Here is a 115,343-nt window from a genome sequence, read left to right as displayed (position 1 = left end):
CAAGGGTTCTGAGTTACGGATTCCTCCTTTAAACTTCAACGCATCGGACCAGACATCGACTGGCTGGCGTTTCCCATCAACATAAATCACTACACCGCTTGCCAACTTCGAGCCGTCGTATGTCACAAACACATGATGCCACTCATTAGGTGTAATCAAAGGTTCCTTTACAACAACCTTCACAATATAGCCCGGACGGCGGCGACTGATAATCGCCTTGACCTGGCCCTCTTGTATCGAGAGTTCGTATCCTTTATGAAGTTGGGCGGGATCAGTTTTAGCCAAGACGACGCTGTTTCGCCCGTTAGCCGTTTTAACCCACGCTCCGTAGCTAAACGAGTCATCATCGTCAAAGCTGGCCACATTTCCTAAATCTGCGACTGCACCTTCAGGGAATTGTATTCCGCTGCCCGTGCGTCCCGCGACTCGATTGGCACCGATCAACTTGCCTCGTCGGGCTGGATTGGCTTGGTTATTGATCTGATCCCCGGATTCGTCTTCAAAAGTACAATGGACGACTAGCTGGTCGTCAACGTGAAGCTCTGATTTGGCACTTAAGGATTCACGCTCTACTAGCCGCTCAATCCACCGGAGAAACGCATGATCGCTCGACGTTCCTCGTGCGTCCCTTTTCTCATTCAATTGTGAAATCTGGTCGCGTAGAGAAGCGAGAGTGGCAGCCTGGCCTTCGCTAGGTACACTAATTACAGGTGCAGGGTCTTTGATGTTTCCATCTAAAGCAGGTCCATCAAGACTATTGAAGAAAGCAGACAACTCGTAGAATTCCCGCTGCGTGATTGGATCGAATTTATGGTCATGACAAACTGCACAGCCCATAGTCAATCCAAGAAAAACTGTGGCCGTGTTACTAGTTCGATCGACAACATTTCTGACATGCACCTCTTCTTCAATCGAACCACCTTCGTTGGTAGTAACATGGGCACGACAGAATCCCGTGGCAACGAGTTGATCGAGTTTTGGATCTGGCAGCAAATCACCCGCCAATTGCTCGATAACAAACCGGTCGAACGGAAGGTTTGCATTGAATGCATTAACCACCCAATCGCGAAATGGCCACATCTCGCGATAATTATCCAAATGCAATCCGTGCGTATCGCCATAACGGGCTGCATCGAGCCAAAAGCGCGCCATGTGAACTCCGAATTGCGGCGACTGGAGCAGCCGATTGACAACTCGCTCATAAGCCTGGGGAGATTCGTCTGCTAAGAATGCTTCGACTTCAGCAAGCGTGGGGGGCAATCCCGTTAAATCGAGAGTGACACGTCGAATAATCACTTCTCTTGGAGCAGCAGGGGAAGGTTTCAAGCCTTTTTGGTCGAGACCTGCCAGCACAAAAAAGTCGATCGCATCGCGCGGCCAATTGGAGTTACTGACGTTGGGTAACTCTGGACGTTGTGGAGTTACAAAAGCCCAGTGTTGCTCCCATTTAGCACCTTGCGCAATCCAACGACGAATAAGAGAAACTTGGTCATTTGTGAGCGACTTTCCCGTTTCTGGTGGTGGCATAACTTCGTCAGGATCTTTACAGGAAACCCTACGCAGCAATTCGCTTTGCTCGGGATTTCCTGCAACGATCACTTTTTCGTCGGAGCCATCTGATGAGATTGCCTGATCCAGGAGATCAAGCCGAAACTCTGATTCTCGGCTGGCTTCGTCAGGACCGTGGCATGCGTAGCATGCGTCAGAGAGAATCGGGCGGATGTCCTGAAGATAATCGACGGGAATGTCAGTCTCGTTTACACTTGCCGTTATCTTCGGCGAAGGTGAAGGTGAAATAGACTCTTCCGCCGACTTTACTGAACTTGCGTGACAGACCCACCCAAGCACGAAGCAGCAAGCGATCCAATCTCCTCTTATGGAAACCATAGGTGGCAATCCTGATTAAAGGGCAAATTCTTTACGCATTTTACTCGCCAAAAATGCTTATTGCAACACAGCCGCAGATGCACAGGCCCTACGTCAGTAGGTGATTCGGCTTGGACTTTCCGGTATAGATTTTGGAATTGAAGTGTGTTCGAAAGCTGGTCTGTCATGCCATAATAGCCAATGAGTCAGCACATTTCTCACTTCGCTTAAGCAAATCATTCTTGTGGATATATCAGATATGAAACTAAGCCTATTCTCTGTAAGCTACGCGGGATACTGGGGGCAAGACCAACTCAATGTGACTGAATTTATCGCTAAAGCTGCCAAGCTTGGGTATGAAGCGGTAATGCTCGCTGGAAAACGGCCTCATCTTTCTCCCTTGGATGCGAACGAGGAGTATGTCGCCGCGATTCGTTCGGCATTGTCGGAGAACACTATCTCTTGCGAAGTGATCGCCGGCTACACGGATTTCTCTCCCTTGGCAGCCTCTGAAGTGCCCTACCTGGAAATGCAAATAAGCTATGTTGCAGCATTAGCAAAGCTGGCGCATCTGTTAGGTACACGACACATCCGAGTTTTCACAGCCTATGAATCTACGCTTCAAAGTCCACTCCAAGTTTGGCAATCAGTAGTGCATGCAATCCGCGAAATGTGCGATCGAGCAGCAGAATATCAAGTCACCGTGGTGGTACAGAATCATCACGATGTGGGAGTTCATAGTGACGCACTTCTGGAAGTGTTAAACGATATAGCGCGTCCGAATTGCAAGCTGGGATTTGATGCTTGGTCACCTGCATTAAGAGGCGAAGACCTCTATGAATGTGCAAAAAAAATGGCTCCCCATACCGCCATTACGACCAGCGCTGACTATGTGCGTTTGCCGAGATACAACTACCGCCCTGAATTTATCAATTATGAGCGTGCCTATCCTGATCTTGTGCGCGCAGTGAAGTTTGGCACAGGATTTATCGATTATTCCGCGTTCTTCCGTGGGTTACAGGAAGGTGGTTTTACAGGCATCGCGAACTACGAAATGTGTTCTCCAGTCCGAGGAGGTGGGGCAATAGAAAACCTTGACGCGTACGCCGCCCATTACCTCGATTGGATGCGATCGAATCTCAAATAATCCGTCAGACTACGCGAAGGACTCTCGAATAATGTCGAGGTATTTCGGGCACTCTTGACGTGGATCGCCTTCCTCTTCGTATTCTAAGGCAACATAACCACGATAATTCGCATCGCGAAGGATCTGTCCAAGCCGACGAAAGTCGGTTGGCCGCTTGTTCTCTCTTGCTTCATCAGAAGTGACGACTTTCACCTGTACATTGAGGCTGTAGGGTGCAATCCGTGCGAGATCAAGATAGGGATCCTCGGTATAAAAGTTCCCGGTGTCGAGATTAACACCGAACCAGGGACTCTTTACGTCCTGGACGAACTCAAGCATCCCATCGACGGTCGCTGTGGGACCACCATGATTCTCCAGAGCAAGATGAACTCCATGTAGGCCCGCATATTCACAGCACTCTTCTATGCCCTCAACCATGAGAGCATGCGAGTGTTTGGGATTTACACCGGGTTTCTGTTTGCCCGCAAAAATTCGAATGACTGGTGCTCCGAGAACCTCAGCACGATCAATCCACGCTTTGGTCATTGATATCTGCTCGTCGCGCTCCTTGCCTGGCAAAAAACCGAAATCATTGCCGACTGCAGTCCCAGAAACGCCCAAGCCGAACTGGAAGCATTGGTGCTTGAGTTCGCGTAGGTAGCTATTCGAGGTGGGAACCGGGAAATAGTACGAAGTGAGTTCAGTGCCTTCGAGCCCCATGTTGGCACAATCTACGATGAAATCAGACAGTGTCAATTCTGGTGAGTTACCGGTCAAAAGATTGCGATAACTATACGCAGCCAGGCTAAACTTAAACTTTGGGATGCCATTGCGCTCTATAGGAGAAATGGCTGGAGCATGCTGGGTTAGTCGCTGCAAGCCTCCAACAGTAATAGCGGCGGCTGCACAAGACTGCAAAAAGCTTCGACGAGAAGAGTTTGATAACAATGGAAGTCACTCCGTCGGAGGATGAGTTGTGAATGAAGCTTTATTCTTGCTTATGGGGCTTAGACTTGCAAGTATTTCGGAAACTTCCCCCTGGTAAACACTTTGGCCGATATTTAGCCTTCACCGTATTTTTCACAGTAGACTCCATCGTGCGTACGAAACGTCTTTGCTATAGTAATTTAATAATGTGGAGTGAATGGATTCAACTGATGGTCCTAGGCTTGTTTGAAGTCTAATCGTATTCAGAGCGAGGGCTTTGTGAAAAAGTCCTACAGTAGTTGCATGACATTTTTCATTAGTCCAATATCATTTGCCAAGACGATACAATGCATTCTGATCCTTAGTTGCACGACATGTTTTGCAGCCTTCTCGATTCCAGAATCCCAGGTATTGCGATTCGATTCAGGACCTCCTCAATCTGTGATCGCGGACCAGTCGATAGCACTAAATCTTTCGTCTCGCTATCAAACAACTTTGGGTTTCGGATGGATCACATCGCCACGCGATTCATTTGTTCGGGCTGATCTATCGCGGTCTCGATCGGCATTGACGATCGACGGCGTTGTGGGCGAAGAGTTTGACTTTCGCGCCGACATAGCAGCCGGCGATTGGATTGTGACTATCTGGTTGGAAATGGGAGAATTTGATCACAATGCGACGCAGATCTCTATCCAAGGCCAACCGTGTGTTGTCGATTGGCAGGAGTTTCCAGCGGCCGCAGAGCCGAGCCAGAATCTGCCAAAACTATACCGAGTCTTTCATACGACAGCCCAAGTGGGTAGCGATGGATTGATTTTGAAATTCCAGGGTAAAGACTCTGACGTTCGATTATTAGGTATTTCCTTAATGCGTCAGCAGTATGAATACACACCTGTCCAACTAAACTTCCTGGCGAAAATTAAAAGTAACCTCAGCCTCAACAACTACTCATCTCTGCCTTCTTTAATCCAGGAGGTGAAAACTGCTGTACTTGCCAATCCTACGGATAGCGTTCTCGCCCTCTGGCTACAACGGATGGAATTCTTAGCAGCGGCAGAGAAGTATTACGAAATGCGCGGCTGGGAATGGGCTGAAGGAGAAACCAGACTCAGCATGTTTGATCGGCATCATCAGGCAATCATGCTCTTGGACGGAATACTGGCAGGACAGAAAGCAGTAGGTGAGCCTTTGGCAGATCCAGCCCGCTATCTGCGAGGTCGACTGCTCTATTGGCTTGGCAAGGAACGAGGAGGAAGCGAAGTTATTGCCAATGCCAATCACGATCTGAAGTTACTTTACCAGAACTATCCTGAAGATGACTTGTTAGCAATGTACGCAAGCAAACAAATTGATTCTCAGGACGATTGTGATTGTCTTGAATCGTCTCCCGAAGCTCCCGCCTGGTCTGTTTTGCAACACGAAGCCTTGTGCCGATTGCGAGCAATAATTCGCTGGTGGACCACAGAACGCCAAATCGCTAATGGAGAATTTGGGGGCAAATTTGGTGATGATGTGGAACTGCTTAGGTGGTGGGCGCCACTCTGCCTGGCTGGTGATCAAACCGCGCTGCAAGGTTGGAAACTTTTGGCAGATGGCGTCTGGCACAGTAAACATGTGAATCAGGGTTACGCGCGCAAGTTAGCTGACGTGGAACACTCTTCGGAATTTATCTCCGATACCGCCCCATTGATGGTTTTCTATTCCGATGAACCAGAGTATTTGACGCGTTTGCAGCCCTCCGCGCAACTTTTTCAAGATTTCTGGACGGGTTTGACTCCTCAAGGTAATCGTTTTTTTCGCTCCGCATGGTTCAGTGCAACTGATCTTGAGACTACAGAGCCAAAAGGACGTGACGTGGAATTCAACTGTCGTGCTGCAAAAGCAGTCCGCTATTTGGTTGGGCGTCGGCCTGATCCTCAACTCGTAGCGACTCTCCACGAGTGGTCTATGGCTTGGGTAGAAGCATCATTGAGCACTGAAAAAGGAAAGCCTCGAGGTATTTTTCCGGCCTCGATTCGCTTTGAAGATGAGTCAATCAACGGTGATGGAAAGAATTGGTATCAAGCAGATATGTACTGGGATTATTATGATTGGTACCACTCAGCAGGGAGCTTACTTCTTGATCAAGTATTTTACACCTACCTGTTGACAAGAGACGAACGACTCTTGGAGCCCCTGTTGCTGACACTGGATTTGATTCGTTCGCAGGAATCTCAAGCTCTCGAAAGTAATCATCCAGAAGGCTCGCCAGCCTGGGCTGCTCAGATATTGAGAAACTGTTCGCTCTTCTGGGAAGTTATCGAGCAGTGGAGATTTACTACTAGAAATCAAACCTTTGATGATTTGATCATGCTCTATGGCAGTCCCTACGGTCGATATCGTGTAAGCGGAGACGAGCGACACCTAGTTGAGGGACTAAATACTCTTTTAGATGATGTGCGATTCAATACGCCTCTAAAAACAAACGAAGCACTCTTCACCGATCGAGTTTACGTGGCTGAGAGTGAGGCTCTCAAGGGAATGCTGACAGGAGACGGAATCCCCAGCAACACTTCGCCCTATTTTTATGTATCATGGGAGCATACCGATGGGAATTTCACCGCTTTGGTAGTTGATGCGCGTGAGGAAGGTATCAAAGTTGAACTGTTCTCTCATGCGGACGAGCAGCGAGAAATTGTTATGCGTGTTTGGCGTGTGAAGCCTGGATTATATGTTGTACGACACAAGTGTCTTGGTTCATCCATCGGAGAAGATGTTGTAAACATCTCATCCCCTGGCGAACGAATTTCAATTACGCTTCCTCCTCAACAACTATTGGAAATCGAGCTTAGTCGAATCTCCGATCCTCCGAAGAGCGATTAAGCAGACAGGCACGATTCGCGTTCGCACGACCTTGGTTGCAATTGTCTTGGTTCATCGTGAACTGGAATATCCAGCGTGATCCGTTAGCGGGATAAAAGTTAGTTTTAGACGGCTACCGCCGCATTCTCATTGCGTTCACGCAGACCGGGGGCTCATTGCCGCCCCCTGGACCCCGCTAGCCTTTCTCTGTGTTCCTTTTGCTCACGCTGCGGTCGCATCTTCTCGCTCTTGCCGACGCTTTTGAGCACGCCGCACTCTGGCCTCGGCCAGCTTACGATCTCGCTCATCGAAGATCGCTTGCTCACGCCCCGCCAACTTGTCCGCTGGTGTGACGTAACCGATCGCACTGTGCAACCTCCGATGATTGTAATCTTCGATGAACCTCCCGACCAGTTGCCGCGCCTCTTCCAGTGACAAAGGCACATGCGGACGGATGCAATCTTGCTTAATCGTCTGATGCCACCGTTCGATCTTGCCGTTACTCTGCGGATAGTAGGGCGAAGTCTTCACGTGGGTCATGCCCGAGATGCGTATGAACTCCTTGAAATCCTTGGCGATGAACTGCGGACCATTGTCGGTGATGATCCGTGGTGTTGCCGTGGGAAACGCTTCCTTGGCGCGTTGCAAAGTAATCTCGACATCGGCCTCGGTCATGCTTTCCCTCAATTCCCAATGCACCAGGTACCGGCTGCAACCGTCCAGTACACTGATTAGGTAATAAAACGTGCCGCACACGTTGACGTAGCTGATGTCACAGTGCCAGTGCTCATGCGGCTTCAGCGGCTGCTGAAAACCGGTGCCTTTCCCGGTTTTTTGCCCATTCCACCGCTCGAAACAGCCGTGCTGCTTGAGTACGCGATAGACGGTCGCCGGACTCGCAGCCACCACGTTCTGGTCCATCATCAAGTACGTCAACCGGCGGTATCCTTCGGTCGGATGTTCGCTGTGGAAGGCAACCATAGCCAGTTTCTCCCACGGTTCGAGCCAGTGATCACGGGGCACCAAGGCGTTGTGCTCGTTGACCTTACCGTACCGCTGTTTCCAGTCATGGAACTTACTCGCGCCGATGCCAATCCACCGGACCAATTGTTTGGCAGGTAGCTCCGTCCGCTCCTTCCACTTGGCGACGTAATCGACAATTTCGTCGCGGGTATCATGGGGAACCCACGCTCCTTTCAAAGTTCCCCAGTGACTTTTTTTGCTTTGACGTTCTCCTCCATCAATTCGGCGATCACTTCATTTTTGTTGATCAGCTTGGCCTCAAGTTGCGCAATCTTGCGATCTTGCGGCGACTTGGCACCTGATTTGGATTTCCGCTCAAAGGCGGCATCGCCGTTCTCAAACAGCTGCTTCTGCCACTGGTAGAACTGCGTGGGCTGGATCCCGTGCTGGTCACACAGATCCGCCACGGACTTGCCATCGACTAGGTGCGCTTTGACGATCGCTGTTTTCTGAGGGCCACTGAAGTGACGACGTTCTCGCTTGTTGGAACTGCTCTCGCTCATCGAATTCTCCAAAGCTTCGCGTTATACTAACGCTCACCTAGGATAATTCCAATTCCGACTGAGGCAAGACAGTTTGAGAGAATTCTGGACTCCCATTTATTGTAGAGCAGGATCAAGTAGCGTCAATTTGCAGCAGTTGGCCGCAATAACTTTCGGCATTCGGTAAAAAACGCCTGGAAGTCGGTCCGCCGGAAGTCTGGATAAGTCCAATCAAAGGCATGCCACGCCTTGGCTCGATAGCTGAGCGTCACCTCCGCATAGATTCCGTCGGACAGGTATATGCGATGGGCATGATCCTTGGTCGAGGCGAGTACCAACTTGGCAAGCGTGAGGTAACCGGGGTCGAGGTTCAGGGGCCTCGACTCGGGGTGGCTGGTCGCCGCAGCGTATTCGGCTTCCCATACGTTGGTAAGTCGCTTTACCCCTGGGAGTCCCCCGGGATCGATTGGTGTAGCGAGAACTAAGAGCTGCTTCTTGAGATCAGTACCCATCGTCTCGGTGTAATAGTCAGTCTCGGTGAATTCGAATGCAGGGCTTACCGCGCCGGCGAGGCCAAACTCTGAGGTGATTCTCTCACAAGCCCAATCTAGGGCTTCGGCGTAGCGACTGCTGATGGCTACGAGTAGGAGAACAGATTTAGGAGGTGAGATAGTACCCATTACGAAACTCTCCCGGACCGTGTGGGGGTTCGGTTGGGGTGAGAAATCAACCTAGCCGGAGGGCCACTGCCATCCGGGGATTAATACGCCCGAGCAAATATTCCGCGACGGTCGCTAGGCTCACCGGTGAAAATACATTTACCTGACTCAATCGGGCCATCGAAGGGAACACACCGCACTGTGCACTTGAGTTCCTTCAGCTTTGCCTCCATTGTAGGGCTATCAACAAAGTGGCAATATGCAAGTCCGCCTGGAGAATCTTCGGTGAAGAACTCTTCAAACTTATCAAGAGTATCAATCTCAATGGTCGCCTCGGTTCGCAAGGCCTTCGCACGGTCAAATAGTGCCTGTTGGATCTCCGCTAGTCGATTGGCAACGGTGCTTACGATTTCAGAACGCGGGACAGCATCTCCCTTTCCTTCGATATCTCGACGTTTGACGAAGACTTTTTCATCAGCAATGTCGCGAGGGCCGAGTTCCAGAATCAGAGGCACACCCCGTTTTATCCACTGCCAGCGCTTGTCGCCGCCGCGGAGGTCCCGGTCATCAATCCGTACACGGATTGGTTCATGGGCATATTGTTGGGCAGCCAATTCCAGCTTGAGGGTTTCACAATGCTGCATCACAATAGCGCGTTCTTCGTCGTTGCGGTGCACTGGCAAGATAACAATTTGAGCTGGTGCCAAGCGAGGGGGCAGTCGCAGGCCGTCATCGTCGGAATGGGTCATGATCAACCCTCCCACTAGTCGTGTCGAAACTCCCCATGAGGTCGTCCAAGCGTACTGCAATTCCCCTTCCACGTTCTGAAATTTAATTTCTTGTGCCTTGGCGAAATTCTGTCCAAGAAAATGCGACGTTCCGGCTTGCAATGCTTTGCGATCCTGCATCAGAGCCTCGATGCTGTAGGTAGCAACAGCGCCTGGGAACCGCTCGCCGGCGGTTTTCTCACCCTTGATCACGGGCATGGCCATCACGCTTTCGGCAAAGTCGGCATACACATCTAGCATCTGCTTTGTTTCTGCGCGGGCTTCTTCTTCGGTGGCGTGAACGGTGTGACCCTCCTGCCAAAGGAACTCCGTGGTGCGGAGAAACATCCGCGTGCGAAGTTCCCAGCGGACAACGTTGGCCCATTGGTTGATAAGAATTGGCAAGTCACGATACGACTGCACCCAGCGCGCGAAGGTGGCGCCGATGATGGTCTCGCTCGTAGGGCGAACAATGAGCGGCTCTTCGAGCTTTGCACTCGGTGCCGGTTGTAACCCCCCCTGCCCGTCAGGCTCCAGGCGATGATGCGTCACGACCGCGCATTCCTTGGCAAAGCCTTCGACGTGCTCGGCTTCTTTCTCTAGAAAGCTCATGGGGATAAAGAGCGGAAAGTAAGCGTTCTCGTGCCCCGTGGCCTTGAACATCGCATCTAAATGACGCTGGATGTTTTCCCAAATGGCATAGCCCCACGGTTTGATCACCATGCAGCCACGGACATCGGAATTCTCAGCTAGGTCGGCCGCCTTAACGACTTGTTGATACCATTCAGGATAGTTTTCGGCTCGAGTGGGCGAGATGGCTGTTTTAGGTTTTGACATGAGTAACGGGTTTCTATTGTTCCAGAAGTAGCCTCGACGCAATGCATTGCAGGGCATTTTTTTAGGGTTTTTCCAAAGTGGTCGCATTCTAGTCGATTCCGCGACAGGGGAGAATCGCATCCCCAAAAATCCGCACATTTGTGGCCCCAGCGAGCTTTACGAAAATCTGATAAGATGTTGCGTTTATGCGCGCGACGCGTTGCGTCGCGGCTTACCTGATAGGGGTCGTGAGGACCCCTGCTAGAATGATCGGAATCGGGTCGCCCCGGCTCGCCACACACCACCAGCAACTCACTACTCGCATATGTCCTCAGATTCGCGCCGCTTTGTCAGCCAGCTTACCCATAACGAACCTGTCAGCCAGGTATTTCTGGCTTCGGATAAGCAACTCCGCCCTAACCGCAATGGCAACCTTTACTTGCAAGTGGATCTCTCTGACCGCAGTGGCTCTGTGAATACCCGCATGTGGAATGCCACGGACTCCGATTACAAGTCTTTTGACAATGGCGACTATGTGCACGTCGAAGGGGCTACGCAGTTGTTCCAGGGAAACATGCAATTAATTGCCACGCACATTCGCAAGGCTCGGCCTGACGAACTCGACGAGTCCGATTTTAAGACGCTCCAATCGGCTGATATCGACAAAATGAGCAAACGGCTCACCGAAATTCTCGGTCAGATTCAGACTGCTCCCCTTGCGCGGCTCGCAAAAGGGTTTCTCAAAGACGACACTTTCATGGACAAGTTTTTCCGCGCGCCAGCCGGCATGAAGAATCATCATGCGTACCAAGGGGGGCTCTTGGAACACGTCCTGAGTTTGATGGAGCTGGTGCTGGTGGTCGCGCCCCGATATCCGCAACTTTCGCAGGACAAGTTGCTAATGGGTGCTTTTCTCCACGATGCCGCCAAGACCGACGAGCTTTCCTACGAACGCGACATCGCCTACACCGATGCAGGTCAACTCTTGGGTCACATGGTAATCGGCGTCACACTGCTTGACGAAAAAGTGCGTCAGATCGTCCAGCAGGATGGCCAGCCTTTCCCTGAACGGCTTCTCATTGAACTTAAACATCTAATTATCAGCCATCACGGCGAGTATGAATACGGAAGTCCGAAACTCCCAATGACGCTCGAGGCGATCGTACTGCACCTGCTGGATAATCTCGACGCTAAGGTGGCAAACTTCAGTCAACTGATGGCCGACTGTCCCAACAGCGAGAGCAATTGGACGCAATATTTTTCGCAGATTGGGCGAAAATTGTTTAAGCCAGAAAGCGAAGATTGAACTACTGCGAGCCAGATTGTCTGGTCCTTAAATTGAAATGGTTTGCCTAACACAAATGAGGGGTCGAGACGACCTGATTTACTTAAACCCATGCCTGACATCCAAGACGCCATACTCCGCTATGTGACCGATCCCAAGTATCGCCCGGTAAAACCGTCGACCATTGCCAAGCGACTGGGACTTGAGGGGGATGACATTGCACGGACTAAAAAGATCGTCAAGCAATTGGTCAAGCAGGGCAAACTTATCTTCGGCCCGAGCCATCTGGTATTTGCGATCGGTAACGGTGACACGCCGCTGACCGAAAAGAAGCAGAAGGCTGAGAAAAATCTAATCGGCACGTTTCGTCGTGCAGAGGGGGGGTTTGGGTTCGTGCGGCCCGAGGGTACCCCCGCCGGAGCAGGGCGCGATGCTGATATCTTCGTTCCTGCCAATGGAGCTGGTGACGCAGCCAACGGCGATACCGTCCGCTTGCGACTTAGTGGCAAGGTGGGCCGCCAGGGAAAAAGCGAAGGGCGCGTGATCGACGTTGTCGAGCGAGCGACCAATACGTTTGTCGGGACCTATCTCGTCGCTGGGGGTATGGGGCTCGTGCAAATCGACGGCAAGGTCTTTTCCAAACCGGTCTTCGTGGGCGATCCCGGTGCCAAAGGTGCCCAGCCCGACGACAAAGTTGTGGTCGAAATGGTCCGTTTCCCCTCGCATGTCCGCGATGGCGAGGGGGTCATTGTCGAAATCCTTGGCAAACGTGGCCAACCGGGGGTCGACACCCTCTCGATTATCCGCGAGTACAATCTTCCCGGGGAATTCTCCGAAGCTGTATTGAATGATGCGCGTGAGCAGGCGGAGTTGTTCGACGAAGCGAATCATAAACACCGCCAGGACATCACCAGCGAGACAGTAATCACCATCGATCCGGCAACTGCACGCGATTTTGACGATGCAATTTCGCTCACTCGGCTTGAGAACGACCATTGGCTGCTGGGGGTTCACATTGCCGACGTGTCGCACTTTGTGCGGCCTAAATCTCCCCTCGACCAAGAGGCTCGTGATCGCGCGACCAGTGTGTATCTGCCAGATCAGGTGATCCCTATGATCCCGGAGATCATCTCAAACAACCTCGCCAGTTTGCAGCCCGACAAAGTTCGCTATGCTCTCACGGCACGGATCGAATTCAGCCCCGAGGGACAACGCATCGGCACCGACGTGTTCAAGAGTGCGATGAAGAGTTGCCGGCGATTTACCTACGAAGAAGTCGACAGCTATCTGGCAGATCGAACTGGCTGGAAAAAGAAACTGACCCCTGAAGTTCATAGCCTGCTCAGCCGGATGCACGAACTGGCGATGATGCTCCGTGGCCGGCGGATGCAACGCGGTTCACTCGAATTGAACATGCCTGAGTTAGTGATCGATCTAGATAAGGATGGCAGCGTGTCGGGTGCCCATGCGGCGGAGAATACCGAGAGTCATCAGATTATTGAGGAGTTCATGCTTGCTGCCAACGAGGCTGTGGCGGAGATGCTCGCCGACAAGGGTTTACAGTTCTTGCGACGCGTGCATGGTGCCCCCGAACCGCGAAAACTAAAAGCGCTTACCGACTTCGTCAGCGAACTGGGACTCAAAACCGAAAGCTTGGAGAGTCGGTTTGCACTACAGGACTTGCTTGCCGCAGTTAAAGGAGATTCGCGCGAACATGCCGTCAACTATGCTGTTCTGCGGTCGATGCAGCGGGCCGTTTACAGCCCTGATGAAGAAGGCCACTTCGCACTGGCAAGCAAATTCTATTGCCACTTTACGTCGCCGATTCGCCGTTACCCCGATCTTACGATCCACCGACTGGTCGAGGCTGTCAGTCGCGGCAAGTCACCCGAACAACACCTGGGAGAATTGTTTGCTCTTGGAGACCACTGCAGCGACCGTGAACAGCGGGCCACCGAGGCCGAGCGGGAGCTCAAGAAAGTAAAACTCCTGCTGTACCTGCAAGACAAAGTTGGGATGCAGATGGATGGCATCGTGACGGGCGTCGAGAACTTTGGACTGTTCGTCACTGGATCGCAACTCCCCGCCGAAGGTTTTGTGCATATTACGTCCCTGGCCGACGACTACTACAAATTCGACCGCGCCGGTCATGTGATCCGAGGCTTCCGATCCGGCAACACCTATCGCCTTGGTGACTCCGTGCGAGTTGCTGTAGCAACAGTTGACGTCGAGCGAAGAGAACTCGACATGCGGCTCCTGGAAAAAATCGGCGGCAGCGCGGATGGCCGTGGCACAAAGCGAAAACCCGACAAAAAAGCTCGTCAGCAGCAGCCCCGCAAAGGAAAGGGCAAGACGAAACGCAAGCGGAAATAGATGTCCCATGTCATTTCCTGGCCCCTGGCAGCAAGACCACAAACCGGTAGAATACGATTTCCCACCGGAACTATGAATGGATTTGTCATGTCAAGCAACAATCAACTGGCTCACACCCCGCTCTTCGATTGGCACAGCGCGAATGGTGGCCGCATGGTCGAGTTTGCCGGTTGGTCGATGCCCGTACAGTACACCGGTATCGTCGAGGAACACCAGGCGACACGCACCGCCGTTGGGATGTTCGACATCTCACACATGGGGCGCGTGCTAGTCGACGGACCTGATGCCGCTGGATATCTTGACCGTTTGCTAACTCGCTCAGTGGTGGATATGAAACCCCACCAAATTCGCTACTCGTTGATTTGCAACGAAGCGGGGGGAATCCTTGACGACGTACTCTGCTATCGGGTGACGCTCGCGAACGGCGAACCCTCGGGCTACGGACTGGTGGTGAACGCTGGCAACCGCCAGAAAATCCTCTCTTGGATGGAAACCCATCAAACTGACTTCGACGTCAAGCTCGAAGACATCACCGCCACTTACGGCATGTTTGCGGCTCAAGGACCACGGGCGATTGAAATCCTGGATCCGCACATCTCCTGTGAGCTGACCTCGCTGCGCTACTACACGGGACAAGTGGCACAAGTTTGCGGCGTCGAATGTTTTGTAAGTCGTACTGGCTACACGGGAGAAGACGGCTGCGAAATCGTCTGCCCCGCGGATCAGCTTCCAGATGTCTGGCAACAATTACTTGACGCCTCTTCTGATGTCGGGGGCCGTGCGGTGGGCTTGGGAGCGCGCGACACTCTGCGCCTCGAAGCAGGCATGCCACTTTACGGCCATGAACTAGGCGAAACCATCAATCCGGTTCAGGCAGGGCTCGATTTCGCCGTCAACCTGCGCGATCGAGATTTCATCGGACGCGAGGCGATTGTCGGTTTTCAGAAGGACCACAAACAAACAGTTCGAGTCGGAATCCAGATGGAGGGCAAGCGCGTGGCCCGCGAAGGGGCCACAATCTTGTTTGGGGATCAACAGGCCGGTGCTGTCACGAGTGGGACATTTTCTCCGACGTTTAACCACCCCATCGCAATGGCTTACGTTTGTACTTCGGCAGCCGCCCCTGGTACGCCGTTGGCGGTCGATGTCCGTGGCCAAGAGCACCCCGCCCAGGTCGTGCCGTTGCCGTTTTACGAACGAGGAAAATAAAGTAAAGGAATTAGGGTTGAGAGACCCGTTTTTCCTGCGGCGGCACGCACTTCATTACATCTGCTGTGGAATCACATCGTCAACTAAATCGTTTACGCTTGGGGAGACATTATTGTGAAGCAAGAAGATTTGCTCTATGCAAAAACCCATGAATGGGTCGCCGTCGCTAAGGAAGGGGGCACACAGATTGCCACCGTTGGAATCTCCGCATTCGCCGTGGAAGCGCTTACCGATCTGGTATTCATTGAATTGCCAGCCGTGGGTAAGCAGGTCGAAGCCGAACAGCCCTTCTGTGAAGTTGAGTCAGTAAAGGCGGTTAGTGATATCTACGCGCCAGTCGATGGGGAAGTAGTAGCCGTCAACTCGGCGCTTCCCGATACGCTTGAAACCCTGAGCAGTGACCCTTATGGCGCGGGCTGGATCGCCAAGATTAAGGTAACCAACGACGCGAACCTAGCCAAACTACTTGACCACGCTGCCTACCAGAAACAATGCGAAGAGTGATGAGTTACGAGGCGCGAGCCAAGCCATTTGAATACTTCTTCCTCACTCGCAACACAAAAACCGAAACTCGAAACTCCCCCTATGCCTTACCACTACAATACCCCTGAAGACAAGCAGGCGATGCTCTCGGCGATAGGTGCCGAGTCGGTTGACGTGTTGTTTGATTCGATTCCAGCCGAGCTGAAGCTCGGCCGCCGTCTTGATTTGCCGCCTGCACTGTCGGAGCTGGAACTTGATCAGCATTTGCGCGAACTCGCTTCCCGCAATACACCTGCTGGCGAGGCGGTCTGCTTCCTTGGTGCGGGCAGCTACGACCACTTTATTCCGGCAGTGGTCGATACGATTGGCTCGCGAAGCGAGTTCTATACTTCCTACACTCCCTATCAGGCCGAGGCAAGTCAGGGCAACTTGCAGGTTATGTTCGAGTACCAATCACTCATTACCGAGTTAACTGGGCTGGATGTATCCAATGCCAGCCTTTACGACGGGGCGAGTGCAGCTGCTGAAGCCGTGCTGATGGCAATCAGCGCGACTGGTCGGCACGGCAAGGTGATCGTCCCTGAGTCGCTGCACCCCGAGTATCGAGCCACGATTGCAACCTATTTGGAAAACCTTGCCACCGAAGTAGTCACGATTCCCACCTCTGGTGGCGTCGTGGATCCTGAGATTCTCTCCGAGGCGGTCGATGAAGAAACGGCAGCTGTCGTGCTGCAACAGCCAAACTTTTTTGGCTGCGTCGAAGATGCTGCGGAAGTGAATAGAATCACGAAGAAAGCCGGAGCGCTCTTAATCGCCGTGTTCGATCCGATGAGTCTCGGCGTACTTAAGCGCCCTGGAGACTATGGTGCCAACATCGCAGTGGCCGAGGGTCATACGCTCGGATCGCCGATGGCGTATGGCGGCCCGTATCTGGGGATCATGGCCTGTGAGAAGAGTCTAGTCCGTCGCATGCCCGGTCGCATTGCGGGACAAACGGTGGATCGCCGCGGCAACACATGTTTTGTGCTCACGATGCAAACCCGCGAACAACACATCCGCCGCGAGAAGGCAACGAGCAATGTCTGTACGAACCAAGGACTCTTTGCCCTGCGAGCAACTGTATATCTGGCCCAACTTGGTCCACAGGGACTTCGCGAAACGGCAAGCCTCTGTTTGCAGAAATCTCGCTATGCCGCGGAACAGCTGTGTCAGCATGAGCGATTCTCGCTGGCCTTCGAGGAACCCACTTTTAAGGAGTTTGTCATCCGCGACAGAGAGAATCGAGTGGACGATTTATTGAAATCTGCACTCGACCGCGGCTACCTGGCTGGTTTGCCATTAGGTCGTTGGTATCCAGAGCTTGCAGACTGTTTCCTTGTGGCCGTAACGGAGAAGCGGACGAAGGCGGAGATCGATGGGTTGGTGTCAACCTTGACCAAAGCTTCCGAACGTGTCTCAGTCCCAGCCACCGTTTAGAAAAATACCATGCGAAATTCCCGAGACACCCAACTGTTGTGCGAACTCTCCCGGCCCGGTCGACGGGCGGCGCGGCTTCCTGCGTGTGATGTGCCTGAGCGGGACATCGCTGATCTGCTGCCCACGGAAGCGACCGCATCAAGCCCCCCTGCTTTGCCGGAGGTTACCGAACCGCAGATCGTCCGGCACTTTGTGAATCTCTCGACGATGAATATGTCTGTCGATACACATTTCTATCCGCTGGGAAGTTGCACGATGAAGTACAATCCCAAACGGAACGAACGGGCAGCGGCCATGCCAGGGTTTGCCGACCTGCACCCTTGTCAGCCCGAGGAGACGATTCAAGGGATGCTGGCTTTGCTCTATGAGATGCAGGAGTATTTTCAAGAGATATCGGGGCTACCGGCGTGCAGTCTGCAACCCGCTGCGGGAGCTCATGGCGAGTTGACAGCACTCTTAGTGGCGGCGGCATATTTCAAAGACCTTGGCGAAAATCGCTCCAAGGTGCTTGTCCCCGACAATGCCCACGGCACGAATCCGGCGAGCGCCGCAATGGCGGGCTATCGGTCGATCACCGTGAAAACCACCTCGGACGGCTTTGTCGACATGGCTGACTTAGCTTCCAAGCTTGACGACGAAGTGGCTGTGATGATGATCACCAACCCCAGTACGCTGGGTCTGTTCGAACCCCACATGCGCGAAATCGCTGATCAAGTGCATGCGAGAGGGGGTTTGATTTACCTTGATGGTGCTAACATGAATGCTATTCTTGGTATTACTCGCCCTGGGGATTGGGGTGCCGACATGCAGCACTACAACCCCCACAAAACCTTCAGCGGCCCCCACGGTGGCGGGGGTCCCGGAGCAGGTCCGATCTGTGTCATCGAAAAGCTTGCTCCGTACCTACCCACACCGATCGTGCGGAAAGAGGATTCCCTATACGCTCTCGACTTCAACTTGCCCAAAACCATCGGTCGCGTGCGGTCGTTCTTTGGCAATGTTGGCGTATTAGTGCGAGCCTATGCCTACATTCGGACTCACGGTCCTGACGGGCTCCGCGAGGTTTCTGAGAATGCAGTGCTCAATGCCAACTACCTACTGAGTCGGGTAAAGCATATTCTACCGGTCCCTCAAGGGAATCGCTGCATGCACGAATTTGTCGCTTCTGCGAATACTCTGAAAAAGGATAAGGGGATCACGGCAATGGATATCGCCAAGCGGCTTTTAGACTATGGATTTCATGCCCCGACGGTTTATTTTCCACTGACTGTCCCCGAAGCCATGATGTGCGAGCCAACTGAGTCGGAGAGCAAGGAAACACTCGATGCTTTTGCCGAAGTGCTATTTCGAATCACTGAAGAAGACGCCGAGCTATTACACGACGCCCCCCATTCAACCGCGGTCAGTCGACCCGACGAAGTCCGCGCAGCCCGCCAACCGGTGCTAACTTGGGCAGCACTTTCAGAGGCCAATTGAGCCTGCCGTGAGTGAAGCTTTTTCATGCCAGCTGCTTGTTGATCCCCCTGCCGAAGGCACCTGGAACATGGCACTGGATGAGGCACTGCTGCGACTCGCTGCGGAACAGCGAATAGCCACTGTGCGATTCTACCAGTGGCGAGAACCAACATTATCGTTGGGGTACTTTCAGAAGCTCAGCGATCGAGAGCGCCATCCTGCAAGCCTCTCGGCGGCCGTGGTCCGCAGGCAAAGTGGAGGCGGGGCAATTCTGCATGATCGGGAACTGACTTACAGCATCTCACTACCCGAGAACCATCCGCTGGCCAGGAATGCTCAGTCCTTATACAACACCGTACACGAAACCATCGCGACGGTCATGCGGCGGCATGTATCATTCTCGAATCAGATTGGACTAATAGCTGAGGAGTCACCAACGAGCGAGGATAATCACTTCCTTTGTTTTGAGCGCCGCGCTAAGGGAGATATTGTCTACCGAGTGTCTGCCGAGCCTAAGAATGGTAAAGTGAATCACAAAATAGTTGGAAGCGCACAACGCCGCTGCCGAGGAGCCGTCTTACAACATGGAAGCCTGTTGCTGGAGAAGTCGCCATTAAGCCCGGAACTTGCAGGATTGAACGATGTATGCGGTACGACATTCTCGCCGGCAAGTCTAGCGAGCGAATTGAGAACGGAAATCCCGCGAGCTTTGGGCCTGAAGTGCTCACCAGGCAAAATTTGCCAGGAAGTTCGCTCCAGGGTAGAGAGTTGGTATAATGAGAAGTACAGAAATCCCCAATGGACGGCAAGGCGCTAAGCGCATGCTGCCCTGTTAGCCGATGACTGTGATGAGTCCCTTACTAAATAGCGTTGGTGGGGGTTTACTCGAATAAAGCGTAAATCTAGCGCCCCCCTCTTTTGGGGGGAGTACTGTAACTAAGTCGAGGATTATTATTTCGTTTGTTAAGAGATTTGTGCTGTAGTTATATTTTGCTTCATATTGGTGTCATGGCTTGCTCGTGATATCCTGCAACTGATAAGGGGTCCTGGGGGGGAGTTACCTTATTCTCGTTTTTCGTGCTTTGCAAGTGCGCGGATCGCGACGATCAAGGTGTCTTCTTTCCAGCCCTCGGCGGCCTGCCCTCGATAGGGACAGCTTTGTCTTTTCTATTGTTGGCGGTTTACTTTTTCTAGGGGCTAAGCTACTTCGTTTAGGCACGGACAGGTTGAGCGATGGATGTAATTCTCAAAGTAATGAAGGGCTCAAAAATTGGGGCCAAAATTGCCGTCAAGAAGGACGAATTCTTGATCGGTCGGAGTCCTGAGTGCCACCTCTGCTCAGGGAGTACCTCGATTAGCCGCAAGCATTGTGCAATCCGACGCAGCGGTACCAAAGTCACTATTGCCGACCTGGGAAGCCGCAATGGGACGCTCGTCAACGGTGCCAAGATTACAGATGTAGTAGAACTCACTTCCGGCGACACACTCAATATCGGCAATCTTGAATTCTTGGTGACACTGACTAGTGGCTTGAATAATGAGAAAAAGCCTCAGGTAAAATCGGTCGCCGAAGCTGCCCAACGCACTGCCTCTCAAGGAACTGGGAGCGATATTGGGGATGACGATATTTCAAGGTGGCTTTTGGATTCCTCCCAATCCGGTGAAGGCGTGCTCAGCGAAGAGGTGGCAGAAACTCAGACGATCCGTCTCGACGATACGAAGGCTAGTGAATTGCGTGATGCAGTCAAAGAAATGCGTGCCGAGGCTGGTGACAGAATAGAGAGTTCGCCAGAGACAGAGGATCACAAGTCGGCTCATTCAGAAGAAGATGTCAAAGACTCTGGAAAAAAGAAAAAACCAGGTAAACTTCCCCCCATCGATAAGAAGCCGAGTTCCAAGAATAGCGTTGAGGCAGCAGCCGATGCACTTCGTTCCTGGAGTCGCCGCCGCTAAGCTCAGCCCGCATTGAAATTTCTGGGGGCTACCGATTATGCTTCCAGATCCCCTCGCCAAGTCATACCCCAAAACTTACCAGCTATGAATTCCCGCCTCCCAGCAGCAAAGCCGAAAGCAGCCCTCGTGGGTCTGGCTTTTGATGCCGATGATGACCAAAAGCGGATTACCCGAGGCCCAAACTTCTTCCTGGCCGGGGGTTCGCAAGACACGCATGGCATGATGCAAGAAACAGCCATTAAGATCAACGAGCATCTGGCCCGCCAAGGAAAAGACATGGCAGAGATCACCTTGCCCGAACTGCGAGAGATTGTCACGGAGATTCACAAGTAAGAAATAAGTGGCGCTCGCCACTGGCGTTTCCCAGTGACGAGCACTCCACTTTATGAGTCAGACTGTTTCTAGCTCGAAAGCTTCTTCTGTTTCGAGTTCTTCGGTTTCTTCTGAAGCGGTATTTTCTGTCGCTTCTTCGCTCTCAGGACGCACCACTGCCAATTCGGCTGGGGAGAGTTTCACGTAACCCAGTGAGCGAATCACTTCAAGCACTTCGCTGCAAGTAGGAAACATGCGGCCATTCTTCCGCTTGTACTCGTCTAAAGCGCTCATGAAGGAGACCTCTTCATCGGAGTAGTCTCGCTCGCAGGTAGTGGGGTCGATCTGGCGGCGGCGTTGCACCTTGGTTCGTCGTTCGAGCTTGGCAGGTGCTGTGCTTTCATCTTCGCGCCGCTCTTCCCTTCGGCGGTCAATCGTCACTTCTTGATCGGCAGAATCTTCAGCAACTTTGGGAGCTTTGCTCTTTGTCGCGCGGCTTTTGGAAGAAGTCTTGGCTGGTTTGGAATTCGATGTGTTTTTCGCGGCTGAACTTGTTTTGGTCGGCATGGGGAGGCTGCTCCTTGTTTAGGTAGCCCTGGGATAGGGCAGGTCGCTAATGGTAAGGGGGACGCTAGCAGTCATCGGAATGCCGACTGGGCAATATAGACCGAACACGAAAAATAACCGATTTCCGTAAATATGCCGGTTAGTGCGGATAATCCGGCTTAGCTAGACTTTCGGGCCGTGACAGCACCAGGGAGTGTCTTTAGCCATCACCACAGTCAAAACCAGCCTTTTGGGTTGCGTGGACCTGACGCGATTGCTATCTTTCGCCCCCCAGAGGCTTCTCTAGCCTGACCAGACTAACCATTCAACTGCTCGAGAGGAACGCACTCCGTGCGGCACCTATCATGCACCTTACACACTACACAAGTTCCTTGCTTCTTGTTCCGCTCGCGATGTTCGCAGGTTGCAATAGCATGAATTCGCAGGCGCTCAATTCTGAGGGGGTGCGTCTCTATCAGAATGGAAATTACCAACAAGCCGCCACACAATTTCAACGGGCAATCGCCAGCAACCCGCAGTCGGCCAGCGCGTACTATAACCTCGCGTCGACTTTGCACAAAAGCGGGAAACTTCAGAATCGTCCCCAAGACTTACAGCAAGCTGAGCAGCTTTATAACCAGTGCCTGGATTACGATCCGAACTACACCGAGTGTTATCGAGGACTGGCCGTGCTACTCACAGAAACGGATCGACAAGATGCCTCATACCGTTTGTTGGAAGGCTGGTCCGCGCGCAGTCCGCAGCTGGCTGACCCAAAAATCGAATTAGCTCGCCTGTACGAAGAGACCAACAACATGCCTCAAGCGTCTGCAATGCTGGAAGAGGCAATCACTATCGATCCGCACAATAGCCGGGCACTCACTGCGCTCGGCCGCTTAAGGGAGTCTTCGGGTGACACGGCCCAAGCCATGGCTAACTATCAGCGATCGTTGGCGATCAATCGCTTCCAACCAGCCATCGAATCCCGCGTCGCTTCGATGCAAGCCAATCAAGCCGTGGGCGCGCCGATGGTGACTCCTCCCGACGGAACTCGCACTGTGCAGCAATCAAAATCGAACGTGCGGTACTAACGGCAGATTGTATTACGGGGTTGCCCCACGAATTACACTCAAATGCCGCTGCCAGTCTTCGCCCCCGTTCTCTGGGAAATCTCCCCTTAGATGCACGCCTCGGGATTCTTTACGCTCAAGTGCGAACTGAATCATCACGCGAGACACGAGCAACATATTCTGCAATTCCCACCCTGCCGGGTCGGTGAATTGACGGCTCAGCGCATATTGGCACCAACCGTCGATAGTTTTGCCGGCGGTGCGTAGTTGGTCTCCGTCGCGAAGGACCCCGGCAGCTCGCCACATCAAACTTTTGAGCGAATTGCGAATGTCGACTAGATCGAGTGGCTCACCGCTCGGTTCACTCTCAGGGTTACTGAGTGGTATGGCCTGAAAGTTGTCGGGGACGTCTAACGCGGCTGCTGAAGCAGCCGCACCGGCGTGGGCGCCGTAGACCAAACCCTCCAGAAGACTGTTTGACGCCAAGCGATTGGCGCCATGTAGACCGGTGCTTGTGACTTCTCCTGCTGCCCATAGACCGGGCAAAGTCGTTCCTCCTTGATGATCGACCGTAAGCCCACCGATCATATAGTGGGCACCAGGCCTCACGGGAATGCGGTCCTGGGTAACATCGATACCAAATTCAGCGCAGCTCTTGGTGATTCCTGGAAAACGACTACGGACATGCGCTGGATCGAGCCCCGTAAGATCAAGATAGGCACATGGATGATGCGTCTTGTTCATGCGGTCGACAATCGCCTGACTCACAACATCACGGGGCGCAAGTTCGGCCCGTTCATCGTAACTGGGCATGAATCGTTCGCCATTGGCGTCGACCAGGATCGCTCCCTCGCCGCGTACCGCTTCAGTGATGAGCGTTCGGCTACTTCCCGCGATGTATAACACAGTAGGATGAAACTGCATGAACTCCATGTCACGCAATTCTGCCCCAGCTCGATAGGCGATTGCATGGCCGTCCCCTGTCGCCACGACTGGATTGGTCGTTTCGCGAAAAATTTGTCCGACTCCCCCCGTGCAGAGAATCGTCTGTTTGGCCCATACAAACGTGCGGCCATGATTCTGATGCCACACCAGCGCCCCACGGCACTGCCCTTCATGAGTTAAAAGGTCGATGGTAAACGTGTCTTGCCACATCTGGGCACCGAGTTCATCGCGGGCTCGCTGGATCATCGCCCGCATAATCTCTTTACCGGTGGCATCTCCTAAGGCATGCACGATGCGGTGATGGCTGTGCCCCCCTTCGCGGCCGAGCAACAGCTCACCATCAGACTCCTGATCGAAGACTGTTCCCCACTGGATCAACTGTCGAATATGATCGGGGGCTTCACGAATGACCATCTCGACGACTTCACGGTCGCAGAGGTCAGCACCGGCAATCATCGTGTCGGTGATGTGATCCTCAAAGCGGTCTTCTGGTGCCAGCACTCCCGCGATGCCCCCCTGGGCATAAGCAGAATTCGACTCACTCCAACGATCCTTCGTCACTACCAAGGTCGACAACCGGGGGTCGATAGCCATCGTGGCCCGTAACCCGGCGATCCCTCCACCGATGACCAGCACGTCGACAAAGTGATGCGGAATTCGCTTCGGATCAAAAGAAACAAGGTAGCGGGGGATGGGAGATTTCATAACCCCATTGTTCTTGATTCGATTCGGAGACGCTAGGACATTTCTTGGAGGAAATGATTTCAAGAGAATGACACTCTCTCAATCCTTCTCGTCTCCCGCTGTTGCCGTACCCTTGATGTACGCCCGCACTTGGTCGGCATATTCTAAGGGGGTTTGCCCTCGATAGGAATCTTTCAGCTCGCGGAGTTTTTCTTGGATCGCTTGCGATTGGTAGCCGCGGCGTCCGGGGCGGAGGCCCAGGCTGCGCAGGGCATTGTCAAGTTCCTGCTGGGCCTCATCCCCTGCGGGGCCTTCCTGTTCGGCGGCGTTCATGAGTCCCTTCCAACGATCTACGAACTTGCGGAGGTCTTCCTTGCTCCAACCGAGTTTCTCTAACATTTCTTGATCGACGCTGTCTTTGTCGAGTTGATCTTCCAATCGGTCGAGAACGAGATCGCTTTGCTTGCGGGCATAATCCAGATTCGCTTCGTCGCCCGGTTCGAGTTCGCCGGGAGGTGGAGGTGAACTTGAGCCTCCCGTGCCACCGCCAGGAGGTTGCTGGCCTGCCATGTTGGCGGGATCAGCGGAGTCTGATGCTTCGGGTTGGCCACTGCTTTCACCACCTTCACTGCCGGGCTGCTGAGCCTCTTCGCCAGCAGCGGTTTGACCTTCTTCGCCACTCGGCTTGTTGCCACTTCCTTCGGCAGACTCACCACTTCCCTGGCCGGGCTCTTCCTCGCCGGGTTGGCCGGTAGGTTGTTCGGCAGTGCCGTCGTCACCTGGTTTCGCAGAGTCTTCCCCAGCACCTGGCTCGGCTGCTTGCCCTGCCCCATCGTCGGCGGCCGTGTTCTCACCAGCCGCTCCGGTCCCTTCTGCATCCGCTTGTTGGCCGCCACCTTCTTGTCCACCGCCGGAACGATCTCCCCCCTGCCCTCCTTGAGAATCCGATTCCTTGTCACCGCGGCCCTGGCCGGGTGCTTCCTGGTCATTCTCCTGAGGATCCTTCGATTCTTCGTCGGACTTGTCGCCGGACTGCTTGTCCAGCGCGTCGGGGGAACCTTGCTCTTCGCCGGGGTTTTCACCCGCACCAGCTTCACCTTGTTCGCCGGACATTTCACCCTCGGGTGACTCTGGTTCTTCACCATCGCCAGATTGCTGGGTCTTGTCGGATTGCGCGCCCTGTTCTTCTCCCGCTGGATCACCCTCTGCCCCGGCACCTTGGGACTCTCGTTCTTGTTCGGTACCGTCGGTGTCTGCTTCACCCTCCTGGGCATTTTCTGCGTCAGAAGATTCGCCCGATTGGTCGGAATCGGGCTGACCTTCTCCCCCGGATTCACCGGGCTGACTTTCCGTCTCGCCATTTTGACCCTGGTTAGCTTGGCCTTCTTGGTTCTGAGAGTTCGTATCCTTCTCAGCCATGTGATCAGAAATTCTTTCGAATGCTTCGCCGTCGTCATCCCCCTCTGCAGAAACCTTGCCAGGCTGCTGTTGGTCGCCGGATTCGGATTGCTCTCCGCCTGATCCTTGTTGATTTTCTTGCTGCTCTCCTGAGTCACCGTCAGACTCGGAGCTTTCTCCGCCAGCTCCATCGCCCCCTAGTTGCTGCTCTCCTTCTCCCCCTTCACCCTGTTCTCCCTCACCGCCGCCTTCTTGTGATTCACCTTGCTCACCTTCGCCACCAGCGCCACTTGCTTCACCCTGCTGGTCACCACTCTCTCCCCCCTCTCCATCTTCCGACCCATCACCACCGCCGTTCTGATCTTGCTGCCCCTCACCGGTTGGATTCTGCTGATCGAATTGCGGGGGACCGATGACCCGAATTCGCTGTTTCGAAGTCTCAGCCACATTCGCTTGCGGGCGACGATTGTCGCTCGCGGTGCCCCAGTATTCCAAGATGTCACCCGGCTTGAGATCCAGTTCCTCTGGAGTGGCGCTGAAGCGTCCCACAAATCGTCCTTCATGTTCCTCGCTGAGCAATGCGTGATCGAGCACTTGCTTACCGCCAAGCTGTCCCAGGAGCGACACTTGACTGAGCAAGAAATCGGGATCACGGGCTTCTACTTCGATCGTGAACTCCTGGTTGACCGGCACGTCGAGTTGCTCGACGGGTTGGTCCTCTTCGTCTCGCGGGGCGATGATCTCAATCTCGGGGGCGTAGTCCGGAGTAACGTCTATCTCGTATTTTGGCGGCTTATTGTTCGTGCGGCCACTCTCAGTTTTGTACCGCAGAACATAGCTACCATGTTGCGGTGTGCGTCGATCTTCCTTGAGTGCCAAAGTAAACTCGGCATTTGCTTTTTCGCCGTTGGACTTCATAGTCAAATCATGACGCCCGTCGGCAGCAAAATCGACATGTGCGCTAGCGATCTGTTGATTGGCCTGGGCGTAAAGGATGACCTTCGTCCCTTCCAGAGCGTGAATGTCGCCAGTTCCCTCGACTTCGCGCGAGGCCAGCCCCGTATAGGCCGGGAACTCGTAGCGAATTCGATCCACCACCAACGTCGGGCGCGCATACACTGTCGCCCGATACTTGGGCGACCGCGCATCACCGGCCGTGATCCAATATTCCAAGTCTTGCTGTACTCCGCCCTCACTGGAAAACTTGTCTGGGATCTTCCCCTCGAACCGCAAGCCACCCACTGTTCCCGTCAAGGGAACGACTCGATCCTCGGCCTGGCCATCAAGTGTCGAGTAATGCACTTCGACGGGTTCGTCCTCATTGAGCCCATGGACCTCGGCCGATATGGGCAATGGTTCGCCACGAGCTAGCGACGTATCTCCTGGCGTTACATCCAATATTTCTACCCGGCTAGGCACGGCAATTTCCGACCAGGGCATAAGTACGCGTGAGATTGAGGTCGTCAAATTCTTTGGCGAAAGCACACGATACATCGCACACAATGCCACGACTGCTACCAACACGTAACCAAGTCGCAACAAGGCCGAGCGATCAACCACTGTATCCATCGACACCTCGGACAACCGCTGAGCGGCCTGTTGTTCGATTGCCTGGTATACCTTCTGGGAAAGTTGCCGCCGCTCGGTTCGGAGCAGCAGAAAATTGAGCAAGCTATTTTTCAGCGAAGGGGTGTTTCGCTCGATGAGTTGTGCCGCGTATGCCGGGTTAATTGACCGTGACATCAATGGCCAAAAGGCCCGCCAACAGTACCAGCCGACACCACCTAACAGCAGAACGAGCAACACCAATCGCATAGTGCCATTCCACCCGCCGGGGATCACCCACTGATCCAGCACTGCCGCAGTCAAGAGAAACGCAAGCACCCCGATGACCAGCGTGATGATGCCCGCCATCAAGTCGAGCAACTTGAGCGATCTGAGTGTACGGCGAATTTGCTCGTCCACCAGCCGTTCTTCCGCGCGGGAGACAGGAGGCGGCGAGGATTCAATGACGCTGGCCATGGCAGGTGGGGGATTCCTAAGTTCCGGGAAGATCGCGTGGGTACTTGTTCCATTATAAGGGTCTTGCCCCGCCGGTCAGGTCGTGGGCAAGATATTTTGCGAAACTTGGGGTAGTGGTCAGGCCATTTTTTCCGGAGAATCGGGCCTCGGTCGCATCCCAACAAGCGAATTGTCAGATAGTCCCCCTAGCCGGACCACCACGCGGTCCGGAAAGAGTTCACGAGCTCTATTAGACTAACCCTGAGAACATTGTACTCCGGCTAGGACAAGTTAGTCGCTTTCAGTCCATGAAAGCAGCGCCACTAACGCTTCAGACGCCGAATCGAAAGTGCCATCGCACTCAAGTACAGCAGCACCTCCGACGACGGTTCGGGGATGGGGCTCCACAGGGCGATGCCGCTGCGGCCATCGAGAAGGCTGAATGTGTAGGCGACCTGGCCCCGCTCATTGAGGCCGCTTTGCTCATCTCCAAAGTGACCTCCGCTGGAAAAACCAACTTGGCTGATCGTACTGCCAAGAAACGGGTCGCCCACCTGGGCAAGCGGTATTAGTCCAAGCGAGTCGTCATGAAGATAAATCCCACCATTGATTGTCGAACCGATAGATGACGCCGAAAAAACCACCTGCCCCGCATCGTTCATGGCAGGATCGCCAAAACTAAAGAAGTTGCCATTTCCTCCAGGGGTTGCCTGACCTGCTCTGGCGATTTGGGTGAGCGAAGTACCATCGCCGAGGAAGATACCGCTATTATCGAAGAGTCCCCCGCTAGTATTGGTGAGATTGGCTAGAAAAGCTGCCTGCCCCAGGTTGTTAAGGGCGGGAAACTGGAGGATAGAGAAATTTCCATTGCCGCCGGGAGCCGGCTGACCTGTGCGGGCGAGTTGCACTAATGTCGTACCGTCACCGCGAAAGATGCCTGTGTTGTCGGCTGTCCCGCCGGTGGTGTCGTTAAGGCTGCTGAGGAATGCCACTTGACCAGCGTCGTTGAGAGCTGGGGAGCCGAGCAGGGAGTTGAAAAGCGCGAAACTGCCGTTGCCGTCGGGGGCGGTCTGGCCCTTGCGGACGATCTGCGTAAGCGTCGTGCCATCGCCCCGGAAGATGCCTGTATCGTCGGTCGGCGCGCCGCTGGTACCGGTGAGTAAGGCAATGGAGGCTACCTGCCCCATATTGTTCAGGGCTGGATCACCGAGAAACGAGAAAGTGCCGTTGCCGTCAGGAACGGTCTGTCCCTTGCGAGCGATCTGCGTCAATGTCGTCTCGTCACTGCGGAGGATACTCGTATTGACGAAGACTGATCCTTGAAACGCCACCTCTCCCACGTTATTCAGGACGGGATTGCTGAAGGTTGTGAAACTGCCAGTACCTTCGGGAGTCGCTTGGCCGTTACGAACTATCTGAGACAGTGTGGCACCGTCGCCCAGGAAAATGCCACGATCGGGGTCTACCCCACTGCTGGTCGCTGTGAGCCGACTGAAGAATGCCACTTGTCCCGCGTCATTGAGGACGATGGAGGGAAAACTCGAAGAGTTGGAGAAAGATGAGAAGTCGTCATTGCCGCCGGGAGCAGCTTGCCCCGCGCGGACAATTTGCGAGAGCGTCAAACCATCTCCGCGGAAGATGCCGGTGTCATCGGTTGACCCACCGCTGGTACCGCCGAGGCTCGCGTAGAACGCTACCTGCCCCGCATCATTGAGGACTGAAGAAGAAAATACAAACCTACGGCCGGCAAAAAATCCGTTGCCATCGGGGGCCGCGTCGCCACTAAGCACGACGACCCGAGTGGCCGCCTGGATTGGGTGGGCAATCGCCAATCCGGCCAGCAGAGTAGCAACAGCAACAAAGCGAGTGAGGTTCCAGATACAGTGGGACATTAGCGTATATCCTTCTGCGAGAGAATGGAGTTAGCTAGGGCTAGAGAGCCAGCTATGTAGATTCACTTCTTCGGTTCCTAGTTGCCACTATTGCCATTTCACTGTGGCTTGTCAAGAAAAACATGAGGCAATAAAAGAACAGGGGAAAGGAATTTTGGGATGAAAGGCGAAAGATATTATGCAAACTGGGGTAGCGATTCGCTGAAACTTGCCGCAAAATTGGCCCACAAGCCTTTGCCAACTCTCAGGTTCCCCTAGCCGGACCGCCACGTGGTCCGGACAGAAATCGCGACCTCTCTTAGACTATCCCGGAGGACATGGTCCTCCGGCTAGGGCTGATGTTGAGGTGCGAATAGCTAGGTTACTGAACTTTGTTTTTGCGAAACTGCTGCCATCCAAGACACGAAAGGAACGATCAATCTGAGCACTGCTCGAAGTGGAACTTCCAAGTCGAAGTTAATAAACCTTACCTGACAACACAAAGAACAACGCCTGCCAACATGGTATATCGCTGGCAGGCGTTTTTTAAATCTTGTCGACTCTTACCGATCGATTCGAGCAAGTAAACTGAATCCGTAGCGACTCAGAAAACTGCTCGGGATTCCCACCTCACCAACCCCACACTACCGGGGCATGAAATACTGGAGCGGGTTGAACGAAAACTGGACGGTGATAAACAACAGGGCGATAGAAACGGCGAGGACCATACCACACGCGACGAGCCGGTACGACACGGCGATAAACCCAGGCATTAGCAGATGGCGTATCTACAATCGCCATTCCGACAACCACGGCAACCAACAGTAGGATTTTCTTGAACATCTATTTACTCCTTTACTTCCCCCCCTGCGGCAGTAGGGTCGGACAAATAATGACTTAGTCATGCGCCGCTTGATCCGTATTTTACGTAATAACCGGGTAGCAAGAAAGGACCCGCTTTTTTTGCGGTTAAATCAAGTGTAAATCATTGCTATGAATAGAGCTCTTTTCATAAGCCTGTGACTTTTATTTCTCGCTTTCAAAATTTTTGGGATTTTATATGTCTTGCTCAGCTCCCTCATGCTAACACCCTCGCAATTACGCAATCTGGTAAGTGGTCGGCAGACTGGTCCTCGCGCCAGTCTGTTGCGCGGAGCGCTGCGTCTGGCTGAGACTCCTTATTCCTGGGCAATGCACTACCGCAATCACCGCTATGATTCGGGTCGCTCCGAGTCCTATGCCGTAGGGGTTCCCGTCGTGAGCGTCGGCAATATTTCCCTTGGCGGTACAGGCAAGACACCGCTGGTAGAGTGGTTGGCCCGGAAGGTGGGAGAGATGCAACGGCGGGTCGTGATCGTGAGCCGCGGTTATGGCAGCGAGCAAGGTAAACAAAATGACGAAGCCTTGGAACTTGAGCTAGCGCTCCCTAGCGTGCCCCATATCCAGAACCCTGATCGCGTGGCAGCAGCTAAGGTCGCCGTCGTTGAACATGCCGCGCAAGTAATTCTTCTTGACGACGGGTTCCAACATCGTCGCCTCAGGCGGGATCTCGACATCGTACTCTTGGATGCGACCGAGCCGTTCGGTTTCGACCATGTCTTCCCGCGCGGTACGCTTCGCGAGCCGCTTTCAGGGCTGGCGCGGGCTGATGTCGTGATTCTAAGTCGAGCAGACCTCTTGAACCAAACCCAACGCAATACAATCCGCGCGCGTGTGGCAGACTTGGCTCCACGTGCAGTCTGGTGCGAAGTGCGGCACCGCATTTCTGCACTCATCAATAGCGATGGCCAGCAGGTCGACTCTAACATGCCCGCCGGTAAACGGGTCGCCGCTTTTTGCGGAATCGGTAACCCGGCAGGATTTCAACATACCCTCAACGCACTCGACTGCGAACTAATTTGCATGCGCGAGTTTCCCGACCACCACAACTACTCCAGCGCAGACATTGCTTCGCTCAGCGACTGGGGGCAAGAAGCGGAAGTAGCACTCACCACTCGAAAAGATTTGGTTAAGCTACGTGTGCCAACGCTCGGCAGCATTCCGCTGTGGGCCGTGGGGGTCGAGATTGATTTCCTGGTCGGGCAACAAGAATTTGAAGAACGACTCCTCCGGTTAACCGAGATGCAGAGCGCCACCTAGACCCCAAACTCAGAAAACGCAGCGTCAAAGTCGAGTGAATAATCGTCACTTGGCTCTTCGCTTTCGCGGAGCAAAGTCTCTCGTTGGCTGCTGCGGACAACCATAGGTAGCGAGTTGGTTGCTGCAATCTGTGGGGCCGCCTCCCATGCTTCGAACACATCTTCTAGAGGCTCATTTTTTCCGATGCTTGACCCCAAGCTGATGGTCTGAAGTTGAAGGTCAAGCCAAACGTTTTTTGAAAGGAACAACCCTTGAGAATTCTGTTGTTCACTGCCTGATGCTAGCGAGATCAATGGCTCGCTGGCTGTAAGAGGAGCAACCGTCCCATAGGTTTCGCTCCACAATTCAAAGTCCAAACCGTCGACATTGCCATCGTGATTTCCATCGGCCTCGATGCCAGGCGGTACGGCGGAGGTCCCAAAAGATCGTTGCCAGACGAGAAAATCGCGTCCATCGACGTCTCCATCTCCGTCGTAGTCTCCCGAATAAGCCGGGATATTTTTGGTATCAATGAGAACACCTGAATCATTGCGGAGTTCCAATACTTCGCCGGTCGTAGAAAGCCCCCCTTTGTAATTGCCTTGGATAACCAGCCCCTGCCCAGAGCTGGGACCCGTGGTACGCGCGCGGAAGTCAATCAAATCACGAACCACATACAAACTACCTTGCGAAGGTATCACGCTGCCAGGAACGAATGTATGCTCGACCGCATTGGTGAGCGACCAGCCCGAGATATCGACCGCGAAGTTATTGGGATTCACAATTTCGATGTATTCCTCGCCTTGATTCCCCGAAACAGGGTCTGCGTCGAAGTCGCCGATCGTGAGGTTAGAAACCTCTGGTTGCGCCGAAGGTATGATTGGCAGCGAATAGAGATAATTCCGCCGATCATTAAATTTATCCTTCAAGTGATTGACACCTTGATTGAGAGAGGTAAGGTTCCCCCAGGAAAATGCGTCGGTAATCGTCCCCCAATTCGCGATCGTGGCATTGGCTTCAGTGGTTAGCGTTGAGACTAATGTGTCTACCCGATTCTCCAAAACTCGATTGGCTAGTGGCGTTCCCGGGGCTTGGAGAATTTGATCCATCAAGGTTCGCAAGCGGCGTAAGTAGAGTTCCTGCGTGAGCGGAGAATCAACCACGGCATCGATCAACTTGTTCCAATATTGACTGCCCCAGCTTGGCTCACTGGAACTCCCAATGAACGGGTGCCCACTGAAGTATCGGCCAAACACGGGTTCATACAATCGATCCCAAATCAAGTCGATATCCCAAGGAATCAATCTCCATAAGCCGTCTCCATCGCTATCCCGATAGACATAATAATTGTGGGTGGCGCTATCGTAGTGCTTGGTGATCGTGTAAATCGCCAACGTGTTGAATAGCTCAGGCAGATCGACGTTGTCCAACAAGTATTGTTGCCGATTAGGATTCGACGTTGATACCCCTGCAATCAAGTCTTGCAAATCACCAAATGAAGGGTCTATGTCATCGCGATTGGTTTTCTCCATGCCCGCGGAGGTCCCGATATCAGCCCCCGGTAACAGAGAGGTATTGTTAGCAGCATAGACTCCATCCGCCTTATACACAGCACCCTCTCGATCCAGTCCCGTGCGTTCCAAAAAGGGCTTGTTTATGCGCTCCACGAATATTGAGAGCCGATGAAACTGGCCGTTGAGGCGTGTATGAACAGGGAACGCAAGCGGCGCGTTGGACCCTGCTTCCCGAAAGACTTCGAAGCCCAGCGTCAGACGCGAGGCGGAAGGATCTTGATAGATGGATGCCAGGTCGAACTTCTTAACCGATTCTTCCTCCGTGGAGTAAACGAATTCCTTGTCCGAGGCTGCAGTGAACTCAAACTTGGGCGTAACATGTTGTCCGCTGGTGCGCCCTTTTGTGTTAACTATCACGTTGTCGTACAAGTCGCCATTAAGAAACAGAGCCGCGGCCGACTCATTGTAGTTGTTCGTGCCGTCGCCATTCCGGAACCAGTTGGGGTTTTCCACAAACCACTGGTAAACTGCCAATTGAGACGTGACTGCTGGATCCGCGATCACTGTGCCTGCATATTCAGTGGAATCAGAGCTAAGGAAAAAGGGGAATCTCGAACTTTCCCCGAGGGTATCCATGGCAGTCACGTAATAACGCACCATTTCACCGGGATCCGAAAGCGTATGCGGAATGCTCGCCCCGTAAACTCCATCGTCAGCGCTACCATCCCCATGCAGCCCGTCGTCGAACATGGCAGTGGATTCTTCAGAGCCGAACATGATGCGATAGTGCAGCATCACCTCAGCAATCGCGGCTCCTTGAGGGAGTGCCTTGGTCGTGACCACGATGTCCTGGTTGTCGGTCGGAATCCCGCCGCCGTGGGTCAGCTCGGAAAGAAACGGAGCGGTATTGAGCGAAGCTGCATAATTCGATACTCCTGGACTCGGTTCAACGAAATAGCGGTCAGGGCCAAATGTGATTTGTGTTAGTTCGAGAGTGGCATCAATGAGAAAATCACTGCTCGTGTTGACGATGTTCATGCCGTGAATCGCCAATACATTGGAACCTTCCACTAAGAGACTCGTGAATGCCGAGAGGTCAATCACTTCATCATCAACGGCAACCGAATCCAAGCGGTCCGAAAGAGCTGGAGAGTTCCAGGCAGGATTTTCAGGCGCATTGCGGCTTATGATTGGTTGGCCATTCAGATAAGCCACAAAGCCATCGTCGTACTTGATCCGCAACATCAGTTTTCCAGAATTCCCCATTGAGTGAGTAAATTGGGCCCTTATATAGGCAGAACTATTCTCGGAGAACATCTGGGCACCAATATTTGTATCGATCAGAGGGAGATAGTCAGGATTGGTGTCATAGCCCACTCCCATGGTCGAGCCACTTGTCCAGCCGGCGTCCGGCAAAAAGTCGACCGCTGTCCAAGAGGTGCCTAAAAGACCATTGCTGGGCACAAACGTTTGGACCTCCGTCGAACTATCTACGAGCGTGGTCGTCGTCGAAGCAATTTCGGCTACGCCGTAGGAGACGTCGGTGAACTGAGCTGGAAACTCCGGCGAAAACTCATCGATTACGGTGGTTCCATCCACGTCAATCAGCCCCAGATACTCGCCTCCGGCGCTCATCGCAAAATTAGTATGCAATTCGCCATTTGGTTTTATCGTATCCTTGTTCGAGGCGAATACGACCCTGTAACCCCCTCCTGCGATTGTCTCCCCTGAAGGAAAAGCCCACTTCGTGAGGTTAGTTGCCTTGTCAGTAAGATACATTCCCGACAAGTCAACTTCGTCAATTCCTGCATTGTAGATTTCCAGCCAGTCAGAGGAATCACCATCGTAGTCGTCGAGAGTGCCATCATTCGAGGCCATGAATTCGGTAATCCGCAACATCGAGGCATCGAGCGCAATCCGTGCTTCCAGTGGCTCAAAAGCAAGTGATCGTCCACGGCGAACAGTCTTTTGTGAGTTATTGCTGAGTAACATCTTACTTCTCTAGTTGTTTCGTCAAGGGAACATGTGCTAAGTCAAAGGTATCGAGTTGATGCACTACAGGCCAATTAGTAGTAGATGGCAGAACTTATGTCTCGCCCTATTTTTTCATCAGAAAAGGTGTAGCGGATGGCTCAAGTTGGTATGTGCCGAATTGCTGCAAGCAAGCCCAGCAAGCCGCAAGACCTCCTTGGAGCATTTCGGCCCCAGAATGCCTTGGTCTAAAGGGAATGCGATCGCCCTTTCCTGACGACCAAGGCATTAGTGGCCTGCGCCATTCATCCCATTGTAGCAAAGGAGTCGCCAGATTGGTATTTTAAGAGAGTACGATCCCACAAAAACGCGATAGTGAGACCCAGGTTTCAAGCAATCAGTTGACTTCTCCCGCAATGCCGGTGATATCCACAATGGACCGCTCAAATCAGTCTTTTGGTTGGTAGAAATCATGGTGTTCGAAAACAGGCTCGGGGCACTTACGTTCTCGGCTCGCCGTCTGAGCTTTGCGTTGCCAGTAGCCGTGCAAGCGTACCTGCGAGATTGTCGAAAGCTTGTCGATTAGGAAGCGTGATCGAGAGTCAATGTTGGCCAGATTCGTCTTCTGTCACGCAATCGCCGAGCCGTTGCCGGAAGTTGTCGACCAATTCCGCAGGAGGCGCAGGCGAATTTTCGTCTTGTGCGATTAATTCACCCAAAAAAGTTTAATACTGCACCAAGCAACTCACCACCCGCTGGCATTTTAAGGCGGCTCAATGCTCCATCCAGCCCCGTGAGTGTTGGAGAACTGGAATCGGACTTCAATGCTTGATCACGATTCACATCACAGTTTCATCAATCGCCATCGCGATTCGTTGAGAAGCCATTATCACTGCCTCACAAGGGGCGGAACAACTCCTTGGTCCGCCAGCTTGGCAAGATATTCAGTCGGATTGGCATGGAGCAACTTAGCGCAGCCAGGACAGCATAGATAAATGACCCGGCCCTCAACTACGGTCTTATAAGGCGTTCCCATTCCGCCGAGTGGTTCGTCCATGACTGGACAGACCTTTTGCAGTGCGATGGCCGCAGCGTCTGCTTCGGTTGTCGGCGTGACGGTAAGCGTTGGTTTTACGGCCAGGTATTTTTCTGGATGTTCTTTCACTGCGTCGACGCAGCCTGCACAGCAGACATACACGGTTTGATCGCCGACAGTGACGGGAATTGATTCTCCCATCGATCCAAGTTTTCCACCACTCACAGGACACACCCCTTGGGCTTCGATGGCCGCTGCAACTTGTTGTGATTTACTCAATGGAACCATGATACTTGCGGTGAATTCGGCTGGTCGACGCTCACCTTCAATGACACCAATCAGTTGAACCGCTAGTTCTACCTGCTGGCCGGTAAACTGCGAGAGGTCGGTCGCTACGACGAGACTATCCGCTGACTTGTCTTTGCGGGTCTCAGGGAAGAGGTCGTAGCGATACCGTTTTGCACTTCCTGGCGATTTGAGCGTTGCCAGTCCTCGCGCGGAGCGAAGATCAAGCGGTTTTCCTTGCTGGTCGTAGGCAAACAAGTGCAAACCGCCGGCATTGACCACGGACTCCACTTGAAGCGTCCCCACTTTATGCAACATGCCGCCGTGCAAAGTTGTTTTTGGCGCTATGTTTGCCGGGTACTTATGAACCTCTTGGGCGTTGGCATGGAAAGTAACCACCGCCATGGTGGCAAATACTAGGGTTAGGTTTCGAATCAACATCTCAAACATCCTTTTGTGAAACACTAAGAAACTCCTCGAATCAAACGGTAGGTAATAGGTCTGTGGTGGAGCCCGCGGTTTCCACACCCGCCCAATGGCGGTCGGCGAGTCCCATCCTCATCTTGAACTCTTTATAGCCGCAGAAAACGACAGGCACGACAAATAGTGTAATCAGCTCTGTAATCATTCCGCCAAATACGGGTAGTGCCATCGCGCGGGCCACGTCCGCTCCGCGACCTGTCGACATCAGCACCGGCAGCAGTGCCAGTACAGTAGTTGCGGTGGTCATCAAGCAAGGTCGAATCCGACGCTTGCCGGCTTCGATGGTAGCGAAGCGAATGTCTTCTACACTGTTAAGTTTGAGTCGAGTGAAGATTTGATCGAGATAGGTCGCGATTACCACGCCGTCGTCGACCGCGATGCCGAATAGTGCGATGAAGCCGACCCAGACGGCAGTGTTCATCTCCGTTCCGTAGATGGCGAGCAGAATCATCCCGCCGGCGAATGCTACAGGGATTCCCGCGAAGACCGCAAGCGTAATCGGCCAGTGTCGAAACTGCATGTATATGATCAAGAGATTGATCAGCACCACCAAGGGTACGAGCCACATAAGTCTCTGATTCGCTTCGATTTGATTGGTAAAACTGCCAACAGCTTCGAGGGAGTATCCAGCAGGTAAATCGAGCCGATTAGGATCTTCTGCTGGCAATGCTTGCGCCGCGCGGAGCGATTTTTCGATGGCAGAGACTGATTCCAAATCGCCGTTGATGCCACTTGAGGCAAAAGCTACATGAGCCACGAGCCGAGCGTTTTCGCTATTGATCGCTCCGGGTCCCCAAGTTGTTTCCAACGTGGCCAATTCTTCGAGCGGCACGACAGCGCCGCTATGGGTGACAATGGGTAGTCGGGCAAGTTGATCAATGCGTTCTCGCAGGTCACGCCGATAACGGAGCCTAACCGGATAGCGCTCGCGTCCTTCGACCGTTTTAATAAGATTCATCCCGCCCAGTGCTGTCTCAACCACTTCGTTGACCATTTGCACGGTCATCCCGTAGCGAGCAGCTGCCTCGCGGTTGACAGTGAATTCGACATATGGCTTACCCAAGACAATGTCGGGGTTCACCGTGCCGGCGTTGACATAGGGTGACTCTTTTAGGTGAGCTGCGACCGAGATCGCTGCTTCGGCTAGTTCGCTCAGTTTGTCGCCGTAAATGCGGATCGCCATAGGGGCTTTGATGCCGCTTTGCAGCATCACAACTCGACCTTCGATCGGCTGGAGCGGGCTGGCAGGAGTCACGCCGGGCAACGTAGCAACGGCGTTGATCTCATCCCACACATCGCTAGGTGTGATCCCCTCACGCCATTCTGCTTTTGGTTTGAGCATGACATAGGTTTCGACCATCGCCGCGGGGGCCGGATCGAGGGCAGATTCGACACGGCCAATTTTTCCCAGTACGACTTGTACTTCCGGGATCTGATGGATTAATACGTCCTGAGCTTGCAGTACCTGCATCGCCTGACTGAAGCTTGCGGCCGGGTAGAGAGTCGGCATGTAGAACCAACTCCCTTCGTCGAGTGCAATCCAGTCGTCGGTTTCCAGTCCGGTGAATGTATGTTTCAGATTGACGTAGCCAGGAAGCTCATTTGGTCTCACGCCAAGCCACTCGACGAACCGCTCGGCAGGCTTCAGCACGGTCGGGAGTCCAAACCAGCCACCGAGGCCAACAATACAAATGCTAATCGGCAATAGGAGGAAAGCGATCTTGTGACGCAAGAAAAGACTCAGCATGGGAACGTAGGCGCGGACAATCGAGCGACTCACCAGACTTTCTTCAATGGGCCTTACCCGTTCGCGAGTGAGCAGCCAACCAGCACCTGCACCCAGTAATGCTGCTACGAAGGTCGAAATCGAGCGGGGCAAATTGTAGGCTTCCTGGATCGCATCCGCCCACAGGAAGTAGACGAGCAATCCAGCCAGTGACCCGCCCAAGAGTGCAGCTACTGCACTAGCCTTGCGTGGCCAATTAGCACTGCGGAGCATAATTCGACAGAGGGCCGGCACGAGCGTGATCGCCACCACGAGTGCAGATGCGATAGCAAATGTCTTCGTCCAAGCCAGGGGGCTAAAGAGCTTGTAATCACGGCCCGTAAGAAAAAACACCGGTAAGAAGCTGACAATAGTGGTGGTCACCGCCGTGACAACGGCCGGCGCGACTTCCGTGGCAGCATCGGCAATTAGTGAGCTTCTTCGTTCAGTGCCTCCTGGCGATCCTTCTTTTTCCCAATCCGCAAGGTGTTGATAAATGTTCTCGGAAACAATAATCCCCATATCAACCATCGTGCCGATGGCGATAGCGATGCCGGCAAGCGACATAATATTTGCATCGACACCAAATGTCTTCATGGCGACAAACGAAAGGAGCACAGCCACTGGGAGGGTAACGGCCACAATAAAACTGCTCCGGATATGCAAGAGAAACAGCAAGATCACTACAGCAGTAATGACGATTTCTTCTTGCAGGGCTGCCGTGAGCGTACCGACGGTCTCGTCGATTAGACCGGTACGGTCGTAAACTGCTTTGATCGTCACGCCACCCAGCGAGGGTGTGATCTCGTGAATACGTTCTTTAACTCGATCGATCACTGCGCGGGGATTCTCACCATAGCGCATCACCACGACACCTCCGACCGCCTCCCCACCGTTGTAGTCGATCGCTCCTCGCCGAAAATCAGGGCCAAGCTGCACACGAGCCACATCTTTGATTCGCAGCGGCACCCCCCCAATCTCGCTGATGACAGTTTCTTCTATGTCACGGATTGCCTGGGCATGGTCGCCCCCCGTCCCCAGGAAGCCCTTGCCGCGCACGATGAATTCCATCCCCGTCGACTCGATCGTCTTGGCCCCCACATCGACATTCGAACTTTTGACCGCCATCATCAAGCGGTCGAGCGGCACTTTGTGGAAACGCAACTTGTCTGGATCCACCTCGATCTGGTATTGCCGGACATAGCCTCCGATGGAGGCGACTTCGCTGACCCCTTCGACCGCCTGAAGTTCGTACTTGACGACGAAGTCTTGGAGCGAGCGAAGTTCTGCCAGATTCATTCCCTCTTTCGGCGGGATGAGCACGTAATAAAACACCTGGCCCAGTCCCGTGGCGTCAGGTCCTAGTTGCGGTGTTACTCCATCGGGCAACTGCGCGGCCACTGAGCCGAGTTGTTCGGAGACTCGGCTGCGGGCCCAGTAGAAATCGACACTATCTTTGAACGTGACCTGCACGAATGAGTAACCAAACATGCTCTTGCCACGAACACTCTCCGCCCCAGGTACGGCGAGCAATGACACACTCAGTGGATACGTAACCTGATCCTCAATGTCTTTTGGTGACCGCCCCGGCCAAGGGGTGAGCACGATTACCTGGTTTTCACCAATGTTCGGAATCGCATCAATCGGCACGGTCCGGTAGCAATACCAGCCGTAGAGAACCAGCCCAACTGTCAGCAATACAACAAGTGCGGCTTCCTTGACGCAGAATTGAACGAGTTTAGTGAGCATGATGAAGAAATGGGGGAATGCAGGAATTAGGGAATGGGGGAAAATCTATTTTTTTGGTAGTTAACGAATATCCTGAAGAACCCACTGATCGGCGTTGTGGATCAAGAAAATGATTTGGGATAGTACCTCGTCATATTTCGCATAGAGGTATGCTGCGGAATCGCGATCTGTGTAGTCGCATTCGACAGCAAATTGCAACCAGACTTGAGTTTCAGCGGCTTCTGCTTCCGCGTCACTCAGCTTGCTTATAAAAGCGGCTCGATAGCGGCGTTTCCGCCATGCTTCTGCAACATTGGCGCATACGCTGCGAGAAGATCGTCGCACTTGATCTGTGAGGGAGTAGGTTTCTTCTTTGGGAAAACTGCGTGACATCTCGAATACTGTGCTAGCCAAAGAGAAACCCAATTGGTAAACCGGCAATTCGGTATGTTTTCGATAACCAGTGCCCATTTTTCATTCCTCCTCCATCAAAAATTAAAGCTGAAACATTCCCCCATTCCTGCATTCTCCCATCCCTTAATTCCTTCCATTCCCTTCGCCTCGACTAGGGTCTAGCAGAGACGGCTTTCCGCCGAGTTGCATTTGCGAATCGATGAGAAAATTGCCGTCGGTCGCTACGGTTTCGCCGGCTGAGATTCCGTCCAGGATGACGGCTTGTTCGTCAGTCATCTGTCCAAGTGTCACTTTGCGAATCTCGAACACGCCCGGTTCGGTTTCCACGTATACAACCGAGTTATCACCAGCCATGAGGACAGCACTTCTGGGCACGCTGACTACTTCCTGCTCAGGAAGTGGCTCGTCGACGAAGCCCAACTCGCTCGTTGGAACGAGATTCATGCCACAGATTGGGCACTGACCAGGTTCGCTGCGGATGATCTGCGGATGCATCGGGCTGATCCACTTCCCGGCCAGTGCAGGGTCGTACACTTTCTCGCGAGGAACGGCGGGCACACGAATCGTTGCTGTGGCGTAGTCGCCCGGCTTGAGACGTCCGTCAAAGTTGGTCATTTCCACGCGCACATCGACCGTGCGTGTCATCGGATCAACCATCGGGTCGATGAACGCGATGCGGCCCGTGTAAATTTCGCCAGGGAGCGATTGAATCTCGGCTTCCACTTGCTGCCCGAAGCGAACCGCTGAGGCGTCACTGGGATAAAGCTCTAGCATCAACCACACGGTCGAAAGGTCGGCCACACGATAGATGGCCTCACCAGTCTTGACATAGTCTCCTTCGACCTTGTGCTTCTCGATGACCGTCCCGCCGATGGGCGAGGCAATCGGCAAACGTTTCTGCGCTTTACTAGTAGAGCGGAGTGCGTCGATCTGCGATTTACTCATGCCGAATTCCGACAGATTGTCCTCTGCCACATCGTTCAGGCGATCACTGTCGCCGGTGAGCGCATTGAGTGCAGGGGTCTGACGAGTGGAGAGGTATTCCACTTGGGCCGAGTAAAGCTGTGGGCTGTAGAGCACAGCAAGGTCGTCCCCTTTAGCAACCTTAACTCCGATATACTCGGCAAACATCTCTTCGATTCGACCGTCGACGTAAGCCGCGATAGTAGCGACTCTTTCTTCATCGTAGGCGATCTCACCTACGGTGCGAATGGTACGAAATACTTCTCCTGATCCGGCTTTCGCGGTGCGAATTCCAAGTATGCGGCGTGCGTATGAATCGATCGCAACCGACCGCTCACCTCCACCGCCCCCAATGTCAGCCTTCACCAGTGGCATCGCACAGACAGGGCACTTGCCCGGTTCACTGTGGGGCGGCGTACACATCATTGGACAGATGTACTGTGCCTCGTCCGCAGCAGTTTCTGATGTGCGCTCTGGATGATCGTGCTCAGCGGGCGATGTAGCCACCGGTACGAGCGGCATTCCACAGATCGGGCACTTACCCGGCGCATCCTGGCGAATCTCCGGATGCATCGGACAGGTGTACTCAGTTGTGGTACTATCAGGCGAAGCAACCGATTCGCTATCTGCACCTCTTAGCCAGCCAACTCGCTGGGCAAAGCCTATCAGCACGATGCCGACGATTAGTGTCGCCAACACAGCCAGACATTGGAATCCAATTCGCCTTAACCACTGTCGATTCAATACGGGCTTAGATTTATGAGCAGGTTCCATACTATTACTTCGCAGAAACGGTGAATGCAGACGGCGAGACAATAGACGCGAAAGCGGATACGACGCGCAAACCCACATAACTAGCAGTTGTTAAAAGTGCGCGTACCGGGAGCGTTAGGCATCAAATGCGCCAAACACAAAATAGCCGCTGAGAGTCGCGCGGCAGCAGAGAAGATGGAGCAATCTCATGCTCCGCAGTCTGGGCAATTAGCGAGTCAATCACTGAGGCAAACTGGTTCGCTGGTGCAATCAGCCGAACCTGAACGAGTTGTTCGATGGTTGTGCGGTTCGGAGTTGCAGGAACGATCGGCTGCTGATCAGCCGTGCAGAGGCAAACTCCTTGGCCCTCGACGCGGACCGATCTCTTAGAGTTCACGGCAGTGTGAGAAGTGTGACAGCTGCCCTCATGAACCGAGGAAGTTGGCTTCTTGCAGCAACATCTGCATTGCTCACCCGGCGCACTCACAGTGCAATGTCCGCAACCTTCGCACTTCACCGACATGCTAGCATTAGAATCGCACGTGAATGCTAGCGTCCCACCGTAGCTATTGCCTGGCAACAAGAGCGCTCCGGTCACACAGAGATTAACGGCTAATCGGATTGATCGGGATTTAAGCACAGGGATAAGTCGATTGATAAAAGGGAATACCACCTAGAGGTATTATCGTCGGCAAGCCCGACTATTTCAAGATTAGTCCATTTACGGCCTTCGTGTGCGACAGTGAGGGGATTGTGCGTCCTGAGAACCCACGAATTACGGCAATAAGTGCGGCTATTTTGCTGCTAAGTGCGCTGTCCTTGGTCAGCACCCTCAGCTGTCGGCAGTTGCCAAACAGGCCGGCCACGGTTGCCGATAGTCCCTCGCCAGTCGGCGAATCAATAGCACTTGTTCAGCATGAATCAACGCCTGAAGACAATGGCGTGGTGAATCCGCTTCCGCTCGCTGAAGATATCGCCACTCCTACTCCCGAAGAACCTGACTTTGTCGGCGGACAGTCCGTTGAATACTTCGTAGGAATCGCGGTCTCTGGTCATCCGCGTATCCGAGCTGCCCGGGCAAGAGTCGCCGCTGCCGCTAACCGAGTACCTCAAGCCGAATCGCTCGAAGACCCGCTGCTCTCGAATAACTTCTATCCCATCTCCGATCAGGCTTTGCAAACCGCTGGTGGCCGCGCCGGGAACACACTTTCGCTCGCGCAAAAATATCCTTGGCCGGAGAAGCGTTGGACGAAAGGTGCAATCGCGGATCGTGAGACGCAAATCGCTGCCGCCAAGTTGGCCGAGGCCGAACTGGAAGTCGAAGAAATGGTGCGACTCGCTTACTACGAACTATGGTTTGCCGACCGAGCCCTCAAGATTACCGATGACAATCGCCAGATCGCTGCCGAACTGGTGAATCTGGCCGAGGCCCGTAATGCCGCCGGTGGCAGCCAGCAGGATATCCTCCGCGCCCAGCTGCAACTCGACGCATTAGATAATCGTCGGATCGAACTCCGCCGCCAGAAAGCCGTCGCCCAAGCCGATCTCGCGGCGCTTGTCCAACAACCGGGAATGATGGGCATCGAACCAACTGCCGAAATTGATACGGGCCAAGTCCCCGAGCGTCTCGACGCCCTCTTCGCCGCCGCCCAGGAGTGCAGTCCTCGCTTGCGTGAACGCCGCTGGGCGGTTTCGCGCGATAGGCAAAAACAAGAGTTGGCCTGCTTGGGAAAATATCCTGACATAATATTGGGTGCCGGTTGGCAGACGATCACGGAGTCTGCCGCCATCTCACCGGTTGCCAATGGCCACGACAACGTCAACTTCATGGTGGGAATCACGCTGCCGATTTGGCGAGACCGGATCAACGCCGCCATCCGCGAGGCGTCGGCTGAGGTTGCTGCATCGAATCGAGATTTTACGGACGCCCGCGACGATGCGTTTCGCCAAATCCGCCGCCTGAGTGAACAAGCCTACGCAGCCGATGAGCAATTGCGGCTTTATCACCATCGCATCCTCCCTCGCGCCAAACGGGCCTTGCAACTTGCCTCGGCCGAATATCGCGGTCGCCAAGTGGACTTTGGGGAAGTCGCCAGTGGTTTTACTGAAGTCTTGATGTTCGAGTTGCAAGTAGTGCGCGCCCAGGCAACGCTCGCCGGGACAATGGCTCAATTACATCGAGCTGTCGGATGTGAGGTGATCGTCGATGAGCAGTAGAAGCAATGGGGGGAATTGAGGAATGGGGGAATGGGAGGAATTATGCTTCTAGCTTCGATCCCCTATTCCTAAATTCCCCCATTCCCTAATTCCTACCTGGGTCCTAGCCACAGCCATAACCCGATCGTGATGGATGCCAACAGTGTGCCCAGGCTGAATGCGGGCCAGAAGCCAAGGTTGAGCCTTTCGGCAAATGCGAGCGGAACAAAAAACGGTAAACCCAACGGCACGAGGACCAACGTCTCTTTAGCAAGGCGTGACACGGCGGGCAGGTCTTGATGCTTGGTCCACGCCATAATAAAGGCGAGGATGCTCACCAAGGGAAGCGTCAACAACAGCGCTCCCGCACGGGGATACCGCCGCGATAACTCCGTGACGCCGATCACCACGACACCAGCGATTATTCCTCGCACAAGGGTCATCCACACGGCATTCTATCTCCAAGACGGTATGTTGGGATCCGCGTCGGTAGGCACTTCCTCGCCGTGAGCGATTGCTTATCAATGTTTTGCAAGTATGCAGTCAATTTTCGCATATTAATATTTCCTACATCATGTGCCAGGGAATTGGAGATGGCTTTCCCCAATTTTTCTATAAAGTGCACATATTTGATCTCGCCCACGTTAGTCTTAGGCTATCATAGTCTAGTGCATAGCAGTCATCTCGACATGCAGTCCATTGTTCACAATTTGATGACTAAATCGTTGGCATCATTATGATTTCCATTCAACTCTAGACAAACAATGTTTCGAGTAGAAATCGAAAATGCCTCATGAAATCAAAATATCTCTCTGTTGCATCTTGCATTGTTTGTTTTGCAATATCTCATTCGATTGCCTTCGCCGTTATCTACAATGTCCCACCTGATCCGCTGCCCGTCACATTTGTCAGTGGAGATATTCTCAACTACGACCCAGGTGTCGATCTCTTTCCCACTCTTAGCGCTCCGGCGGGCACTATAGTCAATCTGTTCAGTGGAACTATCTCCGGATTTGAATCGAATGTCGAAGGAACCTTAAACGTGCTCGGTGGAAGCGTCTCAACACCAGTTTTCGCGCGAGACACTGTCATTACCTTAGGTAGTGGTGGCCTGCTGAGTGATCTCGTGATTCAAAGAACTACTCTTCAGATAATAGGTGGCAGGGTTGGTACCGAACTAGCTTCTCTTGACAGCAACATCAATCTGTTGGATGGAGAAATCACTCTTCTGGGCAACATGTCAGGCTCAACTCTGAAAATGTCCGGAGGAATTATTAATGTAAGTTTCATCCCTATTGAAGGCGGCACTATCAATATGTCCGGTGGAGTGATGGGTGACATTGCGATTTCCAATGGGGTCGAATTCAACCTCTCTGGCGGCACGGTTGGCTTCGGTCCTTCGATGAGTTTTTTCACTGCTTTGCCCGGAAGTAGCATGCACTTATTTGTTCAAGAAGCTCAGTTCAACGGTGTCGACATTCCCGGACTCTCGCTCGGCACGACGATTCCTTTCGATGTCACAAACCTTTTGGGCAAGTTGACCGGAGTCTTGAGCGACGGTTTGCCCTTTCTATTTGACTTGACGACGATGAACCAAACAAGCGATTTGCCAAGGGATCCAACGATTGTTACCGACCCCAACCTGGGCTCGCTACCTCTTACAAAAATCAAGATCCTCATTACGCTGGTCCCAGAGCCACACTCAATTTACCTCGCGGCAATTGTCGTTGTCTTTATGTTTCACTCACGATCTCGTGTCCTCTGATCGCAAGGAAATGACTTCGGCGATTGTCGGAGAAAGCTGCTCGGTGCGGAGAGGGTAGCGGCTAAACGGGGGAGGTGACGCGGAATCCCGGAGCCTGCACTCAATTTGTTATACTTGTGAAAGGATTGCTTTCCGCGCATGGACTTTCTCACTTTACCCCATAGGCTTACTGTCGAAGTATGATCTCCAAACTTCGAGCTGCGATACATCGAATGGTTCACTGGGTAAGCGGTCGTGAGCCGGTGGTGCTATTGCTGCTACTTATTCTAGCTTGTGGAACCTGGGGTTTCATTAAGATTGCTGACGAAGTCTTGGAAGGGGATACTCAAGCATTCGATGTTTGGATTGTGCGCGCCTTGCGCAAGTCGGACGATCCTGCCACGCCGATCGGGCCCGCTTGGTTGCAGGAGATGGGACGCGATGCCACTGCTTTAGGTGGTGCTGGGGCATTGACACTGTTCATCCTGGTGGTCGTAGGCTATCTCTGGCTAGATCGCAAATTCCGCATGCTGGTGTTCCTGTTGGCGGCTACCGGGAGTGGTGTCGTGATGGCCCTGGCACTCAAGCATGCCGTTGGTCGTCCGCGTCCCGAGGTCGTGCCGCATCTCTCTCACGTCGTAACGAGCAGTTTCCGAGCGGACACTCCATGCTCTCGGCTGTAGTCTACTTGACGCTGGGCTCGCTGTTGGCAGCGAGCATCCAACGCAGAAGTCTCAAGTTCTATGTACTTGCGATCGCTGTGTTGCTTTCCTTAATCGTAGGGATCAGTCGGGTCTACCTGGGCGTGCATTACCCCACCGATGTGTTGGCCGGTTGGATTGCGGGACTGGTCTGGGCACTGTTGTGCTGGTTGGTCGCCCGCTGGCTGCAGCAGCGGCACAAGGTGGAAACAGAGTAGCAGTCGACGGAGGATATTGCGGGAAATTAATCGGGGGACTCGCGCACGCCTTCGGCGTTGCGGCTAAACGTGTTAGCGTTCGATGAGTTCGCTGCTGGCGATGGTTGAGAGGGATCGATACAAGTCGCGGTCGATGGCGTCGGAGAGAAACTCAACGTGGGCGTCGCCGAAGGTGAATACAGCTCCCTCGGGATGTTGGCTGCCGAAGGCACCGTTTTGGCGATCGTAGGCGTAGCCGGCTCCGGGGATTGTGTTGAGTCGATTGGAAGTCGTGCGGAGGCAATCGGCGTGGGAGAGTGCATAGGTCCAAGTGTTGGAGGATTCCCAGGTGTCGGCCAGGGTTACTTCTCCCACGAACATCGTTTGGGAAAGTCCGTCCGTCACCTGGCTCGGCTTACGGCAGGTGACATAGAGGAACGGGCCATCGTTTTCGTATTTAACTTGCTCGGGAGGTTTTCCTGGTCCCAATGTTCCCTGGACGAAGGCGTAGCTGCCCGTGGCGGCAAGCACAGGGGCATAGACATCACTCAGTTCGGCAGAAGTATCGCTAGGGCAATGATGAAACGGGGGCTGCTCTTTGATGGCGAGGCATTTCGATTTGTCGGCATACCAACTGAGATCGTCGACGTTGCGGTTCCAGAGTCCTCCCACTTCGATCGAAAGTCGATCATAGAGAGCTTGCATTTCTAGTTGCGGCAGCAAAACGACGAAACCGCTGGCTGCGGTCCTGCGCTCCGTTGGCAAACCAGGGGGACATGCAGCAATAGGCATCTGGTCGCCCGTATCATCACAGCCGACCCGGCCAGGTGGAAATTTGCGGTGGCTAGACTCGTAGGAGTGGATCGCCAGGCCAATCTGTTTGAGATTGTTTAAACAGCCCTCACGACGAGCGGCTTCCCTGGCCGCCTGAATTGCGGGAAGCAGGAGACCAACCAGAACAGCGATGATCGAGATCACGACCAGCAATTCTACTAGGCTGAAACCACGTGGGGTGCTTGCATGGTTGGATGACATTGCCAATCCTTCAGGATTCGAGGCATTGCCGCTCCGAAGGTCAAAACCGGGGAGCGGATCTGCAAGGGATGCGCGGTGTCGTGACAATACTATTATAATGGGCGGCAATGAGGAGTCCGCAAGATTCAAAAGTGAAATTTCCCGCGAATCTTTCTGCAGGTCAGAAAGGGCCGATGCTTGCTGCGCTTTATCAGAGTACGTTTCCCCAACTAACAGCGGTCGCGGCTGGAGTTTTAGGACGCCAAGAAGGGGCGGAAGACGTCGTCCAGCTTGCCGCAAGTATCGCTCTTTCCAAGAAAACTCAGTTCGAATCCGAGGCTAGCTTTCTGGCCTGGATGTACAGTGCCGTGCGCAATTGTGCGCTCAACGAACGGCGGAAGCGTACCCGCCGGCGAACCTTTGCTACGGATCCATCCAATCTCCAATTGATTGATAACGAACCGAATACAGCTGACACGAAATCGGTCGATCCTAGTTCAGGAGAACTGGCGACAGATCAGACGGCTTTTGAGGATTACCTGCTGGCAGCACTTCAGGATCTCTCTGAGGAAGCCCGCTGTTGTCTGCTCTTGCGCACCGTGCATGAGTTAAGTTATGCGGAGATCGCAGAGATTCTGCTGATCCCTCAGGGAACTGCCATGAGTCACGTCCATCGCAGTCGACAATTATTACGAAAGCAATTATCCAGTAAGAAAGAAACTACGTAGGTATTAGTTTTTTGAATGAATAGCGAACACGGGCCAATTCGAGATGACCAGTTTGAGGCGTACCTTGATGGCACGCTGTCAGAAGCGGAGCGCGCTGTGATCCTCGATCAACTGCAATCCGACGAAGATCGCCGTCTGGAAGTTGAATTGCAAGGGAAAATCGATGAGGCGTTGCGGAAGTCCTTCCCAGTGGTGGCTGCACCGGAGGGTCTTTTCCTGCTAACTGAGAGCGATGAGGCCTTAATCGAAGATCAACGTCGATTTAATCACCGTCGTTGGTGGGTGGGTGGAGCAGTCGCTGCCGCTTTGATAGGTCTGCTGTTGAGTTGGTGGGGACTCGATTCGGGAAAGCCCGTGCCGTTCTTTGAGCCTGTGCCTCTAGCACAGATCTATCGCGATACTTTGCAGAATGGATTCCACCCCTATTATGAGTGCCACGACGATAAGCGGTTCGCCGACATCTTTGCCACACGGCAGGGAATGCCAATGCACTTGTCGCCGATGCCAGAGGGAACACGAATGCTAGGGCTCTCGTATCCTGGCGGGCTGAGCCGCGATACGACGGCGATGCTGTGCATGGTTGACGATGCACCGGTGATGGTGTTCGTAGATCACGCGGAAGTGGACAACAAGATCGCCAAGAAGGATGCTGTTCCTAAGGTAAATGTGTTTCGTGCCGAACGCGACGGGCTGGTGATATACGAAGTATCTGAGCTAGACGAACCACGCGCGATGAAGTTTCTAGAAGTCGGCCCAGCGCCTGCTGACGCGGAATAGCTTTGCTCTTTCTGCCTCTGACGTATGCTTTTTTTCTTGAAGGCTGCAATAGACTCTTGGTGCTCGGGACACTTTGTAAATAGTTCCACCACATTCTCGAAATGTGGCGATTCAACAGGAACAGCACTCTCGGAAAAAAGGGGACCATCGTGTCTACGCGCATGCTGCCAGATTGCCTCAAGAAGTTCGCTCTCATCCTCGTCGCGCTCACTCTAAGTTCAACTGCGGTTGCAGACCACATCTTGCCTCCAATCACGATGGGGGATCTCGCAGTTCGCTTGCAGCCAGTTGCTACGGGAATGGCTGCGCCGCTCTATGGCACCAGTCCCCCCGGCGACACCAGCCGTTTGTTCGTTTTGGAACAGAATGGGCTGGTCCGAATCCTTGAAAATGACAGTTTGTTGCCTGGGGTTGCCCTCGACCTGCAAAGCACCGTGTCGCCTCCCTTCAACCCAGGCAATGCGAATGACGAACGGGGTCTGCTCGGTCTGGCGTTCCATCCTGAATACAATGACTCGGCGAGCCCAGGTTTTGGCAAACTCTATACATACCACAGTGAGCCTATTCCGGCCGGAACTTCTCCGACCTATGTGACACCTAATGCCGATCCGCTTAATCCTGCGGTACAGAATTACAAGCTGGTCGTCTCGGAGTGGATGGTATCAGCCGGAAATGCGAATGTGATTGATCCTGCTTCGAAGCGAGAGATTATTTCATTTGGCAAGAACGCTGGCAATCACAACGGGGGGACACTCGCGTTTGGGCCAGACGGCTATTTGTATCTCGCGCCTGGCGATGGAGGAAATCGTGATGATGTTGGAGCGAGCCACCTCGAGCCAGGTGGCAACGCTCAAAGCCTGACCACGCCTCTGGGGAAAGTGCTGAGGATCGATCCGCTGGCACCAGCTTTGACGACAGGCAGCGCCGATTCCGTCAGCGGCAATGGTCAATACCGCATCCCGACAACTAATCCATTCCAGGGCCCAGGGGAGGTACCCGAAATCTATGCCTATGGGCTTCGCAATCCGTATCGTTTTGCCTTCGACCGCACTGACTTGGGAGGGACTGGTGATCTGATTCTCGCGGATGTGGGACAGAACAACATCGAGGAGATCAACCGTATTGTGCTCGGTGGCAACTACGGTTGGGCAATAAAGGAAGGGACCTTTCTCTTCGACCGGAGCAACGGAACCGTCGTCGGAGCAAATAGTCCGGGAAGTCCCACTGGACTGATCGACCCGATCTCCGGCCCTATAGGAACCTTGCAATATGATCACGGAGACGGCATCTCGATCACGGGCGGATTTGTTTATCGCGGCTCAGCGATCCCTGAGTTGGTTGGCAAGTACGTCTTTGGGGACTTGGCGCTGCGAAACGCGCCACCGCGAGTGGACGGCCGTTTGTTCTACGCCGATTTGCAGATGGGAGTGATCAAGGAATTCATGCTTCCACAGTTTACTAATGGCATTCTTCCAGACGGACTGACCGTCCACGGGTTTGGTGAGGATGCCAATGGGGAATTGTATGCGATGGTGACCAACACGCCGGCGAATGGGACAGGGGGCATCGTGTACAAATTAGTTGCAATTCCTGAGCCTGCAACTTTCGTTATGTTGGCCGCGATCGGAATCATTACATTTCGCAGACCTTCTCGTTAGGCATAGCTTTTATCATTCTTTGGTCAACAAGTACTCAGGATATTTTGCCGTGCAACGATCGTATTCCATCTGGGGCTTCAACTTATTAGTCAGCGTTTCGTCACTTGCCAGTGGTGCCACTCTCCACTCCGATGACTTTCAAACGGATCTATCGGGGTGGACTACTGGAGGTGCTTCAGTTTCGCTGGTGACCACGGGCGGACCTAAGGGTGTGGATGATGGATTTCTGCGTCTTGAGTCCGTATTTGGGAACTTTGCCGCTTACAATTCTTCATCAGCTTGGGTCGGCGATTTCACCTCCATCCAAGCGGCCGAGGTGACTGCTGACCTGATGGCTGCAGTCAGTTCGGCGCCGCTATCGATGCGACTGGTGGTGTTTGGTCCCGGCATTAGTCCTGCCACATCCTCCCGCTGGACATCTACCCTGGCCGTCGAAGTGCCCGCAGATGGCGTTTGGAGGAACTATGCCTTCTCATTGAGAGAGAGTGATCTTACGCGAGTGGTGGGAGTGGACAATTACCAGAGTCTGATGGGAAACGTGTTGCGCGTAATGTTTAGGCACGATTCAGGCACACCTAGTTCAGGTGGAGAACCCGTTGCGGGAGATCTGGGACTCGACAACATCACACTGAAATCCACTTCACTAGCTGGCGACTTCAACAACGACGGTGCGATCGATGGGGCAGACTTTCTGGTTTGGCAGCGGGGGGGGTCGCCTGCTTCGCTTAGTGCCGAGGACTTAATGGCGTGGCAAACCAACTATGGGTTGCCATTGGGGGACGCCCCGAGCATTGCGGTGCCAGAACCGGCTGCCAAATCTCTGATTGCAATGTCAGTGCCTTTCCTGCGGCGCCCTGGGCGACGAAGATTTTGAGGCCTTTTTCAATGAAAGTGCAAGGAATGCTATTCGTGGTGACACTGTAAGGAGGCTAGATTGAGCCTATGAGTTTACATTTCTACCTTTTCGACGAGGAGACGATCTAATGAAGCTAGTATCTCTGTCATTGGTTTTGGTTATGACAAGCCTAGTCAGCGTAGTATCTGCTCACGAGCAGAAGTACGCCTTTGACCTCAGTGGGGCGGCCGAGGCCCCCCCTAATGCCTCCCCTGGTACCGGATCAGCATTAGTAACCTTTGATCTTGATCTGGTGACGATGCGGGTCCAAGCCGATTTCACGGGTTTGATTGGTACTACTACTGCAGCGCATATCCATTGTTGTACCGTGGATCCGGGCGTATCAACGGCTGGCGTTGCCACGGTTACTCCGACTTTTACCGGCTTTCCCGCTGGCGTGTCTGCAGGAACTTATGACCACACTTTCGACATGACCCAGACGGCTAGTTACAATACGTCGTTCGTCACAGCCAATGGGGGTACAGCGTCAGGCGCACTCAATGCGATCTTAGCTGGTCTGGACGCAGGCAAGGCCTACTTCAATGTTCACTCATCCTCATTTGGTGGTGGTGAAATCCGCGGATTCGGGGTGTTAGTGCCCGAGCCTACTTCGGCGTTGCTCACGGTTTTTGGCTTGAGTGTTTCGCTGCTAGGCCGTCGTCGGTGGGCTTAGGTTCTCGAGGCTGGTCAATTCGAATTAGACAAATCAGTCAAATAACAACTGGGCGATCCAACTAAGAACTTGAGTTCGAGGTTGGGTCGTTTTTTTGTCGCCTCGCGCTCCCCCTACGGGTTGCGGGAAAACGAGTTTACTCGGCGGGTTGGTCGAGGCTTCCTTCGAGGAGCAGGCCGTCGATCTTCATGTAGCTTTGCCACAGCGACCCGAGGGCGTCGAGATAAGATAGATTCGTTTGGATGTAGGTCTTTTGGGCGGCGAGCGAATCGAGGTAGCCGACTTCGCCTAGTGAGTACCCACGTTGGACAAGGTCAAATGTTTTTCTGGCTCTAGGGAGGATTTCTTTGGCGTAGGTTTCCGCTTGCATGCGTGCGTTCGAGTATTCACGGAAGGTGGTTGCCAGGCGATTCTTGATGTCGAGTGCGACGCGGTCGATGTTTTGCGAGGCAACTGTGATTTCCGCTTGGGCCTGGCGAATTCCGCCCTGATTCTTGTTCCACAGCGGCAATGGGATGGTGGCCTGGATGCCGCCGATGGTGTAGTTCGTGCTGTTGTCGTATTGAAGCATGAATTGAGTATCGACATCGGGGACTGGTTCGACGTTGGCTCGAGTGAGTGCCCGGCGAGAGCGCGAGAGTTCGGCCATGGCGGCCGCCATCTCGGGGCTAAGCATGGTGATGCGCGCAAGGGTTTCGTCCCAATCGAGCGCGCCCGGCAAGACTTTCGGATCGCCAACTAGTTTTTGGGGAGGCAGATCCAAGTCACCAACCACGGCAGAGAGTTGTTGCCAGGCGGCAGTCAATTCATTCTCGGCGATTCGGAGCACGATCTCCGCATTCTGTTGCTCGACCTCTGTTTGCAATAGTCCGGCGAGCGGAATCTCCTCGGCATCCAGAAGATCCTGTGATGCCTTGACTGCTTCACCCGTTGCATGGAGTAGCGTATGCGCGGTGTCGATGCGCTGCTGGGCTACGAGCGCCCGATAGTAACTGCGGCGGACATCGGTGAGGACGCGGCGCTGCGTGGCGCGATAGATTTGCTCGGCCTTGTCGATTTCGGCGGCCACAATCGCGCGATTCTTGTCGAGCTTGCCGGCGGTAATGAACTCTTGTCCCGCATAGGCACCTTCCTGCCCTGCCAAGCCGTCCTGGCCAATCTCACTAGCGGCGTATCCAACCGTGGGATTCGGCGGGAGCCCCACTTGCACATATTTGCCACGCAAGGCGCGAACTTTGGCAGAGGCCTGACCCACCGCGGGATTGTTCGCCAGTGCTAGCTGCTCGATTGCTTCAACGGTCAAGCCATCACTGCTGGACTCTTCAACAAGCGGAGTCGCTAGCAATTCGGGTGTAGCCTCAGCAAGCAACGCCGAAGGCTGTTGGACCTCGAGAGGTGTCTCCTCGTTGTGATCCACGAGCTTGATGGTCGATTCTTCGGCAGGCAGAGTGGCAACCGGAGGAAGCGTAGAAACGGAGGGAAATACCGCAGGCTCGCTAGGCGCAGACGCGCAGCCTGCCAGCAGTGCCAGCAACCAAATTGTATAACTATTGAATTGAGTCATCCTTGACTCCCCCCTGTTCCTATTACTTCGGACTTATCAGGTAGTTTTCTACGCTCTAATCGTGATCTCGCAATAAACGTAATCCATTAGCAATCACCACCAGCGACGCCCCCATGTCGGCGGCGATAGCTGCCCAGAGCGAAGCGAAACCGACAAAAGTCAAAACCATGAAGATTGCCTTGATAGTGAGCGAACAGCCGATGTTCTGGTGGATAATTCTCAGAGTGTTCTTGGAATGTCTGATCAACCATGGGAGCTTTGTCAGATTGTCGGCCAACAGGGCGATGTCGGCCGTCTCAATGGCGGCGTCACTACCGGCGGCTCCCATGGCGATTCCGAGGGATGCGCGTGCCAAGGCCGGGGCATCGTTAACACCATCGCCGACCATGGCGACATGGTCGTACTTCTCGACCAATTCGCTAACGAGCCGGACCTTGTCCTCGGGCAACAATTCGGCATGTACTTCATCGATCCCGGCCTCGGTGGCGATTGCCTCGGCCGTGCCCTGGTTGTCGCCGGTGAGCATTACGATGTGTTGGATGCCTGTGGCGTGTAAGTCTTGCAAAGTTTGTTTGGCCGTTGGTCGCAGCGTGTCGGATAACGTGATGAACCCGCACACATGATTTTCGTTGCCGACAACGACAACCGACCGCCCCGCCTGCTGCATCGCTTCGAGGTGCTGATGGACCTCGGGGGTTTCTTGCCCGCGTTCTTCCAAATAACGATGGGAACCGATCCAGAACAAGTTGTCATTCAAAACACCTTGGGCACCCTTGCCTTGAATTATTTGAAAGTCGGTGACGAGTAGGAGCTGGACTTTACGCTCGCTGGCGGCTTCTACTATTGCCTTCGCCAGGGGATGATCGCTTTGCGATTCTAAGGATGCCGCCCGCACGAGGAGTTCCTCCTCATCATGTTCGCCGAACGGCACGATATCGACGACTTTGGGTTTCCCTTCGGTCAGCGTACCGGTTTTGTCCAGGGCAATTGCCTTCAGGTGGGCGGGAGCCTCCATAAAAACGCCCCCCTTGATCAGCACACCGTTGCGTGCAGCAGCGGTCAATGCGGAAACGATACTCACTGGCGTGGAGATCACCAAGGCACAGGGACAGGCAATTACCAGCAGCACCAGCGAGCGATAAAACCAGTCGCTCCACTCCCCGCCGAACAACAGCGGAGGCACGGTCATGACGAGCGCCGCCAGTAACATGACGGTCGGTGTGTAGTAGCGGGCGAATTTTTCCACCCATTGTTCCGAAGGGGCACGATTCGATTGAGCCTCCTCCACGAGCTGGATGATGTGGGCCAACGTGGTGTCGTTGGCTGGCTTGGAGCAGGCAACTTCCAATGCTCCATCGCCGTTGATGGTGCCGGCAAAGACTTCGTCGCCTGGCACCTTGGTAACCGGCGCACTCTCGCCGGTAATCGGAGCCTGATTCACAGCGGAGGAACCGGCCTGCACGTTACCGTCCAGCGGTATCTTTTCACCGGGTCGTACATAAAACAGTTGTCCGATGGCAACCTCTGCTGGTGCGACTTCGTAGTCGTTTCCCTGTTCATCGCGGACACGAGCCGTCACCGGGGCAAGATCCATCAGGGCGGCAATCGCGCGACGTGCACGGCCAACGCTCCATGATTCCAGAAGCAAGGAGAGCGAAAACAGAAACGATACCGTGACTGCCTCGAACCATTCGCCGATAAGGGCCGCTCCGCAGACGGCGATGAACATCAACAAGTTCATGTCCGGCATCATTCGCTTGGCTGAATGCCACGCCCGCGGAGCTACGTACCACACGCCGGCGATGATTCCAGCAACATAGAGTGCAATCGCGGGAAGCGGCACTCTCGTGTTAAGGCCCATCCCTTCGGAACCGAGGGCATTCGAGAACCCACCTTCGAGCCAGGCGTGTGCCAGGAGGCCACTCAAGCCGAACGCTCCTGAAATTATGGTGAGAATCGTCCTCGATCTACTGGCGTGATCGTGTTCGTCGCTATCCTCCGCAGGATCGTCCTTCCATGTTTCGGCGTTCATGCCCGTCTCGGACACTGCTGCGATCATCTCCGTCGGCGAGACATGGGGCATCCCCTCTCGTATCGTCAGCTTGCGATTAAAGATGTCGAACTGAAGCCGATCTGTATTCCCCACCAGCGGCCCAAGCTCTCGCTTCAGAATTGTCACCTCCTCAGCGCAATCCATCCCCGTAATACGCAGTCGGATATCCGCGGAAGGAGCTTTGGTGATCGAGTTGTTGGATGGATCTTCCATATTGATTTGGCTTGCCAATGGTTCCGAATTAGGTTTCTTCTCGCAGAGACACCGTGGCACAGAGAGCACACTTATGCATGTCTTAGCGCGGGCACGATTTCTGTTCGGGCGGCTTGCCAGCCGGGGGCGATTCCTGCCAGGATACCGACGACGATTGCTATCAATACGCCTTGGATTGCTAAGACAAACGATGGTTCGAAGGCTATCGTTACTCCTTCGGCTGCAACGGACATGCCTGATGAAGACAGCAACAAGGTGCTTCCTACGACGCCGAGGATACCGCCCAAAGTGCTCAAGAGCAAACTCTCTGTGATTACCAAGGCAAAAACGCGCGAAGGTCGCAATCCTAATGTCTGCAACACTGCGTGTTCTTTAATGCGATCTTGGACTGCCATCACGGTAGTGGTTGCCACGAGCGACAGAACGAGGCCAACGCAAGCGTAACCGAGCCAATGTACGAAGCCGATGAGTTCTGCAAGGTCGGCCAGCGTGTCGGCCTGGAACATTCCCTTGGTGCGAGTGGTAGTTGCCACGGGGCCCGTCTTGAATACCTGGTCAATTTGTTTGGCAATTTTCTGTGGGTCGGCCGAATCATTGAGATGCACTTCCAACTGCGTGACTGTGCCGACTTCGTTCGCTCCCCGTGCACGCTGGAGGAATTCGAGTTGCGTGAACACGAGATTGTTCTCTGCTGCGGTTGCCGATTGAAACACGCCCCGCACTACGACCGACACGTCGCCGATGGTAAACTTGTCACCCACCTTCAGGCCTCGCCGTGTCGCTATGTCCACGCCGACCAGTGCCGCATCATCCTGTGCAGCGAACGAAGTAAAATCGCCCGACTGCAGATCAAAGTCCCGCCAAGCCTTGAGTTTCTCCGGCTGAATACCCTGGAAAACAATCGAATCGAGGCTCGCACGGCAATTGTTCGTAAAAACCTTGATCGGCACCACATCTTTGACACCTGTTATCTTGCTGATTGTTCGCTCATAATCTTGCGGCAATCGACTGCTCTGTGGGCAGAAGCGGTTCTCCTGGAACACGATAAGCGTCCGACCGGCATCTTCAGTCGCCGTTAACGCGAGCAAACCTTGCTGCACTGCGCCGATAAAGCAAAAAACCAACAAAGCGACCGCCGTGCCGCTCACGGTCAGGAGAGTCCGGGCACGATGTCGCCACAGACTTTTCAGGATGTAGGGAATGAATTTAAACACGATCAGGCGGTCCTCAACTGGGCGGTCTTGGTATCCTTGCCATTTTCCATCAGCTTACCCCGTTCGAGGCGGATCTTCCGTTTGGCGCGCGATCCCGCGTCGGCGTCATGCGTGACCATGAGTAGCGTCATACTGAGTTCGTTGTTGACACGCTCCAGGAGTTGCAATATCTGTTCAGTAGTTTCGTCGTCAAGGCTCCCTGTGGGTTCGTCGGCTACGACAACCGTAGGGTTGGCAACGATGGCCCGCGCGATGCCGACACGTTGTTCCTGGCCGCCGGACATTTGGCGGGGATAATGTGTTACGCGAGAGGTGAGATCGACCGCCTCAAGGGCAATCTCGACTCGCTTGCGCCGCTCGGCCCCCGACATGGGAAGTAGTAACAACGGCAGCTCGACGTTTTCGTAAGCCGTGAGCACGGGGATCAAGTTGTGTGTCTGAAAAATGTAGCCGATGTGCGCGGCCCGCCAGTCGGCCAACTTGCCACGGGAAAGCTTGGTGATGTCGGTACCCGCCACGACGATCTCACCCGAGGTGACCTGATCGATCCCCGCGATCAAGTTCAAGAGGGTGCTTTTGCCTGAACCGCTGGCACCCATCAATGAGACGAAATCCCCCTCGTCGATCGAGAGACTTACTCCATCGAGCGGACGGATCATCTCCTCGCCGTTGGCGTATTCTTTGGTAACGTTGGTTACATAGACTAGGGACATCTTGGGGTCCTTCAAGTTGTGTATTCCGCGCTCCCCTTCGTCGAGCAGAACTCGACTTCGGGTCGCGGCTAAACGGTGACTATTTTTCGTATCTTGGTTCGCTGGCGATTCGAATGCGAGTGCCTTCGGTGACCGATTCTCGGCCGGTGACGATCAGTTTGTCGGTCGGTACGAGGCCATTGATGACCTCGACCAGTCCTCCCTCTGTAGCTCCACGGCCAACTTCTACCGATTTTCGCTTGGCGATTTTCCCTGTGAGATCCGCCACCCAGATGCTCTTTCCCCCTTCGCTCTCCATCACAAGAGTTTGAGGGACGAAAAGTCTTAGTGGTGATTCTCCAAGAGACTCCTCAACCACCGGCGACGGCGGCGCAAGGAAAGTCACCTTGCCAAGCATCTCCGGTTTAATGACTGCGGGGGGATCGTTCACCGCGACTTTGACTTGCAAAGTATTTTTCTGAATGTCTGCCAGGGTCGTGACCGAGATGACTTTGCCAGCGATCGGCGCAGGCAGCGCGGCAGTTTCGATCTGCACAGGTTGACCGATTTGCACCTGGGGTACGTCTTCCAGCCGCACATCGACGCGGACTTGCAAGTTCTTGGGATCGTAGAGCCCAACCACAGCGCTCGAACCCTTGTTCGTCGAAGAGCCCACTCCAGAGAGCCACTGGCCAGGCCGTGCCTCGAGACTCAGCACACAACCTGTGATTGGTGAGCGGACAACCATTCGATCCAATTGCAACTTGGCCGTCTCGACTCGCAGTCGTGCCTGTTCTGCCCTGGCGGTGGCGACCGAAAAATTGGCCTCGGCTTCTGCCAGGGCACGCGTTTCATCCGTGAGGAGTTTGAGGTTCTCGGCCAGGGCATCCCGCTTTTGGGCGAGAGACTTGAATTGTGAACGCAGCAGTGGTTCCCGCGCAACGAGTTCGTTGACCGTGTTGCTTGCGGTTGCCAACTCGGCTCGCGCTTCGCGGAGGATGCGACCGGTGATCGCATCGCCTGCGTTTTCCTTGCGACGGACATTTTCGGCTGCGAGTACCTGCTGTGTTTGAGCCGCTTCGAGGGCATACGGAAGATTACTCAGCTCAAGCTCCGTCTTGGAAAGTAGCGTCTCTGCATCGGCGAGTGCGACCTGCAGGCTGAATGGTTTGGCGATATTGGTTTTTGCGGCGGCCAGGGCTGCTTCTGCCCGGCGGACTTCGGCCTGTTGCAACGTGTGCTGCGCCTCAGCCTGGGCGAGGGCCAGTTTAGAGTCCGTGTCAATCAGCGTGGCAACCGGTTCGCCTTTTGTAATATGTTGGCCTTCGATGACCAGCATCTCTTGAATTACTCCCGCCGCCAGTGAAGAAGCGACGACAGGCGATGGCCGAGGCTCGATCCAACCAGCGGCTTGAAAGAGGGGCGTACCTTCTTGCTTGATCACCGCACGGGTCACTACGACGGGCGTAACCGTAATCGATTGTGCGGGCAAAAAACTATCCCGTGTCGCCCAGGCAAAGAGAGCCACAAAGCCAACCAGAATCCCTCCGGGCAGAACATATCGCGTCAACCAGGATCGTTTGATCCGTAGCGAACTCCGCACAGGCTGGTCACGGTTGACTGCCAATTGGCTGAGATCAAGTTGGGAAGTTTTGTTCGACATGTTTGTTTAAATTGATTTAATGGCTTCGACCACCGGGAGACGCATGGCCTTCACCGCTGGAGGAAGTGCTCCCACAACACCCAGTAGGGCCGCCACACCACAGGCGATGGCAATGCCTACGCTATCGACCTTGAGCATGAATGCCCCCATCGTGAAGCGAACCGCGGCACCGTCAACCAAAATGAGACCTATCAGGCAAGCAACAAGCGCGCCCGCACAGGCCAACAGCGTCGCTTCTTGGACGAGTGTCAGTAGGATCGCGCGACGACGAAATCCCAACGCCTGGAGCGTGGCCAGTTCGCGAATGCGGCCAACTACTGCGCCATACATCGTGTTGAGTCCGGCGAAAATCCCCGAGCCGGCAACCAGGGCCACAACCACCCAACCCAACATCCGCACAGGCTTATAATGTTTTTGCAGGCTGGCATAGTAAGCACTTTCCGAAACCGCCTTGAGTTCCAGGTCGATTCGCTCGCGGCAGAACAAATCCACATCCGCTACACTGTCGGGCGAATCCATCCGGACCGCAACCAGACTGAGATCCTGGCGCTTGAGTGTCGTTTGCAGTTCGGTAAGCGGTGCCCAGATTTCTGATTCGAAGGCCGAACCGGCTGCCGTGAAAGTCCCGCTGATGGCCCACGTCCGTCCGTCGAACAAAACTTGCTGACCGATCGCGAGGTCTGCCTTGTTGGCACCTAGTTTCGAGTGTGCCAGACGACCGACGATGACTTCGCCCGCTTGGGGCCATGTTCCCTCGACAATTTGGACTTGCTCACGCACTAGCGGTGCCGAAGTCGTCACCCCACGTACCAGACCCATTCCTGGTTCGGTCATGTTGGCAGTAGAAATGCGAGTCCCCAAATACAACTCCGGCGACATATACTCGACACCATTCTGACGACTTATCCCATCGACACTCGCTCCGAGCAACGCAGACGTTCGACCAGGGATCGACGAGTTTTCGATATCAGCCGCCGACGACAAGGAATAGACCAATACCACTCTGGAATTGCCCGTGGCCGAGAGCGATTTCTCGAGCCCGCGAATGAAGCCTACGACTACCAGCACCAGGAGGACGACGATCGTGAGTCCGCCGAATGTGAGCGCGCTACGAGTTGGCCGACGGAACAGGTTCCGCACTCCGTAGTCCCAGGGTAAGAGTCGTTGTCCGAGCATTTCGAGTCCTTTTAGCGACGGATGTAAATACTTTTGGCGAGCATGACGAAATTGCCGCTTTCATCTTTTTTTGCCTGGCCTTTGACCACGATCAAGTCGGACTCTTTCAGCCCCAAGAGTTCGCGAGAGTCAACCGACACAAGCTTTCCCTCGGCATCCACCAATTTGACCAGTGCAGTGCATTCAAGTCGTTCGGTCGCGCAGCAATCTCCGGTGCAGATTTCGCCATCTTCACAGTCTTCGCCTTCAGCGACCACAGACATCGAGGCGTCAAGCAACATGAAAGCCGCGCGGCCTTCGATCCAAGGATTAGTCGATCCACCGATGCGACCAACCAACGCCAGTGATTTTCCGTCCTCGGAAGACTCTCGGGCTTCGATAACGCCCACAGCATCCTCCGGTTCCTCGGCAAGTAGGAACTTGCTGCCGTCGATACTGACCGGAGTCGCAATCGGTGCCGTGGCCGTGGACTCGCCAGCGGATCCACAGCCAATGGCGAGGGGCAGACTCAGCAGAATAAGTAATGGCACAAAAGGGAATTGTTTCATAATTTGGATTCCTCCGTGGAATAACCTTAATGGTCAAATGAATTTGTAGGACGGAACAAGCCGTGCGCAGCTCCGGCAAACAATCAAGCTCAGAATCAATGCCAGAACTTGCTCCACTTGTTCCGGACTACATCTTTCGCAGGGGGCTAACTGACGCACAAGAATCAGTGCGATCAAATTGGCTATAAGAGCTATCGCGCAGTAGGCACGAAATAAGCAAGCCACGGAATCAGATCAGAAAGCGGCAAAAATGAGCGCAGAACTCAACAGAAGTCTCGGCCATGGACTCGGTAGCCCATGCAGAGATAGGTGAATCAATGGAATCGTAGTTTGCAACTGAGAAAGTTGACGCAATGCCACATACAAATCCCTGGAGCAACAACTCCGAAGGCTCGAGTGCGCTGCGTGGTAGTTCCAAAGGTTGCGGCGCCTGATGGCACCAGCACTCAGGTGGGCAGGGGCAAGAACTATCCTGGCTCTGATCGCAGCCAGCAAGCTTCGTTGCCTTGTCGGCATCACATCGATGGGAGTGGCAGCATGAATGTGTATCTGCCGAGTTAAGGTCTTCAGCCTTAGCGACCGAACAGCCTCCAAGAATACAAATCCAGTGTGCGTGCTGAAAGCCAGACGACAATGCCAGAATCACCCCTAACAGGGCGAAGCCGCGCTTCAAATTGTCGTACTGTCGTAACACAGGCGTATCATCTCCGGATTAGTCCATTACTTCTTCCATGATCGTCAAACTAAGCGGAAAAAGTATAACCCAATTAAGCGAAAATAACAATGTTACAGCTGGTGTCCCCATAATGGTAGGATTTAAACAACGAAACCTATTTTGTCTTATTCAGCTAGCAATTCTGTGGATAGCTTTCTGTAGATAGCAACCCATGAGGTGAACGGGAGGAGGGACTTGGCATTAAGCAATATTAACTTGCATTTTTGAGCTGCACATAGATTTCCGCTGGGGGACTATCGAAATACTTTAGCAAGGCCGGACACAACCAACCTTCCATACCTTCATCAGCCCACTTGTAGACGTTGCCGCTCGCTTCTTCGCGGACCCACTCCAGGTGCAGGTCAGCACTTGGAAATGAAGTCGCCGAGAACAATAACAGAAACCCCTTTTGGGCGTTCGCAATCCCTTTTCGCTCGATAGCCACGTCGATGAGCGTATCCGCACCGGCGACAAATGGTTCTTTGTCCAAGCCGACCCGCTCGTCATCAAAGACCCAGAGCCCCTCCCACTTGTACGGCTTGATCACCGAAATTGAGTTTTCAGACATGCGTTACCTCTCGTTGAACCTTCACCCTAAGCGTACCGAACCGAATGTGGTCAAATCCCCGACTAATACCGATGAGACAAAAGTTTCTAGTATAGTCAGCGACACTACTACTTGCCAAACTTAGGCAGTATTTTCGCGCCTAAGAGCGGGAGCGAGTAGAGAAGGTCATGGGTTACCGATAGGCATTCAGTGATTGTAGAGGCCTGCTCGTCGAGCCGCGGTGACGACGCCAAGCTTGGCAACTTTTTCGCATCTTGATCGCAGCTCATCAACTTCTAAGGGGAGAAAATCGCTATGGCAAGCTATTCGTTCCCAAAGCTAGCACGAGATGCCATCAATCGACAGCAGTACATAGAGATTGCTGAGTATTTCATCTCGCAACAAACTGAGATCGATGGAATTGCTTTGGATGAAGAACTTTTGGCAGCCGAATCACTCAGAGTTGGTTTTCTTGAGAGGAAGCTGTATTTCAAGGAACTGGGATTTGGCAGGCACCATGGGGCTGTTGTAACCCATGACAATTAGTTTGCCGTTGGCTTGATACTCGGGGTGTGCCTCAATCCAGGCGAGTAGACGTCGCTCACCATCAGCAATTACCTTTTGACTCCGAAAGCCGCGATGTCCTAACGCAACCACCAATTCTCCCTCTTGCTCGACGACCTGAACTTTGCCTTGCTCGCCCACGGATCCGATCGTCGGATCGCCATAGTAAAAGGCCATCGATTCTTGTTTCAGCTTACCATTCTTGTCATTCTCAAACTCCATCCGCACCGGTGTCGTCATAGCAATCTTGTTGCTCGTGATGTGCCCAAAGAGCGTAAAGAATTGCTTCGCGATGGCACGTCGATTCTTTGGGTAGACTTTCAACTCGATGACTCCGGGCGGAGTAAAGGTAGGGAAACCCTCGGGGAGTTCCGCCTCATGCCGTGGCGTGAAAGTGAGCATCTGGAGCACTTCGTCTCTTACTTGGATTAAATCAGAAGCATCGTCCGGGTTGGCGAGGAACTCTGCTAGCTTTTCACCTGCTGGACTTTGAGGAGACAAGAGTTCCACAGTTCGTTGAAGCGTATTTTGCACCTCAACAGCATCTGAGTTCAGATTGATGCTTTCGAGGAGTTGAGCGGCTTGGAGTGCTGGCCCCTGAGGGGGATCGAATCCCGCGTCCTTTTCGCCAAACAATGCCGTCGTGAGAAACAATGCAAATATCTCCAAGAGCATGGAAGCTTTCCTTAGATTTGGGAGGTCACTTTTGGACTACCACTAAATGAACCGCAGGATAATCAAGTCCTCGAATCAGCCGGCGGAACTTGTGTCCTGTGCTTTGGCCAATTCTCGTTTGATTATCTCTACAACCTCGGGATCATCGGGTTTCGTTCGCGAACCGAACCGCGCTACCACGTTCCCGTCTCGATCGATCAGAAATTTTTCAAAATTCCAGCTGATGTCTCCAGCGCCCTTGGGCTTCGTATCCAGCGAGGTGAGTTCTTTATAGAGTTCGCAAGCGTTGTCCCCCTTGACATCAACCTTTTCAAAAAGATCGAACTTCACGCCATAATTTACGCGGCAGAACTCTTGAATCTCTTCAGCGGTGCCCGGCTCCTGACCCGAAAACTGGTTGCAAGGAAATCCGAGAATTGCCAGTCCACTGTCGGCGTATTTTTCCTGCAGTTGCTGGAGCTGCTCATACTGACTTGTAAAACCACACTTGCTGGCTACGTTGACGACCATCACTACCTTCCCGGCATATTTGGAGAGGTCGACCTCTTTTCCATCCAAGGATTTCATTTTGAATTTCAGCACTGGGCCCTCCTGTTGAACGCCTTGGACGGTAGGCTCAAAGCCGGCACCCGTTGCCAAAAAGAACCAAGCCACAAAAATTATCGCACTACTTCGGTTCATAGTTTTTGCCTGTGTCATAAAGTCTTGGAAAACAATTTGCTCAATATACGAGGATGCTTGAAGGAATCTATCCCCCACCCTTGAAGGAATCTATCCCCCCCATATGGTACCCGAAAAACGAGGCTATAGATTAACTTTTGTTAGGGAATCGTGAGAAAGTCCGCTCGAAAGCCGGTATAGAGTATTCATGTGATTTGAGTTTTAGCAACGGTGCGAACCGGTTGATCAAAACGTGCCTCTTAGCACGCCATCAGGATGCCGAACAAGTGGGGGTGTAAAGTTTACTCACCAGCTCTCAGTTCCCGGGAGACCCTTGAATGGCCCTACCACTTCCGGCGTGACCCATCCTCCATAAAACCTTCCCGGTTGCGGCTGAACCCGGATTCCTTGAACGTAACACTCGACAAGAGCTGGGTAAAACGAAACAAAACCAGCAATTCGCTCGAAGCCTTCGAATGGTTCTTCGTAAGACCAGGCAGCGTTGAGAAGCTTCGTTCGATCGGGCAACACAATCGACCACCATTGTGCTGAGCCTTTCCATTCGCAGAAAGAACTTCCTGGGGATCTGACAAGGACCCCATCACTAATAGCCTGTCTAGGCACGTAGAAGCAGGGAGGACTCGCAGTCTCTAAGACTCGAAAGGCCTGAATTGTCTCTGCAACCAAAGTATCACAATATCTGACTATCACTTGGCGGGAGTCGATCTCAATCCGTGGTGGCCTTGGATAGTCCCACACTGATTCCTGAGTGTCATCAACTGGTTCCGCGAATGGAGGTCGCTCTTGGCCTCGGTAGCGCCATTGTTCTCGCGCTCGTTGAATATTGGCAGGAATTTCAGCCATGACTCTTTATTGTCCGCTCTTGGCCGTGGGCATCGACCAATCAAGACCCGTTTGACGAACGACACGTTGTTCGAAATCTCCCAATAATCCACCGAGTAGATCCCATCCATCGCGGCGGCGCAATTCCAGATCGCCTTGGCGATTCACGCGGAGAATACTCTGTGCAACTATTCCGCTGGTCTTGAGTTGATTATCACTCAGTTCGTCAGGCAACAGCAGCGATGTTAGCTGCTCACCCGTCATTTCGATGAATTCCATGTGAAATCCTCCAATCACAACAAGAAGTATTATTTCTTGAAGCGTTTAAGTTCATATGCGACAGAATATTTTTGCCAGGGTACGGCAAGTTCATCATTGTTCAAGATTAAATATCTCTACATCAACGCCAGTAGAAAAGTGGGCGAATTCTGGAAGTCCTTTGCAATATCCACATCCCGCGGCTTCGAGCAGATCGTCTCGAAGGTGCGAGACTTCTGTGTGGCTAACAGGATAAGGGGTGTGGTGGACTTGCCCGATGAAAACACTGCCACTCTGCTCAAGAAATAAGAGATACCTTTCCATAAAGAAAAACTCGATCGAGTCTGGTTCCAACTGTCCGAGTCGCTCACCCACTTTGCATTGTGATTCATGGCAAACCCCAGAATTAGGTCGGGTGGAACTATAGTCGATTGTTTGGTCCACCTTCTTGAGATCCATCTTTGCATAGTAGTACGGCAAACCCCAGAACGCTCTGGCGATCCCCACTCCAATCCGCGAAGCAGCATCGAGGGAGAAAAAGTAGACACCGGGCCGATCTTGATAAGTTACATAGGTGCGTACGTTTGTTTCCAAAAAGTTAAGTCCCAATGCCTCTGGACACCAGCGCGGGCGAACACGCGTCATGGCGAATGGCACGACACCAACATACGCGATTCCTTCGTATAAATCTATTTCCAGGGACTTTGGAACAAGAGGTCGCAAATCTTCGACTGGCATTGACCAATGCATAAAAAGGAGCGAACGCCATTGCTGGTAACCGGCCGGCATTCGATCTGGCCGGAGGGTTGGGCTGATCCGATCGATCATTTTGAAATCTCCAACACTATGTAGCTACTGTCCAGCAGTTATTGTGAAGTTTTGGACCACGCACTCTCAAATGAGGGTGAGTTTAGCACTCTCGCACCCTGTCTTTGCATTTTTGGAGCGGTTCGGGGGAAATTTCTCATCACACTCCATACCCCGGAAATCCGCAGAGTTGATTAACCTGCCCGCCTCCTCAGCAACAATCGTCGACTTAAGCTGGAAACCGTCCCCGAGACGAGGAATACTCGGATTTCAAAGGGGATATTTTCCGATTTGCCAGAATCGGTTATCCTCTTGGTTGTAGACACATGTTCAGCATCGAATCGAATGGAGTCAAGCATGCCTGCAGACAATCTAATGGAGTATGTGCATCGACAGTTCTCCCAGAACATTGCTGCTCACATCTCTCTTGATCAGTCGACCGGTCAATATGGTAAGTTTCCTTCCCAGTTGGATTCAAGACTTGCCTCAGCCCTTCGGCAAGCGGGGGTGGAACAACTTTACTCTCATCAAGTCGAAGCTTTTGAGTCAATCCGCTCTGGCAAAGACACTGTGCTCGTTTCACGAACAGCCAGTGGGAAGACTTTATCCTTTCTCTTGCCGATCCTCGACGACTATCTCCAATGTGAGGCTCCTTTTGGGGTAATGTTGCTTTATCCCACCAAGGCACTCTCTCGCGACCAGGAAGGAACCCTGGGAAAACTACTTGCCGCAAGCGGAGCAAAGTCTCGTCTTGGAACTTATGATGGCGACACACCTCGCGAAGAACGAAATCGCATCCAGTCTCAAGCAGATTTCATGATCACCAATCCTGACATGCTTCACTCAGGAATACTGCCGAATCACAATCGACGCTGGCGCACTTTTTTGTCGCGGCTTCGTTATGTCGTCATCGACGAAGTCCATAACTATCGTGGTGCGTTCGGTTCTCACATTGCGAACGTTATGAGACGATTGCTCCGTGTTTGCGCCATGCACGGCAGTCAGCCCACTTTTGTTTGCTCGTCAGCGACAATCGGCAATCCTGGCGAACACGTCGAGGCATTGCTCCAGCGTCCGTTCCACATTGTAAGCAATGATGGGGCGCCTCGGCCTCGTCGTGAGCTCTACATGATCAATCCTTCAGTCGTCCAAAGTCACGGCCATAGTCTCTATCGCAAGGGAACGAGTTCGATCAGTATCCCGCTGATCCGAGAAGCGGCACGACAGGGAGTCCGTACAATTTGCTTCTGTCGAGCGCGACAACAAGTAGAGCGACTCTGCCGCGCAGTGACCGATGGGCACCCTGAACTTATGAAGAAGGTTAAACCCTATCGCGGAGGACTTTTGCCAAACGAGCGTCGTCAACTGGAGAGAGACTTAGCCAGCGGCAAGGTCAATACGATTATCAGCACCAATGCATTGGAGCTGGGCATCGATATAGGAGATCTCGAGCTATGCATCCTCAGCGGTCATCCAGGTTCGATGGCCAGTTTCTGGCAACAGGCTGGTCGTGTTGGCCGACGCGGAAACCGTGCGATGATTGCCTATCTCGCCCGAGATACTCCCATCGATCAGTATCTGGTTAACCACCCGGAATTCGTCACTCAGGCTCCCATCGAACGTGCCTGGCTCAGTGCTGACAACCCCTACATTCTATTGCAACATCTACCGTGCGCTGCTCATGAGCATCCACTCAGAGAAGAAGAAACGCACTTTTCCGAGCCCGCTTATCCGACTGCTCTGGAGATCCTCAGGGAAGATGAAACTCTCGTGGAATATCACGGCAACTACCGGTATGCCCTACGTGATTATCCAACCAGAGGAGTCAATCTGCGCGGCATGACTGATTACAACGTGGAAATCTATTGTGGCACAGAAGTCATCGGGGAGCTTGATCCAATCGGCGCCCGAGGCACGTTGTATAAGGATGCAATTTACCAGCATCTCGGCAAGCGTTATATGTCATTGGAGTTGGATCTCGATCAAAAGCTGTGCCGGGTCGAGCCAGTTGATGTGGACTACTACACCGAAGCTGTTTGGGATAGTCGTGTCGAACTGACCGAGTCCTACGACCGGAGGCAACAACACGGGGCAGCTCTGGAGTTTGGAGCCATCAATGTTAACCGTCAGCCCAAGCTCTACAAGAAAATACGTGAACGCAGCTTAGAAAACATTGGTTACGGCCCTATCACGTTGGATTCATTCACCTACGATACGACCGGTTTTAGCCTCCATCCTTCTGAAGCCTGGTCACGAGAGGTAGCCGCCATCGACAAGAGGCACATAGGTGCCGCCCTTTATGGACTGAGTTATATTTTGAAACGTACGGCTCCAAGTCTCTGCTTGGGGGACATCCAAAACATCGAGACTGATGTTTCTCTGACAGAAATAAAACCTGGCGAGTGGGAAAGCGCTCTCTATCTGTTCGACACGATTGAAGGAGGGGTGGGCTATGCTGAAAAAATCCTGGAAGTCTTCGATCAAGCCTTGGAACTCTGCTGTACGATTATCGACGATTGCAGTTGTGAAGCGGGCTGTCCATCTTGCGTTACCTCACTTCCTCCGGGGGTCGAATCGATAGAGATGGAACAACTTCTCACCGAGTCGAATGCATCTGTCGCCTGTACTCGTAGCCTCTTGGCAATGCTACTCACAGGAGAGATTATTTTACCCGAAGTAAAGTTTCACAGTGTTCCCGTGCTGAGTGCTGTTTCCGTACCAGAGCTCGATGCCGACATGGAGCGACTACGGAATCGACTGGGAAAAGCCAATGCCATCCTGAAGGCAAAGAGGACACGGATCCATTGATCAACGAAGCACTTAAACACTGTCCTGGCATAGGCCCAGTCCGCCTGGCAAAACTGCACTCGGAAGGCATTTCAACTTGGCAAGATGTTATGCAGTATCCGCAGCGAATTCCCGCGGGTTGTCGCTTCGGCATGATAGAAGAAATCCGACGTTGCTTCACTGCACTGGAGCATGAGGACATCCAGTATTTCATCGATCATTTAGCATCTGCTGACAAATGGCGCATCCTGGCAAATTATCTTGACGATGCTACTTTCTTCGATATCGAGACTCTTGGCCTTAGCAGTGCCGATCCAATCACAGTCATCGTCACCTGGTATCAAGGCAAGTTCAGCACCTTTGTCGAGCATGAGAACCTTGATGATTTTTTGAATTTACTTGATCAAGTCAAGCTCTTGGTTTCGTTTAATGGGAGCACTTTCGATGTGCCGCGAGTATTGGATGCGTTTCATATTCCCTCTCTCCCCTGCCCTCACTTAGATCTCCGCTGGATGGCTTATCATCGAGGACTGGCAGGTGGAATGAAACAGATTGCCAATAGCTTGGGAATAGTTCGCCCTGCTGATATTGCTGACGTAACCGGTGAACAAGCTATTTTGCTATGGCAGGCATGGATAGCTAAACAGGACCATGCCGCTCGTGAGCATTTGATCCGCTATTGTGCGGCCGACGTATTGTTGTCGCGATTCCTGGCTGAGCGATTGGTGGGTAAGGATGAAATTGAGGAGGGCAAACTCTGGGACACCTTACCTCCCATCGCGAGTCGGCCTACCGTGCTCACAGGATTTACGGCACAACCGCCCAAACCAAATTATTCCCCGCACAAACGCAGTTTAAAGAGAAAACGATTGCTTCTGTCGATGCGTTGGGCATGAAGCAAGTTCATGATTGTTTGGAGTCCCTATCTCAGATAACTCTGCAATGACTGCCAGTTTGGCTTACCTTGCGCTAAAACGATTATCCCTCAAAAGTCCCTCTTAGTAAGAATGCGCGCGAGCGCGGCTTAGGCTTCCGCAGTGCGATCTGGCTTCCGACGCTTAATTCCTAAGCGAGCCAACAGAAACTCTTGTTTCGGCAAAGTTTACGTAAATTCGGGGCGACAAAACGGCTATAGCACTTTTTCGCACCAAATCGCTGATCGATTCAAAAGCGTTAGACGTTATGAGTCAGTCACTTACGTAATCGGCAGAGTATTCTCTTTGCGGAAAACCAATTCGTGTGACAGAACCCTGATTCGGATGGCTCCAACTGTCGGAAGCTGGTCGAATTTAGCGGTTGTAGTGGTTGAAGCGGCGGTAGCGAATGTGTTCAAATTGCGTCATATTCCGGTCGATTGAACTGTAGGGCTGCTTTAGTAAGCTTGGTGCTAGCATTGCCAGAGTGTGAGCTGCTCTGTTGCGTCAGGATATCAACCAGAGCCACATGGCGCTTAGCGATGGGAGCAACAACCAATGAACAGGGCGACGCTAACAGTGATGATAGCGTCGGCTGCCTTGCTAGTAGGGTGTCGGATACCCAGTTGTCTCCACTCTTCACCGGTGATTCGCGGGGAGCAAGTTCGCCATACCGCGAACGATCTCAACCACGATCTGCCAGCAAGCGCACTCTACGCGCGGTTGGGCATGGAACACTCAAAGGCACCTGAGGCGGAAGCGAGCACCTCCCTTTTGGAGAGTCCGCGAGCTGATGAAAGCGTGCAACTTGCAAGTGTTGATCTTCCACTGTCGCTCAGCATCCCGACTGGTGATCCATTTGTACCCTCTGAGGCTCAAGAGCTGTCACTAGAGGGCGCGATCCAATTGGCTTTGGAGCGAAACCCGAATCTTACTACCGTACGAGCCAGTGAACCCGTAGCCCACGCAGCGTTTCATGTTGCAGAAACGTATCCTTGGAACCCGCAGTTTCAGACACAAGTGCTGCCTTATAGCCGAGACCGCAATGGCAACGATGGGGCGGTCAGCCAGCAGCATGTCATCGTACAAACGTTTGAACTGGGGGGCCAACAGCATTACCGCGAGCGAGCGGCCGCCGCCAATTGGAGACAAGTTAGTGGGACCGTCAGGCAAGCAGAGCTGACAACCGCTGCGCAAACCATTACTCTCTTTTTTGGAGCTCTGTTTCAACACGAGCTGCGTGATATGAATCAGGCCTTGGCTGAGATGAATGAGCAGTTGGTCGGAGTCATGCAACGCCGTCAGAAAGCAGGTCAAGCCAACAATGCCGATGTCGAATTGGCCCGTCTTCAATCCCAAACGACTCGCCGACAACAGCGTTTGACCGAAGCAAGCTACCAAACCGCATATGTTAATCTATTGAGCCAGTTGAACTTATCCGTAAGCATCGAATTCGCTCTTAGCAACGAGTGGTTACAATGTAGGTGGCGGCCCATCGACGAAATCATTCTGGCGAGTCCCGCGATCACAACGGCGACACCTCTTAACCAAGCAAGTGAAATGAAATCCGACGTTGGTTGCATGCTCACCCAGCCTGAGAACGAAACGATTTTGCGACAGATTATTGGCGACCGTCCCGATGTATCGGCAGCCCGTGCAGGCGTGGCCATGGCTAGAGAGAACTTAAGACTAGCGAAGGCGATGAAGCGTCCAAATCTACAAATCGGACCGATGTGGCAACGAGACGAAACGGCGACCCAGTATTGGGGCGTTCAGGCACAGATGGATATTCCCGTCGTAAATACCGGCAGTACGCTTGTTTCGCAACGGTATGCTGAATGGCGTCAACAACAGGTTACGGCGCAACAACTTGAGAATCGAGCCGTCCTCGAAGCCAGAGCGGCCATCACTCGATATGAGCGGTCGCGAGTGCTCGTCGAACAGTCGCGTGAGGAGTCGGTCCGCACCCTCTCGGAATCTCTTCAACCCTTTGAGGATCAATTCAAGGCTGGACAAATCAACCTGCTGCAGGTGTTCGCAGCCCGCACAGCAATCGTTCAGTCAAGGCAAAGCTATCTGGACTTGTTGAATGAACTAGCACTGGCTGTCGCCGACGTCACGCAATCAACAGGCCTGCCGCCCCAGCTACTGATGGAAGAAGACAAGCCGAACTTAGGACAGGCAGAAGAGTTGCCCCTACCATGACGAGCGAGCCGATTCAACAAAGTGACGAGACCTCGAAAGCCCACATTCTTCTGCGGTTTGGCAAACCAATTCTTTTCCTCATCGCGGCATTCTGCCTAGCGGGTGGCTATGCAGGACTGACTATGCCTTCCTCGGTTTTTCCCGAGACGGATTTTCCCCGTGTGGTGATTCTCATCGACAATGGAGTGATGCCCGGCGACGAGATGATGGCGACCGTAACTCGGCCTGTCGAAGAGGCCATGAAAGACATTCCGGGGTCGATCAGCATTCGGTCGACGACCGGGCGTGGTTCCGCCGCAATCAACGTTTTCTTTGACTGGTCGACCGACATGACCGAAGCAGAGTTGTACGTGCTTGCGCGACTGTCTCAAATTCGAGCAACGTTGCCTCCGACGGCCATGGCTGAAGTCCATCGCCTCACCTTTTCAGCGTTTCCAATTCTCGGCATCAGCCTGACTAGCAAAACACGGCAGCCGACAGAATTGTGGGAGATAGCAAGGTATGACATTTATCCTCGTTTCCTACGGATCAAAGGCGTGGCGAGGATTAAGCTCGTTGGCGGTCGTGTGCCTGAATACCATGTCGTGGTTGATCCTGCCAAGTTGGAAGCGAACCAACTCAACTTTGCCCAGGTCACTCAGGCGTTGGCTGACACGAATTTGTTCACCTCGGCGGGTATGCACGAAGAGAATTACCAACTCTACCTGACGACTGTCGACAATCGTTTGCACAGTAGCGCAGAGATCGAAAATGTTATCCTAGCCTGGGTTAACCAAGCGCCGGTGAGAATTGGCGACGTGGCCGTAGTGCAGAGAGGTTCGGAGCCTCAATTCAATCGCGTTTCGGCCGACGGGAAGGAAGCGGTCTTACTGAACATCTACGGTCAGCCCGACTGCAACACGGTTCAAATCAGCGAAGATCTAAAGCAGGACTTGGAGCAACTCAAACAGGAACTACCCCCCGACATGCGGATGGCTTTCTTTTACGACCAATCGCAATTCGTCCGTGAGGGCGTACGCAGCGTTTGGGACGCAATCTTCCTAGGCCTGGCGCTCTCGGTGGTCGTATTGTTTGTCTTCTTGAAGAGTTGGCGAGCGACGGCGGTGGCCGCTTTGGTCATCCCCGTGACGGTACTACTCACACTAGTCGGTTTGAAACTGATGGGAATGAGTTTCAATCTCATGACGTTGGGCGGTATCGCGGCGGTCGTGGGGATCGTGATCGACGATGCAATTGTGGTCGTCGAAGCCATCTATGCCAAAGTCGAGGCGGGGCTAGTTCCTGCAACAGCCGTCCAGGAGGCAATCCGCGAAGTAGGTCCCGCCCTAGTTGGCAGCACCATGACCCCGGTTGTCGTGTTCATCCCCCTAGCGTTTTTGGATGGGGTGACAGGCGTGTTCTTTCGAGCCTTGGCAACAACGATGGTCGTCGCGCTACTAATATCATTGCTGCTGGCCATTACTTGGACGCCGGTCATGGGAGGACTGTTAATTCGGCCGAAAAAGAAAAACTTGCAAGGCGGGAGGGAACTTGGTTTCTGGCATCAAATCTGGCTCAAGCTGAGCCGCAAACAGCAGCCTAATCTCGGACGGATGCCCACAGACCTTCCGAAAATTATTGATGGCATTACACAGGCCGGAATCGAAGCTGAACCCGGCGGTCCCATCCTCCAGGGCTTGATCTCGATCTATGCGTTTCTGATGAGAAAACTCTTAAGGAAACCCGTGGTGGCACTCTTGGGTGTAGCGGCCATTTGCGCAGGTGGGATTTGGATCTACGGACAATTGGAGTCCGATTTTCTCCCAGAGCAGGACGAAGGAGCATTTGTTATCGATTATTACTCGCGCCCGGGAACCAGTTTGACCGAGACGAATCGCATGCTCATGCACGTTGAAGAAATCTTGCGGGCGACGCCCGAGGTCGAAAGCTTTTCGCGACGAACTGGTGCTCGACTAGCGCTCGCCATCGCAGAGCCGAACACGGGTGATTTCCTCGTCAAGCTGAAACAACAGCGCACGCGTTCGACTGCTCAAGTTATTGAGGAAGTCCGAGAAAAAGCGAACGCGGCGGAACCTGCTTTGAATTTCGAGTTCCCCGGAGTGCTGAGTGATTTAATCGGCGACTTGACTTGGTCTCCCAACCCCGTCGAAATAAAAATCTTCTCCACCGATACGGAACTCCTGAAGACCAAAGCAGCGGAAATTGCCAGCACGATTGAAAGCATCCCCGGCGTAGTCGATGTCAACGATGGGCTCGTAGTAGCCGGACCCTCCATGCGGCTTAAAACGAACATTGCCGAGGCGGCTCGCGTCGGATTGACGCCCCGCTCGCTAGGCGGAGAGATTCAGGCCACGATGATCGGCACCGTTTCCTCGTACGTGCTGCTTGGAGATCGCATCTATAATGTTCGTGTCATGTCAGCTCCTGACTCTCATGGAAGCCAGCAAGAACTTGCACAGATGCCGCTTCGCACGGTTTCAGGAGCGAACCTGACGGTCCGCGATGTGGCTGAGATTCAGCATGAGCCAGGCATGCTTGAAATGCACCGCGAAGACTTGCGGCAACTGGTTGCCGTGTCGGCTCGCTTCGAGAATATTGATATGGGACACGGCATCGACGAAATCAAACGAGAACTGACGGCGAAGGTCGTGATACCGCCCGAGGCAAGTCTCGAATTCGGCGGGCTCTATCAGCAACAGCAAGAATCTTTCCGTAATCTGGCGTTAGTGTTATTGATGGCTTTGGCACTGGTTTTTGCGGTGCTAGTGCTCGAGTTTAAAGACTTCTCGAAGCCACTGGCAATTCTGGCGGGGTCGGTTTTGGCATTATCGGGAGTAGCTGCGGCCTTGTGGCTTACGGGCACGACGCTCAATATTATTTCTTTTCTGGGTGCCATTATTGGCATTGGGATCACGGCCAAGAATGGCATACTCATGCTGGACTACGTGGACCAATTATTAGAACGCGGCCTCGCCCTGGATGAGGCCTTGATTCAATCGGGCCGACGCCGTCTACGGCCCGTTTTGATGACTTCGCTCACTACCTTCCTGGGGCTATTGCCGTTAGCCTATGGAGTAGGAGCAGGAGCCGACATGCTCCGGCCCATGGCGATTGCCGTCATTGGTTCGTTGTGCATGTCGCTGGTTTTGTCGCTGATCGCCACGCCCGTGTTCTACTATCTATTTGTTTTACTGCTGGAGCGATTGGGGCTCTCCCGACAAAACTTCAAAATGTGTGAAATATAGATCTTGTTCGTTTTCGAAATCGATGGAGTGTGAATGTCCCTAAGTTGTCGCACAGAGTCCTTGGCCAATAAAGGATCTACGATCTGCATCAGTCTTATCCTTTTGACAGTCTCAGGCTGTACTTCCAAAGTTTCCGAGACCGCAGTGCCAGCGGAATCAGTCAAGCCAACGCCGGTTGCAGTCCAAGCGGAGGAGGTTGTTCTCACAACGTTGCATCCCACTCTCGACTTAGTTGGTGCCATCGTGGCCATCCCCGAAAAGACGGCCCTCATTTCACCGCAACTAGGGGGTTGGGTGAATAAGTTGAATGTCGTTGAGGGGCAATCCGTGGATAAAGGCGACGCTCTGGTAGAACTGGACACCCGCTCTGCCGAAATCGCTGTCGAGCGGGCTAAAGCGGTGGTGGCGGAAAAGAAGGCGGCCGTAGACCGTTTGAAACGTGGCTATCTGCCGGAGGAGATCGCCGCCGCCCGCCAAGACGCGGCTAACGCTCAGGCTACAGTCGATGGGTTACGCAATGAGTTGACCGCACTCAAGGATCTCTTAGACCGCAATGAAATCTCAAGCGTCATCTACGATACCAAGAGCAAAGCACTTGAGTCCGCCGAAGCCGCTATGGCTGCTGCCCAAGAGCGTGCGAAATTGCTTGAGGCAGGAACTCGGCCGGAAATGATCGCTGAGGCCCAAGCCTTGTTGGATGCGGCTCAAGCCGACGTCGAGCAAGCGGAACTCGCGCTCCAGTGGTGCTCGATAACAAGTCCGATTGATGGCGTCGTCGTCCAGCTGCTCGCCCGCCAAGGGCAATTCTTTGACAAAGCGGTCCCTTTGGCAAGGATTATCGATCTGTCTGAAGTTTTTGTGCAACTTCGAATTCCCAGCCGCGACTTCGCCAAAGTAACTCTCGGCTCCCAAGTCGAGGTTAGTCTGGACTCACTTCTCGCTCAGAAGTTTCACGGAACGATTGAACGCATCAGCGGTGAAGCCGACCCACTCACTGGAAATGTTGTGGTCTTCGCACTTGTGAAGAACACCGACCGCCTACTACGACCGGGGCTCAGTTGTCACGCCCAGGTTTCACTGCCTGCGATTACCAATTCGTTGGTCGTACCGATAGCAGCGGTTGCCGACCACTCCGGAACCACCGTCGTGACGGTCATTCGAGATGGCAAGGCATATGAGACGGTAATAGAAATAGGCACCAAGACACCAGAATCCGTTGAGGTCGTCAAAGGTTTGTCGAACGGAGAGTTGGTGGCGACTGCGGGAGGAACTGGATTGCCGCAAGGTTGTCCAGTGAAGGTTGTCGCCGATCTTTCTGCAGCGAGGACTGACGGCAATTGAAATAACAACGCACAGGCTATGGGGTCTGAATAATTGAAATTGTAATCCGTCGAAACTATCGGACGCATCAACTCTGAATCTGGCATCGATTCTTAATCGAACACTGCTGATGATTAAAGACTGTGGCTAACCAAATACACTCCGCCGCCGGGGGATGGTAGAAATCCTGGAAGTCATAGGGCCCCCAAGCAAACAAATTTCTCTGAAGATCGCGACCTCGTCCCAGAGTAACAAGGTGACTCCAACGTGGCAGACCCACGCAGAGTAATCCGCTTCAGACCAGCTTTGAAATAGATCGCTTAGTCAATGACCATTTCTTTGTACAATAAGAAAGGCGTGCAGAGCCTTTGGAAATAGGCGACTTACACACTCGAGGTCGTCAGATTTTAACTCAAAATGCAAACTCTAAAGGAGGTTTGTCCTTGATTGAATCGGCATTTAAGCCAGAAAGTGTTTGCATCTGATCTGGCTGTTCGCCAACTCGAACTGTGTAGCTTCCGTCCGCAAAGACTTTCGGCTGGAATGAACGACCTCGAATTCTTAAAGTATACAACACTTCGGAATTACTTTCGTCGACTACCTGAACCACTGGATTCTCCAAGCCGCTGACACGGACCTCGGGAAGCCAGGCAGTCGCTTTGCGACCATCGTTGTCCATTTGGTCGATCGTGATTGGCCAGCCATCGTATTGCTTGGCGTCTGGTCTCGAAATATCCACAAGTCGAGGCCAACACTCCATCGTGATAGTACGAGCAACCGTATTGAAACGGATAAGTCCAAAACCATCGGCACCACGCAGGGGAGCGTTCTCCTCGACTACATATTTGTAATCCTTGAGGCCAAATTCTGGATTCGCGTATGCGTGCATTGTAATGCGGTTACCGAAGCCATCGAAATAGGAGCCGGCGTAAGGGAGCGGATTCGCGATTTGTTTCTCCGCTGGGATGCTGGGCAGCCAATAGCGAGGAAAGTAGTTGACGATCGATTGGACACAGAAGGAATATCCCGCGTCGTCCCAATCGTTGATCCCGTGCTGGATGACAGTCGCCAAATGCTGATCTCCACAGATGTGAAAAGCAGCCGATCTGCGCATAGCTTCCAAAGCCCGGTTGCGACCAGTTTGGGGCCAGCCGTTCGAGTCGGTGTCGCGTGACGGTGGCGTCGGTTGATTGCCTTGTTTCTTTGTGTGAGCGCAGGCAAACACGGTTTGCGAGAGTACACATTTCATATCCGTGCCACGCCAATCTTTGCCCCATTCGTTGAGAAAATGCAGTTGGCGTTCACCCAGTAATTTTGCACCGGCGACATCCCACTGCTCAGGATTACCCGAGTCAGGATTCTTCATGAGATCCTTTGGTAGGACGCGGCCTGGACCCGACTTAAACTTGCGATCCTCGATGATGGCAAAATCAACCCGACCGACGTTTAGTCTCGTGTAATAGACACCGATTCCCTGTTTCACCGGTGTTGGGTCATACGGGTCAGGTAAGTGGCTGGTTTGGGCCCATTCCACCTCTTTCACATGAGAGGCAGGCATGAGATAACCACCCATAGTATCTCGTTTCGTTGCTCGACCATTGTCACCCCACAGATTTCCCTGACCAACATCATGATCGTCAGGCAAAGTGACCGTGGGACGATCTCTTGTGATTTCACCAAACTGCTCGCCAAACCGCAGCCAATCACCGAGATGTTCACGATGCGTATAAACCTGGTCCCCCGAGAAAAACAGAAGATCGGTATCGGCAGTTTTAACGTTGTGAATGATATCTGATTTCAAACGTTTGTCGGCATTTGAATTACCCGTGAAGGCGGCGACAACGATCTCGGTCTTGTCGATGGGATCGCGACGAATCAGCCCTTCGTAAACACTCTTGCCGTCCAACGCGACAACTCGAAATGAATGATCTTTGGAATGGTCCCAGTCTTCGGCCCGAAAATGCGCAGTCCAGCTTTTGGCACCTTTGGGAAAGCTATAAGCATTCTCGCGAACAGAAACCGTTTCCAATCGAGTCCATTCTGTGCCACTTTTCACCTCCAATGAAACGTCACGACTATCGGCCGTTTCAATGGGATATAGCTGGGCTGTCAGTTTCAGGACATTGTCTTGGACCGTGTAGAGAACAAAACACACTCCGTGCTTAGTCTCTACAGCTGGCAAATAAGAAACTCGCAGGGAGCTTAGCAATAAGATTGTCAGAATTCTAAGAAAAGTGCCCATGCATCATCTTACTTATCAAAAGTAGATTGGTAGACCCGGACATAATCGACCTCGAATGTCGCGGGAAATTCTGTTTTGGAAGGATCTCCTCCGTTAGTTCCACCAATCGCCAGGTTGAGCAGCAAATAGTGTGGCTGATGGAACGGGCTGCTTAAATTATCGTGTTTTCCGACTGTTTGGCTCAGCTCGATCGTATTGAGCAGAGAGTCGTTTACAAATAGCTCAATGCGTTCTTCATCCCAGTCCATTCTCCAAGTGTGGAATTCGGTTGCCCAAGTTGCACCTCCGAAATCACTCAAAGGTATCCTTGCAGAATCCCACGTTGCTTTCCATCTTTTCCCGCTAGACCAGCATGCATTTGCCAAGAGCTTGCCCTGGTAATACTCCATGATGTCAATCTCACCAGCGTCTGGCCAATTTCCCGATTCGCCGACCGTCCAGATTGCTGGCCAAAGCCCCTTTCGGGCATCAATTCGAGCACGAACTTCGATCCGGCCAAAAGTCCAGCTATGGAGTCCTCGGGTAGTAATGCATGCCGACGTATATTCCGCATGCTGACGGTTCTTTTTCCAATTCTTCGTCCCCGCCACAAAAAATGGATTCATAACCCGCTCGCGCTTAGCAGTAATCACCAGCTTGCCGTTTTCGCAAGAAGCGTTCTCTGGCTGATACCACTGCAGTTCCTCGTTGCGCTCAAAACCATACTCAAAAGTCCAATTCTTAGGATCTGGCGGTCCTTCTTGGTCAAATTCATCGGACCATACCAACTCGTATTTTTTGCTCGTGTTAGCCGACTTATTCTCGTGCGAGCCAAGCGATTCTTGGCAAAATGCCGTGGGGGCGTGCCAGGCACTTTCCATGGCAATGAATGCTGTCAGTGAAAGGATAGAAACGGTTTGAAAATTCACAACGCGCATTCCTGGCTCGGCAATGACCTAATGTACGATCTAAGGTTTCTTGTCACAAAGAAAGAACTTCCGACTTGAAGCTTATTTATCACTTTGCTTTTTCGGCATCCAGCTACCTAGGCCTGGGGCGTTTGGCGGTACCAATTCTTTTTTCCACACGTCAAGTTTGCCAGAGGCATCTGCCACAGTTTGAGGACGATTCTGAAAAATGTTGTTTTTCTCGCTGAGGTCTGCTTTCAAATCGAATAGCATTTGTGGCTCGTACTTGTCATTGATTATCTCTCCTTCGACGAGAATTAGCTTACTAAAGCCATTGCGAACGGAGTAGATATTCTTGTCGAACCAACGCCAATACAGCGTCTGGTGCGGCGATTCAATTCGCTTTTCAGTGAGATACGGAATCAGGTCGACCCCATCCAATGGCTTGTCCACAGGGACACTGGCGTCGGCGTGGGCAACGATCGTGGCAGCAATATCAAGCGAACTCACGGGCTGATCGTAGTCGATTCCTGCGGGGATGGTGCCGGTCCAGCGGACAGCGAACGGAACGCGGACCCCGCCTTCGAAAGGACTTCCTTTGTGGCCGCGCAGGGGCTTGTTGCGTGAGCCATTCTCGGGTGGTCCTCCATTGTCGGAAAGAAAGAACACGATCGTGTTCTCGTCCAAGTCAAGCTTGGATAATTTGTCGAGAATTCGGCCCACGCCATCATCGACGGCAGAAACCATTGCGGCGTAGGTCTTGCGTTTTTTGTTTTGGATGTGAGGGAAACGATCAAGGTATTTCTTGGTTGCTTGCAACGGCGTGTGTGGTGCATTGTAAGCCATGTAGAGAAAGAAAGGCGAGTCGGAATTCCGCTCAATGAAGTCTACTCCAGCGTCACTTAATTCGTCGGTAAGGTAATCGTGAATGTCGACGCGTGCTTCGTTCCGCAGAAGTTTTGTGTTGTACCATTCGAATTCGTACGTGACTTCAGATAGATCATTGAGAGTCAGCATTTCGGGGAAATATTGGTGCCCCCCCGACAAGAAGCCGAAGAACTCGTCAAAGCCTCGCTCTAGAGGCCGCAAACTCGGAAAAGTGCCAAGGTGCCACTTGCCCACGGCCATGCTGGTGTAGCCAATTGGCTTGAGTAACTCAGCGATGTTTTTCTCGCTAGTTGGTACCCCATTATTCGGCACTGCCGGATCGATTGTCGGATTGCGACATGCACCGAAACGATCCTGATAGCGGCCGGTGATCAACCCAGCGCGACTTGGCCCGCAGACTGCGAAAGTTACATAGCCATTCGTACATCGAACCCCCTCAGCTGCAATGCGATCGATATTGGGCGTAGGTATATCAGTGCATCCGTTGAATCCAACATCCGCATAGCCCTGGTCGTCGGTTAGAATGATTATCAAATTCGGAGGCGAAGCTCCCCAAGAAATGCCGCAAAAGAGAGCGTTTACAACCAAACTGCAAATTAAGTGTTGTGAGCCAAGTTGTAGAGAATAATTCAAAACGGTTGATCTCCGAATGCATTTACTTAAGAGTGCTGTGAAGGTCTGCAGAAATATTATTCTTGCCTGCACCCTGTGACATGAGTTCTTTTAGCTCATGTAAGTAATGAGTATAAACGTCTCTCGGTTGGCAGTTATGTTCCTCACAGATTGATGCCGCCATACCAACAATCTCCCCCATCATGCCGCAGGTTCGCATGACGCGCACGGGGCCAAGTCCATCATGGGAGACACTTATGTCTCGACCTGCCATGAAAAGGTTCGAGATATTGCGACTGTAGAGACACCTATAGGGTGCCCAATAGGGTCCTTCATATTTATACTGAGTCCCTTCTGTCGCACGAGAGATGAATGCATTGGCATCTTCTCTCTCAAAGAAACTGGGGTCGGGAAGATGCAGGTCGATACCCCAAGTGCAGGGGAACGCAGCGTCCTCAAACTTGGTACCCTGCCGAAAGTCGTTGGCTGTTAAGATAATGTCACCCAACAGTCGACGAGATTCGCGCTTCCCAGCGATAAATGCGGCCCATTTCAATCTATGATTGGGATACATGCCGTCCACGTTTTTAAGCGTGTCCCACGCCCCATACATGGCGCGCAGATTGAGATCCCGTGTCCACTCAGCGTCATCGATCGGATGTTTGTCATACCCAGCCTCCCAGAACCAGCCCCCCAGATTCTCCAGCGGATTCTTGCCACCCCAGTGGCCTAAGTGGTTCTTGCGGCCAGGGAATGCTTTATCACTCAGATCGATTGCCCAGGGGCAGCGAGGAAAAGGCTGTGGTGTGGTGGCCGCCGAAAAAAACGAGGAAAGGGCGTCTTCATCATCGCATTCACACTTTAATTGGAATTCGTTTTGCTCGGTTTCTCCGAGATTCCATAAATTGCTCATCCCCATGTGGCCCTCTTCGGTGATTTCGAAATCAGCGCCCACCAGCGCACCGAGCACGCCGTCGCCGGTTGAATCAAGAAACCACTTACCTCTTACTCTTGTGCGTTTGCCGGTCTGGGTATGTTGTGCAACGACCGAACCAATCAAATCATTCGAGACAGAAGCATTGTTGACTCGGTGTTCCAGAAGCATGGTCAGATTAGGTTCAGCACGAGCCAGCTTCAGCTTACGCGCGTCTTCATAGATTTGATCTCCCTTCGCGTTGCCGTCTCCAGGTCCTTTTTCACGCACGAGTTCCGAGACCACGTCACCGATGCGAGGATAGGGCTCTTGATTGGTATGACCCTCGGGCCAGACGCGAACTTCACTGCTACCATTACCCCCGAGAACTAGTCGATCCTGGATGAGCACCACCTGCAGGCCGAGTCGCGCGGCTGTAACGGCAGCGCTCGTGCCGGCGATGCCGCCGCCGACCACAACCAGGTCGTAATGACCTCCGTCTTGGGGCGATGTATGCCAGCCAAGATATTTGCTTCGCAGTTTGACTAGCGCGGGTCCACTATCCGGTGGTATGAATTCTTTGTCCGAGGTGAAAATAATCGCGTCGCAGCGCCCCTCAAAGCCGGTGAGATCATGAAGGGCCACCTCAATCTCTCCACCTAAGGCAACCAGTCCGCCGTCTTGCCAATGCCACTCGGCACCTTCAGTTCCAAAAGTTGTTTTGAGTGGATTCCCGTCAATCATTACCTGGAATCTCCCCGGTGCGCCAGGAGCTTGCCAAGGAGCCACCCAATCACGCGTTCGAACCCAGACGCGATACTCGCCCTTCTCCGGTATTGTCACTCCGGTTGAGGAGTCTTTGACGGGAACCCCCAGTCCATGGGCCAACACATACGGAGAACCCATCTGATCCATGAACTGTTGATCGACGACCCAGCCGCCAGTGTCGTCAAATGACTCTGCCTCGATGAAGAGTGTCTCATATGCCCAAGCAATATCCGGGGCAAGGATCGATGGCATCAGTGCAACGACAATAGTAAGCGACTTCATAATCAGCTATCGATCAACGTCCAGTTAGAAGGAACTATAAATCTCGCCCAATTCGGTTAGCGAGCCATCTTCGTTGAAAAGTGCGGAAGTGCCGAGTGGAGCGCTATCTGGCGATGCGGAAAACCAGGCATAGCGATGCACGAAGTCAAGTTCTTCGAGCATCGGTAGAACCTCAAGCATGAATTGCTTTATCTTCTCAGGGGAATGCTTATTTTCGGCAACCGACTGGGCATTCCAATCGCCGACGGCGAACTCTGTAATCCAGATCGGACGATTGTACATCGCATGAATTTTCTTTAGCCGCTCAACCAGCGCTTTTGCACTTGGTCCTCCGTAAGAGTGTACAGAGACATAGTCAACGCGTAGCCCAAGTTCATCGACTTCTTTCATAAACTGCTGCATCCATTCTTTGTCAGGATGCACACAGCCTGGGCTGCATAATGGAAGTCCTATGGCTTCCAATACGGGCCACAACTGGATTGCTTCAGAAACCGTGATATCGCTTTGTTTAGGCTGATCCGGTTCATTGAATCCCATAAGATACTTAAACTCGCCTTGCTGAGCGGCGAGCGTCAATTGCTCAAGATGTGAATGCCTCTCCGGATTGAAGCGTCCCCAGATCATGGGGACGAATTCGGCATTCTGCGGCATAACGGCTGGTTTTTTGGCACCCCAGGTGTAAAACCATTTTGCGTTGAGTGCTTCGATCCTCTCTGCCCCCTCGCCATCTTTCCGCACGACGGTACAAAACCCTCTCTTCGCGCTCGGTTGCGCAGTGGTGTCTTTCGCCTCCCCAGGGGAAGTCGCCAATCCGAAATGAAGGCTACACAATGCTAACAGTAGGCGAACAGTAGAGAACATGAATTTATTCCTGAGGCAGTGGTCAGTATGTACAGACAAATTGAGTTGATTAAAGCCACAGCGAAAGAATGATCCTATGAATTGGCTAGTCATGCACAAACTGAAATTGATCGCTTCTTAATCAGGGCTGGAATTGGAGGCAACCGAATACCTTAGTCCCCAATTCATGGAAATTGTTGAGCTGATAGTAGGGCTGCATTCCTTTTCGAGGTCTCAGCTTAAATGCCCTGTTCCATGTGCAGAGGTGAACTTTTAGATTCGGCAGGCATGCTACTAATTGCTTGACTTCTAAAGCTGTTGTCCGAATTTAGCACCATAAGAGAGAATACGCAGCTGGGCGAATGTCTCAGCCTTGGCTGAGAAGTCGCCTTCGCAATAATTCGACTCCAACACAAGTACTGATGATTGCCAAGAAAGCGAAACTTGTGGGCTCGGGGACGGCAACCGCTGTCCCGGCAAGACTCATGCGAAAACCAGGATTCGTAATATCAGAGACGACTGATCCGTTGGAAAGTAGCTTGCGAACCACACCTGCTGAAGAGCCCGTATTGTTAATCTTCAGGCGAATCGGTGCAGAGTTGCCAAAACCAACCGCGACTCCATTACCTGCGGCCGTAAAAGACAGTGGAGTGTCAAAAATTGCGTAGTATTCGTCGGTGTTCGTTGTTCCATTCCCCTTGAAATCGGCAGTTCGCGTACCGACAAGCGTATCGGCCAGACCGAAGGCGTTATCGGGACCGATGTCGTAGAACGAAAACGTGAACGTTCCGTTTTGAGTCGTTTGGTTGCCAGTGCCGGACGATTGGATAGGAATCGCGATGCCAGTCAATTGAACTGAATCACCCAAGCTCCAAATATTATCAACTTCTGCAACCCAGTTAACGAAGCCGCTCCCAGGCGTAAAGTCGCCTCCGCCTAAGGCGGCATTGTCCACAAAAAGGGTTTCTCCATTTGGCGATAGCAATCCACTCCCAATGGAGTAGTTTGCAACTAAATCAGCCGAAGCAGAAGTATCACTGATCGTCACCGCCACCATCGTCGCTAAAAAAAAGAACCCTTTACCAACCATCACTTACTCCCTCACAAGAATCTCAAGACTGACGAGCAGCGGACCCTGAAGCCATCAGCTTTCACGACCGTCGGGCAAAGCCACCTCCGGTATGGTCCGCTTACCCATAAAGTTGTCAAACCGCGAAATCCTAACGCTAAAACTTTTGAAAAAACCAGCGGATTTGCGTAAACTGTTGTTCTAATTCAACTTATGGAGTCTAGGGTTTTCACGGTTTAATGCAGGCCTTGCAAAACAACTGCTCTAGATGCGACTCGGTTGGCTCACGAATGGGCAAGTTTGTCGATGATTTCTTGAGAAAATTGCATTTCAGCGGTTTTCAAATCTTTTTACCGTTAGGTTTCCGACTTCCAGCAACTAAATTACCAGACGCATGCAGACAAGTGATTCTTCGCAGTTCGCAGGCGTTGAGTTCAGCCTAGGTGGGCATGAAAGTGTTGGCTTGAATTTGCTATGGAAGATAAATCCAGAACAGATGAGTTCGTGGCGTTGCTGGCTCAGCATGAATCGCAGATTTTCAGCTTCCTCTATGCGCTAGTCTGTCATCGAGACGATGCCCAGGATCTGATGCAGGAAGCCACCGTGACCATGTGGCGCAATTTCGATCAGTTTAAGGCAGGCACCAATTTTTCGGCCTGGGGTTGTGAAATCTCGAAAAACTGCGCGTTGAATTACTTTCAATCGCGTAAACGCAGGAAAATGTTTAGCACCACCATGATTGAACTGTTAGCCGAAACCGAAAGCACGACGGACGTCGAGATGCGGCTTGCTCGTCGACAAGCGCTGCGTCATTGCCTTGACAAACTGGGGGCTAAGGACAGGGAATTGGTTTCCCAGTGTTACGGGAGCAACACTTCGATTAAGTCGATAGCTGAACAAATCAAGCGGCCCGTTGCCGGAATCTATAACTCTTTAAGTCGTATACGTCGGGCCCTTTATCAATGCATCGAAGCCACTTTGGCGCGCGAGGAGCAACCAGGGTGAGCAGCGAAAGAGAAACACTACTGAAATTGTGCGATCTTGTTTCTTCGGGACAAGCGGACGAAGCACAGGTCGCCGATCTGGAAGCCTGGATGCTCGAGGACGAATCTGCCAGGCAAGTGTTCCTTGATTGGTCGGCTTTGCATGTCGACTTGCAAAACTTGGTTGGCGCTCAAAGTTCTCGTGTAGTTCTGGAAGAGGAAATGAATCGTAGTTCTCACACGGTACGTTCCATTCTCAGTTCAAAATGGTTCGGGGCTTTAGCGGCAGTTTTTGCGATTGCCCTGCTCTCGATCAACTGGTATCGCAATGAAGCCACTCCCCCGCTAGCCGAAAGCGAATCCAGCTCTGAACTGGAACTCGACGGCATGGCAATCGTCAATCGAATTGAGAACGTATCCTGGGCTGAGAAGGTAAAAAAGTATGCCGTAGGTGATTTATTAAAAAGTAGCAATTGGATTGAGATCGAATCGGGGGTTGCTGAGATTGAATTTGGCCAAGGGGCGGTCGTCATACTGGAAGGACCTGCCCGTTTTGTCGCGAAATCCACCTCCGTTGGTTTTCTCGACTACGGGAAACTAGCTTCTGTGGTTCCTCCCTGGGCAGATGGATTTCGCATTGATACCTCTTCGGTGGAGGTGGTTGATCGAGGAACTCAATTTGTGCTTGAGGTCACGCGCGATCAGAAAGTGAGCGTCGGTGTCACTAAGGGAGAAGTGGAGGTCCGGCAGCAAGGCAGCTCTCGCGAGACGACTGCGGAAAAAGCAATGCATCGCATTTTGGCTGGCAGCTCCATTCAGTCGTTGGGTAGCAAGATCGAGGACACCCTCTTTAATGAACAATGGAATTCACTTTCTCAACAACTCCCCTATCGCCCCGATCACACGGAAGTCGAAGTCATCGCCAAATACCGAAGAGACTTTAAGCCTGGAATAGCGAATGAACCTCGGAGTGATGGCAATTGGCGATACTTTGCTAATTTGTGGTCGCCTGTCAAAGAGGTAGACGACTACAAGGAACTGCTTTGGGATTCCCGCCGCACCGTGTACGATCCGAACGGCGACCGAGGTTGGGAGGCAGGCCCCCATCTCAGGGCTTCCAATTTCTCTTACCGCGGGGGGCATCCCGGGCAAGGGATTCAACAAACGGACGCAGACTTTGATCACTACGTTATTGCCGCTTATCAAGTTCCCAAGGCTGGTCGCTATCTTATCAAGTCTGGGTGGCTGCTGCGTGCCGAATCGCGTGAAGACTTGGTTAATCAATCCGTCGATTTGCGTGTTTGGGTGAATAAGAACCCCAGTGTTGTTGAAGAAACTTGTAGTAACAAAGGTTTGTTGAGATTTCAAGGCGACTTAGGTGAGCTTCTGGAGGGGGACTGGATTTACGTTGCGGTCGGCCCACAATCAGTCTCTTATAACGACCGTTTTGAATGGGACTTTGCCATCGTTCGTGAAATTGAAGGGGTCACACTTTAATCCGTTACGCGATTGACTTATCGCATTTCTCTTCTGAAAAAAGGAATTCTCGTTATGTCTTTTCCAAACAACCGGAGCCGATGCACTTCTCGAGGTTTCACCTTGGTCGAGTTGCTTGTGGTGATTGCCATTATTGGCGTTCTTGTGGCATTGCTTCTGCCGGCTGTGCAGGCGGCACGGGAAGCGGCACGCAGGATGCAGTGTCAAAACAACCTCAAGCAAATCGGTTTGGCGATGCTGAACTACGAGAACACCAACGGCGAATTGCCTCCGGGCTGCCGAGCAGTTGCTGACGATGAAAACCGTTGGAACGTCAGGGAAGGCTGGGGGGCAGTGATCCTTCCCTACATGGAGTTACAGACGCTCGCCGATCAATTTGATTGGACCAAAAGCTACAAAGCTGCTGTTAACACTCGAGCCGCGGATACCTTCGTAAGTTCTTATCTCTGTCCGACGGACACCTTTACCGACGAACTGATTGAACCCCAAGGTGAAGCAGATCGTTTTGCCCCCAGCTCATACAAGGCGGTGTCAGGAGTTATCGACCTGACTCGCTCTTCAGGAACACCGGCCTACTGGGATCGCCGGTATGCTCAGGATAGTCCTGCGGCTCTCAATGATCATTCTTTGCTTCGTGGTCCTCTCACAGCTACGGGCCCCAATTATATTTTGCAGCCTACGAAACTAAAGCAAATCACTGACGGCACGTCCCAGACAGCGCTCGCGGGGGAATACCACACAACCACCCTGGCAGATGCCCGCAAGAGTGTTTGGGGATCAGGATGGCGCTATTTCAGCAAAGGCCATTTCATCCGGGGCTCCTTGTTCCGCATTCCCGACTTAGAACAGTGCATAAGTTTGGCTTCACAGGTTTATGGTTCGGAGGGTCAGTTCTTTTGTTTCCGGACCTTCGCCAGCATGCACTCGGGGGGAGTGATGAATTTTGCACTTTGCGATGGGTCAGTTACGACAATCAGCGAAGACGTAGATGATGAAGTTTATCTCGCCTACGGAACTATCGGTGGTGGATTAGACAATGGACCCTCGACCGCCCCTGCCCCACCACGGTAAACCCTTTAAAGAGCGGCACGATTTAGGTGGCCAAATAATATGTTTGAAAATCTAAGACCAATCACCAGATTACTCACCCTCCTGGCACTAGGTGTTCAGCTGGGTTGTAGCAATACGCCCTATGAGTTGGTATCGGTGTCGGGCGTGGTCACACTCAACGGCGAGCCGCTAAGCGACGCGACGGTTAGCTTCGAGCCTAATGGGGCAGGCAAAGAGCTGGTCGGTCCTGGTTCGATGGGGACTACGGATGAGCAGGGAGCTTACGAACTTGAGACCTATAAAAACGAATCGGGAGCAGTCGTGGGATTCCACACGGTCAGAATTTCCACTTTTAAATCAGAGTTTAAGGATTTCAAAAACTCCGATGACCTCGAAATAGTTTCCAAAGAACGCGTCCCCTGGCAATACAACTTAAACACACAGCTCACCTTCGAAGTACCCACTGAAGGCACGGAAGGGGCAAACTTTGAGCTGACTGGCGAAGCACCTCAGTTGAACAATCGTTTGGGAAGACGACGAAAGTAAAGTCTGTCCAAAAAAGTAGCGTGACTTAATTCGTCGACTAAGAAAGTCGGCACTAATTACTTTGGAAGGAATCTCCACAATCTTTTCCATCCACTTTGAAGGAGAAACATCTAATGAAATCACAATTGTTTTATTCGGTTGCGTGTCTAGCCGTGGCCACGGTGGTTGCGGCCCCGGCGAAGGGCGCCACGCTCTCGGCCGGCTATGTCATGGGCTCCGGCAGCCAGTTGCTGACCGCCAATGGAGGCTCCGGAACCACCCTCTTTGCCGATGCTGCCACTTTGGGCGGCTCCGACGTTAACGGCACGGGAGCCTCATTTTTCTCCGTTCTGCTGGACGGAAGTTCATTCTGGAATGTCGGCGAGGCGGTAAGCATCACCGGTTTCGCCCTGCCTCTGGTTGACGCCGCCACCGACGACGGAACCTTCACCTTCGATATCCGCCAGGGCGCTGGTGGGAGTGGCGCCTCTGGCACGGCTGGACTGGCTTCGCTGGGAACCGCAGAGGCGACATATACGTCGGGTGGTGGCACTTCCGCGTACTATGTGAACTTCGATACCCCGGTCACCTTTGTGGCTGACAGTAACTCGACGAGCATCGTCATCAATTGGACATCGACTGCAACGATGCGCTTCAAGAAGCGAACCGAACCGACGGGCGGGGCCCTTCCTCAGGTAAATTATGCGAACGGCAATTTTGTCGGTGGCGACGACACAGTGAGTGTCTCCGTTGCTGGATCAGTCGTTCCCGAGCCAGCTTCAATGGCTTTGGCACTATGTTGCCTGTTAGGCATGGCAGCAGGCAGACGACGCTAACAGATTCCTAATTTCCAACTTATTCCTAAGAGTATCGTCCAACGACCGATCCAGCTGATGGGCAGCTTGGCTGGTCGGTCGGAGGCGATGCAACCTGGGCAGGTAAATACGGAACGCTTGCCAACAAAAAAAACGCTCAGAGTGTGCGATTCAACTTCGAGTAAAAAGGCAACTAGAGAAAACGTGAACCTTTTAAGTAAATCACTTTCGATGAGCCTAGCTGCTGCTGCCTATGTAGCTGTAGCGGTACAACCTGTCGTGGCGCAGTCGAATGTGGTCGTGATTATCTCTGATGACGATGGCTGGGCAGATTATGGGTTCATGCGCAATGCGGATCCTGCGGCCGATCCAGGCAATCGGGGCGCAGTGCCCACGCCCAACCTGGATATTTTGGCCACCATGGGTGTCGCTTTTACCAATGCCTATACGGGTTCGGTATGTAGCCCCTCTCGGGCGATGATCACGACGGGACAGTACGGAATGCGGTTTGGCTACGGCTCGAACATTCTCGACGGCAATGGCGCGATAAATACTACAAATACTCCTCAAGGCTTGCCGACCGAAGCGGTTACCATCTGGGAACGAATGCAAGGCGTCGGCTATGAAACCGCTGCTGTGGGCAAGTGGCATATCGGAGCGCACAGCAGCGGCGGAGGATCTCTGGGCAATCGACCCGAGGACCAGGGGGTCGAATTTTTCCAGGGACTGTGGGGTGGTTCACGCGATTACTTCCTAGGAAGTCAAACCGGTAATGGGCAACTGCGAGAGACGATCTCCGACGGAGTTGGCGGCGTAAGTTCCAACACCGTAATCGAGGGGAATTATTCTGGGCAGTACGTGACTGACGTTTTTGGCGACCAGTCGGCAGACTATATCAAGAACAAAGCGGGGGGGGCTGCTCCGTTCTTCCTGTACTCTTCGTTCACCGCACCACATACGCCTATGCAGGCGACCGCCTCGGACCTGGCATATATCGATTCACTGGGCGAACCAGGCTTCACGGGTAATCGTCGTACTTTCGCTGCCATGCAATATGCCATGGATCGCAATGTGGGCAAGATTCTCGACGCTCTGAAAGACCCCGCTGGCGACGGAACGGGTCCCGGCAACGATAGTGACAGTATCCTCGACGACACGCTCATCATTTTCATCAACGACAACGGCGGCGACTGCTGTGACGTGGGCCCCAACTCGAGCGACAACGGCGACTTACGCAATGGAAAAGGGAGCCAATTTGAGGGGGGCATGCGTGTGCCGATGATCATTGCCGGTGCGGGGGTTAATCTTGCCCAGCATGGCACTGTTTCTACCAATTTAGTTCACTCGATCGATATAGTGCCTACAGCACTGGTGGGTGCGGGTGGTGGCAGTTTTTCCCCTGGAGAGATTATCGATGGAAAGAATCTGCTCCCTTACATCAACGGCACTGAGAGCGGTCTGGCGCATGAGAATCTGTTTATCCCACGCTTCAACAATCAGCAGTCGGCCGTTCGTATGGGCCAGTGGAAGTATATGTACCAGAACGGTACCGGTTATCAGTTGTACAACTTGGCGACGGATATCAAGGAATCGAATAACGTAGTCAACTCACCTGCAAATGCAGCCGTGGTCGACGAGATGCACCAGTTGCTGGCCAGTTACCATGTTCAGATGGACAAGCCTCGTCACGACAACCAGGCTGACGAGACAAATCAATTCGACCATTTTCGCTTCCGGGAAGGCAATTTTGCCACAGCGACGTTTTCAACTGCCAACGCTTGGACCAACGGCGATACCGGCTCCGGAACTTTTACCGCCAGTTGGCGGGATGGCTATGCCAACAATGAGTTAACTTTCCGCACGAAGGCAACAGGCGACTACAGTGTGACGAATGATCTCAACTCGGTGGGTGGCCTGGGTTACATGGCCAACAAGATCAACCTGACCACCGGGTCGGCCGCGCTGACCACGAATCGCACGGCCACGATCAACGGCCAACCGTTGATGCTCACGAACAATCTCAACGGCGCTGGGCCTGAAATCAATCTGGATGCCACCGACGCGCAGGCCAAGACATTTACATTCAACATCGACCACGATGTTGAAATTTACGACGACCTGAAACTCCAAGGAGATGGCAATCAAAACTTCGCCATCAACGGCAAGATTCGTGAGTTTCGCCCTGGTCGCAACGTATCAAAAATCGGCACAAGTGATCTCACTTTGGGGGGAGGCGTTGATATTTCGGGGAGTCTCGACGTGCAAGGCGGAAAAGTCGCCTTCACCAACGGTCAGTTTCGCGGAAATCTCATGTCGCAGCCCGGTTCGTCGTTGATTATTGGCGGCGTCGGGTTCAATGAAATCAGTACTGGTCCGCCATCGAGTGCGCCAATCGTCACGACCGGATTGAACTTGAACTTCGATGCTATGCAAAGTATTTCGGGGACCTCGACTTGGGTAGACGCCGAGAGTGGACAATCACTCAGCTTCGGCGGCACGGCCTCGACCTCGCCTGTCAGCGATGTGAATTTCCCTGGGATTACGGCGGCCTACCACATCCCAGCCACCGGTGGGGCTGGTGGACTCAATAACTATTTTGAGGGTAGCAGTCCTCTCAGTCGGAAGGACGCCACCTTCGAAGTGTGGTTCAATGTAACGACGCCTTCGGGGGGTGGTGACCAAGTGTTGTTTGAAGCAGGTGGTTCTGACCTGGGTGTCTCATTCTTGCTCGACGACAACGATCTCAGCTTCAATGTCAACGGTGTCGGGACTGGCAGTACGACCTTTTCGCTCAATCAATCGGTCGGAACTGGCTGGCACCAAGCGGTTGGCGTTATCGACCTCAAAGGCGCGGTTGATTCTATTACTCTCTATGTAGACAACTCTTTAGTAGGGTCGTTGAATGGTCTCTCTATCGACGACTGGGCTGGCGGCAACAACACTGGGATTGGCGCAGCAGCAAGTTCGTTGGGTGCCGGCGGAACTCCCATCCCCTATCACGACAAGATCGCCGTGGTCCGCTACTACGAGAATGTCACTTTTGGAGCCAATGAAGTCAATCAAAATTATCAGTGGGCCAAGTTTGATCCCGGTATGGGCACGACTGGGCCGACCTTGTTGGCCATCGACGGCGACTATACGCAACACGATGGCGCAAGCCTCGACCTCGAATTGCTCGCCACTTCGATGCACGATGCGGTCAGCGTGACGGGGTCGGCCACGATCGACGGCATCTTGAATGTTGGCGAGATCAGCGGCTTCGCTCCTGCGGCGGGTGATTCGTTTACGATACTCTCGGCGACCAACGGCGTCAGTGGCCAGTTTGACACGATCAATCTGCCAGCATTGAGCGGCATGCAGTGGTTTGTCGATTACCTGGCGAACGAAGTGACGCTAAGCATCATCTTAGGTGCCGACTTTGACGGCAGTGGAGTTGTAGATGGCCAGGACTTTCTTCGGTGGCAGCGTGGTTTTGGGCTCAATGGTCAATCTGACAATTCTAATGGCGATGCCGACGGAAACGGCGTTGTAGATGGCAACGATCTCAAGATCTGGCAAGCTCAGTATGGAACGAGCCCAGGGATACTTACAAGCTCGCTTTCATCGGTACCTGAACCTTCATCGGGGTTTGCTGCAATTTGGGGCAGCCTCTTGATGACTTGGTTCCAGGCCCGCGGGGCGAGTTCGACACGATAGGAATTTGAATACGTTTTTATGGAATGGCTTCTAGAACAAGGTTTACTTTACTTTTCATGAGGGGAACAATTATGTTAACACGCTTTAGAGTTTTCAGCGCACTTGTTATTTTTGGCGCGGGTGCATTGCTTCACTCCGTTTCTCCCGCACAGGCGGAGACCATTGTGACTGGCGATGTCACAACGAGTTTGCTGGGCAGTTTCTTTGTCGATGATGCGGCAACTGGCGGTACAGACGTAACTACCACTAATCCGAATTCGCGTACGATTGGACCTCGGTTTTGGGATCTGAATAGCAACGGCGTAATCGATGATGTCGGTACCGCTGGAATGCTCACGATCAATGGATTTGGCTTCGCGAGTAACGCGTCGGCAGCCAATAACACTGCAACCTCAATTGATTTGGAGTTTGTGTACCTCGGCCAGGACCAGGTCGTCGGCTTCGACGATGTGACACTAGGCACTCGCACTGTCGGATACACCTACTCTGGTGCCGGCCAGTATTTTGTGAATTTCGATACCCCGATTTCGTCTATGATCGACGGGCTGGGGCAAACGTTTAATGTGATCGTCAGCGTCAACGACTCCTTGGGAAATATTCTTTTTAAGTCAGCAGCTCTGCAATTCGAGACCTTTAATGGACCGAAGTTGAGCGTCTCGGGCTCGTTCGTTCCTTCGGGGCCAATTCCTGCGGAGTGGGCCATCGACGCTTCTGGCAACTGGAATCTGGGAACCAACTGGACCAGCAATCCGGAGGTACCAGGTGTGGCGGGCTTGGTCGGCGGTAGCGCCGTCTTGGGCAGTTCGATTACCGCTCCAAGAACGATCACACTCAATGTGAACGCAGATGTCGGTTCGCTAACTTTTAACAATGCAAACTCCTACACCGTGGCCGCTGGTGCGGGCACACTTACCCTGTCAGGCGCGGCGAATGTTATCGCCTCGAGTGGGTCACACGAAATCTCTGCCACGATTGCGGGCTCCGCAGGTCTTAATAGGACCGGTAACGGTATTTTGACTCTATCGGGGACGAACACCTATACGGGTACCACCAGCCTCACGGCGGGGACGACTGTAGTCAATGCCAACGCTAATCTGGGCAACGCGGCCAATGGTCTTGAGTTCAATGGCGGTACTATGCAAGTGGATGGGACAACATTCAACACGCTTTCGCGTTCCGTTACCATGACGGGAAGCGGCACACTCAATGTGGATAATGCCGCAAATTTAGTGAATGTGACCGGTGCAGTCACGGGCACCGGCAACCTCGTCAAAGCTGGTGAGGGTAGTGCACAGCTTTCCAACGCAGCTAGCTTTGACGGTGGCATCACAGTCAATGACGGTACGCTTGTGGTCAAGAGCAATAGTGGACTTGGCACGACTACTGGCAGCACTCAGCTTGGCACGGCCGGAGGAACCATCGTACTGGATGGTTCGGGCGGCAATCTGACCATCGCAGAGAACTTTGATGACGGCCTCAATACGCGCACCGGAAGTACAGCCCATATTCGCAGCATTGCTGGTAGTAATACCCTCACTGGTCTGTTGGACTTGAATGGCAACGGCAACGGCACGCTTGAGAATACTGCCAACGGAACGACCCTGAACATCAACAATACGGCTGGCACTCCTGCCGTTCTAACGGACAACGGCAACGAAACTGGCACGTATGTCTTTCAAGGGACAGGCAACTTCAAAATTGGCAACGCGGCCACACCAGGAAGCGGCAAGATCACAGGTGACAACGTCAATGTGGTGGTCAATCTGACCGACCCGACGGACACGGTAACCATTGCAACTGCTGCGAACTCGAGTGACATTTCAATTACCGGAAGTTATTGGGGCGGCACGACGACGGTTCAATCAGGCACTTTGAGAGTCGAAGCTGGACCTGGCAATACGGGTGAACTTCAAAGCCCGGTCATCAGTGTAAGAAGCGGTTCCACTTTTGATGTCACTAATTTCGGTGATTACAGTCTCCAAGTCGGCCAGACTATTGGTGGTGCAGGCACGATCAATGGCAGTACAATTAGCTACTTCGACGACTCGTTTTTGAGACCAGGAGACAGCGTGGGCACGATGACCATTAATGGCACGCTTGACATGGACACATTTAATGACGCCTCTACTGGCGCTCTTGAGTTTGAACTTAGCAACTCGCTCACTCCTGGCGGCTCCATCAACGACCTCATTGTGGTCAACGGGAGCGTAACTATTGATAAAATCACCGCGAGTAATAAGTTTGGCTTAAACATTATACCCGTGGGTGGCTTGGCTACAGGTACTTACACTCTGATCGATGCGACGACTCTTTCTGGAGCTGCGACAGGATCCGACTTTGTTGTTAATCTTGTCGACTCCCTGGGAAATCCCATCACTAACACTCGATTTACAAGTCTTGATGCAGATGTCGACCAAGTTGCTGATGAGTTACAGTTAGTCGTAAACGGTTCGGCTGCCAACCAAACTTGGACCGGGTCCACCAGCTCTGCTTGGAATTTGAATAGCAGTCCGAACTGGTCGGGTACGGGGAATCTTTTCTTTAACCTCGACCATGTCACTTTCCCAAATACAGCCACGAACTATACGGTTGACGTTACGAGCACAGTTTACCCTGCTTCGATGACATTCACCAATACGAGCAACACTTACACTTTGACCGGCAGTGGCATCTCAGGAAGCGGGGCGATGAATCTTGCATCCGGGGCCAATGTTGTGCTGACCAATGCCACGAATACATTTACCTACACCGGCGGAACAAACATTGCCGCGGGTGCCACACTCACCCTAGGGGATGGGGCGACCAACAGTGGTAGTCTTCCCGGAGGCTCTAGTGTTGCGAATGAAGGTACACTGGCGTTTAACCGCACTGGATATGCATTTGTTACTCAAGCAGTTTCTGGGTCGGGTATGGTGAGGGTCGACAGCGGCTACATTGATTTTTCAGCTACTAACAGCTACAGCGGCGGATCGACCATTAATGGCGGCACTATGCGGCTGCGGAATCCCTCGGCCGCAGGCACTGGGAATATTACTGTTAACAATGGTGCCGCGGTAGAGACGGGGTACTTCAACAAACAGCAATTCAGCAAGTTGGTGACGCTTAATGACGGTTCGGTTCTAAGTGTGACAAATCCCACCGACAGCAATGTATCGGCAGCGAACAGCGGCCAGTTAGACTGGATGAGTCCGATCACGTTGGGTGGCACCGGTGGAAGGGTGGACACCAACGCAGGCGACGGAATTGTTCCTGGTATGACAGTACTCGGTGGCATCAGCGGTACGGGTGATCTCACTCTAAGTGCTGAATCCAGCCGGTTGCTGGTGGTGAATAGTCCCATCTCGCACTCTGGCAACACCGCAATCGCCGGTGGCGGGAAGGTGGCTCTGCAGTCCAGCACTTCGATTAGCTCACCAGTGATCGATCTGACGCAGTACTCAACACTTGATGTGACTGGCACGAATAGCGGTACACTGGGGCTCTCTGGTCAATTTCTGAGCGCTGCGGGAACTGTGTCTGGCAATGTTAGCACTGCCAGTAATTCCACAATTCGTGTGGGTGGTGTTGCTGTGGGGACCCCCTATGTCATCGCCGGTCTTGAACTCGATTACGATGCGGCCCAAGACATCGATAGAAACCGCACGTGGTCTGATATTGAGCCGAACGCAGGGACTGTGGACCTCAATTTCTCCACTGGTAATAACGCTACCGTGGCCGTTAGCGACCCCACCTTTACGGCCTTGACCGCCGCCTTCGACATCAGCACCAGTGGTGGCGCCTTGTCTCCTGGGGCGAGTAATGGTTATTTCGACACTCGTGGTCAGAGCAATGGCACCTTTGAGTTGGTGTTCAATGTAACCAACACTTCGGCAGGAAACGAGCAAGTCTTGTTGGACATCGGTGCAGCCACAGGTCTTTCGGTGGTGCTCAACGGCAACATTCTCTCCGCCGGAGTTAAAGGCACTGCGTCGCCAACTACCATCGGGTACTCCACCGCTCCGCTTTCGACCGGTTGGCACCACGCAGTGGTTGTTGTCGGCGATACGGATCCAAACGGAGGCAGCGACGATGAGTTTACTTTCTACCTCGACAACGCCGTTGTAGGCACTTCCAGCACGGTTGCCATCGACGACTACGCAGGGGGCAACCAGTGGGGGATCGGTGGCGCTGGTACTGGAGTGAAAGACCCCACCGATGGCACGAATCAAAACCTTTCAAGTCCAATCGATTTCCAAGGCCAGATCGCCATCGCTCGCTATTATCAGGCGGCGTTTGACTCCAGCGATGTCAACACCAACTACCTGTCGTTGCAGGGAGTGCCGATTGTTGGTGTCGACACCTTTACTGTGGACGGCAATCTGACGCTCGACGGTTCGTCGACTTTGGAGCTCGACATTTTCGATGCAGCCTTCGGCAACGATTTGCTGTCAGTCACTGGCAGCCTGGCTGCTGCCGGCACACTCGATATCAGTCTGGCTGGTACAGTAGGTCTGGGCGACTCGTTCGATATTCTCGACTTCGCCTCTGCCAGCGGAAGCTTCAGCACAATCAATCTCCCGAGCCTCGGTGGCGGGTTGTCCTGGAACACTTCTGATTTATTGACCACGGGAATGCTGAGTGTTGTCTCAGGTGGCCTTCCTGGCGATTTCGACAACGACGGTGATGTTGATGGGCGAGACTTCTTGGTCTGGCAGCGAAATCCTGGCATCGGCAACCTGACTGACTGGCAGGCCAACTACGGTACACCGCTAGTGGCCGCTTCGAACGCTGTGCCTGAGCCCACTTCGTTGGTGTTGTTGCTGGTGAGTGGTTTGGGGCTCGCGCAACGTCGTCGCAAAACTTGAGTGATCAGTCACAGGCCTTTGAAGATTGGCTGTGGGTGTGCTGATTCGCGCGCCCGCAGCTGTTTATAAGTATTTACAAATTCGTAAAGTTGCTTGGTATTCAATAGAGACGAGAGGTAAGTTCAGTTGATCAATTCTCTAACCTATATTTGTAGTCACCGACTTTTTCGCGGTACGTTTCTATTGGCTGCTTCATGGTTTTTGTTTGCCTCGCTGGTGCATTCCCAAGACACCAAGCGCGGTATTGCAGGAGGAACCATTGCCAATGCCAATGCGCTCAATTCTCGGTGGTACTACCATTGGAGCAACAACCCACCCGCAGAAGTGACCAACGGCAGCTTTAACGGCCAATATACCCCGATGATTTGGAGTGCCAACACGACTAACATCCAGTCCAGGGTTAACAATATCCTGAGCTACGCGGATTCGCTCAATGTCGAATACGTTCTGGGGTTCAACGAACCAGAACGCCCCGATCAAGCCAATATGTCCGTTAGCAACGCTATCAACGTCTGGGATATCATGGATGACCAACTTGCGGGGGCAGGACTCAAGCTCGTGAGTCCTGCGGTCTCGGACAATTTAGAAGGTAGGGAGTGGCTCGCCGATTTCATGTCACAAGCGGCTTCGATGAACTTGACGATTGATGCCTTGGCATTTCACTGGTATGGCACTGTAAACATCGCCAACCCCACTGCGTCGGCGAATAACTTTCTCAACCGAGTCGATTCCTATCACAACACTTATGGACTACCCGTGTGGATTACCGAATTTGCTGGCATGGACTTTGGTACCGATTCCTACACGAGCGAAGAATTGATCAACTTTAATGCGGCATTCCTAGATATTGTGGTTCCTGCGCTCGAGAGTCGCAGCTACGTCGAGCGTTATTCCTGGTGGCAATACGGTCAGCAAGATAACGGTGAGCAAGATGATACAAAACTGATTAATCAAACCGGCGGTGTTTGGACTCCAACGGTCATTGGTGATCAGTACATTCCCAGCTATGCAAGCGGAGAAACGTTTGATATTGGCGGGATTGCCTACGGAAAAGATACGGTCTATCTGAAGGGTGGCACCGTTACCAATAGTGGCGCTGCCATTAGTCCTGCCGTGGGATCTATCAATGCCTTGCAGGGGACCAGCACGATGAGCGGTTCCGCTGATTGGGGCGCAAAAGGTGGACGTGTCGTCGTGGCTGCTGGGGCAAGTTTACAAAAAATTGGAAATAACACCGTTCACTTCTCGGGCACGAATGTTACCAACGAAGGAACATTCAACGTCACTGAGGGTACCCTTCAAGTCGAGGCAGCCGCCATCTCGGGAGCTGGCAATTTGCAACTAAGTGCGGGAGGAAAGCTCTCTATGGGGACCACTCCAGATCGTTCCGGCGTTTCCATCAATCAAAGTCTCAAGTTACAGGGTGGCACGATTGAAGTGAATACGATCACGGACGGGGCGCATTTCATAACTGGAAACACTACTCTCGAAAATACCACGACATTCACTGGTGACGGCACATTATATATCACTGGCCCGATCACTTCACCTGGAGGAGGGGGAGGGGGTGGCCTCATCAAAAGTGGTAGCGGCACGCTAATTCTTCAAAACAATAGTACCTTTCAGGGGGACACTGTTATTCAAGAAGGCACACTACAAATAGGTAGTGGTGGTACTTTCCTCTTGCAGGGGAATTTTACCAACTCGGGATCCTTGGTTATTCTCGGAGGGAACAGCCTAAACGAGATAGAGTCTTTGCCATCGATTGTTTCCACGGGACTGAATCTCAACTTCGAAGCCGCTCAAGATCTCTCCGGGGACGCAGTGTGGATCGACTCGGTGAACGCTCAGAGCCTCAGCTTTGCGGGGGGCAATGCCTCCACTACACCGGTCAACAATCCGCTGGTCCCCGGTATCACGGCGGCCTATCACATCCCCACTACCGGAGGGGCATCGGGACTCGGTCTCAATAGCGGCTATTTTGAGAATAATGGACCTCGGAGCGTCCAGGATGCCACCTTTGAAGTCTGGTTCAATGTCGAGAATATTGCCGGCGGAAGTGACCAGGTATTGTTCGAAGCAGGTGGAACTGACCTCGGGGTTTCATTCCAACTGAACAACGCCGATCTCAGCTTCAATGTCAATGGAGTTGGGGCTGGTAGTACGACTTTCTCCTTGAGCAAAAATGTGGGAACAGGCTGGCACCAGGCGGTTGGCATTATCGACCTAGAAAGCGCAAGTGACTCTATTACTCTGTATGTGGACAATGCGTTCGCTGGCACTATGAATGGTCTTACCATCGACGACTGGTCAGGGGGCAACATCTCCGGGATTGGCTCAGTAGCAGGTTCATTGGGTGCCGGCGGAACGCCTATCGCCTATCACGATAACCTGGCTATCGTTCGTTACTACCAGAACAAAGTGTTTGACGAGAATGATGTCTCCCAGAATTATAACGCAATTGTGAGTTCGGGGGTTGTACTGCCGACCACCATGCACATTGATGGCAATTTCACGCAGGAATCAGACGGCACTCTCGAACTTGATTTACTCAGCACATCTATGCACAGTTATCTTTCGTTGACTGGATCTGCGACGCTCTCTGGCATCCTCAATGTTAACGAGATAGCTGGTTTTGCTCCTTCGGCGGGGGAAACATTTACGATTCTCACTGCGGACAATGGGATTAACGGCGAGTTCGACACAGTCAATCTCCCCTCGCTGAGCGGATTGCAATGGGGCGTGGATTACTCCGCGACCGAGGTGAAATTGAGCATTATCTTTGGCGCGGACTTTGATGACAGCGGAACCGTCGATGGCCGAGATTTTCTGGTTTGGCAGCGTGGCTTCGGACTTAGCGGCCAACTCGACAATACGAGTGGCGATGCAGATGGAAACGGCGTCGTCGACGGAAACGATCTGAAAATCTGGCAAGCTCAGTATGGCACCAGCCCTGGAACGCTTCTTAGCGCTACATCGACTGTACCCGAGCCCACTTCGCTATTGATAACAATGGCGATCCTCTTGGGCCATTTCTGCAAACGTTACCGAGACGCATGAGATCAGCTCAAAGACTACTGCATTGCTTTGTGCTGACGTATGCTGCCGTTTGGGTAATTTCAGCATCGGCAGTCCAGCGACCCAACACATTGCTGATTTTGGCAGACGACATGGGCTACGGCGACATGAGTTGCTTGGGGAGCGAGACGGTCAGTACGCCCCATCTGGATGCACTAGTGGAGGAGGGTGTCTTATGCACGCAGGCTTACGTTGCTAGCTCCGTCTGCTCGCCTTCACGTGCAGGACTAATAACCGGCCGTGATCCTCGACGATTTGGCTACGAAGGAAACTTGAACTCTGAGGCAGAAACTTATGCCTCTCGTCCAGAACTCCTGGGACTACCTGTCCAAGAGCACACTCTGGCTGACCATCTGAAACCGCTCGGTTACGCAACCGCTCTTGTGGGCAAATGGCATCTTGGTGACGGAGAGCGATTTCATCCCAACCGTCGTGGATTCGACTACTTCTGCGGAATGCTGAATGGAGGGCACGACTATTTTCCTCAGGCTGATAAAAACCATTTGGAGCGCAATGGTCAGCCGATTCATTCCTTTTCCAGTCCTTATCTCACTGATTTTTTCACTGACGAAGCCGTGCGTTGGATTTCTGAAACTACGAAAAGAACATCCGACAAAGCTTGGTTTCTCTATCTCTCATACAACGCGCCCCATACCCCCATGCAAGCCACTGAGGAAGATTTAGCAGCTTGTAGGCACGTAAAGAATCCTGAACGTCGAACTTACGCGGCAATGATGCGTGCTCTGGATCGCGGCATAGGACGAGTGATCCAATCTCTGCAGGACACCGGCCAGCGAGAAAACACTCTCATCGTTTTCCTTTCCGATAATGGCGGGGCCACCAACAACGCTAGCTGGAACGGCCCACTCTCGGGTGCCAAAGGTTCACTCCGCGAAGGCGGAGTAAGGGTACCCATGATTTTGAGTTGGCCTGGGCAATTTGCTCCCAAACAACTCGGCGCAGAAGTCGTATCAAGTTTGGACCTGCTCCCTACATTTTTGGCTGCTGCCGGGGGAGCCCCGCTTGCTCTTGCCGACGCCCCTACTTATCACGACAGACATAATGAAGCTCGAGAGATCAAAAAATATGGAGAGTATGATGGTATCAATCTTCTGCCGATGCTACGTGGCCAGCAAGAAATTCAATCTCGCAAGCTATTCTGGCGTTTACAAGGTCAGGCAGCCATCCGCAGTGGCGACCTGAAATTGATTCGCTTGTCGCATCGACCGGCACAGCTTTTTCAGATGGCAGATGATATTGGGGAGCAAAATGATTTAGCGCCTGACGCTTCAGACGACCTGAATGGCCTCTTTACTGAGCTCGCCGAATGGGAGGCGATGCTACCCACCGTTCCAATTTGGGATTCATCGCCTCGCTGGTGTGGAGACAGTGCCAAGATCTATGACACTTGGATGCCTCGTGAAGAGCCAAGATGAATTGCCTGTGGTTTTGTTTTTTTTGAAATGGGCTTCTTATCCATGATTTTATGAAATAATACTGTGTCCCATACAAGTGGTCTGGTTGTTTTATACGAACTTTTTTTGAGCTTTATAATGACTATGCGATTCGTCTATTTGCCATTGGTGCTTGTTCTGCACTTAGCCTCTATGACCTTAGAAGGAATTGCGGAGACAAATTCTTCTCCCAATATTGTCCTTATCTATGGGGATGACATCGGATACGGAGACCTTGGATGCTACGGTGCGGAAAACATTCCGACACCAAATATTGATCAACTCGCAAAGGAGGGACTTCGCTTCACGTCCGGGTATTGCACTTCGGCGACTTGCACTCCTAGTCGCTACAGTCTCCTTACGGGTGAATACGCATGGCGGAAACCGGGAACAGGAATCGCTCCCCCGAATGGCTCTGCCCTTATCGAGCCAGGTAGAGTCACGCTCCCCTCTCTTTTGAAGCAGGCAGGCTACAGGACCGGCATCGTCGGAAAATGGCATCTGGGTCTTGGCAATCCACCTAAGCCCAACTGGTCGGGGACGATCAAACCAGGTCCCTTAGAAATCGGCTTTGACTACTGCTTCCTGATGCCCACGACTAACGACCGCGTGCCATGTGTTTACGTGGAAGATCACCACATTGTCGGCCTCGACCCGGGCGACCCTGTGGACGTGTTCGACGAGAACCCTGATGGCCAATCTACGGGGATTACGGATCGCGATAAGCTCAAGATGAATTGGTCGCACGACCACAACAATTCAATCGTCAACGGTATTAGCCGCATCGGGTTCATGGTTGGAGGACATGATGCCCGCTGGATCGATGAAGAGATGGCCGATGTATTCACAACTAAGGCTACCGAATACATACAACGCAACTCCGATCACCCATTTTTTCTCTTCTTCTCCTCCCAGGATATTCACGTCCCTCGAGCGCCCAACGCACGTTTTGTTGGTTCGACTCCTTACGGCGCTCGTGGAGATGCCGTTGTCGAATTCGACGCTTGTGTAGGAGCGATCATGCAGGCCCTTCAAGTCGCAGGAGTAGCCGAAAACACGCTAGTGATTATAACCAGCGACAACGGTCCAGTACTTGACGACGGCTATCAAGACGATGCGGTTACGAAGCTAGGCGAGCACAAACCGGCCGGGCCATACCGTGGCGGAAAATATAGCAACTTTGAAGGTGGCACCCGTGTTCCGCTTATTGTCTATTGGCCTGAAAAAGTAGATGCGGGGGTTTCAGATGCAATAATCTCGCAGGTTGACTTCCCAGCCACATTCGCTGCTGTTGGAGGGGCGACCATTGACCTTCCAGAAGGTTCAATCCCCGATAGCCTCGATCTTTCAGCGGCACTCTTGGGTAAATCTTCCACCGGTCGCGAAACCCTGGTTGAACACGCAGGTTCACTTTCCCTACGAAAGGGAGCTTGGAAGTATATCAAACCATCCCAGGGCCCCGCTCTCAATCGTAAAACGAATACAGAACTGGGAAACAGCCGAATGCCGCAACTCTACAAGCTCGACGAGGATCCTGGTGAAACGAAAAACCTAGCGAGCGAATTTCCTGCCAAAGTCAAAGAACTTCAAAAGTCACTGGCGGAAATTCGCCACTCACAACCCGTACACTCAACGACTCCTGCGCCCAACTAAAACAATTCTGGACCAGAGTTGGGGGGAATCATTCCTCTGCAGGAGCTTCTTTATTTGCAGTGTAAAGAGGATTGTCTCCTGGCATGGTTGCCTTAACGGTTTCTCGCCAGCGAACGAGTTCCGCATGGAGTGCTTTCGCAACTTCAGGTTTGCTACCTATCAGGTTGTGTCTTTCACCAATATCACTATCAAGATCGTAGAGCTCAAGGCGTTGGTTTTGATACCACTCGATCAGCTTCCACTTGCCTTTACGGATAGCCCCACCAGGTTTGCCCCCCTGATTGCTGTAATGGGGATAATGCCAGTAGAGAGCACGATCCTCTTGAAAGCGATCTCCTTCTAGCAATGGGACTAAGCTAATACCGTCCAGTGGATGATTTTCTTCGCCAGCGACTCCAGCGATTTCTCTGAATGTGGGAAACAAGTCGTCACTTAGGATTGGTATGTCGCACACTGTGCCCGGTTCAGTCACCCCGGGCCACTTTACGAGCCATGGCACACGGATGCCTCCTTCATAAAGCCAACCCTTTCCCGCGCGCAAGGGACGATTGCTGGTCGGCGAACCCTCGGCGGTACTTAGGCCTCCGTTGTCGGACGTAAAAAGTACGACCGTGTTATCTTCAAGGCCTAGATCGTTGAGGGCGGTCAGCACCTTTCCCACGGCTTGATCCATACCCTCTACCATAGCGGCGTAGACGGGTTGATTCTGGACAATGCGATTCTGATTCTCACCCTCTGGCGAAAATTCTGTGTCGGCCAGGTCAAGCTTCGCCGCTCTTGCTCGATACTTTTCTTTAAGGTCCTTCCGGCCTTGTTGGGGATTGTGCACCGAGTAAAAAGACAACATCAAGAGAAATGGAGTGTCTCCACAATTCTCTAGAAAGCTCACCGATTCGGTAGCCAGACGATCAGGCAAGTGTTCCCCCTTGGGCCCATCCGTGAGTTTAGGGTTGTTGTAAGGTGAAAAATATCCTCCCGGCGGAGAACCCTTTTCATGCCCCCCTAAGTTGAAATCGTAACCTTGATTCTCTGGGTAAAACCCAACATCTCCCAAGTGCCATTTGCCCGCAAAGAAAGTTGAGTATCCCTGCTGTTTCAACGCTTCGGCTACAGTCAGTTCTTCAAGCGGCAAATACTCCAAATAACTCGCAGGCAACAAGGGACGATTCTTGAATTTGATCAATAAAGAACTACCCAGGGCCTGCTCGGGCTGCGGTCCCCCAAACCACTCTGTCGTATGGAGGCGGGCCGGGTTTCTGCCGGTTTGGATACTTGCTCTAGTCGGAGAGCAGACCGGACAAGCTGCATAGCCATTCGTAAATTTGACCGCTTCTGTGGCCAATGCATCAATATGGTGAGTTTCGTAGAAGGAACTACCGTAGCAGCCCAAATCACTCCAGCCTAAATCATCGACCAAGAAGACCACAAAGTTGGGATGAGATGCTGCATGACCGAAGTTTTGTTGAACAACCAAGCTGAGCAAAGTTACCCAAAATTGGGAAGAGAATAGAATCCTGTATGTTATTCTGAAGCGTTTCATCTCTTACGGTTCTTCAAGTGTTTTGGTTGATGCTAAGGCTTCAGATTGTCAATCCGAAAGAAGTAATATTGTCCCGCTGGGAGAACGCGGCGACTTGAGAAATCTGGATCGTTCCATCAATTTTTCCTATAGGTGCCGATCCTTCGACGCGGATCCATTTGGTCCATCGGGAGGAACATTTTGTCGAATTGAGCTTCAAGTGAATCACTGACTAGATCTAGATTAATCCCCTGCCTCTTGAGTTGAAACTCCATAAAGCTGTTCCCGTTCCGGGCAAGATTATGAAAACAATTCTTTCTTGGTAAGCCCACCGGTTGTTTATTTCTAAATCTATAGAAATCTTAGTGAGAGCTAGACCTACCTTGGAAATATCGGAATCAATACAAACTCATACTCATGCTCTTCTCTACCAGAGAGAGTGTATTCAGAGTGGGTTCGAGCACCCCAACTATTATCGCCTCCGACGCCGTGAAGTTTCCAGTCGATGTGAACGACATTGAAATCACGGCGAGGGAGATCATGGGGATGCTTTGCAGCTTCCAGATCTGCCAGTGAGAAAGGCCAGACGCTCATACTGAGCGGCTTTGTACCGACAATCTTTAAACCAAGTCCGGAAGAATCGAGGAGCGAAAGCCAACGCGCGTCAGTGCGGTTCCCAACGTCTTGCGGCCGAATGTAGGGGTGGTTCCAGTCTTCCACGGTGTCGTGATAGATAGCGATCTCGCCACCCGTTTTGCGGTCCCAGTAGGTTTCTTGCGGGCCACGGCCATACCAAGTGACTTTATTAAACTCCTGGGGCATGGCTAGTTCCATCCCAAAACGTGGCATGAGGGGGACCTCCTTGGCTCCTGGGATGTAGTGGGCCCTGATCTGGAGTATTCCCTGATGCATTGGGGCATAATATACATGATAAGTTGCCTCGACGGACGGTAGCTCAAAGTTTGCTCTTATGATGCTATTGCCGTCGACCGTTGTCGCGGATATGTCAGTCAGGCGGCGTTCGGCGGCCGTGTTTTTCCACACGCCGAGGCGTTCAACATAGCCATTGCCCCACTGGTTGTTGTTCGGCTGCTTCCAGAAGTTTGGCACCAAGGGTTCAGTGAAAAGTTCTGTCCCATTGATCTGATAAGAGATCAGTACACCAGTTGTCTTGTCGATCCGTGCGCAGACGTTCTGCCATGTGATGTCAAAGTGATTATTTGTTTCTGTGAGTGTGGGGCTGTCTTCAGCGGCAGCGATACTGGCATCTGGTGGGACACTGGAGAGTTCAAACTGGTCCCAGGCAACGACGTGACCTGCCTCGGCCCAGAGCGTTGAATCGGCCAACTCGAATTTAATCGTAAGCAGGTATTCTGCGGGATCTTCGAGGGGAGGTAGTGGTATCCCGATCTGTTTCGCTCCTTGCGGCGGAACATCGAGCTTGTCCAGCCTTCCCTGATCGACTTGAATACCGTTACGACGCAGGATCCACACGGCCTCAAATTCGTTGAGGTTAGTAAAATAATACTTGTTGCTCACAAGGAAGCGACCGGCAGTCAGGTCTGTCGGTTTCACGATGATATTCTGATAGACCTTCCTCACTTCCCAGGCGTGGGGGTTGGGTTTTCGATCGGGACCAACTACGCCGTTGAGACAAAAGTCCCGATCATTAGGCTGATCGCCGAAGTCGCCGCCGTAAGCGAAGAATTCACTGCCATCCTCAGCTTTCTTGTAAAGTCCTTGGTCCACCCAGTCCCAAATAAATCCCCCCTGGAGATGCGGATATTTCTCGATGGCGGTCCAGTAGTCTTGCAGGTTACCGATACTGTTGCCCATCGCGTGGGCATACTCGCAGAGGATGAGGGGGCGATCCGGATTGCCCGTGGCATAATTCACAATCTCACTGATAGTGGCATACATGGGACAGCGGATGTCGGTATTACGGCCTTTCCATCCGGCCTGCTCATATTGCACCGGTCGGGATGGGTCGCGGCTTTTCATCCAGTCGTAGTTCTGCTTGAAATTCACGCCGTTGCCTGCCTCATTGCCCAGCGACCAAATAATCACGGATGGGTGATTCTTGTCGCGTTCGAGGACGGCTTGCGCGCGGGCCAGGTGAGGAGGCCCCCAACTGGGGTCTTTGGCTAACGACTCCGGCCCGTATCCCATGCCGTGAGATTCAATGTTGGTTTCGTCTACTAAGTACATGCCATATTCATCACAAAGTTCGTACCATTCCGGGTCGTCGGGATAGTGGCAGGTCCGCACAGCGTTGACGTTGAACTGTTTCATCAACTTGAGGTCGCGGATCATGGACTCTTCTGAGATTGTGTGACCCGTGCGAGGATCATGCTCGTGCCGGTTCACACCCTTCAAGTAAATGGGCTGACCGTTCACATGTAGCAAACCGTCACGGAGTTCGACCTCGCGGAATCCGACTCGGCAGGTTTGCACCTCCTGGGACTGGCCGTCGTCAAGCAAGGTCAACACTAGCCGATAAAGATTGGGCTGCTCGGCTGACCACTTTGAGGGGTCGAAGATTTCCTTTTCAATTTTGGCCGTAACAGAACCATCGGCCGGTACTTCCACCGGAGCGGAGAGTTTCTCGAAAACAACTCTTCCCTCATTGTCCAATAATTCGGCACGGACCTGGCAAGTTCTTACCTCTTGAGAATGGTTGTCGAGTTCCAAGTCGATGCTAAGCGTGGCGTTCTTGTAACGATCGTCCAGGTCGGTGTGGACGAAATAGTCGCGAATGGTCGTATCGGAGGTGGACCAGAGAAATACGTCACGAAAGATACCGCTCAGCCGCCAGAAATCCTGATCCTCGAGATAGCTGGCATCACTATAGCGATAAACCTCAACAGCTAGTGTGTTATCGCCGTCCTGAAGATACTGGGTAATGTCGAAGGTTGCGGTTGTGCGACTATCCTCACTGTAGCCAACTTTTTGGCCGTTGACCCATACATAGAATGCGGAATCGACGCCGTTGAATTGCAAATAGACATGACGGTTCTTCCAATCAGCGGGGACTTGGAATTCGCGACGATAAGAACCGACCGGATTGCGCTGGGAGTAATTCGTATATTCCTTGGGGGGATCGCCCATCACACGAGGAGGATCTTTTTTGAAGGGATAGGTGATGTTCGAGTAGAGTGGCACTCCGTAGCCATGCAGTTGCCAGTTGCTCGGGACGGGAATCTTCTTCCAATCGCTAACGTCAAACTTTGGCTGAAAGAAATCGACGGGTCGGCTCGCTGGGTCGGGGGACCAGTGGAACTGCCAGTCTCCATTAAGCGATTCATAGAAATCGCTCTTGGTGGTATCTCCTTCCAGGGCCTCTGTACGATTAGAATAGGGTTGCGACGCGGAGCGAGGCGGGAGCTTGTTGATACCAAAGACGGCCTGGTCTTCCCAGTCAAGACGAACTGCTTGAGACGGCTGAGGTATATGGCAGCAGAACCATGAAGCAAAGAATAAGAGACTAATTACTTTACGAAACCTGTTTGACTGGAATTTGTCGAAAGAATGGTATTTGAATGAGCCAATTAGAGAGTGATTCATTGCTGAGATTCCTTAAGACTGCTGCAACTGCGAATGCAAGGTAAAGTATATGAATGAGATTATTCTAGCCTTTTCACTCATATCAGGTAGTGATCAGTCGCTAGGATCACCATTGCCTTCCGAAACAAACACCGTGACATTATTTTCTATCAGAAATCAAGCCGTGAGGGCGAAGCTGGGGGTGCTCGTTCTTATGCTTCTCAAGAAGTATGATTGCCCACCCGACCTTCAGGAAGCTGCACCAGAACCGTATCAGAGCAAGCCGAGGTGTTGTGTGGGGACAAGTGGGGTACGGTACTTGGGAAGAGGATTGTTCGGCCACGGCATGGTACGGGTCTCCTTTGCTTTTTCCACAAACGGTAATTACCGTTTGTGAAGCACGGGAAAAGCCGCACTCGCGAACGTCGCGAGGTAACAGAAACTCTTGTTTCGGCGAGGTTTACGTATAGTCGGGCTGACAAGATTTGAACTTGCGACCTCTGCGTCCCGAACGCAGCGCTCTACCAAGCTGAGCTACAGCCCGATGGGCGGCCTTTGCGGGCCGTCGGAAAGCTTGCAAGTTTAACAGAGCCACCTAATGATCACAAGAACTGCTCGACAACTGAGAGGTTTTTGTGCCTCGGAAAGCCCTTGATGCTCTTCCAGATTGTGGATCGTTCGTTAGGATTGAGTTTAATTATTCCGACTATACTCACATCTCCTCGGTTCGATTAGTTGTACGCATACCTCACTATTCAAACTGGCAAGCAGGCGGGTACCAATTATACCTTGGACCCCAGTACCAAAATGCTTTTGGGTCGAGGAAGCGATTGCCATATTTCGGTGCCCGATCCGATGTGCTCGCGCGTCCATGCAATAATTAGCTTTGAAGACGACTCCTGGATCGTGCGAGATGATGGCAGTCGCAATGGTACGCTCGTCAATGGACAAAAGGTGGAGGAAGCCACCCTGGGTGACGGGCATCAATTGCAGATCGGGTCTTATGCATTTGAATTTCATCTCTCCGATCAACCTGCCACGGCCGACACTAATGATCTGAGTCAGACCCAAACCATCGTCCAAGACAAACCGATCGCAGTCCAGCAGACGAATCAGGAAGTTCTGGCTGCTCTGCCAACCCCGGAGCAAGTGCAAGAGTTGGTGCTCCTCTACCAACTGAGCATCCATCTGCTTGGCTGCGAAGAGCCGGATGAGGTAATCCGCGTTGCATTGGAGTTATTGCGAGAGCGAACCAAAGCGGCGGTAGTCGGCTTCTTGTGGGTGGACGATGAAGATCAACTCAAACCCAAGATTGTCATTCCCAAAGAAGGGGCCGAGTGCGTTCGGCTGAGCCAGTCGCTCACCGAGTTGGTAATGCGTCAAGGTCATGCAGTATGGGTGGCGAATCAATCTGCCGGTGACTCACCTAAAAGTAGTGTCACGTTCGCCGATGCCGTGTGTGCCCCACTTGTGCGGAAACAAGCGAACGGAGACCGACTCACCCTCGGTGCGATTCACGTCTACCTTCGTAACGGAAGATTCCGACAATCGGATTTCGATTTTGTCATCGCGGTGGCGAATCTTGTCGCAATCTCATTGGTGAGAGCAAGGTCTCAGGCCAGCATGCGAAGTGATTTTCGACATCTGGTGAGTGCTTCTCCTGGTTACGATGAACTTGTCGGTGAAAGCCGGGTTATGCAGGAATTGCAGACGAAGATCCAACGCGTGGGAGCTGCTCCTGGATGTGTGCTGATCCGGGGTGAGAGTGGTTCAGGCAAAGAACTGGTCGCCCGGGCGATTCACCAGGCAAGCCACCGAGCCGATCGGCCGATGATGTCGGTTAACTGCGCTGCAATTCCCGAAGAACTCATGGAAAGTCAGCTCTTCGGCCATCAAGCCGGCGCTTTTACAGGTGCCGACCGGGATCATATTGGTTTCTTCCAACAGTGTGATTTGGGGACCCTGTTTCTCGACGAAATTGGTGAGATGCCGCTGGAGGGGCAAGCCAAATTACTCCGCATCCTAGAGGGGCACCCTTTCCTGCCGGTGGGCTCCACTCAGGAAGTGCAGGTTGATGTACGCGTGATCGCCGCCACGAATCAGGACCTGAAGTCATACGTTCGCGAGAAAAAGTTTCGTGAAGACCTCTATTACAGGTTAAGTGTCTTTGAGCTTCATCTACCCCCGCTTCGCGACCGTAATGGCGATATCGGGCTCTTGATTGATTTCTTCCTGGAACATTATCGCAAACAACGGGGCCGCCCGCATTTGGAATTGAGTGAAGATGCTCGGTCCCGGTTGCTGGATTATCGTTGGCCTGGCAATGTGAGACAGCTTCGTAACGTGATCGATAGCGCAGTAGTCCTGGCTGAGGACGATGGGATCCGACCTCGTGACCTTGGCCTACACGACGTGGGTGACCAGGAACTTGATACCTTGGAGATTGATCGTTGGGAGCGTAAGTTGATTATCGAAGCCCTGAAACGCTCCGACGGAAACGTTCCGGAAGCGGCTAAGTTGCTCAATATCGGCCGGGCGACGTTGTATCGAAAGATCGAACTCTACAACATTTCCCGCTAGCAAGGGGGAAATGTAGGAATGCAGGAATGGGGGAATGGAAGGAAATAGACACACGTCTGCTGAGCAACGTCGCCGATTCGAGAGCATGGATCGTGCGGGACTCTCTGCTTATCAACTGGAGCGGGTGAACCGCTTACTATCAACAATCCTCCCACAGAACGAGTTTTATGCCGCCAAGCTAGCCGACTCTCGAACGCAGCTTGATTCGTTAGAGCAACTTGCTCTGCTGCCCATGACGACAAAGGATGAACTCGCGGGGGAGTCCGATCATCCTGCGAATTTGACTTGGCCGGTGGAGCACTATGTGCGCTATCATCAAACGTCGGGCACGCGGGGCCGGCCTCTGACGGTGCTCGATACTCTGGACGACTGGCGCTGGTGGATCGATAGTTGGCAGTATGTCTTGGATGCGGCTCAGGTGACTGAGAGTGATCGCGCCGTGTTGGCCTTTTCGTTTGGACCCTTCATTGGTTTTTGGAGTGCGCATGATGCGCTGATCGATCGCGGGGTACTGGCGATTCCCGGCGGAGGGATGAGCACGCTGGGTCGGCTCGACTTGATCGAGAGAACCGGCGCGACGACGCTCTTCTGTACGCCGACGTATGCCCTGCATCTGGCCGAAGTGGCAGCCCAAAACAAGGTTGATCTGACCAAGACTTCCCAGCTTCGCAAGATCGTCGTCGCCGGCGAGCCGGGTGGCTCGATCCCTGCGACTCGTTCTCGAATCGAAACCGCCTGGGGTGGCGCACGAGTCACTGATCACAGCGGTGCCAGCGAAGTCGGTCCCTGGGGATATGGGGACGAGTCCGGCACGGGGCTGCATGTGCTTGAAAGCGAATTCGTTGCCGAGTTCATCTCGGTCGCAACCGGCAAGCCGGCTGAGTCGGGTGAGTTGGCTCATCTGGTGCTAACTCCATTAGGACGGTTTGGCATGCCGGTGATCCGCTATCAAACTGGGGACTTGGTGCGTCCCACCTGGCCAACCGAGGGCGCGAATCGATTCGTGTTGCTGTCGGGAGGTGTATTGGGTCGGGCGGATGATATGATCGTCGTTCGCGGCGTGAATATCTTTCCGAGTTCGATTGAAGAAATCTTGCACAGCTTTCCCGAGGTAGCCGAGTATCGGTTTACGATTCGTAAGCAGGGTGCCTTGGACAAATTGCTCCTGGAAGTGGAAGACCAACTCCAGCAACCTGCGCGAATTGCGGAGGAATTGAAGCTGCGGCTGGGCATGAAGGTCGAAGTCCATCAGGCAGACCCCCGGTCTTTGCCTCGCTACGAGGGCAAAGGAAAACGGTTTGTTGACGAGAGAGAAAGTAAATAATGATTCCCCAACCGACCGAATTAAAACTCCTGAACCCCGATACGTTGCAGATTGCCTGGAACGATGGGCTGGTTGGTCGCATTACGATTCGGGAATTGCGGGAGAACTGTCCCTGCGCGAATTGCATCGAGAAGCGGAGCAAGCCGGAGCCTATTGCATTGCTGCCGATTCTCAAGGCTGAAGAGACTCAGCCGCTGAGGATAACCAAGATGGATCCGCAGGGACGCTACGCCTATGCCATCGACTTTAGCGATGGACATAACACGGGGCTGTTTACGCTGGATTTGTTGCGCGAGTTAGGTGAAGTGGTGGGGGATGAAGGAATAGGGGAATAAAGGAATGGGGGAATGGGAAGTTCCTTCATTTATTCTTTGCCGAGGCCCAGGGGGAGGTTGGGAAGGCCTGAAACTCCATCTTCTTCGGCTCCTGCTTCTCCG

81 protein-coding genes, 1 tRNA gene and 1 pseudogene (2 of these 83 running past the window's edge) are annotated in these 115,343 nt (G+C 52.9%); 41 read left to right on the top strand and 42 right to left on the bottom strand.

Translation table 11 applies throughout. The features are described from left to right. Positions 1 to 1,887, bottom strand: the 5' portion of a protein-coding gene (locus tag Pla144_RS20235; RefSeq protein WP_146452523.1) for a DUF1553 domain-containing protein. 1,371 nt of this gene lie to the left of the window's left edge; only the first 1,887 of its 3,258 coding nucleotides appear in the window; it begins with the start codon at positions 1,885 to 1,887; its stop codon lies off the left edge, out of view. A gap of 238 nt (positions 1,888 to 2,125) precedes the next feature. Here Pla144_RS20235 and Pla144_RS20230 point away from each other — a divergent pair, with 238 nt between their 5' ends. Then, positions 2,126 to 3,013 (top strand): sugar phosphate isomerase/epimerase family protein, encoded by an 888-nt coding sequence (locus Pla144_RS20230; protein ID WP_146452522.1) that lies wholly within the window; start codon positions 2,126 to 2,128, stop codon positions 3,011 to 3,013. A 9-nt stretch (positions 3,014 to 3,022) separates the two neighbouring features. On the opposite strand, the gene Pla144_RS20225 is transcribed toward Pla144_RS20230, so the two are convergent. After that, entirely contained in the window at positions 3,023 to 3,871 is an 849-nt protein-coding gene (locus tag Pla144_RS20225) for a sugar phosphate isomerase/epimerase family protein (RefSeq protein ID WP_231936462.1), read from the bottom strand. A gap of 459 nt (positions 3,872 to 4,330) precedes the next feature. Between Pla144_RS20225 and Pla144_RS20220 the strand changes: the two genes are divergently transcribed. Then, entirely contained in the window at positions 4,331 to 6,781 is a 2,451-nt protein-coding gene (locus Pla144_RS20220) for a hypothetical protein (protein ID WP_146452520.1), read from the top strand. Positions 6,782 to 6,982: 201 nt separating this feature from the next. On the opposite strand, the gene Pla144_RS20215 is transcribed toward Pla144_RS20220, so the two are convergent. The 4 genes from Pla144_RS20215 to proS form a co-directional block, all read right to left on the bottom strand. Then, positions 6,983 to 7,960: an IS3 family transposase gene (locus Pla144_RS20215; protein ID WP_197530857.1), complete on the bottom strand. Its 978-nt coding sequence runs from the start codon at positions 7,958 to 7,960 to the stop codon at positions 6,983 to 6,985. Beyond that, positions 7,957 to 8,286, bottom strand: coding sequence for a transposase (locus Pla144_RS20210; RefSeq protein WP_146452519.1), 330 nt, complete (start codon positions 8,284 to 8,286; stop codon positions 7,957 to 7,959). The genes Pla144_RS20215 and Pla144_RS20210 overlap by 4 nt, the downstream gene beginning before the upstream one ends. A gap of 122 nt (positions 8,287 to 8,408) precedes the next feature. Then, positions 8,409 to 8,945, bottom strand: a complete 537-nt coding sequence (locus Pla144_RS20205) for a DUF4416 family protein (RefSeq protein ID WP_146452518.1) — start codon at positions 8,943 to 8,945, stop codon at positions 8,409 to 8,411. Between the two features lie 80 nt (positions 8,946 to 9,025). After that, positions 9,026 to 10,528: a proline--tRNA ligase gene (gene proS / locus Pla144_RS20200; protein ID WP_146452517.1), complete on the bottom strand. Its 1,503-nt coding sequence runs from the start codon at positions 10,526 to 10,528 to the stop codon at positions 9,026 to 9,028. Between the two features lie 304 nt (positions 10,529 to 10,832). On the opposite strand from proS, the gene Pla144_RS20195 reads away from it, so the two are divergent. From Pla144_RS20195 to Pla144_RS20155, 9 genes are all read left to right on the top strand, one after another. After that, positions 10,833 to 11,813, top strand: a complete 981-nt coding sequence (locus tag Pla144_RS20195) for a 3'-5' exoribonuclease YhaM family protein (protein WP_146452516.1) — start codon at positions 10,833 to 10,835, stop codon at positions 11,811 to 11,813. Between the two features lie 90 nt (positions 11,814 to 11,903). Continuing rightward, positions 11,904 to 14,165 carry a ribonuclease R gene (gene rnr, locus Pla144_RS20190; protein ID WP_146452515.1) on the top strand — a complete coding sequence of 754 codons (2,262 nt, stop codon included), beginning with the start codon at positions 11,904 to 11,906 and terminating at the stop codon, positions 14,163 to 14,165. An 87-nt stretch (positions 14,166 to 14,252) separates the two neighbouring features. After that, positions 14,253 to 15,374 carry a glycine cleavage system aminomethyltransferase GcvT gene (gcvT, locus tag Pla144_RS20185; protein ID WP_146452514.1) on the top strand — a complete coding sequence of 374 codons (1,122 nt, stop codon included), beginning with the start codon at positions 14,253 to 14,255 and terminating at the stop codon, positions 15,372 to 15,374. Between the two features lie 114 nt (positions 15,375 to 15,488). Further along, complete coding sequence (gene gcvH, locus Pla144_RS20180; protein ID WP_146452513.1) at positions 15,489 to 15,878, top strand: glycine cleavage system protein GcvH; 390 nt, start codon at positions 15,489 to 15,491, stop codon at positions 15,876 to 15,878. A gap of 81 nt (positions 15,879 to 15,959) precedes the next feature. Next, the gene (gene gcvPA, locus Pla144_RS20175) at positions 15,960 to 17,333 is read left to right on the top strand and encodes an aminomethyl-transferring glycine dehydrogenase subunit GcvPA (protein WP_146452512.1); all 1,374 of its coding nucleotides are present in this window, start codon (positions 15,960 to 15,962) and stop codon (positions 17,331 to 17,333) included. 9 nt (positions 17,334 to 17,342) lie between these two features. Beyond that, positions 17,343 to 18,809 carry an aminomethyl-transferring glycine dehydrogenase subunit GcvPB gene (gcvPB, locus tag Pla144_RS20170; RefSeq protein WP_146452511.1) on the top strand — a complete coding sequence of 489 codons (1,467 nt, stop codon included), beginning with the start codon at positions 17,343 to 17,345 and terminating at the stop codon, positions 18,807 to 18,809. A gap of 7 nt (positions 18,810 to 18,816) precedes the next feature. Then, positions 18,817 to 19,605, top strand: a complete 789-nt coding sequence (locus Pla144_RS20165; RefSeq protein ID WP_146452510.1) for a lipoate--protein ligase family protein — start codon at positions 18,817 to 18,819, stop codon at positions 19,603 to 19,605. A gap of 416 nt (positions 19,606 to 20,021) precedes the next feature. Further along, on the top strand, positions 20,022 to 20,741 hold the full coding sequence (locus tag Pla144_RS20160; RefSeq protein WP_146452509.1) for an FHA domain-containing protein: 720 nt from the start codon (positions 20,022 to 20,024) through the stop codon (positions 20,739 to 20,741). A gap of 84 nt (positions 20,742 to 20,825) precedes the next feature. Then, positions 20,826 to 21,074 (top strand): hypothetical protein, encoded by a 249-nt coding sequence (locus Pla144_RS20155; protein ID WP_146452508.1) that lies wholly within the window; start codon positions 20,826 to 20,828, stop codon positions 21,072 to 21,074. Positions 21,075 to 21,131: 57 nt separating this feature from the next. Here Pla144_RS20155 and Pla144_RS25195 read toward each other — a convergent pair whose 3' ends face one another. After that, complete coding sequence (locus Pla144_RS25195; protein WP_231936460.1) at positions 21,132 to 21,620, bottom strand: hypothetical protein; 489 nt, start codon at positions 21,618 to 21,620, stop codon at positions 21,132 to 21,134. Between the two features lie 344 nt (positions 21,621 to 21,964). Between Pla144_RS25195 and Pla144_RS20145 the strand changes: the two genes are divergently transcribed. Beyond that, positions 21,965 to 22,690: a tetratricopeptide repeat protein gene (locus tag Pla144_RS20145; RefSeq protein WP_146452507.1), complete on the top strand. Its 726-nt coding sequence runs from the start codon at positions 21,965 to 21,967 to the stop codon at positions 22,688 to 22,690. A 12-nt stretch (positions 22,691 to 22,702) separates the two neighbouring features. Here the strand turns inward: Pla144_RS20145 and nadB are convergent, their stop codons facing one another. The 4 genes from nadB to Pla144_RS20125 all read right to left on the bottom strand — a co-directional run bounded on the left by nadB (position 22,703) and on the right by Pla144_RS20125 (position 30,411). Continuing rightward, positions 22,703 to 24,319: an L-aspartate oxidase gene (gene nadB / locus Pla144_RS20140; RefSeq protein WP_146452506.1), complete on the bottom strand. Its 1,617-nt coding sequence runs from the start codon at positions 24,317 to 24,319 to the stop codon at positions 22,703 to 22,705. Positions 24,320 to 24,397: 78 nt separating this feature from the next. Next, positions 24,398 to 27,718, bottom strand: a complete 3,321-nt coding sequence (locus tag Pla144_RS20135; protein WP_146452505.1) for a hypothetical protein — start codon at positions 27,716 to 27,718, stop codon at positions 24,398 to 24,400. 302 nt (positions 27,719 to 28,020) lie between these two features. Further along, entirely contained in the window at positions 28,021 to 29,589 is a 1,569-nt protein-coding gene (locus Pla144_RS20130; protein ID WP_146452504.1) for a DUF7453 family protein, read from the bottom strand. Between the two features lie 609 nt (positions 29,590 to 30,198). Further along, entirely contained in the window at positions 30,199 to 30,411 is a 213-nt protein-coding gene (locus tag Pla144_RS20125) for a hypothetical protein (RefSeq protein WP_146452503.1), read from the bottom strand. A 222-nt stretch (positions 30,412 to 30,633) separates the two neighbouring features. Here Pla144_RS20125 and lpxK point away from each other — a divergent pair, with 222 nt between their 5' ends. Next, positions 30,634 to 31,707, top strand: coding sequence for a tetraacyldisaccharide 4'-kinase (lpxK, locus tag Pla144_RS20120; protein WP_146452502.1), 1,074 nt, complete (start codon positions 30,634 to 30,636; stop codon positions 31,705 to 31,707). On the opposite strand, the gene Pla144_RS20115 is transcribed toward lpxK, so the two are convergent. The 6 genes and pseudogenes from Pla144_RS20115 to Pla144_RS20090 all read right to left on the bottom strand — a co-directional run bounded on the left by Pla144_RS20115 (position 31,704) and on the right by Pla144_RS20090 (position 42,995). Continuing rightward, positions 31,704 to 35,192 (bottom strand): CotH kinase family protein, encoded by a 3,489-nt coding sequence (locus Pla144_RS20115; RefSeq protein ID WP_146452501.1) that lies wholly within the window; start codon positions 35,190 to 35,192, stop codon positions 31,704 to 31,706. The genes lpxK and Pla144_RS20115 overlap by 4 nt on opposite strands. A gap of 868 nt (positions 35,193 to 36,060) precedes the next feature. Then, a complete protein-coding gene (locus Pla144_RS25190) occupies positions 36,061 to 36,933 on the bottom strand; it encodes a hypothetical protein (protein ID WP_231936459.1) in 873 nt (290 codons plus the stop codon). Between the two features lie 40 nt (positions 36,934 to 36,973). Then, a complete protein-coding gene (locus Pla144_RS20105) occupies positions 36,974 to 40,489 on the bottom strand; it encodes an efflux RND transporter permease subunit (protein ID WP_146452500.1) in 3,516 nt (1,171 codons plus the stop codon). Between the two features lie 60 nt (positions 40,490 to 40,549). Next, on the bottom strand, positions 40,550 to 40,939 hold the full coding sequence (locus Pla144_RS20100) for a four helix bundle protein (protein ID WP_146452499.1): 390 nt from the start codon (positions 40,937 to 40,939) through the stop codon (positions 40,550 to 40,552). A gap of 90 nt (positions 40,940 to 41,029) precedes the next feature. Beyond that, a pseudogene (locus Pla144_RS20095) lies at positions 41,030 to 42,418 on the bottom strand (efflux RND transporter periplasmic adaptor subunit); the annotation flags it as partial. Positions 42,419 to 42,740: 322 nt separating this feature from the next. Continuing rightward, positions 42,741 to 42,995, bottom strand: a complete 255-nt coding sequence (locus Pla144_RS20090) for a hypothetical protein (protein ID WP_146452497.1) — start codon at positions 42,993 to 42,995, stop codon at positions 42,741 to 42,743. A gap of 356 nt (positions 42,996 to 43,351) precedes the next feature. Here Pla144_RS20090 and Pla144_RS20085 point away from each other — a divergent pair, with 356 nt between their 5' ends. Next, entirely contained in the window at positions 43,352 to 44,815 is a 1,464-nt protein-coding gene (locus Pla144_RS20085; RefSeq protein WP_146452496.1) for a TolC family protein, read from the top strand. Between the two features lie 92 nt (positions 44,816 to 44,907). Here Pla144_RS20085 and Pla144_RS20080 read toward each other — a convergent pair whose 3' ends face one another. Next, entirely contained in the window at positions 44,908 to 45,243 is a 336-nt protein-coding gene (locus Pla144_RS20080; protein WP_197530856.1) for a hypothetical protein, read from the bottom strand. A 344-nt stretch (positions 45,244 to 45,587) separates the two neighbouring features. Here Pla144_RS20080 and Pla144_RS20075 point away from each other — a divergent pair, with 344 nt between their 5' ends. The 3 genes from Pla144_RS20075 to Pla144_RS25385 all read left to right on the top strand — a co-directional run bounded on the left by Pla144_RS20075 (position 45,588) and on the right by Pla144_RS25385 (position 47,457). Further along, the gene (locus Pla144_RS20075) at positions 45,588 to 46,559 is read left to right on the top strand and encodes a hypothetical protein (RefSeq protein ID WP_146452494.1); all 972 of its coding nucleotides are present in this window, start codon (positions 45,588 to 45,590) and stop codon (positions 46,557 to 46,559) included. Between the two features lie 212 nt (positions 46,560 to 46,771). After that, positions 46,772 to 47,221 (top strand): hypothetical protein, encoded by a 450-nt coding sequence (locus Pla144_RS25390; RefSeq protein WP_197530855.1) that lies wholly within the window; start codon positions 46,772 to 46,774, stop codon positions 47,219 to 47,221. Beyond that, on the top strand, positions 47,206 to 47,457 hold the full coding sequence (locus Pla144_RS25385) for a phosphatase PAP2 family protein (protein ID WP_197530854.1): 252 nt from the start codon (positions 47,206 to 47,208) through the stop codon (positions 47,455 to 47,457). The genes Pla144_RS25390 and Pla144_RS25385 overlap by 16 nt, the downstream gene beginning before the upstream one ends. A gap of 72 nt (positions 47,458 to 47,529) precedes the next feature. Here the strand turns inward: Pla144_RS25385 and Pla144_RS20065 are convergent, their stop codons facing one another. Beyond that, positions 47,530 to 48,471 (bottom strand): DUF1559 domain-containing protein, encoded by a 942-nt coding sequence (locus Pla144_RS20065; protein ID WP_146452599.1) that lies wholly within the window; start codon positions 48,469 to 48,471, stop codon positions 47,530 to 47,532. Between the two features lie 131 nt (positions 48,472 to 48,602). Here Pla144_RS20065 and Pla144_RS20060 point away from each other — a divergent pair, with 131 nt between their 5' ends. The 5 genes from Pla144_RS20060 to Pla144_RS20040 all read left to right on the top strand — a co-directional run bounded on the left by Pla144_RS20060 (position 48,603) and on the right by Pla144_RS20040 (position 53,181). After that, positions 48,603 to 49,178, top strand: a complete 576-nt coding sequence (locus Pla144_RS20060) for an RNA polymerase sigma factor (protein ID WP_197530853.1) — start codon at positions 48,603 to 48,605, stop codon at positions 49,176 to 49,178. A gap of 15 nt (positions 49,179 to 49,193) precedes the next feature. Next, positions 49,194 to 49,955, top strand: a complete 762-nt coding sequence (locus Pla144_RS20055; RefSeq protein WP_146452492.1) for an anti-sigma factor family protein — start codon at positions 49,194 to 49,196, stop codon at positions 49,953 to 49,955. 149 nt (positions 49,956 to 50,104) lie between these two features. Then, the gene (locus Pla144_RS20050; RefSeq protein WP_197530852.1) at positions 50,105 to 51,613 is read left to right on the top strand and encodes a PQQ-dependent sugar dehydrogenase; all 1,509 of its coding nucleotides are present in this window, start codon (positions 50,105 to 50,107) and stop codon (positions 51,611 to 51,613) included. A 49-nt stretch (positions 51,614 to 51,662) separates the two neighbouring features. Further along, complete coding sequence (locus Pla144_RS20045; protein ID WP_146452490.1) at positions 51,663 to 52,487, top strand: hypothetical protein; 825 nt, start codon at positions 51,663 to 51,665, stop codon at positions 52,485 to 52,487. Between the two features lie 109 nt (positions 52,488 to 52,596). Further along, on the top strand, positions 52,597 to 53,181 hold the full coding sequence (locus Pla144_RS20040; protein WP_146452598.1) for a CHRD domain-containing protein: 585 nt from the start codon (positions 52,597 to 52,599) through the stop codon (positions 53,179 to 53,181). Between the two features lie 136 nt (positions 53,182 to 53,317). On the opposite strand, the gene Pla144_RS20035 is transcribed toward Pla144_RS20040, so the two are convergent. The 7 genes from Pla144_RS20035 to Pla144_RS20005 form a co-directional block, all read right to left on the bottom strand. Further along, positions 53,318 to 54,745 (bottom strand): TolC family protein, encoded by a 1,428-nt coding sequence (locus tag Pla144_RS20035; RefSeq protein WP_146452489.1) that lies wholly within the window; start codon positions 54,743 to 54,745, stop codon positions 53,318 to 53,320. Between the two features lie 55 nt (positions 54,746 to 54,800). Further along, positions 54,801 to 57,011, bottom strand: coding sequence for a heavy metal translocating P-type ATPase (locus Pla144_RS20030; protein WP_197530851.1), 2,211 nt, complete (start codon positions 57,009 to 57,011; stop codon positions 54,801 to 54,803). A 71-nt stretch (positions 57,012 to 57,082) separates the two neighbouring features. Continuing rightward, positions 57,083 to 58,225: an ABC transporter permease gene (locus tag Pla144_RS20025; RefSeq protein WP_146452488.1), complete on the bottom strand. Its 1,143-nt coding sequence runs from the start codon at positions 58,223 to 58,225 to the stop codon at positions 57,083 to 57,085. Between the two features lie 2 nt (positions 58,226 to 58,227). After that, the gene (locus Pla144_RS20020) at positions 58,228 to 58,938 is read right to left on the bottom strand and encodes an ABC transporter ATP-binding protein (protein WP_146452487.1); all 711 of its coding nucleotides are present in this window, start codon (positions 58,936 to 58,938) and stop codon (positions 58,228 to 58,230) included. 79 nt (positions 58,939 to 59,017) lie between these two features. Next, a complete protein-coding gene (locus Pla144_RS20015; protein ID WP_146452486.1) occupies positions 59,018 to 60,580 on the bottom strand; it encodes an efflux RND transporter periplasmic adaptor subunit in 1,563 nt (520 codons plus the stop codon). Between the two features lie 6 nt (positions 60,581 to 60,586). Next, complete coding sequence (locus tag Pla144_RS20010; protein ID WP_146452485.1) at positions 60,587 to 61,756, bottom strand: ABC transporter permease; 1,170 nt, start codon at positions 61,754 to 61,756, stop codon at positions 60,587 to 60,589. A gap of 11 nt (positions 61,757 to 61,767) precedes the next feature. Continuing rightward, a complete protein-coding gene (locus tag Pla144_RS20005; protein WP_146452484.1) occupies positions 61,768 to 62,304 on the bottom strand; it encodes a hypothetical protein in 537 nt (178 codons plus the stop codon). 405 nt (positions 62,305 to 62,709) lie between these two features. Between Pla144_RS20005 and Pla144_RS24755 the strand changes: the two genes are divergently transcribed. Beyond that, positions 62,710 to 62,865, top strand: a complete 156-nt coding sequence (locus Pla144_RS24755) for a hypothetical protein (RefSeq protein ID WP_197530850.1) — start codon at positions 62,710 to 62,712, stop codon at positions 62,863 to 62,865. Positions 62,866 to 63,230: 365 nt separating this feature from the next. Here the strand turns inward: Pla144_RS24755 and Pla144_RS20000 are convergent, their stop codons facing one another. The 6 genes from Pla144_RS20000 to Pla144_RS19975 all read right to left on the bottom strand — a co-directional run bounded on the left by Pla144_RS20000 (position 63,231) and on the right by Pla144_RS19975 (position 67,394). Then, on the bottom strand, positions 63,231 to 63,587 hold the full coding sequence (locus Pla144_RS20000) for a DUF6717 family protein (protein ID WP_146452483.1): 357 nt from the start codon (positions 63,585 to 63,587) through the stop codon (positions 63,231 to 63,233). 432 nt (positions 63,588 to 64,019) lie between these two features. Further along, entirely contained in the window at positions 64,020 to 64,805 is a 786-nt protein-coding gene (locus Pla144_RS19995; RefSeq protein WP_146452482.1) for a heme-binding protein, read from the bottom strand. 75 nt (positions 64,806 to 64,880) lie between these two features. Beyond that, the gene (locus Pla144_RS19990; protein ID WP_146452481.1) at positions 64,881 to 65,486 is read right to left on the bottom strand and encodes a glutathione peroxidase; all 606 of its coding nucleotides are present in this window, start codon (positions 65,484 to 65,486) and stop codon (positions 64,881 to 64,883) included. A 285-nt stretch (positions 65,487 to 65,771) separates the two neighbouring features. After that, complete coding sequence (locus Pla144_RS25620; RefSeq protein WP_146452480.1) at positions 65,772 to 66,329, bottom strand: DUF427 domain-containing protein; 558 nt, start codon at positions 66,327 to 66,329, stop codon at positions 65,772 to 65,774. Positions 66,330 to 66,335: 6 nt separating this feature from the next. Next, positions 66,336 to 66,587, bottom strand: a complete 252-nt coding sequence (locus tag Pla144_RS19980; RefSeq protein ID WP_146452479.1) for a hypothetical protein — start codon at positions 66,585 to 66,587, stop codon at positions 66,336 to 66,338. 93 nt (positions 66,588 to 66,680) lie between these two features. Further along, positions 66,681 to 67,394, bottom strand: coding sequence for a YqjF family protein (locus Pla144_RS19975; RefSeq protein ID WP_146452478.1), 714 nt, complete (start codon positions 67,392 to 67,394; stop codon positions 66,681 to 66,683). 336 nt (positions 67,395 to 67,730) lie between these two features. Here Pla144_RS19975 and Pla144_RS19970 point away from each other — a divergent pair, with 336 nt between their 5' ends. From Pla144_RS19970 to Pla144_RS19950, 5 genes are all read left to right on the top strand, one after another. Continuing rightward, positions 67,731 to 70,181, top strand: coding sequence for a DEAD/DEAH box helicase (locus tag Pla144_RS19970; protein ID WP_197530849.1), 2,451 nt, complete (start codon positions 67,731 to 67,733; stop codon positions 70,179 to 70,181). After that, a complete protein-coding gene (locus Pla144_RS19965; protein WP_146452476.1) occupies positions 70,178 to 71,056 on the top strand; it encodes a ribonuclease H-like domain-containing protein in 879 nt (292 codons plus the stop codon). The genes Pla144_RS19970 and Pla144_RS19965 overlap by 4 nt, the downstream gene beginning before the upstream one ends. Before the next feature lie 576 nt (positions 71,057 to 71,632). Beyond that, entirely contained in the window at positions 71,633 to 73,279 is a 1,647-nt protein-coding gene (locus tag Pla144_RS19960; RefSeq protein WP_146452475.1) for a TolC family protein, read from the top strand. Next, positions 73,276 to 76,524, top strand: coding sequence for an efflux RND transporter permease subunit (locus Pla144_RS19955; RefSeq protein WP_146452474.1), 3,249 nt, complete (start codon positions 73,276 to 73,278; stop codon positions 76,522 to 76,524). The genes Pla144_RS19960 and Pla144_RS19955 overlap by 4 nt, the downstream gene beginning before the upstream one ends. 33 nt (positions 76,525 to 76,557) lie before the next feature. Continuing rightward, complete coding sequence (locus Pla144_RS19950; RefSeq protein ID WP_146452473.1) at positions 76,558 to 77,865, top strand: efflux RND transporter periplasmic adaptor subunit; 1,308 nt, start codon at positions 76,558 to 76,560, stop codon at positions 77,863 to 77,865. Between the two features lie 391 nt (positions 77,866 to 78,256). On the opposite strand, the gene Pla144_RS19945 is transcribed toward Pla144_RS19950, so the two are convergent. The 6 genes from Pla144_RS19945 to Pla144_RS19920 form a co-directional block, all read right to left on the bottom strand. Continuing rightward, positions 78,257 to 80,086, bottom strand: a complete 1,830-nt coding sequence (locus Pla144_RS19945; RefSeq protein WP_146452472.1) for a hypothetical protein — start codon at positions 80,084 to 80,086, stop codon at positions 78,257 to 78,259. An 8-nt stretch (positions 80,087 to 80,094) separates the two neighbouring features. Continuing rightward, the gene (locus tag Pla144_RS19940) at positions 80,095 to 80,994 is read right to left on the bottom strand and encodes a glycoside hydrolase family 16 protein (protein WP_231936458.1); all 900 of its coding nucleotides are present in this window, start codon (positions 80,992 to 80,994) and stop codon (positions 80,095 to 80,097) included. 81 nt (positions 80,995 to 81,075) lie between these two features. Continuing rightward, complete coding sequence (locus tag Pla144_RS19935; protein WP_197530848.1) at positions 81,076 to 82,395, bottom strand: sulfatase-like hydrolase/transferase; 1,320 nt, start codon at positions 82,393 to 82,395, stop codon at positions 81,076 to 81,078. A gap of 121 nt (positions 82,396 to 82,516) precedes the next feature. After that, positions 82,517 to 84,436 (bottom strand): FAD-dependent oxidoreductase, encoded by a 1,920-nt coding sequence (locus Pla144_RS19930; protein WP_146452470.1) that lies wholly within the window; start codon positions 84,434 to 84,436, stop codon positions 82,517 to 82,519. 24 nt (positions 84,437 to 84,460) lie between these two features. Further along, positions 84,461 to 85,297, bottom strand: coding sequence for a glycoside hydrolase family protein (locus Pla144_RS19925; RefSeq protein ID WP_197530847.1), 837 nt, complete (start codon positions 85,295 to 85,297; stop codon positions 84,461 to 84,463). Between the two features lie 346 nt (positions 85,298 to 85,643). Further along, positions 85,644 to 86,366, bottom strand: coding sequence for a hypothetical protein (locus Pla144_RS19920; protein WP_146452468.1), 723 nt, complete (start codon positions 86,364 to 86,366; stop codon positions 85,644 to 85,646). Positions 86,367 to 86,819: 453 nt separating this feature from the next. On the opposite strand from Pla144_RS19920, the gene Pla144_RS19915 reads away from it, so the two are divergent. The 10 genes from Pla144_RS19915 to Pla144_RS19870 all read left to right on the top strand — a co-directional run bounded on the left by Pla144_RS19915 (position 86,820) and on the right by Pla144_RS19870 (position 105,940). Beyond that, on the top strand, positions 86,820 to 87,350 hold the full coding sequence (locus Pla144_RS19915) for a sigma-70 family RNA polymerase sigma factor (protein WP_146452467.1): 531 nt from the start codon (positions 86,820 to 86,822) through the stop codon (positions 87,348 to 87,350). Further along, positions 87,347 to 88,825: a FecR domain-containing protein gene (locus Pla144_RS19910; protein ID WP_197530846.1), complete on the top strand. Its 1,479-nt coding sequence runs from the start codon at positions 87,347 to 87,349 to the stop codon at positions 88,823 to 88,825. The genes Pla144_RS19915 and Pla144_RS19910 overlap by 4 nt, the downstream gene beginning before the upstream one ends. A 54-nt stretch (positions 88,826 to 88,879) precedes the next feature. Then, a complete protein-coding gene (locus Pla144_RS19905) occupies positions 88,880 to 89,896 on the top strand; it encodes a DUF1559 domain-containing protein (protein ID WP_146452465.1) in 1,017 nt (338 codons plus the stop codon). A gap of 39 nt (positions 89,897 to 89,935) precedes the next feature. Continuing rightward, the gene (locus Pla144_RS19900) at positions 89,936 to 90,421 is read left to right on the top strand and encodes a DUF4198 domain-containing protein (protein WP_146452464.1); all 486 of its coding nucleotides are present in this window, start codon (positions 89,936 to 89,938) and stop codon (positions 90,419 to 90,421) included. 113 nt (positions 90,422 to 90,534) lie between these two features. After that, on the top strand, positions 90,535 to 91,236 hold the full coding sequence (locus Pla144_RS19895; protein WP_146452463.1) for a hypothetical protein: 702 nt from the start codon (positions 90,535 to 90,537) through the stop codon (positions 91,234 to 91,236). A 183-nt stretch (positions 91,237 to 91,419) separates the two neighbouring features. Further along, positions 91,420 to 94,911, top strand: a complete 3,492-nt coding sequence (locus tag Pla144_RS19890; RefSeq protein ID WP_197530845.1) for a sulfatase-like hydrolase/transferase — start codon at positions 91,420 to 91,422, stop codon at positions 94,909 to 94,911. Positions 94,912 to 94,982: 71 nt separating this feature from the next. Beyond that, positions 94,983 to 99,755, top strand: a complete 4,773-nt coding sequence (locus Pla144_RS19885) for a beta strand repeat-containing protein (RefSeq protein ID WP_197530844.1) — start codon at positions 94,983 to 94,985, stop codon at positions 99,753 to 99,755. A gap of 126 nt (positions 99,756 to 99,881) precedes the next feature. Then, a complete protein-coding gene (locus tag Pla144_RS19880) occupies positions 99,882 to 102,815 on the top strand; it encodes a glycosyl hydrolase (protein ID WP_146452460.1) in 2,934 nt (977 codons plus the stop codon). Further along, positions 102,812 to 104,269, top strand: coding sequence for a sulfatase-like hydrolase/transferase (locus Pla144_RS19875; RefSeq protein WP_146452459.1), 1,458 nt, complete (start codon positions 102,812 to 102,814; stop codon positions 104,267 to 104,269). The genes Pla144_RS19880 and Pla144_RS19875 overlap by 4 nt, the downstream gene beginning before the upstream one ends. A gap of 117 nt (positions 104,270 to 104,386) precedes the next feature. Next, positions 104,387 to 105,940: a sulfatase family protein gene (locus Pla144_RS19870; RefSeq protein ID WP_146452458.1), complete on the top strand. Its 1,554-nt coding sequence runs from the start codon at positions 104,387 to 104,389 to the stop codon at positions 105,938 to 105,940. 28 nt (positions 105,941 to 105,968) lie between these two features. On the opposite strand, the gene Pla144_RS19865 is transcribed toward Pla144_RS19870, so the two are convergent. The 3 genes from Pla144_RS19865 to Pla144_RS19855 all read right to left on the bottom strand — a co-directional run bounded on the left by Pla144_RS19865 (position 105,969) and on the right by Pla144_RS19855 (position 111,546). Then, complete coding sequence (locus Pla144_RS19865) at positions 105,969 to 107,480, bottom strand: sulfatase (protein WP_146452457.1); 1,512 nt, start codon at positions 107,478 to 107,480, stop codon at positions 105,969 to 105,971. A gap of 357 nt (positions 107,481 to 107,837) precedes the next feature. Beyond that, a complete protein-coding gene (locus Pla144_RS19860) occupies positions 107,838 to 111,023 on the bottom strand; it encodes a glycoside hydrolase family 2 TIM barrel-domain containing protein (protein ID WP_146452456.1) in 3,186 nt (1,061 codons plus the stop codon). A gap of 449 nt (positions 111,024 to 111,472) precedes the next feature. Then, positions 111,473 to 111,546, bottom strand: a tRNA-Pro gene (locus Pla144_RS19855). A 191-nt stretch (positions 111,547 to 111,737) separates the two neighbouring features. Between Pla144_RS19855 and Pla144_RS19850 the strand changes: the two genes are divergently transcribed. The 3 genes from Pla144_RS19850 to Pla144_RS19840 are packed head-to-tail and all read left to right on the top strand — an operon-like array spanning position 111,738 to position 115,241. Continuing rightward, positions 111,738 to 113,582 carry a sigma 54-interacting transcriptional regulator gene (locus Pla144_RS19850; protein ID WP_146452455.1) on the top strand — a complete coding sequence of 615 codons (1,845 nt, stop codon included), beginning with the start codon at positions 111,738 to 111,740 and terminating at the stop codon, positions 113,580 to 113,582. Positions 113,583 to 113,616: 34 nt separating this feature from the next. Further along, the gene (locus Pla144_RS19845; RefSeq protein WP_231936456.1) at positions 113,617 to 114,906 is read left to right on the top strand and encodes a phenylacetate--CoA ligase family protein; all 1,290 of its coding nucleotides are present in this window, start codon (positions 113,617 to 113,619) and stop codon (positions 114,904 to 114,906) included. After that, on the top strand, positions 114,906 to 115,241 hold the full coding sequence (locus tag Pla144_RS19840) for a DUF971 domain-containing protein (protein ID WP_146452454.1): 336 nt from the start codon (positions 114,906 to 114,908) through the stop codon (positions 115,239 to 115,241). Before Pla144_RS19845 ends, Pla144_RS19840 begins: the two co-directional genes overlap by 1 nt. 29 nt (positions 115,242 to 115,270) lie before the next feature. Here the strand turns inward: Pla144_RS19840 and Pla144_RS19835 are convergent, their stop codons facing one another. Beyond that, positions 115,271 to 115,343: the end of a DUF4340 domain-containing protein gene (locus Pla144_RS19835; protein ID WP_146452453.1), read on the bottom strand. The gene runs 1,709 nt beyond the window's last position; 73 of the gene's 1,782 nt are visible here — the last part of the coding sequence; its start codon lies off the right edge, out of view — the gene reads right to left on this strand; it ends in the stop codon at positions 115,271 to 115,273.

This window comes from Bythopirellula polymerisocia, from assembly GCF_007860015.1.
GTDB classification, from domain to species: Bacteria; Planctomycetota; Planctomycetia; order Pirellulales; family Lacipirellulaceae; genus Bythopirellula; species Bythopirellula polymerisocia.
The sequence above is the reverse complement of the archived record's forward strand: the minus strand, read 5'-3'. Positions and strand labels throughout refer to the sequence as shown.

What these genes read in the sequence shown, in the direction of transcription:
- Pla144_RS20105 (WP_146452500.1), bottom strand. Translation starts at nt 40,489, where the DNA reads ATGCTCACTAAACTCGTTCAATTCTGCGTCAAGGAAGCCGCACTTGTT.
- Pla144_RS20135 (WP_146452505.1), bottom strand. Translation starts at nt 27,718, where the DNA reads ATGGCCAGCGTCATTGAATCCTCGCCGCCTCCTGTCTCCCGCGCGGAA.
- Pla144_RS20130 (WP_146452504.1), bottom strand. Translation starts at nt 29,589, where the DNA reads ATGTCCCACTGTATCTGGAACCTCACTCGCTTTGTTGCTGTTGCTACT.
- Pla144_RS19915 (WP_146452467.1), top strand. Translation starts at nt 86,820, where the DNA reads ATGGAAGATAAATCCAGAACAGATGAGTTCGTGGCGTTGCTGGCTCAG.
- Pla144_RS20055 (WP_146452492.1), top strand. Translation starts at nt 49,194, where the DNA reads ATGAATAGCGAACACGGGCCAATTCGAGATGACCAGTTTGAGGCGTAC.
- Pla144_RS19995 (WP_146452482.1), bottom strand. Translation starts at nt 64,805, where the DNA reads ATGCTCTTGGAGATATTTGCATTGTTTCTCACGACGGCATTGTTTGGC.
- Pla144_RS20100 (WP_146452499.1), bottom strand. Translation starts at nt 40,939, where the DNA reads ATGGGCACTGGTTATCGAAAACATACCGAATTGCCGGTTTACCAATTG.
- Pla144_RS20015 (WP_146452486.1), bottom strand. Translation starts at nt 60,580, where the DNA reads ATGTCGAACAAAACTTCCCAACTTGATCTCAGCCAATTGGCAGTCAAC.
- Pla144_RS19960 (WP_146452475.1), top strand. Translation starts at nt 71,633, where the DNA reads ATGAACAGGGCGACGCTAACAGTGATGATAGCGTCGGCTGCCTTGCTA.
- Pla144_RS19845 (WP_231936456.1), top strand. Translation starts at nt 113,617, where the DNA reads ATGGAAGGAAATAGACACACGTCTGCTGAGCAACGTCGCCGATTCGAG.
- gcvPA (WP_146452512.1), top strand. Translation starts at nt 15,960, where the DNA reads ATGCCTTACCACTACAATACCCCTGAAGACAAGCAGGCGATGCTCTCG.
- Pla144_RS19970 (WP_197530849.1), top strand. Translation starts at nt 67,731, where the DNA reads ATGCCTGCAGACAATCTAATGGAGTATGTGCATCGACAGTTCTCCCAG.
- Pla144_RS20030 (WP_197530851.1), bottom strand. Translation starts at nt 57,011, where the DNA reads ATGGAAGATCCATCCAACAACTCGATCACCAAAGCTCCTTCCGCGGAT.
- Pla144_RS19905 (WP_146452465.1), top strand. Translation starts at nt 88,880, where the DNA reads ATGTCTTTTCCAAACAACCGGAGCCGATGCACTTCTCGAGGTTTCACC.
- Pla144_RS19900 (WP_146452464.1), top strand. Translation starts at nt 89,936, where the DNA reads ATGTTTGAAAATCTAAGACCAATCACCAGATTACTCACCCTCCTGGCA.
- proS (WP_146452517.1), bottom strand. Translation starts at nt 10,528, where the DNA reads ATGTCAAAACCTAAAACAGCCATCTCGCCCACTCGAGCCGAAAACTAT.
- Pla144_RS20065 (WP_146452599.1), bottom strand. Translation starts at nt 48,471, where the DNA reads ATGTCATCCAACCATGCAAGCACCCCACGTGGTTTCAGCCTAGTAGAA.
- Pla144_RS20010 (WP_146452485.1), bottom strand. Translation starts at nt 61,756, where the DNA reads ATGCTCGGACAACGACTCTTACCCTGGGACTACGGAGTGCGGAACCTG.
- Pla144_RS19975 (WP_146452478.1), bottom strand. Translation starts at nt 67,394, where the DNA reads ATGATCGATCGGATCAGCCCAACCCTCCGGCCAGATCGAATGCCGGCC.
- Pla144_RS20195 (WP_146452516.1), top strand. Translation starts at nt 10,833, where the DNA reads ATGTCCTCAGATTCGCGCCGCTTTGTCAGCCAGCTTACCCATAACGAA.
- Pla144_RS20035 (WP_146452489.1), bottom strand. Translation starts at nt 54,745, where the DNA reads ATGACTCAATTCAATAGTTATACAATTTGGTTGCTGGCACTGCTGGCA.
- Pla144_RS19920 (WP_146452468.1), bottom strand. Translation starts at nt 86,366, where the DNA reads ATGGTTGGTAAAGGGTTCTTTTTTTTAGCGACGATGGTGGCGGTGACG.
- Pla144_RS19990 (WP_146452481.1), bottom strand. Translation starts at nt 65,486, where the DNA reads ATGAACCGAAGTAGTGCGATAATTTTTGTGGCTTGGTTCTTTTTGGCA.
- Pla144_RS20230 (WP_146452522.1), top strand. Translation starts at nt 2,126, where the DNA reads ATGAAACTAAGCCTATTCTCTGTAAGCTACGCGGGATACTGGGGGCAA.
- Pla144_RS19955 (WP_146452474.1), top strand. Translation starts at nt 73,276, where the DNA reads ATGACGAGCGAGCCGATTCAACAAAGTGACGAGACCTCGAAAGCCCAC.
- rnr (WP_146452515.1), top strand. Translation starts at nt 11,904, where the DNA reads ATGCCTGACATCCAAGACGCCATACTCCGCTATGTGACCGATCCCAAG.
- Pla144_RS25385 (WP_197530854.1), top strand. Translation starts at nt 47,206, where the DNA reads ATGCTCTCGGCTGTAGTCTACTTGACGCTGGGCTCGCTGTTGGCAGCG.
- Pla144_RS20040 (WP_146452598.1), top strand. Translation starts at nt 52,597, where the DNA reads ATGAAGCTAGTATCTCTGTCATTGGTTTTGGTTATGACAAGCCTAGTC.
- Pla144_RS19885 (WP_197530844.1), top strand. Translation starts at nt 94,983, where the DNA reads ATGTTAACACGCTTTAGAGTTTTCAGCGCACTTGTTATTTTTGGCGCG.
- Pla144_RS20155 (WP_146452508.1), top strand. Translation starts at nt 20,826, where the DNA reads ATGAATTCCCGCCTCCCAGCAGCAAAGCCGAAAGCAGCCCTCGTGGGT.
- Pla144_RS19925 (WP_197530847.1), bottom strand. Translation starts at nt 85,297, where the DNA reads ATGTTCTCTACTGTTCGCCTACTGTTAGCATTGTGTAGCCTTCATTTC.
- Pla144_RS25620 (WP_146452480.1), bottom strand. Translation starts at nt 66,329, where the DNA reads ATGGCTGAAATTCCTGCCAATATTCAACGAGCGCGAGAACAATGGCGC.
- Pla144_RS25195 (WP_231936460.1), bottom strand. Translation starts at nt 21,620, where the DNA reads ATGCCGACCAAAACAAGTTCAGCCGCGAAAAACACATCGAATTCCAAA.
- Pla144_RS19840 (WP_146452454.1), top strand. Translation starts at nt 114,906, where the DNA reads ATGATTCCCCAACCGACCGAATTAAAACTCCTGAACCCCGATACGTTG.
- Pla144_RS20210 (WP_146452519.1), bottom strand. Translation starts at nt 8,286, where the DNA reads ATGAGCGAGAGCAGTTCCAACAAGCGAGAACGTCGTCACTTCAGTGGC.
- Pla144_RS20145 (WP_146452507.1), top strand. Translation starts at nt 21,965, where the DNA reads ATGCACCTTACACACTACACAAGTTCCTTGCTTCTTGTTCCGCTCGCG.
- Pla144_RS20205 (WP_146452518.1), bottom strand. Translation starts at nt 8,945, where the DNA reads ATGGGTACTATCTCACCTCCTAAATCTGTTCTCCTACTCGTAGCCATC.
- Pla144_RS25190 (WP_231936459.1), bottom strand. Translation starts at nt 36,933, where the DNA reads ATGTTGATTCGAAACCTAACCCTAGTATTTGCCACCATGGCGGTGGTT.
- gcvPB (WP_146452511.1), top strand. Translation starts at nt 17,343, where the DNA reads ATGCGAAATTCCCGAGACACCCAACTGTTGTGCGAACTCTCCCGGCCC.
- Pla144_RS19980 (WP_146452479.1), bottom strand. Translation starts at nt 66,587, where the DNA reads ATGGAATTCATCGAAATGACGGGTGAGCAGCTAACATCGCTGCTGTTG.
- gcvT (WP_146452514.1), top strand. Translation starts at nt 14,253, where the DNA reads ATGTCAAGCAACAATCAACTGGCTCACACCCCGCTCTTCGATTGGCAC.
- Pla144_RS20125 (WP_146452503.1), bottom strand. Translation starts at nt 30,411, where the DNA reads ATGTTCAAGAAAATCCTACTGTTGGTTGCCGTGGTTGTCGGAATGGCG.
- Pla144_RS19930 (WP_146452470.1), bottom strand. Translation starts at nt 84,436, where the DNA reads ATGAAGTCGCTTACTATTGTCGTTGCACTGATGCCATCGATCCTTGCC.
- Pla144_RS20000 (WP_146452483.1), bottom strand. Translation starts at nt 63,587, where the DNA reads ATGTCTGAAAACTCAATTTCGGTGATCAAGCCGTACAAGTGGGAGGGG.
- Pla144_RS19950 (WP_146452473.1), top strand. Translation starts at nt 76,558, where the DNA reads ATGTCCCTAAGTTGTCGCACAGAGTCCTTGGCCAATAAAGGATCTACG.
- Pla144_RS20020 (WP_146452487.1), bottom strand. Translation starts at nt 58,938, where the DNA reads ATGTCCCTAGTCTATGTAACCAACGTTACCAAAGAATACGCCAACGGC.
- Pla144_RS25390 (WP_197530855.1), top strand. Translation starts at nt 46,772, where the DNA reads ATGGTTCACTGGGTAAGCGGTCGTGAGCCGGTGGTGCTATTGCTGCTA.
- Pla144_RS19870 (WP_146452458.1), top strand. Translation starts at nt 104,387, where the DNA reads ATGACTATGCGATTCGTCTATTTGCCATTGGTGCTTGTTCTGCACTTA.
- Pla144_RS20115 (WP_146452501.1), bottom strand. Translation starts at nt 35,192, where the DNA reads ATGTTACTCAGCAATAACTCACAAAAGACTGTTCGCCGTGGACGATCA.
- nadB (WP_146452506.1), bottom strand. Translation starts at nt 24,319, where the DNA reads ATGAAATCTCCCATCCCCCGCTACCTTGTTTCTTTTGATCCGAAGCGA.
- Pla144_RS19860 (WP_146452456.1), bottom strand. Translation starts at nt 111,023, where the DNA reads ATGAATCACTCTCTAATTGGCTCATTCAAATACCATTCTTTCGACAAA.
- Pla144_RS20160 (WP_146452509.1), top strand. Translation starts at nt 20,022, where the DNA reads ATGGATGTAATTCTCAAAGTAATGAAGGGCTCAAAAATTGGGGCCAAA.
- Pla144_RS20005 (WP_146452484.1), bottom strand. Translation starts at nt 62,304, where the DNA reads ATGAAACAATTCCCTTTTGTGCCATTACTTATTCTGCTGAGTCTGCCC.
- Pla144_RS19875 (WP_146452459.1), top strand. Translation starts at nt 102,812, where the DNA reads ATGAGATCAGCTCAAAGACTACTGCATTGCTTTGTGCTGACGTATGCT.
- Pla144_RS19945 (WP_146452472.1), bottom strand. Translation starts at nt 80,086, where the DNA reads ATGGGCACTTTTCTTAGAATTCTGACAATCTTATTGCTAAGCTCCCTG.
- Pla144_RS19895 (WP_146452463.1), top strand. Translation starts at nt 90,535, where the DNA reads ATGAAATCACAATTGTTTTATTCGGTTGCGTGTCTAGCCGTGGCCACG.
- Pla144_RS20075 (WP_146452494.1), top strand. Translation starts at nt 45,588, where the DNA reads ATGAAATCAAAATATCTCTCTGTTGCATCTTGCATTGTTTGTTTTGCA.
- Pla144_RS19865 (WP_146452457.1), bottom strand. Translation starts at nt 107,480, where the DNA reads ATGAAACGCTTCAGAATAACATACAGGATTCTATTCTCTTCCCAATTT.